Here is a 115,343-nt window from a genome sequence, read left to right as displayed (position 1 = left end):
CGGGCGTGACGGCGCGGTGAAATACACCGACTACGCCATCGGCCAGTTCCTGGAGCAGGCGCGGCAGAAACCGTGGTTCGATAATACGATCTTCATCTTCGTCGCCGACCACACCGCCGGCAGCGCGGGCAAGGAAGACCTGCCGATCACCAACTATCAGATCCCGCTGTTCGTCTACGCGCCGAAGCTGATCGAGCCGCGTGAAAACGCACAACTGGCCAGCCAGATCGACCTGGCGCCAACCCTGCTGGGGCTGCTGAACCTGGATTACCAGTCGACGTTTTTCGGCCGCAATCTGCTCCAGGACAATCCGCTGCCGCCACGGGTCGTGGTCGGCAACTATCAGCACCTGGGACTGTTCGACGGCAAGGATCTGGCGATCCTCAGCCCCCGTCAGGGCCTGCGCCGGCATGACGACGCGCTGACTGAAAGCCGCGAATCCCGGGTCAACAGCGACGACCCGCTGATCCGCCGCGCCATCACCTATTACCAATCCGCCAGTTATGGCTTCAAGCAACAGCTGCTTGGCTGGAGACCGCCCAAGGAGGGCGTCGACCAAGTCAGCGACCGTTAATCGAACCGCCCCGGGCTGATGCCCCGGGGCGTTTTCATTTGCAGTGGAAACCTCATGTCATCAAGCGTTGTACGTCCTGCCCCTCGCCCGTTGAACTTCTGGTTGTGCCTGGGGATACCCGCCGTGGCGGCGTTGACTCTGGTCTTGCTCGAACTGACCGATCTGGATATGGACCTGGCCCGGTTGTTCTATGACCCGGCCGCCGGAGACTTCATCGGCCGTCACAGTTACTTCCTGGAAAACATCCTTCACGACCGCGCCAAACAGGTGGTGATCGGCTTTTCGGCCTTCGCGGTCATCGGTTTCATCGCGGCGTTTTTCATCCAGCGGGTGAAACCGTTCAAGCGTGAACTGGGCTGCCTGGTGCTGTCGCTGGGCCTGGCCACTTCATTCGTGACGCCGATGAAAGCCGTGACCGCCGTGCAATGTCCGTGGAGCCTGGAGCAATTCGGCGGCCATGAAACCTACAGCAAACTGCTGGATCATCGCCCGCCGACCGACAAGCCCGGCCGTTGCTGGCCCGGCGGCCATGCGGCAACCGGTTTCACCCTGTTCGCGCTGTTCTTCGTACTGCGCGACCGTCGCCCTCGGCTGGCACGACAGGCGTTTATCTTCGCCTTCGCTTTGGGTTCGATATTTTCGATCAGCCGGATGATGCAGGGCGCGCACTTCTTTTCGCACAACGTGTGGACGGCGATCTTCTGCTGGCTGATTTGCCTGGGGTCGTATTACTGGGTTCTGTATCGACCGGCGACCAGGGCTGAAGCGGCGGTCAATGCACAACCGGTCAATGCCTGAACACTGGAAACCTTTGGAGCAGGCTTGCTCCCAAAGGGGTGGATACAAACCTGAAATGCGAGCAATAAAAAACCCCGCCTGCTAACGCAGGCGGGGTTTTTCGTACAGGGGTAAGGCTGGCTTACATCATGCCGCCCATGCCACCCATGCCGCCCATGTCTGGCATGCCGCCGCCAGCTGCACCTTCTTTCTTCGGTGCATCAGCAACAGCAGCTTCGGTGGTCAGGATCAGACCGCCGATCGACGATGCAGCTTGCAGAGCCGAACGGGTGACCTTGGTTGGGTCCAGGATGCCCATTTCGATCATGTCGCCGTATTCGCCGGTAGCGGCGTTGTAGCCGAAGCTGCCCTGGCCGTTCTTGACCTTGTCGACAACCACGCTTGGCTCGTCGCCGGAGTTGGCAACGATCTGGCGCAGCGGCGCTTCGATAGCGCGACGCAGTACAGCGATACCGACGTTCTGATCGGCGTTGTCGCCTTTCAGATCCGACAGGGTTTGCAGAGCACGGATCAGTGCAACGCCACCGCCAGGCACCACGCCTTCTTCAACGGCTGCACGGGTAGCGTGCAGGGCGTCTTCAACGCGGGCTTTCTTCTCTTTCATTTCAACTTCGGAACCAGCGCCAACCTTGATCACTGCAACGCCGCCGGACAGCTTGGCCAGACGCTCTTGCAGTTTTTCACGGTCGTAGTCCGAGGAAGTCTCGGCAACCTGGGCACGGATCTGAGCGATACGCGCTTCGATGTCAGCCTGAACGCCAGCGCCGTCAACGATGATGGTGTTTTCCTTGGACAGGGTGACGCGCTTGGCGTTGCCCAGGTGCTCCAGGGTGGTGCTTTCCAGGCTCAGGCCGATCTCTTCGGAGATTACGGTACCGCCGGTCAGGACGGCGATGTCCTGCAGCATGGCCTTGCGACGGTCGCCGAAGCCCGGAGCCTTGACGGCTGCGACTTTGACGATGCCACGCATGTTGTTCACAACCAGAGTCGCCAGGGCTTCGCCTTCAACGTCTTCGGCCACGATCAGCAGTGGGCGGCCAGCTTTGGCAACGGCTTCCAGCACTGGCAGCATTTCGCGGATGTTTGAGATCTTCTTGTCGACCAGCAGGATCAGCGGGCCGTCGAGCTCGGCAACCATGGTGTCCGGCTTGTTGACGAAGTACGGGGACAGGTAGCCACGGTCGAACTGCATGCCTTCTACAACCGACAGTTCGTTTTCCAGGCCCGAGCCTTCTTCAACGGTGATCACGCCTTCTTTACCGACTTTTTCCATGGCTTCGGCAATGATGTCGCCGATGGAGTTGTCGGAGTTGGCGGAGATGGTGCCTACCTGAGCGATAGCCTTGGTGTCAGCGCATGGCTTGGACAGCGCTTTCAGCTCTTTGACGACAGCGATGGTCGCCTTGTCGATGCCGCGCTTGAGGTCCATCGGGTTCATGCCGGCAGCGACGGCTTTCAGGCCTTCGTTGACGATGGCCTGAGCCAGAACGGTCGCGGTGGTGGTGCCGTCACCGGCGTCGTCGTTGGCACGGGAGGCAACGTCTTTGACCAGCTGCGCGCCCATGTTTTCGAAACGGTCTTCCAGTTCGATTTCTTTGGCGACGGAAACGCCGTCCTTGGTGATGGTCGGAGCGCCGAAGCTCTTCTCGAGGATCACGTTACGGCCTTTCGGGCCGAGGGTCGCTTTTACCGCGTCAGCCAGGACGTTGACACCAACGAGCATTTTCTTGCGGGCGGAATCGCCGAATTTAACTTCTTTAGCAGCCATGATCGATATTCCTTGAATACTTTGTAGTAGCGGGAAACTGAACGGGGTATCAGCCTTCGATAACAGCGAGGATTTCGTTCTCGCCCATTACCAGCAGGTCTTCGCCGTCGACTTTCACAGTGTTGCTGCCGGAGTAAGGACCGAACACAACCTTGTCGCCGACCTTCACGGACAGTGCACGCACTTCACCGTTTTCCAGGGTCTTGCCCGGGCCTACAGCGAGAATTTCACCGTGGTTGGCTTTTTCGGCAGCCGAACCTGGCAGGACGATACCGCCAGCGGTTTTCTTTTCTTCTTCGCTGCGACGGATGACGACGCGGTCATGCAGAGGACGAAGCTTCATTGTCGATCTCTCCTAATTGTGGTTTTCATCGGCCGGTGTAGTCCCGGCGGGTTTATCGAATCCGGCCTTCGCCGGTTGCGCCTCGTCGAGCGAGACGCGGAAGTCTGTCCGGTCTGAATACCGGAAACCTTTCGGTGACCGATACATAAGGGCGTATAAGCTTATTACAAGGGCGGGGCAGAAAAAATTTCATCGCGACGTTTCACAAGCATCAGCCGGAAACGATCACGGCACCCGAAGGTGCCGTGTCGATGCCAGTGTCATTTGTTTTCGCGGTGCTCGAACTCGCCTTCGATCACCGTCGGTTCGCGGCCCAGCGGCTCGCGCGGTGCAGGTCCGCCACGGGGTTGCAGGTCGTCGGCGAATGCGCGCTGACGCATGGCTTGTTCCTCGGCACGCTGACGCATTTTGTTCGCCAGCAAACGACGGCTGAACGGCAGCAGCATCACCAGGCCGACCACGTCGCTGATGAAACCCGGCAGGATCAACAGACCGCCGGCCAACGCCAGCATCAGGCCTTCGAGCATGGTCTGCGCGGGCAGTTCGCCACGGCTCAGGCTTTCACGGGCACGCAGCGCGGTTGCCAGTCCGGCGACGCGGAGTACAAAGACACCGAACATCGAGCCGAGAATGATCAGCAGCAGGGCCGGGAAAAACCCGATGGAACCTGCGACTTTGACGAATACGAACAGCTCCAGCACTGGAAACAGCAGAAAGAGCAACAAAAAAGGGCGCATCAAAATTTCCTCAACGCAAGAAATGCCTTGCAGTAAGCCTTAGATGACGTCGCCCTTTCGTGAATTCAAGCGCCGGCCACCTCATTTTTTGGCCAATGTTCGGCGTGAGCCAGAGAAACCAAGGCCTCCCGGACTTGTGTCGGCGTATTACAAGGCGCTTGAAACGGCAACCAGTACAACCCCTGGCCGATGCGCAGATGCATGCCTTCGGTGTCGATTCCGGCCAGTTGTGCCGGCACGGTCTTCGGCAACCCGGCGAGGTCGACGTAATGGGCGATGGCCTTGGCGTGATCGCTGTTCATGTGTTCGACCATGCTGATCTCGGCCTTGCCGGCGAACGGGTTGGCCAGGGTCAGGTGTTCGATCCAGTGGATCGCCCCGAAGCCGCCGATGTAGCGGTGGCGTACCGGGTTGAGCACCCAGAAATCGAAATCGTGGGCCTTGTGATAATTCTGCGAATCGGGGAAATAACGGTAGTAGCGCTCGGCGGCGGCTTCGATGGCGGCGGCATCTTCGAGCTTCTGCGCCTCGGCCAGATAGGTGAGGCGACCCACGGCCTGCACGTCTTCAGCCTCGCGCTCGCCGACCAGCAGCGAGCACTTGGGATCCTTTTGCAGGTTGTGGGTGTGCTGGGCGATGCGGCTGATCAGGATCAGCGGTCGGCCCAGGTCATCCAGGCAGTAAGGAACCACGGAGCCGAACGGAAAACCGGGCATCGATTTGGAGTGGGTAGAGAGCACTCCACGGTATTCCTTGAGGAGCAATTCTCGTGCATGCTTAGCCGCTTCAACGCTCAATTTATGACTCCTTGAATAGAATCCGTCGAAAAAACGGACAGGCGCCCGGGATACGTACCGATCACGCCATCGGGGCAATTCTCATGTGCAACCGGCCAGGCCAGGCGCAGATCGAGAGGCTCCGCGAAGGACACCACTCTGACCTGCTATCGGGGCATGCGAATGCAACTCAACGACAAAGTAATCATTATCACCGGCGGTTGCCAGGGTTTGGGCCGCTCCATGGCGGAGTATTTCGCCGGCAAGGGCGCGAAGCTGGCACTGGTCGATCTGAATCAGGAAAAGCTCGACGCCGCCGTGGCCGCCTGCAAGGCCAAGGGTGTCGAGGCGCGCAGCTATCTGTGCAACGTCGCCAATGAAGAGCAGGTGACCCACATGGTCGCCCAGGTCGCCGAAGATTTCGGCGCGATCCACGGCCTGATCAACAACGCCGGGATTCTGCGCGATGGCCTGCTGCTCAAGGTCAAGGACGGCGAAATGACCAAGATGAGCCTGGCCCAATGGCAGGCGGTGATCGACGTCAACCTGACCGGCGTGTTCCTCTGCACCCGTGAAGTGGCGGCAAAAATGGTCGAGCTGAAGAACAGCGGCGCGATCATCAATATCTCGTCGATTTCCCGTGCGGGCAACGTCGGCCAGACCAACTACTCCGCCGCCAAGGCCGGCGTCGCCGCAGCGACCGTGACCTGGGCCAAGGAACTGGCGCGCTACGGGATTCGCGTGGCCGGCATCGCGCCAGGCTTCATCGAAACCGAAATGACCCTGGGCATGAAACCGGAAGCGCTGGAGAAGATGACCTCCGGCATCCCGCTCAAGCGCATGGGCAAACCGGAAGAGATCGCCCATTCGGCGGCGTACATCTTCGAGAATGACTACTACACCGGCCGGATTCTGGAGATGGATGGCGGGTTGCGGATCTGACTTCTGTCGCGCAATGAAAAACGCCCCGGTGCACAGGCACCGGGGCGTTTTTGTTTAAACCACAGGCATCAATCGTCGCTGATGGTGATGTTCGGCATCGCCGGGCTCGCCGCTTCCTGCAACACGATGCGCGCGCCGACGTGGCGGGCCAGTTCCTGGTAGACCATCGCAATCTGGCTATCCGGCTCGGAAATCACCGTCGGCTTGCCACCATCGGCCTGCTCGCGGATCAGCATCGACAGCGGCAGCGAGGCCAGCAGTTCGACGCCGTACTGGGTCGCCAGTTTCTCACCGCCACCCTCACCGAACAGATGCTCGGCATGCCCGCAGTTCGAGCAGATGTGGACGGCCATGTTCTCCACCACGCCCAGCACCGGAATGTTGACCTTGCGGAACATTTCCACGCCTTTGCGGGCGTCGAGCAGCGCCAGGTCCTGCGGCGTGGTGACGATCACCGCACCGGCCACCGGGACTTTCTGCGCCAGGGTCAACTGGATGTCGCCAGTGCCTGGCGGCATGTCGATCACCAGATAGTCCAGGTCGCCCCAGGCCGTCTGCGTGACCAGTTGCAACAGTGCGCCGGAGACCATCGGCCCGCGCCAGACCATCGGCGTGTTGTCGTCGGTCAGGAACGCCATCGACATGACTTCCACGCCGTGAGCCTTGATCGGCACGAACCACTTCTGGTCCTTGACCTCGGGACGGGTACGCTCGGGAATGCCGAACATGATGCCCTGGCTCGGGCCATAGATGTCGGCGTCGAGAATCCCCACCCTGGCGCCCTCGCGAGCCAGTGCCAGCGCGAGGTTGGCGGCGGTGGTCGACTTGCCCACGCCGCCCTTGCCGGACGCCACGGCCACGACGTTCTTGACGTTTGCCAGGCCCGGAATCTGCGCCTGGGCCTTGTGCGCGGCGATCACGCTGTTGACTTCGACTTTGGCGCTGACCACGCCCTCGAGGTTTTCGATCGCCAGTTGCAGCAGTTGCGCCCAACCGCTCTTGAACAGACCGGCGGCATAGCCGATTTCCAGTTGCACGCTGACGCGGTCGCCCTGGATCTCGATCTGGCGCACGCAACCGGCGCTGACCGGATCCTGGTTCAGGTAAGGGTCGGTGTATTGGCTGAGGACGGCTTCCACCGCTGCGCGAGTGACGGCGCTCATGGGCAACTCCGATAACAAGACTGGGAAAAGATGGCGGCTATCCTACCCCTTCTGCCCGGCGGACGGCATGTCCGGCAACGATTTGCAGGGGTGAAATATCTTTCCCGGCGCTTTATAGTGGCCGACCTCCGTTTCATCAAGTAGCGAAGCCCCATGTCCGAGCCACGCAAGATCCTCGTCACCAGCGCCCTGCCCTACGCCAACGGTTCGATCCACCTTGGCCATATGCTGGAATACATCCAGACCGATATGTGGGTGCGCTTCCAGAAGCATCGCGGCAATCAATGCATCTACGTCTGCGCCGACGACGCCCATGGTTCGGCGATCATGCTGCGCGCGGAAAAGGAAGGCATCACCCCGGAACAGCTGATCGCCAACGTCCAGGCCGAACACAGCGGCGACTTCGCCGACTTCCTGGTGGACTTCGACAACTTCCACTCCACTCACGCCGAAGAAAACCGTGAGCTGTCGAGCCAGATCTACCTCAAGCTGCGTGACGCCGGGCACATCGCCACGCGCTCGATCACCCAGTATTTCGACCCGGAAAAGAAAATGTTCCTGGCCGACCGCTTCATCAAGGGCACCTGCCCGAAATGTGGCACCGAAGACCAGTACGGCGACAACTGCGAAAAGTGCGGCGCGACCTACGCTCCGACCGACCTGAAGGATCCGAAGTCGGCAATCTCCGGCGCCACCCCGGTACTCAAGGATTCCCAGCACTTCTTCTTCAAGCTCCCGGACTTTCAGCAGATGCTGCAGACCTGGACCCGCAGCGGCACCTTGCAGGACGCCGTCGCCAACAAGATCGCCGAGTGGCTGGACGCCGGCCTGCAACAGTGGGACATCTCCCGCGATGCGCCGTACTTCGGCTTCGAGATCCCCGACGAGCCGGGCAAGTACTTCTACGTGTGGCTGGATGCGCCGATCGGCTACATGGCCAGCTTCAAGAACCTGTGCAACCGCACGCCGGAACTGGACTTCGACGCGTTCTGGGGCAAGGACTCCACCGCCGAGCTGTACCACTTCATCGGCAAGGACATCGTCAACTTCCACGCCCTGTTCTGGCCTGCCATGCTCGAAGGCGCCGGCTACCGCAAGCCGACCGGGATCAACGTACACGGCTATCTGACCGTCAACGGCCAGAAGATGTCCAAGTCCCGTGGCACCTTCATCAAGGCGCGCACCTACCTGGATCACCTGTCGCCGGAATACCTGCGCTATTACTACGCGTCCAAGCTGGGCCGTGGCGTCGATGACCTCGACCTGAACCTCGAAGACTTCGTGCAGAAGGTCAACTCCGACCTGGTCGGTAAAGTGGTCAACATCGCCAGCCGTTGCGCCGGGTTCATCCACAAGGGCAACGCCGGCCTGCTGGTCGACAACAACGCCGCGCCCGAGCTGACCGAAGCGTTCCTGGCCGCCGCGCCGAGCATCGCCGACGCCTATGAAGCCCGTGACTTTGCCCGCGCGATGCGCGAAACCATGGCCCTGGCCGACCGCGCCAACGCCTGGATCGCCGACAAGGCGCCATGGTCGCTGAACAAGCAGGAAGGCAAGCAGGATGAAGTCCAGGCGATCTGCGCCACCGGCATCAACCTGTTCCGCCAACTGGTGATCTTCCTCAAACCGGTGCTGCCGCTGCTGGCCGCCGATGCCGAGGCGTTCCTCAACGTCGCCCCGCTGACCTGGAACGACCACACCACCCTGCTGGCCAATCATCAGCTGAACCAGTTCAAGCCACTGATGACCCGCATCGACCCGGTAAAAGTGCAAGCCATGACCGACGCCTCGAAGGAAGACCTGACCGCCAGCCAGACCGACACCGGCGCCGCACCGGCGGGCAACGGCGAACTGGCCAAGGATCCGCTGTCGCCGGAAATCGACTTCGACACCTTCGCCGCCGTCGACCTGCGCGTGGCGCTGATCGTCAAGGCCGAAGCCGTGGAGGGCGCCGACAAGCTGCTGCGCCTGACCCTGGATATCGGTGACGAGCAACGCAACGTGTTCTCCGGGATCAAGAGCGCTTACCCGGACCCGTCCAAGCTCGATGGTCGCCTGACCATGATGATCGCCAACCTCAAGCCACGGAAAATGAAGTTCGGCATTTCCGAAGGCATGGTGATGGCGGCCGGCCCTGGCGGTGAAGAAATCTACCTGCTGAGCCCGGACAGCGGCGCCAAGCCGGGTCAGCGCATCAAGTAACGCCCGGTTGCCGATCGATCCCACAGGCGCGCCCCGTGCGCCTGTGGGATTTTTCATATCTGGCCGACCCTCCGCGCGTGCCGGATAATGCCTAACCTTAAGTGACACACGCCCGTTCCTGCCGGCAGAACCATGACCGAATTCGTGCTAACGCTGTTCAGTGCTGCACTGATCAACAACTTCGTGTTGCACTGGCCGCTGGGCGTCGATCCGCTGCTGGCGGGCGAGCGAAGCAAAGTGCATGCGCTGGGCCTGGCGACTGCCTGCCTGATGTTGGTCGTCGGCGTGATCGGCTACGCGCTCTGGCACTGGCTGCTGGTGCCGCTGCAACTGGAGGCGTTGCGTCTGTTCGTGTTCCTGCCGCTCAGCGTGCTGCTGATCGCGCCGTTGCTGAAACAGCTGGCACGCTGGCTGCCGAACCTGTCCTTCGACGGTTTGTGGCCGCTGTTGCTGGGCAATGCCGGCGTGCTCGGGCTGACGCTGATGAATGCGCAAGCCGACAAGGGCCTGCCGCACGCACTGGCGCTGAGCCTTGGCGCCGGCCTGGGTTTCTGGCTGGTGCTGAGCCTGTTCAGCGACTTGCGCGAACGCACCGCCGACAACGATATTCCCCTGCCCTTTCGCGGCCTGCCGATCCAATTGATCGGCGCCGGATTGCTGGCCGTGGCTTTTCTCGGATTCAGTGGACTGATCAAAACATGAGTCTGATTCAACACATCGACGCCCTGCTGCCGCAGACCCAATGCGGCAAATGCGGCCATCCCGGGTGCAAGCCGTACGCCGAAGGGATTGCTGCCGGGGAACCGATCAACAAATGCCCGCCGGGTGGTGACGAAACCATCGAGGCCCTGGCCGAGCTGCTGAAAATTCCGGTGCTGGAACTGGACATCAGTCGCGGTTCGGCACCGCCCCAGGTCGCCTACATCCGCGAGGCCGAATGCATCGGCTGCACCAAGTGCATCCAGGCCTGCCCGATCGACGCCATCGTGGGCGCGGCCAAACTGATGCACACCGTACTCATCGACGAATGCACCGGTTGCGATCTGTGCGTGGCGCCCTGCCCGGTCGATTGCATCGAGATGCGTCCGCTGCCGCCGGGCACATTGCCGGTGATCGGCGGCCTGCTCGGCAGCCTCGAAGATCAACAGGCCCGCACCGCCAAACGCAATCACGCCCGGCAACGCTTCGAACGGCGCAATACCCGGCTGCAACGGGAAGAACAGCAGAAACAGGCCGAGCGCGAGGCTCGGGCCAGGAAAACCGTTCAGGTCGAAACCACCACACTCGACCCGGTACAGGCCGCGCTGGAGCGAGTGCGCGCACAGAAAGCCGCGACCGCCGACGCGGCATTGAAAAAAGCCAAAATCGATGTCGCGATGAGCCGCGCGCAACTGCACAAATCGCTGAAAGCCTTCGGTCATCCGCCGACGTTCGACCAGCAAGCGCAATTGATTGTGCTGCAACAGCAATTCGACGCCGCCGAGCAGGCCCTGGAAAAACTGGAAAGCCAGGCTGTTCCCGGCCCCACTGCGGCGACTCCGGCGCCGATAAAAGACGCCGAGCTGAAACGGGCAAAAATCCAGTTGGCGATGCGCCGTGCCGAATTGAAAAAGGCGCAGACGGCACAAGCTCCAGCGGAGCAACTCGCCGGCCTCGAACAGGCCTTGCGCGACGCTGAGCAAGCCCTGCACGACGCGGAGGCGGCCAGCGATCAACCGCAACCCGACCTGGTACGTGTCGAAAAACGCCCGATCGACACCCGTCTTCGTCAGTTGAAAACCGAATTGGCCTACGCCCGCGCCGACCTCAACAAACTCGAGCGACACGCCGACTCGGCCACCGAAGCACTGGAAAAAGCCCGTGCACGCCTGCAAGAGGCCGAACGCCAGGTACAAGCTCATGTCACCCCTTGAAAGCCGTGACGAGCGTCTGCAACAGGCAATGAAGCTGGTTTTGCTGGCGACGCTGCCGGGGTTGCTGGCCCTTTTCTGGCTTTACGGCTGGGGAGTGTTGATCAACTTGTTGCTATCGGTCGCTACCGCGCTGGCGGTCGAGGCCACTGTGATTCATCTGCGTCGCCAGCCGCTGCGCCCGACGCTGACCGATGGCAGTGCCGTGGTCAGCGCCACGCTTCTGGCGGTGGCCCTGCCACCGTATTGCCCGTGGTGGCTGACGGTCACCGCGATCGCTTCGGGCTTGCTGCTCGGCAAGCATCTGTATGGCGGCGTCGGCAAAAACCCGTTCAATCCGGCGATGCTCGGCTTCGCCCTGGCGATGGTGTTGTTCCCACAGCCGATGACTCAATGGCCGGCCCACAGCATGGATTTGACCAGCGCCGTGCAGCAGGTTTTCAACCTGGGCCAGGCACCGGATGCCTGGGTTCAGGCCACGGCGCTGGACAGCCTGCGGATCAACAAGAGCCTGACCATCGACGAGTTGTTTGCCGGCAACCCGGCGTTCGGCCGCTTCGGCGGTCACGGGGTTGAATGGGTGAACCTCGCCTTTCTTGCCGGCGGGCTGCTGCTTCTGCAGCGTCGGGTGTTCGGCTGGCAGGCGCCGGTCGGCATGCTCGCCAGCCTGTTCGTCGTCAGTCTGCTGTGCTGGAACGGCTCGGGGTCCGACTCCCACGGCTCGCCCCTGTTTCACCTGCTGAGCGGCGCCACCATGCTCGGTGCATTTTTCATCGTCACCGAACCGGTGTCCGGCGCCAAAAGCCCGCTCGCGCGCCTGTTGTTCGGCGTCGGCGTGGGTTGCCTGACGTACCTGATTCGCACCTGGGGCGGCTACCCTGACGGTGTGGCGTTCGCGGTGCTGTTGATGAACCTCTGCGTCCCCGCCCTCGAGCGCTTCGCCAGCCGTCGCCAGCAGCAGGTGAGACCATGAACCGAACGGCGAGCGCACTGGCCATTTTGCTGTTGGCGGCGGCAGGCGCTGGTCTGACCTGGTTCGTGCAACACAGCAGCGCACCGCAGATAGCCGCCGAACAACGCCTGATCGACAGCCGCAAGCTGCTCGACGTCCTGGCCTCCGACAGCTACGACAATCAGCCACTGGAACAACCGCTGCCACTGGCCGCTGTCGATCTCGACCACAGCCGGTTGCTGGGCGGCTATCGGGCAACCCGCAACGGGCAGAGCGTCGCAGTCTTGTTGCGCAGCCAGACGCAAGGTTACTCCGGCACCATCGAACTGCTGATTGCCATCGACCCCAACGGCCGGTTGCTTGGGGTGAAAACCCTCGCGCAATCCGAGACGCCAGCACTGGGCGGTCATCTCGGTGACTGGCCGAATGCCTGGCTGCAACGGTTTACCGGCAAGTCGCGCACAGATCCCGCCGATGCGGGCTGGGCGCTGAAAAAGGATCAAGGACAATTCGATCAGATGGCTGGCGCGACCATCACTTCGCGAGCAGCCATCCATGCCATCCACGACGCGCTGCGCTATTTCGACGAACACCGGTCGATATTGCTGGGGAGCGGCACATGAAAAACCCGGCGACGCTGGTCAACTCACTGATGCTGGTCTTGCTGCTCGGTGCCACGGGATCGCTGCGGGATGCATTGGCAACGCTGTTGATGTTTACCGCCGTGATCGGCGCCTACGGCGTGAGCATGCGGCCGTTGCGCTTGCGACTGACGCCTCAGAGCCTGTTGCTGGCCAGCGTGATTTTGGCCGCCACTCTGAGCAGTTGCTTCGCTATCCTCTTGCAGCGCTGGTCCTTGCCATGGCAGCAGAGCGTCGAGCTCTATATCGGCCTGATCGCCTTGCAATGCGTCGTGCTGGAACATAACGAATTCTTCCGCCAAGCGCTGAGCGCACGACTGAAGCGCTGCGTACAATTTGCCGGCTTGCTGGTGCTACTGGCCTTGTTGCGCGAATCGATCGGTCACGGCAGCATCGGTCGTCATCTCTCCGAACACTGGCAGGGCCTGGTGTTGTTCAGCGCAGGCTTGCCGCTGGCGACGATAACCGCCGGTGGTTTCATTCTGCTGGGATTGCTGCTCGCCGCTTGTCAGGCCTGGACTCGCCCTACCGCTCCCTCCAAGGAATCGCCTCACCCATGAATGCCGCAAAACGTCTGGAAATTTTCCGCAGGCTCCATGAAGACAACCCGGAACCGAAGACCGAGCTGGCGTATTCCTCGCCTTTCGAACTGTTGATTGCGGTGATTCTCTCGGCGCAATCGACCGACGTCGGGGTCAACAAGGCGACGGCCAAACTGTTTCCGGTGGCCAACACGCCGTCGGCGATTCACGCATTGGGTGTCGAGGGTTTGTCGGAGTACATCAAGACCATCGGCCTCTATAACAGCAAAGCCAAGAATGTCATCGAGACTTGCCGCTTGCTGGTCGAGCGTCATGACAGCGAAGTCCCGCAGACCCGCGAAGAACTCGAAGCGCTGCCGGGCGTCGGCCGAAAAACCGCCAACGTGGTGCTCAACACCGCTTTCCGGCAACTGACCATGGCGGTCGACACGCATATTTTTCGGGTCAGCAATCGCACCGGCATCGCGCCGGGGAAAAACGTGGTCGAGGTGGAAAACAAGCTGATGAAGTTTGTGCCCAAGGAATACCTGCTCGATTCCCATCACTGGCTGATTCTTCACGGCCGTTACGTGTGCCTGGCGCGCAAGCCACGCTGCGGTAGCTGTCGGATCGAGGACTTGTGCGAGTACAAACACAAAACCTCGGACGATTGATCGGTTATTACCTTTATTGATTGTTCGATTGAAAAAATCTTTTTTACCACTCGCTGGAATATCGATATAAGAAGCGCCAAAGGCAGTCTCAGCCTGGAGTTGACTTTATGAGTACCAGCAAAGAGCAATTGGAAGCAGATGATGACTTCACCACCACGGATGCCGATGACGCCGAACCCGTGGTCGAAGTCGCCAAGACCAACCTGAGCAAGCGCCGCACCATCGACAACCTGCTGGAGGAGCGCCGACTGCAAAAGCAATTGGCCGATTACGATTTTGATCTTTGATATTTGAAAGCCTCCCGAAATGGAGGCTTTTTACTTTTCAGCGTGAACTGAATCCGATCAGCCCATGTGCCTGTCACTTCCCTCTCAGACCAACCCGTTGCGTTGCGCCAGTTCGATCAGATCCACCAGCGACCGTGCATTGAGCTTCAACAGCAGTCGGGTCTTGTAGGTGCTGACGGTCTTGTTGCTGAGAAACATGCCATCGGCGATTTCCTTGTTGGTCTTGCCCCGGGCCAGTTGCTGCAACACCATCATTTCGCGCCCGGAAAGCCGATCGACCATATCCGCTTCACTGGCATTCCCCAAACTGGTGCGCACCGTATGCAACGCCTGGTTCGGGAAATAGCTGTAACCCGACAATACGGCCTTGATCGCACTGAGCAACTCGGTCAGGTCCTGTTGCTTGCACACATAGCCTGCCGCCCCCGACTGCATGCAGCGCATGGAAAAATGCCCCGGCGCCTGGGAAGTCAACACCAGCACTTTCAATGGCATCGCCGTCGTGGTCAGGCGCGCAATAACTTCCAGACCGTCAAGTTTCGGAATTCCGATATCCAGAATGACGATATCCGGCATTTGTTCCCGGGCAAGTTGCAGTGCATCCACTCCGTTATCGGTTTCGGCAATGACTTCGTAGCCATGACGTTCCATCAGCATACGTACCGCAAGACGAATGACGGGGTGATCATCCACGATCAGCACTTTATTCATGGGCAAGTCCAGTTTCGCTGTTCGAATTTTTAGAGCCAGCACAATAACGTAGTCATTTCGCCCATGGCATGCCGCTGCTTCGATCGACTTGCAGCAAGAGACATTCCCTACAGCCAACAAAGACTATTCCTACAAAAAAACGCACCTGTGCATAACACCGACAAAAAAGTCTGCGGTCTGGACGAGAATTTCCGGTCTTTTTTCCGCCATACGCATCCGACATACCCATACTTCGGGTAACTGTCAGCGACGAAATAACGCCTTGCCTGCGATGAGACTTCCAGCCCGGCAACTAAAAGCCTTGTCTGTAAATCCCGCGCTCCTTCCACAACGATATGAAACAACGCACCGCTATTCAGAACACAGTATTTGCGATAAACACTGAACCCAACTGCATAGACGCTTCCCCGACCATCAGCCGACAACTAACGAGATAACCCTATCGATGAGCCATGCCCATGCTGAAGATCAAAAAGAAAATTTCCAACCCGATGACTGTCATCGCCATATTCGCCGTCATCTCCGAAACCTCGGCCGCCGTTTCCCTGCCGTTCCTGGAGAATAAGGAGAGGGAAATATACGTCTGGTTCCTGATCAGCTTTCCGTTCTATTTGTTGTTCCTTTTCTTTATCACCCTGAATTTCAACTATCGATCCCTGTATTCACCTTCCGACTTTGAAAAGGACAAGAACTTTCTAAAGGCCAGAGAACGCCAGGAACGCGACAACAAACGAAGTGGACCGTCGAACGCTCGTATGGGGCATGAAACTTACACTGCAACGGATCCACCGGACAGACTTGCAGCAGCAATCAACCTGATCGTCCAGCACCATATTCACTTGCCTGAATCAATGCACAACCTGCAAATAATAGATATTCGTCAACTGGACTTTAAATTCGACCTTGCAAGCATTCTGGAAAAAATCCGACACCCGACAAGGAGAAACTCCCGACTGGTGGTCATTATTTCCAATGACATGTCAGATAATTTACTCAAGGAAAACCTGATACGACACGCCAAAGACGCAAAGAAAAGCAACAATACAACTCACTGTATTATTTACAACACACGCTCATACGGAGTAACGATTGTCGGGCAGATATAACGAGCGGCCAAACCGGCGGCAGACAGACATTCATAAAAAAACGGCCATGTCCGAAGACATGGCCGTTTTTTCACTACCCGTTCCGAGGAATCAGAACAGCTTGCGGCCCTTGTTGGCAGCAATACGCATGCGCAGCGCGTTGAGCTTGATGAAGCCCGCCGCGTCGGCCTGGTTGTAGGCGCCGCCGTCTTCTTCGAAGGTCGCGATGTTGGCGTCGAACAGCGAATCGTCGGACTTGCGGCCGGTCACGATCACGTTGCCCTTGTACAGCTTCAGGCGCACGACACCGTTCACGTTGACCTGGGAAGCGTCGATCATCTGTTGCAGCATCAGACGCTCAGGGCTCCACCAGTAGCCGGTGTAGATCAGGCTGGCGTACTTGGCCATCAACTCGTCTTTGAGGTGAGCGACTTCGCGGTCCAGAGTGATCGATTCGATGGCGCGGTGAGCGCGCAGCATGATGGTGCCGCCCGGGGTTTCGTAGCAGCCACGGGACTTCATGCCGACGTAACGGTTTTCAACGATGTCCAGACGGCCGATACCGTGGGCGCCGCCGATCTTGTTCAGGGTCGCCAGTACGGTGGCCGGCGTCATATCGACGCCGTCCAGCGCAACGATGTCGCCGTTGCGGTAGGTCAGTTCCAGGTACTGCGGGGCGTCGGGAGCGTTCTCCGGGGAGACGGTCCAGCGCCACATGTCTTCTTCGTGCTCGGTCCAGGTGTCTTCCAGCACGCCGCCTTCATAGGAGATGTGCAGCAGGTTGGCATCCATCGAGTACGGGGACTTTTTCTTGCCGTGACGTTCGATCGGGATCGCGTGCTTCTCGGCGTAGTCCATCAGCTTCTCGCGGGACAGCAGGTCCCACTCGCGCCATGGAGCAATCACTTTCACGCCTGGCTTGAGCGCGTAGGCACCCAGCTCGAAACGCACCTGGTCGTTGCCCTTGCCGGTGGCGCCGTGGGAAATGGCGTCGGCGCCGGTTTCGTTGGCGATTTCGATCAGACGCTTGGCGATCAGCGGACGCGCGATGGAAGTGCCCAGCAGGTACTCGCCTTCGTAAACGGTGTTGGCGCGAAACATCGGGAACACGAAGTCACGCACGAATTCTTCGCGCAGGTCGTCGATGTAGATTTCTTTGACGCCCATGGCCTGAGCCTTGGCGCGAGCCGGCTCGACCTCTTCGCCCTGACCCAGGTCAGCGGTGAAGGTCACCACTTCACAGTTATAAGTATCCTGCAGCCACTTGAGGATCACCGAAGTGTCCAGGCCGCCGGAATACGCCAGAACGACCTTGTTTACGTCCGCCATGCCATCACTCCACGGGGTTCTACGGAAAGCCGAGGAGTCTACCGCTCCGACGCGATAATTTACAGAGGGGCGACAGCTTAAGACGACAAAGCGACAGAATCTGTCGAGGGCGCGACGATGACCGTCGGGTCAGGAAGTCGTCGCCGCCGTGGCCGGCGTACTGGCCTGAGGCGCCGGAGCCGCGGCCGGCGCCACCCGCGTCAGATGCACGTTGACCCGGCGGTTCTTCGCCCGGTTCGCGGCATTGGTGTTCGGCACCAGCGGATAGCGCTCACCGTGGAAACGCACGGTGATCTGCGATTCCTGAATGCCGTTGGCCTTGAAGAAGTCGACCACCGCCAGCGCGCGACGGCGCGACAGCTCACGGTTGGTCAGGCGATTGCCGCTGTTGTCCGAGTGACCGTCGAGTTCGATGTGATTGACCGTCGGGTCGGCCTTCATGTATTCGAGCATCACCTGCAACTTGGCTCGTGCGGCGGCATCCAGCTCGATGCCCTCGCCGGGGAAACCGATCTGCGACTGTTTGACCTGATCGAAATTCTGCGGCAACAGTTTCGCCACGCAGGTCTGATAGTCGTTGAACGCCTTGCTGAACTTGACCGGCAACAGGCGCACTTCCGACACCCGGCCATCGCCCGCCGCGTGACGCACCACCGGGCTGCGACCGTCCATCAGACCGCTGATAAGCTGGCCGGCCTGGGCTTGCGAGCTGTTGAACAGCACATTGCCGCTACCCAGCCGAACCGTGCCCAGATTGAGGTCGCCGCGTCCCGGCTGCCACGGCGCGGCCGCCGCCAGCAAGGTCGCCGAACCGCCGCCGAGCATCGCGTTGTAAGCGTTCAGGCGGAATGTCGCCTGTTCACCGGCCTTGCGCACGAACTGGCCCGAGCCGAAATCAGTGATCGGCTGCGTCAGGCGGCATTCGAACTTGTCGCCTTCGACCGTCCACTCAATGTTCTCCAGACGAGTCTGGTAGGTCAGTGCCATCGCGGGAAGGCTGGCAAACACACTGAGCAAGGCTAAATAACGCTGGCGCACGGGAGGCTCCATTGGCTTCTACAACAAAAAGACCGATACATACATTTACGGCATACCTATGGGATATCGGACGCTCGTCGCAAAACTTGATAGCGAGTGCCTGCAAGAGTCTTTTCCGGTAGGATTCGCCTCAGTTTGACCCGCCTGGAATCCCCTCATGTCCGACCGCCTGACCCTGCTGCGTCCCGACGACTGGCACATTCATCTTCGCGATGGTGCCGTGTTGACCAATACCGTTGCGGATGTCGCGCGCACCTTTGGTCGCGCAATCATCATGCCCAACCTGGTTCCGCCAGTGCGCAACGCCGCTGAAGCCGACGGCTATCGCCAGCGGATTCTCGCTGCCCGCCCGGCCGGCAGTCGTTTCGAACCGCTGATGGTGCTGTACCTCACCGACCGTACCCAGCCCGAAGAAATTCGTGAAGCCAAGGCCAGCGGTTTCGTCCACGCGGCCAAGCTGTATCCGGCCGGCGCCACCACCAACTCCGATTCCGGGGTCACCAGCATCGACAAGATTTTCCCGGCGCTGGAAGCCATGGCCGAAGTCGGCATGCCGCTGTTGATCCACGGTGAAGTCACCCGTGGCGACGTAGACGTGTTCGACCGCGAGAAAATCTTCATCGACGAACACATGCGCCGTGTCGTCGAGCGCTTCCCGACGCTCAAGGTGGTGTTCGAACACATCACCACCGGTGACGCCGTGCAGTTCGTCAACGAGGCTTCGGCCAACGTCGGCGCCACCATCACCGCGCATCACCTGCTCTATAACCGCAACCACATGCTGGTTGGCGGGATCCGCCCGCACTTCTATTGCCTGCCGATCCTCAAGCGCAACACCCATCAGGAAGCCCTGCTCGATGCCGCCACCAGTGGCAGCGCGAAGTTCTTCCTGGGCACCGATTCGGCACCGCACGCCCAGCACGCCAAGGAAGCCGCCTGCGGCTGTGCCGGCTGCTACACCGCGTACGCTGCCATCGAGCTGTATGCCGAAGCGTTCGAACAGCGCAATGCGCTGGACAAACTCGAAGCGTTCGCCAGCCTCAACGGCCCGCGTTTCTACGGCCTGCCGGCCAACACCGACCGCATCACCCTGGTTCGTGACGAATGGACCGCCCCGAGCAGCCTGCCCTTCGGCGAGCTGACCGTCATCCCGCTGCGCGCCGGTGAAAAACTGCGCTGGCGCCTGCTGGAGGAACACGCGTGAGTGAAGACCATTTCGACGATGAACTGGACGGTCAAGGGGGTGGCGGCGGTTCCCGTCACCCGATGGCAGCGCGCTTTCGCGGTTACCTGCCGGTCGTCGTCGACGTAGAAACCGGTGGCTTCAATTCGGCCACCGACGCGTTGCTGGAGATTGCCGCGACCACCATCGCCATGGATGAAAAGGGTTTCGTCTACCCGGATCACACCTACTTCTTCCGCGTCGAGCCGTTCGAAGGCGCCAACATCGAAGCCGCCGCGCTGGAGTTCACCGGGATCAAACTCGATCACCCGCTGCGCATGGCGGTCAGTGAAGAAACGGCGCTGACCGACATCTTCCGTGGTCTGCGCAAGGCCCTGAAAGCCAATGGCTGCAAGCGGGCGATCCTGGTCGGGCACAACAGCAGTTTCGACCTGGGCTTCCTCAACGCCGCCGTCGCGCGGCTGGACATGAAGCGCAACCCGTTCCATCCGTTCTCCAGCTTCGACACCGCTACCCTCGCCGGCCTGGCGTACGGCCAGACGGTACTGGCGAAAGCCTGTCAGGCAGCGGGCATCGATTTCGACGGTCGTGAAGCGCACTCCGCGCGTTACGACACCGAAAAGACCGCCGAGCTGTTCTGCGGCATCGTCAACCGCTGGAAACAGATGGGCGGCTGGGAAGATTTCGACGACTGATTTCCCGCGCGCATAAAAAAACCGGCCACATGGGCCGGTTTTTTTATGCCTTGAAGCGCATGCCTTACAGGGCAGCGGCGTTCTCGGTCAGGTAAGCCGCAACGCCTTCTGGCGAAGCGTTCATGCCTTTGTCGCCTTTTTTCCAGTTGGCAGGGCAGACTTCGCCGTGCTCTTCGTGGAATTGCAGAGCGTCGACCAGACGGATCAGCTCTTCCATGTTACGGCCCAGCGGCAGGTCGTTGATGATCTGCGAGCGGACAACACCCTTGTCGTCGATCAGGAACGCGCCACGGAAAGCCACGCCGCCTTCGGACTCAACGTCGTAGGCCTTGGCGATTTCGTGCTTCATGTCGGCAGCCATGGTGTATTTCACCTGGCCGATGCCGCCGTTGTTGACCGGGGTGTTGCGCCAGGCGTTGTGGGTGAAGTGCGAGTCGATCGACACAGCGACCACTTCAACGTTGCGAGCCTTGAAGTCAGCCATGCGGTTGTCCAGAGCGATCAGCTCGGACGGGCAGACGAAGGTGAAGTCCAGCGGGTAGAAGAACACCAGGCCGTATTTGCCTTTGATGGCCGAGGACAGGGTGAAGCTGTCAACGATCTCGCCATTGCCGAGTACGGCCGGGACGGTGAAGTCAGGGGCTTGTTTGCCTACGAGTACGCTCATTGATATCTCCTGGTGTAAAAACTTGAAGTTCAAGGTTCGGGCCAGCCTGCCACCCTCAGGCGACAGCCCTGTGACACGAACCCTCTTCGCAAGGGGCGACCATCATACACTGCGCGTTTGGCCTGTCCTCAAAGGTTTTTTACCCCAACAGGATCGTGACCCTGCATTTACGGGGCCGGGCAAATCGCCATTAATCACCGTTCGTCAGTCACCGGTCACTCATTCAAAAAGGGCCGGGAAAGCACTTTGACAATCATTCTCGTTAACATTAAGATCCATCGCAATTGAGCCACAACCAGCGACGGTTCTTCCTTATGTATGTTTGCCTCTGCACTGGCGTCACCGACGGACAAATCCGCGATGCGATCTATGAAGGTTGCTGCAGCTACAAAGAAGTCCGTCAGGCCACCGGCGTAGCCAGCCAATGCGGCAAATGTGCCTGCCTGGCGAAGGAAGTGGTTCGCGAAACCCTGACCAAGCTGCAAACCGCCCAGGCCGCGATCCCTTACCCGGCAGAATTTACTGCCGCGTAACTAGCCCCCATTTCAAAGAACCGGACTTATGTCCGGTTTTTTTATGCCTTTAAATCAATCGGTTAGCGTCTAGACGCAGAACACAAACATTCTTATTCCGATTAATTTTCATATATTATTCAATAACTTAGGTTTGACACTTATAAATACGAAGCTCAAACTCTGCCTTATATACGGCTACTTAGGGCAGGACTCCCATCATGAAAGGCGACGTTACAGTCATCCAGCATCTCAACAAGATCCTTGCCAATGAGCTGGTCGCGATCAATCAGTACTTCCTGCATGCGCGCATGTATGAAGACTGGGGCCTGAACAAGCTGGGCAAGCACGAGTACCACGAGTCCATCGACGAGATGAAACACGCGGACAAGCTGATCAAGCGCATCCTATTCCTCGAGGGCCTGCCGAACGTGCAGGATCTGGGCAAGCTGCACATCGGCGAGCACACCAAGGAAATGCTGGAGTGCGACCTGCGTATCGAGAAGACCGGCCACGCTGACCTGAAAGCCGCGATCGCGCATTGCGAATCCGTTGGCGACTTCGGTAGCCGTGAACTGCTCGAAGACATTCTCGAATCCGAAGAAGAACATATCGACTGGCTGGAAACCCAACTGGGCCTGATCGATAAAGTCGGTCTTGAGAACTATCTGCAATCGCAGATGGGCGAAGAGTAAGTTCGCGCTCCAGGACTCCAGACACTAAAAAGCCCCGCCCTCTTGTGAGAGGCGGGGCTTTTTATTGCCCGGATTTCAGCATTTCAGCGAAATCCAGTGCGGGAACGGGCTTGCCCGCTCCGCACTTTTGGCATCAGGCGTCGGTCTTGGCCGCAGCAGCCTTGGCGGATGCTTCCTTGACCAGGGTCTGCAGCTCACCGTTGGCAAACATTTCAGCCATGATGTCGCTGCCGCCGACCAGTTCACCGCCGACCCACAGTTGCGGGAAAGTCGGCCAGTTGGCGTACTTCGGCAGGTTGGCGCGGATTTCCGGGTTCTGCAGGATGTCGACGTAGGCGAACTTCTCGCCACAGCCCATCACGGCCTGCGCAGCTTTCGCGGAGAAGCCACACTGCGGGGCATTCGGCGAACCTTTCATGTAAAGCAGAATGGTGTTGTTGGCAATCTGCTCTTTAATCGTTTCGATGATATCCATGGAGCACCTCGGCTGAACTTTCCGACTCATGGGTCGGCACGGTGGCGCATTGTAACGGAATCCCGAGCGCCCTGCTCGGTCTCCCCGACGGACTTGTTCAAGCCGCCGCCACCGTGACCGGCACGCCATTCAACGCCGCGTTGCCCGACAGCTCATCGAGCTGACAATCGTCAGTCAGATCGTTGGCACTGGAGCCGGGCTGGCCACTGGCAATCGCCATCTGCACCCCGGGCCGCGCGTGGCCCCAACCGTGCGGCAGACTGACCACGCCTTTCATCATGTCCGCACTGCCCAGCACTTCCACTTCAATCTGCCCGACCCGCGAACTGACGCGCACCAACTGACCATCGCTGAGCCCGCGACTGGCAAGGTCATCCGGGTGCATCAGCAGCTGATGGCGCGGCTTGCCCTTCACCAGCCGATGATAGTTGTGCATCCACGAATTGTTGCTGCGCACATGCCGGCGACCAATCATCAGCAGCTCATCGGCGGCCGGCGCCTGCAACGCAGCAAAGCGCGCCAGGTCAGCAAGAATCGCGGCGGGAGCCGCCTGCACCCGTTGATTGTCGGTCTTCAGGCGTGGTGCGAGATTAGGCTTGAGCGCGCCCAGATCGATCCCGTGGGGATGATCGAACAGTGTCGCCAGCGACAACTTCTGCTCGGACGCATCGCCATAGCGGCCCATGCGCAGCCCCATGTCGATCATTTTGGCCGGCGGCAGGGTCGGTTTCAGCTCCTTGCCGGTTTTTTCGGCAAAGGCCTTGGCCAGGCCGACAAAAATCTCCCAGTCATGCAGCGCGCCTTGCGGCTTGGCAAGAATCGCGCGGTTGAAACGGGTGACATTACGCACCGCGAACAGATTGAACGTGGTGTCGTAGTGATCGTTTTCCAAAGCCGAGGTGGACGGCAGGATCAGGTCGGCATAACGGGTGGTTTCATTGATGTACAGATCGATGCTGACCATGAACTCCAGACCGTCCAGCGCCTGCTCCAACTGGCGGCCATTGGGTGTGGACAGCACCGGATTGCCGGCGACGGTGATCAGCGCGCGAATCTGCCCTTCGCCTTCGGTGAGCATCTCTTCAGCCAGCGCCGAAACCGGCAGTTCGCCGCCGTATTCAGGGCGCCCGGAGACACGGCTTTGCCATTTGTTGAAATGGCCGCCGGAAGTGGTCGCCACCAGATCCACCGCAGGCTCGGTACACAGCGCACCGCCGACGCGGTCGAGGTTGCCGGTCACCAGGTTGATCAATTGCACCACCCAATGACACAAGGTGCCGAAAGCCTGGGTCGAAACCCCCATACGTCCGTAACACACGGCGCTCGGCGCAGCGGCGAAGTCCCGGGCCAGCTGGCGGATCTGCTCGGCGGGCACCGCACACAACGGGCTCATGGCCTCGGCGGTGAAGTTCGCCACCGCTGCGCGCACCTCGTCCAGGCCATCCACCGGCAGGTGGCTGTCACGGGTCAGGCCTTCGCTGAACAACGTGTTGAGCACCCCGAACAACAACGCGGCGTCGCCACCGGGGCGCACGAACAGATGCTGGTCAGCCATCGCCGCCGTCTCGCTGCGTCGTGGATCGACCACCACCACTTTGCCGCCCCGGGCCTGAATCGCCTTCAGGCGCTTCTCGACATCCGGCACGGTCATGATGCTGCCGTTGGACGCCAGCGGATTGCCGCCGAGAATCAGCATGAAGTCGGTGTGGTCGATGTCCGGGATCGGCAGCAGCAAGCCGTGGCCGTACATCAAGTGACTGGTCAGGTGATGGGGCAACTGATCGACCGATGTCGCCGAGTAGCGATTGCGGGTTTTCAACAGGCCGAGAAAGTAGTTGCTGTGGGTCATCAGCCCGTAGTTATGCACGCTCGGGTTGCCCTGATACACGGCGACCGCGTTCTGCCCATGCCGCTCCTGAATCGCCGCCAGCCGCTCGGCCACCAGGGCAAACGCTTCGTCCCACTCGATGGGCAACCATTCGCCGCCGACCCGGCGCATCGGCTGGCGCAGGCGATCCGGATCGTTCTGGATGTCTTGCAGGGCCACGGCCTTGGGGCAAATGTGCCCGCGACTGAAACTGTCTTGGGCATCGCCCTTGATCGAGGTGATCGCAACAGCGCCGTCGGTGTCGGTGGTTTCGATGGTCAAGCCGCAGATGGCTTCACACAGGTGGCAGGCACGGTGGTGGAGAGTCTTGGTCATGGCCAGTCTCTGTCTTGTTCTGGGCAGGCAATGACGCCTGCGGGAACAAAACTATGGCCCGAGTCCGGGTAGCGCGCCAGCCACGTTCGTCTTGTGAATCGGCGTTCATCAGGCACGCCGATAACCCGCCGCGATCAGTTCGGCGGCAGCAGTGGCGGGGGTGCCTGCAACTGGATTTCCTGGATGGTTTCGACCTGCTCATGGGCGATATCGACACCGGTGAGCTCGCCGATCAGTCGCCAGTGCTCGTCGAGCCCGGCGCTGATGGTCGCCATGCGATCGATCATCTGGCGGCTCGCGGCCTTGACCACGTCGTCGTTGCTGCGCAACAGCTCGAACGACATCGAGGTGACCGAGGCGGTGAGATGGGTCAGTGAGCGTGCCGTGTGGCCCAGCAGTTCCATGAGTAGTTTTTCTTTCGATTCCATGCGGAGGCTTCCTGCGTCGCTCGTGCGTTAGTTATAACCCAGCACTTTGCATTAGCAAATGTTTCAGCCGGGACATCCGACCAAGCGGGTTCACGTCCGGGTGGTCGCAAACCGACGCGCCCTGCTCCATCCCCGTCGCCACGGATTGCCAAGCCCCGCGACAGCGGTGTACAAATGGTTCGCGACTGCCGCAAAACCGGCTTCAAAGGCGGGTTTGCAATCTTCAGTCACCCCTCCGGATACCGCAAGAACCGTAGCCTATTGGAAAAACGCGACATTTAGTGTCAATATCGCGCCTCCCCCTATTTCGTCGCCCCGTGCGGCTTACGCCGCAGGTCTCGCCCGTTGTTCCGAAAAACAAGGCTTTGAGCATCTGCGGTTTGTAGCAAAAAGGTAGTCAATGATGAGCGCAAGGCACTTTCTCTCCCTGATGGATTGCACGCCCGAAGAGCTGGTCAGCGTGATCCGTCGAGGCGTTGAGCTCAAGGACCTGCGTAACCGCGGCGTACTGTTCGAGCCTCTGAAAAACCGCGTCCTGGGGATGATCTTCGAGAAATCCTCGACCCGTACCCGGATTTCTTTCGAGGCGGGCATGATCCAGCTCGGTGGCCAGGCGATCTTCCTTTCGCCGCGCGACACCCAACTGGGCCGTGGCGAACCGATCGGCGACTGCGCTATCGTCATGTCGAGCATGCTCGATGCAGTGATGATCCGTACCTTTGCCCACAGCACCCTCACCGAATTTGCCGCCAACTCCCGCGTGCCGGTCATCAACGGCCTGTCCGACGATCTGCACCCGTGCCAGTTGCTGGCCGACATGCAGACATTCCTTGAGCATCGCGGCTCGATCCAGGGCAAGACCGTGGCCTGGATCGGCGACGGCAACAACATGTGCAACAGCTATATAGAAGCGGCGATCCAGTTCGACTTCCAGTTGCGCGTCGCCTGTCCGGAAGGCTACGAGCCAAACCCTGAGTTCGTCGCCAAGGCCGGCGATCGCGTGACCATCGTCCGCGATCCGCAGGACGCCGTGCGCGGCGCGCATCTGGTGAGCACCGATGTCTGGACCTCCATGGGCCAGGAAGAGGAAACCGCCAAGCGTCTCAAGCTGTTCGCCCCGTTCCAGGTCAACCGCGCCCTGCTCGACCTGGCCGCCGAGGACGTGCTGTTCATGCACTGCCTGCCCGCCCACCGTGGCGAAGAAATCAGCCTCGACCTGCTCGATGACCCGCGCTCCGTCGCCTGGGATCAGGCAGAAAACCGTCTCCACGCACAAAAGGCCCTGCTCGAATTTCTCGTCGAGCCGGCGTATCACCACGCATGAGTCACGAATTACTGCTTAACCTGCGCAACCTCGCTTGCGGCTATCAGGATCAACGTGTGGTGCAGAACCTCAATCTGCACCTCAACGCCGGAGACATTGGCTGCCTGCTCGGTTCCTCCGGTTGCGGCAAGACCACCACCCTGCGCGCCATCGCCGGTTTCGAACCGGTGCATGAAGGGGAAATCCAGCTCGGCGGTGAAACCATCTCCAGCGCCGGCTTCACCCTGGCGCCGGAAAAACGCCGGATCGGCATGGTGTTCCAGGACTACGCACTGTTCCCGCACCTGAGCGTCGCGGACAACATCGCCTTCGGCATTCGCAAGCATCCGGACAAGGATCGCGTCACCGAAGAGCTGCTGGAACTGGTCAACCTGAAAAACCTCGGCAAGCGCTTCCCCCACGAGTTGTCCGGTGGCCAGCAGCAACGTGTCGCCCTCGCCCGCGCCCTGGCGCCGGAGCCGCAATTGCTGTTGCTCGACGAACCTTTCTCCAACCTCGATGGCGAACTGCGGCGCAAGCTCAGCCATGAAGTGCGCGACATCCTCAAGGCCCGTGGCACCAGTGCGATTCTGGTGACCCACGACCAGGAAGAAGCCTTCGCCGTCAGCGATCACGTTGGCGTGTTCAAGGAGGGTCGGCTGGAGCAGTGGGATACGCCGTACAACCTCTATCACGAACCGGCGACGCCTTTTGTCGCCAGTTTCATTGGTCAGGGTTATTTCATTCGCGGCCAGCTCGGCAGCCCGGAATCGGTGCAGACCGAGCTCGGCGAACTGCGTGGCAACCGTGCCTACACCTGGCCCATCGGTGGCGCGGTGGATGTGCTGCTGCGTCCGGACGACATCGTCTACGCGCCGGACAGCGCACTCAAGGCGCGGATCGTCGGCAAGACGTTCCTCGGCGCATCGACCCTGTATCGCCTGCAACTGCCGACCGGTGCACAGCTGGAATCGATCTTCCCGAGCCATGCCGATCATCAGGTCGGGGCAGATGTAGGCATTCGTGTTGCGGCGGAACATCTGGTGCTGTTCCAGGCATCCGGCAGCACGGCGGCGCAGATCCCGGCGGTGGAGAATGGCGTGCGCCGCTACAGCGCAGCCCTTTGACACAGATACAACCTGTAGGAGCGGGCCCGCTCCCACAGGTTTGTTTGCCTCAAGCCAGATTCAGCGTGCCGCTCGCCACGAGCGTCGCGTTACCGCCGATCTTCACCCGATCACCCTCCAGCCGACAGAACAACTCTCCGCCCCGCGCCGAACGCTGGCAGGCGGTCAGAGTGGTTTTATCCAGGCGCTTCGACCAGTAAGGGATCAGGCTGCAATGGGTCGAGCCGGTGACCGGGTCTTCATTGATGCCAATTGCCGGAGCGAAATAGCGTGAGACGAAATCATGCTGATTTCCGCGCGCGGTGACGATGGCGCCCAGCCACGGCAATTTTGCCAGCGCAACCATGTCCGGCTGGCAATCGAGCACGGCCTGCTCCGACTCCAGCACCACGAACAGTTCGTTGGAGCTGAGAACGTCCACCGCCTGAACGTTCAACGCCCGCTCGATTTCCACGGTGACGCCTTTTTCCACCGCTTCGATGGCCGGGAAGTCCAGCCACAACAGATTGCCCTCACGAGTGACGCTCAACGGCCCGGACTTGCAGGTGAAGTCCAGACGCTCAGCGGTTTCCTTGTAGACCTCGAACAACACATAGGCGCTGGCCAGCGTCGCGTGACCGCACAACGGCACTTCGGTGGTCGGGGTGAACCAGCGGATATGCCAGACCTGCCCTTCGCGCACCAGAAACGCGGTTTCCGCCAGATTGTGCTCGGCGGCGATTTTCTGCATCAGCTCATCCGCCAGCCAGGCGTCGAGCCGATAAACCATTGCCGGATTACCACTGAACGGCCGATCGCTGAAAGCATCGACCTGATGAAATTCGAGCTGCATAAACATCTCCCTGTGTCAGTCGACAGAGCATGCAGCGCCGACCGGCTCAGCGCCAGTGACAGTGCCGGGCAATTTTCTTCATACAGATCAGGTGGATCTCAGACCCGGCCGATGTCGGCGAACTTCGCCTGGGTATGTTCGGCCAGCACCCCGGGCGCCAGCTCTACCTCCAGCCCCCGGCGACCGGCGCTGACATAAATGGTCGCAAAGGGTTGCGCGGAATTGTCGATGAAGGTGCGCAGACGCTTCTTCTGCCCCAACGGGCTGATGCCGCCCAGCAGATAACCGGTAGAACGCTGAGCGGCGGCCGGGTCGGCCATTTCCACTTTTTTCACCCCGGCGGCGTGGGCCAGCCCCTTGAGGTCGAGCGTTCCGACGACCGGCACCACCGCCACCAGCAACTCGCCTTTTTCACTGGCCGCCAGCAGGGTCTTGAACACCTGCGACGGATCCAGTCCGAGCTTCTCCGCCGCCTCCAGCCCATACGACGCGGCCTTCGGGTCATGTTCGTAACTGTGCACGCGATGTTCGGCACGAACTTTTTTCAACAAGTCCAACGCAGGGGTCATGGCAGCTCCAGGCTCGGCAATGGCGGAAAAATCCTGCGCCGGATTCTAGGTCATCGCCGAGCAAAAGGCTCTACTGCGCGCCACGTTTCCCGTGGCCTGCAGGCAAAAAGCGCGGCACGGGCACCGATGGCCGGCACGATCATTCACATGACTGATAGTTTAATTGTGACCAATGGTTCACTTTCGACCTTTGACAGCTTTGTTTCTTGTCTATATTTTTTCGAATCTGAATAATGCAAGAATCATCGTCACCGCAACACCCAGCAGCAGACCGGGAGCAGGATGGGGATCCTGCCCCGGGGGAAATCGCGCCTTGCCCTCTCGGCAAATGCGCCAGACAAGAAAAAAAACCGAGGTTTTCAATGACAACTGCGTTACAGCAACCATCGCTCTCGAGCCAGTGCCTGGCCGAGTTTCTGGGTACTGCACTCCTGATCTTTTTCGGTACTGGCTGCGTCGCCGCGCTCAAGGTCGCGGGGGCCAGTTTCGGTCTGTGGGAAATCAGCATCATCTGGGGTGTCGGCGTGAGCATGGCGATCTACCTCACCGCCGGGGTTTCCGGCGCGCACCTGAACCCTGCCGTCAGCATCGCCCTGAGCATTTTCGCCGACTTCGAAAAGCGCAAACTGCCGTTCTACATCCTCGCCCAGGTGGCCGGCGCCTTCTGCGGCGCGCTGCTGGTCTACACGCTGTACAGCAATCTGTTCTTCGATTTCGAACAGACTCACCACATGATTCGCGGCACCCAAGCCAGCCTCGAACTGGCGTCGGTGTTCTCCACCTTCCCGAACCCTGCGCTGTCGACCGAGCAAGCGTTTCTGGTTGAGGTGATCATCACCGCGATCCTGATGGGCGTGATCATGTCCCTGACCGATGACAACAACGGCCTGCCGAAAGGCCCGCTGGCACCGCTGCTGATCGGCCTGCTGATCGCGGTGATCGGCAGCTCGATGGGTCCGCTGACCGGTTTCGCGATGAACCCGGCCCGGGACTTCGGCCCGAAACTGATGACTTTCTTCGCCGGCTGGGGTGAAATTTCCCTCACTGGCGCACGGGACATTCCCTACTTCCTGATTCCGATTTTTGCACCGATTGTCGGTGCCTGCCTCGGCGCTGCCGGGTATCGCGGGCTGATTGCCCGTCACCTGACCGGCGCCACACCTGCTACAAAGGATGCAGAACCGGCCATTGACGGCAAACCAAGAACCTCTTGAAACAGTCGGCGCAGGCTCCTGCCCTTATCGAGCCTGCGCCACGGCCCACTCTCCCTTTTTTCGTCCAAGGCAATCGACATGACCGACACTCAGAACAAGAACTACATCATTGCCCTCGATCAGGGTACGACCAGTTCCCGCGCGATCATTTTCGACCGCGACGCGAACGTGGTCTGCACCGCACAACGCGAATTCGCCCAGCATTACCCACAGGCCGGTTGGGTCGAACATGACCCGATGGAAATCTTCGCCACCCAGAGCGCGGTGATGGTCGAAGCCCTGGCCCAGGCTGGCCTGCATCACGATCAGGTCGCCGCCATCGGCATCACCAACCAGCGTGAAACCACCGTGGTCTGGGACAAGACCACCGGCCGCCCGGTGTACAACGCCATCGTCTGGCAGTGCCGCCGCAGCACCGAGATCTGCCAGCAACTCAAGCGTGATGGCCACGAGCAATACATCAGCGACACCACCGGCCTGGTCACCGACCCGTACTTCTCCGGCACCAAACTGAAGTGGATCCTGGACAACGTCGAAGGCAGCCGCGAGCGTGCGCGCAACGGCGAATTGCTGTTCGGCACCGTGGATAGCTGGCTGATCTGGAAATTCACCGGCGGCAAGGTTCACGTTACCGACTACACCAACGCCTCGCGCACCATGCTCTTCAACATCCACACGCTGGAGTGGGACGCGAAGATGCTGGAGCTGCTGGACATCCCGCGCGAGATGCTCCCGGAAGTCAAAGCCTCCTCGGAAATCTACGGCCGTACCAAGAGCGGCATCGCCATCGGCGGTATCGCCGGCGACCAGCAGGCAGCGCTGTTCGGCCAGATGTGCGTCGAGCCGGGTCAGGCAAAAAACACCTACGGCACCGGTTGCTTCCTGCTGATGAACACCGGCGACAAAGCGGTGAAATCCCGACACGGCATGCTCACCACCATCGCGTGCGGCCCGCGCGGCGAAGTGGCCTACGCCCTGGAAGGCGCAGTGTTCAACGGCGGCTCCACCGTGCAGTGGCTGCGTGATGAACTGAAGATCATCAACGACGCCCACGACACCGAATACTTCGCCAACAAGGTCAAGGACAGCAACGGCGTGTACCTGGTGCCGGCCTTCACCGGCCTGGGCGCTCCGTACTGGGACCCGTACGCCCGTGGCGCGCTGTTCGGCCTGACGCGTGGCGTGCGCGTGGATCACATCATTCGCGCCGCGCTGGAGTCGATCGCCTACCAGACCCGCGACGTGCTCGACGCCATGCAGCAGGATTCCGGCGAACGCCTCAAGGCGCTGCGCGTGGACGGCGGCGCGGTGGCGAACAACTTCCTCATGCAGTTCCAGGCCGACATCCTCGGCACTCAGGTGGAGCGTCCGAAAATGCGCGAAACCACCGCCCTCGGCGCCGCCTACCTGGCCGGCCTGGCGTGCGGTTTCTGGGGCAGCCTGGAAGAACTGCGCGACAAGGCCGTGATCGAGCGCGAGTTCGAACCAGGCCTGGAAGAAGTCGAGAAGGAGAAGCTCTACAAAGGCTGGAAAAAAGCCGTCAGCCGTACCCGTGACTGGGCGCGTGAAGACGCTGAATAAGCCAGACTGAAGACAGACTAAGGTCGGAAACTGGTCGGGAGGTGATTCCTGCGGCATCATGGGCAAATTTTGCACGGCAGCCCAAAGGAAGCCCCATGAATCTGCCTCCCCGTCAGCAGCAAATCCTCGAGCTGGTCCGCGAACGCGGCTACGTCAGCATCGAGGAAATGGCCACGCTGTTCGTTGTCACCCCGCAGACCATCCGCCGCGATATCAATCAGCTTGCGGAAGCCAATCTGCTACGCCGCTACCATGGCGGCGCGGCTTACGATTCCAGCGTCGAAAACACTGCCTATGCGATGCGCGCCGATCAGATGCGCGATGAAAAGCAACGCATCGGCGAAGCCATCGCCGCACAGATTCCCGATCACGCCTCGCTGTTCATCAACATCGGCACCACCACCGAATCCATCGCCCGCGCCCTGCTCAATCACAGCCATCTGAAAATCATCACCAACAACCTGCACGTCGCCTCGATGCTCAGCGCCAAGGATGATTTCGATGTGCTGCTGACCGGCGGCAACGTGCGCCGCGACGGTGGCGTGGTGGGTCAGGCCAGCGTGGATTTCATCAATCAGTTCAAGGTCGACTTTGCCCTGGTCGGCATCAGCGGCATTGACGAGGACGGTAGCCTGCTCGACTTCGATTATCAGGAAGTGCGGGTGTCCCAGGCGATCATCGCCAACGCGCGTCAGGTAATCCTGGCGGCGGACTCCAGCAAGTTCGGCCGTAACGCAATGATTCGCCTGGGGCCGATCAGCCTGATCGATTGCCTGGTGACCGATCAGCAACCGGTGCCGGCACTGGCGCAATTGCTGAGCCAGCACAAGATTCGCCTCGAAGTCGTCTGACCTCCCTGCGGCGTCTGCGATGACGCCTTCGCGGGCAAGCCCGCTCCCACAGTCATTGAGCTTTGTAAGCGCCATCAGACCCTGTGGGAGCAGACCTACCCGCGAAAGCGTCCGCACAATCTCCCCACCTCTCGCGCTCTTACGCGCATTTCATGTTCGATAATTTTCCTTTAACCGTCTTTCGATGAGTTTTTTCAATCGAAGCCGACTGGCTGCGCGCGTCTTTATCGGCTACCATTTTCGCAAATGAACATTCATGTTCGATTTCCAAACAGAAAATCAAAAGAGCCCGAGGCCAGCCGATGCCCACTTCTACCTTGCCTACGCCCCCTCTCTCCGAGGTCTACGATATCGCCGTGATCGGCGGCGGGATCAATGGCGTGGGGATCGCAGCGGATGCCGCCGGTCGCGGTCTTTCGGTGTTCCTTTGCGAAAAGGATGACCTCGCCAGCCACACCTCGTCGGCCAGCAGCAAGCTGATCCACGGTGGCCTGCGTTATCTCGAACATTACGAATTCCGTCTGGTGCGCGAAGCCCTGGCCGAACGCGAAGTGCTGCTGGCCAAGGCGCCGCACATCGTCAAGCCCATGCGCTTCGTGCTGCCGCACCGCCCGCACCTGCGTCCGGCCTGGATGATTCGTGCCGGCCTGTTCCTGTATGACCACCTCGGCAAGCGCGAAAAACTCGCAGGCTCACGCAGCCTGAAGTTCGGCGCCGACAGCGCACTGAAAAGCGAAATCAGCAAAGGCTTCGAATACTCCGACTGCTGGGTCGATGACGCCCGCCTCGTGGTACTCAACGCCATGGCCGCCCGCGAAAAAGGCGCGCACATCCACACCCAGACCCGTTGCGTCAGCGCCCGTCGCACCAAGGGCCTGTGGCACCTGCATCTGGAACGCGCCGACGGCAGCCTGTTTTCGATCCGCGCCAAGGCGCTGGTGAATGCCGCCGGCCCGTGGGTCGCCAAGTTCATCCGTGACGACCTGAAGATGGAGTCGCCGTACGGCATCCGCCTGATCCAGGGCAGCCACATCATCGTGCCGAAGCTGTATGAAGGCGATCACGCGCACATCCTGCAAAACGAAGATCAGCGCATCGTTTTCACCATTCCGTACCTGAACAACCTGACGCTGATCGGCACCACCGATCGCGAGTACACCGGCGATCCGGCGAAAGTCGCAATCACCGACGGCGAAACCGATTACCTGCTCAAAGTGGTCAACGCCCACTTCAAGAAGCAGATCAGCCGCGACGACATCCTGCACACCTACTCGGGCGTACGTCCGCTGTGCAACGACGAGTCCGACAACCCGTCCGCCGTGACCCGCGACTACACCCTGGCGCTGTCCGGCAGCACCGAAGAGGCGCCGCTGCTGTCGGTGTTCGGCGGCAAGCTGACCACCTACCGCAAACTCGCCGAATCGGCGATGGCGCAACTGATGCCGTTCTTCACCCAGATGCGCCCGAGCTGGACCGCCACCGCCACCCTGCCCGGCGGCGAAGACATGACCACGCCGCAGGCCCTGTGCGCGCAGATCCGCGACAAGTTCGACTGGGTGCCGACCGAAATCGCCCGCCGCTGGGCCACCACCTACGGCAGCCGCACCTGGCGCATGCTCGAAGGCGTGGACAGCCTCGCCGACATGGGCGAACACATCGGCGGCGGCCTCTACGCCCGTGAAGTCGATTACCTGTGCGCCGAAGAGTGGGCCACCACGGCACACGACATTCTGTGGCGCCGCAGCAAACTGGGGCTGTTCACCACCCCGGCCGAGCAGGAAAAACTGGCGGCGTACCTGAGCAAGGTCGAGCAGAAGCGCAGCAAGATCGAAGCGGCCTGATCTTCAGGCTGCGTTAACGAAAGCCCCTGAATCTCACTATTCAGGGGCTTTTTACGTTACTGCGCCAGATGCAGCAGGAGAAAATCAATGAACGCCCGCGACTTGTGCGGCAGATGCGCGGTATTGGGGAACACCACGTTGATCGACTGAGAAGGCAACGAGTACGCCGGCAACAGGCGAACCAAGCGGCCGCTGGCAATATCGTCCTCGACCACCCAGCCCGGCAGCACCGACACACCGAGCGACGACAACGTCATCGAGCGAATCGCGGTGGAAGAGTTGGATTCGAAATGACTGGTGCCACTGACCTCCACCGACTGTCCCTGATCGTCGCGCAATACCCACTGCGTCGGCGCCTGCAGATTGCTGTTGGCGATCCACGCTACGCCATTCAGGTCCTGCGGTTGCGCCAAAGGGTAGCGTTCGATAAACGCGGGGCTCGCCACCAGCACAATTTGATAATCCGCCAACTTGCGGCTCTTGAAAGCCGAGTCCGCCAGATTGCCCAGACGCACCACCAGATCCAGTTTTTCCGCCACCAGATCATTCAATGAAGAATTGAAGTTATAGCACAAGCGTATTTCCGGATAACGTTCGCTGAACAAAGGTATCAGCGGAAGAATAAACTTCTCGCCGTATTCAATGGTTGAACTAATCCGTAACTTTCCAGAAACCCGATTATTACCCTTCAGCACATTATCAAAGGCATTATCGATATCCGCGACAATCCCCTTGAACTCTTCATAAAACTCCTGACCTATTTCAGTCAGCGATATATTTCGGGTATTGCGGATCAGCAGCGTCGCCGAAAGAACTTCCTCCAGCGCCTTGACATGCAGGCTGGCCATGGCTTTGCTGATACTCAGGTAGTTTGCAGCTTTGGTATAGGAGCCAAAATCGACCACGGCGAGGAAAGTCTGAACCCGGTTTAGATGAGAATGCATGGCGGTAGAGTTCACTGTTCAATCCTTTCAAACATTGTTTTAAGCATAGTCGTATCGACACTCCAAGTCCATCGCCCCTATGCTTTGCAACAAAGAGGAAAGAACAATGAATTATCGCTACAAGATCGCGCTGATCTTTCTGATCGGCTTTTTTATTGATTGCATAAACATATTCATGTCTGCCGTGGCATTACCGAGCATATCGGCAACGTTACAAGTAAGCAGTTCATCGGTGGCCTGGGTGGCCAATGCCTACATCCTCGGTCTGACGCTGATTATTCCGGTCAGCACCTGGCTGGCCGGACGTTTCGGCAGTCGCGAGATTCTCACCGTTTCGATGCTGGTATTTACCGCTGCCGTCTGGATGTGCGGGCTGGCCGACAGTTTTCATGAACTGGTGATCTGGCGTTTCGTGCAGGGCATCGGCGGCGGCTTGCTGATTCCAGTGGGACAGGCATTGACCTTCAATCTGTTCCAGGGCGAACAGCGGGCCAAAATCTCCACGCTGGTGATGGCCGTGGCCCTGATCGCCCCGGCGATTTCGCCAACCGTCGGCGGCATCATCGTCGACAGCAGCTCGTGGCGCTGGGTGTTTTACAGCAACATTCCGTTTTCGCTGATCGCCGCCGGTTTATCGTGGTTCTGGATCCGCGAAACCCGACCGACCAGCCTGCAACGTCCGGACATCCTCGGACTGCTGCTGGTCAGCGCTGCACTGGGCAGCCTGCTGATGGGCATGTCTTTGTACGGAGGTGACTACCCCGTCGTCGAAGCGATCGCCTGTGTCACGGCGGGCCTGATGTTTGTAGCGCTGTACCTGCTGCACTACCGCCGCGCCAGCGACGCGATCATCGACCTGAGCCTGCTCAAAAGCAAAAAGCTCAGCACCTCGATCTTCATTTATTACGCGATTCCCGGCGTGTTCACCGGGGTCAACCTGATGAGCATTTTCTTCCTGCAGAACACCCTGCACTTCAGCGCCCGCCTGACCGGCATGTTCATGATCCTCTACGCCACTGGCGCCTTCATCGCGATGCTCACCTGCGGTCGGGTCTACAACAAGGTCGGAGCCCGACGCCTGTTCACCCTCGGCATGCTGCTGCACAGCGCCGGGATCGCCACGCTGATGCTGGTGAATGCACCGACCGATATCTGGGTGATCGTGATCGCCTACAGCCTGATGGGCATTGGCGGCGGGATCGGGGCCAATACCGCTCAAACCACCTCGCTGATGGACTTCAAAGGCAGCGAAACCCATAAGGCCAGCGTGATCTGGAACATCAATCGGCAGATGTCGTTCAGCGTCGGCGCGGCCCTGTTCCTGATGATCTACAACCTCCTGCTCAAACAGTTCGACTCGACCCCGGCCTATCACGCCACCTTCGCGATTGCCGCGCTGGTCGGGTTGTTTCCGCTGTTTCACATGAGCCAACTGAACCCTCCAAAGGAATGCCATGAACAACAACCCGGTTGAACAAGCACGCCACAGCATTCACCACGTGCATGAACTGATCCATCGTGTTTTCACCAATGCCGACGGTGCCGGCGAAGCCGCCATTGCCCCCCTGATGGATGTCTTCGCCGAAGACTTCAGCATGGTCACCACCGCCGCGGTCGTGGTCGACCGAGCGCAGGTCGAGCAATTGTTCAAAGGGGCGGTCGGTGTCCGTCCGGGTCTCACGATCGCCATCAGCGACCTGCATACGATCTGGCATGAAGGCCCGACCGTGGCCCTGCGTTACAAGGAAACCCATCGACAGGACGGGCGCGAGACTTCGCGCGTTTCCATCGCGCTCCTGCGCGTGCATCACCACAGCACCCGCTGGCTGTACCTGCATGAAACACCGCTTGCCCAGGAAAATCCGGCATGAACTACACCGTTACCCGTTGCCGGATGCTCTCGGCATCGATCAAGGAAATCACCCTCAGCGGCGCGCCCGTTTCAACCGGATCGGCCCATGCCGGTGCGCACTTCAAATGGTTGATACCGTCCTGCGGCGACTGGCGTCACTACTCCACCGTGGAACTGGGCAACAGTGCCGAAGGCCATTTCACCTTCGCCATCCGCCTCTGCGACGAATCCCCCAGCAGCCCGTACATACGGTCGCTGGAGGTCGGCGATCAGGTGCAGCTCGAAGGCCCGTTCAATACCTTCAACTACCCGCTCGACGCACGGACCGGACGCGACATCGCAATCGCCGGCGGCATCGGCATCACGCCGCTGACAGGCATCCTCCGGCACCTGGCGGCGCTGGATCGTTCAGCGCAGTTGCACTACTTCGCCCGTAGCGCCGAAGACGCCGCTTACGCCGAAGACCTGAGCACACTGCTGCAAGAACGCATGCACTTGCACCTGTCCGGCCAGCGCCCGGCGATCAGCCAGATACTCGCTGATCTCAGCCCCGAAGACCGCCTCTACGTCTGCGGCCCGGCGGCGATGCTTAACGACATCCTGAGCCACGCCGAGTCCGCCGGGCTGGCTCGCGAACAGGTACATCTGGAGGTGTTCAACGTTGCCAGAGAGGAAGGTGCCCAGGGGTTCACGGTTGAGGCGGTGGATTCCGGCGTGACCCTCGAGGTCGGACCCGGCCAGACCCTGCTCGAAGCCCTGGAAGACGCCGGTCTCGATCCGGTCTATGACTGCCGTCGCGGCGAGTGCGGCGTCTGCGCGCTGGATGTGCTGGAAGGCGATGTCGAGCACCGGGACTTCATCATGAGCGAACAGGAAGCTGCCTGCAGCGCACGAATCTATCCCTGCGTTTCCCGGGCGAAAAGCCCACGCCTGAAACTGGCGATCTGAAGAGGACTCCCCCGTTGGACAACTATTTCAATGGCAGAGAAGTGCATAAGTCTCTGTTCCTTGATCAGCAACTTTTCGAACAGGAACAGCAGCGGGTCTTTGCCGCGAGCTGGTGCTACCTGGGTCACGACAGCCTGATTCCCGAAACCGGCGACTATTTCACGGCCACCCTCGCCGCCCAACCCCTGGCAATGGTGCGCCAGAAGAACGGCGACATCGTCGTGCTGCACAACCGCTGCCCGCACAAGGGCGTGAAAGTGCTGGCCGAAGCTCGCGGCAACGTCGGCCGCTTCATGCGCTGCCCCTACCACGCCTGGACATTCAAGACCGACGGCGAGCTGCTGAGCATCCCGGTAAAAAAGGAATACGACAACTGCGATCTGAGCAGTTGCTCGGCCCACAAAGGCATGCAGGCCGTTGCGGCGATGCGCAACTATCGCGGTTTCGTGTTTGTACGGCTGAGCGAAACCGGTATCGGTTTCGACGAGTTTTTTGGCGAGTCGCTGTCGACGCTGGACAACATGGTCATGCGCTCCCCGCAGGGTCAGTTGCGCGTGATCGGCCAGCCGTTGCTGCACAAGCATCGCTGCAACTGGAAGATGGTGGTCGACAACCAGACCGACACCTGCCACCCGATGATCGCCCACGAATCCTCGGCCGGCGAAGCCATTCGCCTGTGGAAAGAAACCGGCGACCAGAGCCAGCCGGCGCCGATGGCCGTGGAGCTGTTTTCGCCGTTCATGGCCTCGTACGAATTCTTCGCCGGCATGGGCATTCGCGTGTGGCCCAACGGCCACGGACACACCGGCGTCAGCAATTCGATCCACAAGGCCTACACCGGCATTCCCGGCTACTGGGAACTGATGGTGGAAAGTTATGGCGAAGAACAGGCCCGGACAATCCTCGATGATACCCGTCACAACACCGTGTATTTCCCCAACCTGATGGTCAAGGGTCCGATCCAGACCTTGCGGGTGATCCGCCCGGTCAGCGCGAAGGAAACCATCGTCGAGTCGTGGATCTTCGAATTGCAGGGTGCCCCCGTGCAGTTGCTGGAAAGGACCGTGCAGTACAACAACCTGATCAACTCGCCGTGCTCGATGGTCGCCCATGACGATGTGGAGATGTACGAACGTGCGATGGAAGGTCTGCACAGCGACGCCAACGAATGGGTCAACGTCTCGCGCCTGTTCGAGCCGGGCGAGTCCTACAACCGGACCCGCGTGGTGTCCGGCACCAGTGAACTGGCGATGCGCAACTTCTACGACAACTGGCAAAACCTGATGCGGGACGACCATGCACCACGATCAAACTGAACGGGCCGTCGAGCGCTTGCTCGAGACCGAGATGCACCTGCTCGACCAACAGGACTTTGACACCTGGCAGCGGCTGCTGAGCGACGACTACACCTACTGGATTCCCATGAGCCGCGAACAACGCAGCCCCCTGCACGAATCCTCGCTGGTGTACGAGGATCGCTTCCTGACCACCCTGCGCATCAACCGTCTGGCCAATGCCCGCAATTTTTCCCAGCAACCGAAAAGCCGCTGCCTGCACATTGCCCAGCGCCCACGGATCACGGTCGAAGAACCGTCGCACAGCGCCGTCGCCAGCAGCAATCTGCTGTATTGCGAAGCCCGTGGCGACCACGAATGGCATTACCCGGCGACCGTCGAACATCGTCTGATCCACATCGATGGCGAGTGGAAAATCCAGGGCAAGAAGATCCTGTTGCTCAACCCTGATCGCGCCCTCGAAAGCCTGCAGCTCATCATCTGACCCGACCGAGAACTCCCCCCGTGAACTCCAAGAACAATCCTGCCCGCCAGGATACCGCGTGCCTGTCTTTCCCTTACGTCGACCTGCTCTACGACTACGGTCAGTTCCTGCGCAATGCCGACCAGGCCATCGGATACCTGCCCGCGCAAACGGCGGAAAAACACATTGGCATCGTCGGTGCCGGTCTCACCGGGCTGGTGGCAGCCTATGAATTGCTGCGGGCGGGTGCCCGTCGCGTGACGCTGTTCGAGGCGGAAAAAACCCACATCGGCGGGCGTCTGCTGACCCAATGCTTCGATGAAGAGCAACCGCAGTTCATTGCGGAAATGGGCGCCATGCGCTTTCCGCCAAGCGAAGTCGGGCTTTTCCATTACCTCGACAAGTTCGGCATCCAGACCACCGAAGCCTTTCCCGATCCGGGGGTGGTCGATACCGAGCTGCACTATCGGGGCGAGGCTTATCATTGGGCCGCGATGCAGCCGCCGCCGGCATTGTTCACGACCGTGCATCAGGGCTGGAATGCCTTTCTCAGAGAAGGCGCGGTGCTGGAAGACGGCACCCGACTCGCCCCGCCGCTGTTGCTGACCGAACTGCTCAAGCAGCATGACTACAGTGAAGTGCAGCCGGAGTGGCAACGCTATCTGGATTGCTTCGGTGACAGCTCGTTCTATTCGGCCATGGTGCGCATCTTCACCAGCAAGAACCCGCCGGGTGGCAAAGTCTGGCGCAAGCCGGAAGACTTCCACCTGTTCGGCTCGCTGGGCATCGGCTCCGGCGGGTTCCAGTCGGTTTATCGCGCCTCGTTCACCGAAATCCTGCGTTTGGTGGTCAACGCGCTCGAGGTCAATCAGCGGCTGGTGCCGAACGGCATTTCTTCGCTGGCGGAGCTGATCGCCGACACCTCGTTCAACGGCATGCAACTGCGCGACATGATCTGCCGAACCCGCATTGAATCGATCAATAAGGGCGCCGACGGACAAATCCTGCTGGCCGGCAGCAACGGCGAAACCTATGCCTGCGACCGGGTGATCACCACGACCACGACCCGCGCCTTGCAGGTCAATCTCAAGCTCACCCAGAACCAGGCGTTCGTGAACCGTGACGTGGCCCGGGCGATCAACGAAACCCATATGGTCGGCTCGTCCAAGCTGTTCATCCTGACCAGGGACAAGTTCTGGCTCAAGCACGGCCTGGCGCAGAACATCCAGACCGACACCCTGGTCAAGGGCGTGTACTGCCTGGACTACGCGCCACAGGACCCGGACGCCTGGGGAGTCGTGCTGATCAGTTACACCTGGGAAGACGACTCGCACAAGATGGTCTCGATGACCGACAAGGTGCAGCGCTGCCTGCGCCTGGTGGATGAACTGGCGATGAGTGCGCCGGAATTTGCCCGCCATCTGATTCCGCTCAACGGCGACTACCAGCGCTACGTACTCGAATACGACTGGCTGACCGACAAGCATGCGCTCGGTGCCTTCAAGCTGAACTTTCCCGGTGACGACATCTATTCCGAGCGCCTGTTCTATCAGTTCCGCACCGCTCTCGATCCGCAACAGGATACCGGTCTTTACCTGGCCGGTTGCGGCGCCTCATTCACTGGCGGCTGGGCCGAAGGCTCGATCCAGACGGCCCTGAACACGGCGTGCGCGGTCATCAGCAGCCTGGGGGGCGATCTGATCGCCGGCAACCCGCTCGACGGTCTGGTTCCGCAGTACCGCTACTGCTGAGTGCGTCCTTCCCTTTTCGACGAGACTTTCCATGTACAGTCAGTTTTCAATCGAACAGCTCGTTAACGGATTTCGCCGGGGCGAGCTCTGCCTCGACACCTGGCAGCAGGCCCTGCGCGAGCGCCATGGCAACGCGCAGCATCTGAACAGCTTCATCACTTTCGACCCGGCGATGCTGGCCTATGTCGCAGACGCGGATCGGCAAGCGCCGCTGTATGGCTTGCCGGTGTCCTTCAAGGACAACATCAACGTGCTGGGCATGCCGACCACCGCCGGTACACCCGGCCTTGCCGATTACCTGCCACAGGCCGACGCCGGCATCGTTGCACGATTCAAGCAACTGGGTGCGCGCGTGGTAGGCAAGAACAACATGCACGAACTGTCGTTCGGCGTGACCTCGGCCAATCACACCCACGGCGCGGTCATCAACCCGACGAACGAGCGCTACAGTGCCGGGGGCAGCAGCGGCGGTTGCGCCGCCGCTGTCGCCGCCGGGCTGGTGCCGTGCGCGGTGGGCACCGACACCGGCGGTTCGGTGCGCATTCCGGCGGCGTTCTGCGGGATCGTCGGCTTGCGCCCGACCACTGGCGGGTATCCGGCCGACGGCATCGTCCCCGTCTCGCAGACCAAAGACACGCCGGGCCTGCTGACGCGCACGGTGGAGGACTGCCGGTTTGTCCATGGGCACCTGACTGCCCACCACCTGCCAGCACTGCCCACGAATCACCCGTTGCGCATCGGCATTCCCGAACGCTTCCTCTGGTCCGACCTGGATGACAACGTCAGCCGCGACTGCCGTGCCGCCATCGACACGCTCGCCGCCAGTGACGTGCAGATCGTCCCGGTCGACGACAGCGTGATCGGCGAACTCAACGAGTGCATCCAGTTTCCGTTGCCGATCTACGAATTCTTCATCGACTTTCCTCGATTCCTGATGAAGGAAGGACGCGGCGCAGAATTCCTCGACATCCTGGCGCGGATCGAAGATCCCGGGATCAAGAAGATCCTCACCGCCCAACTGGAGAGCCCGGCGATTTCCTACACCGACTATGTACAGGCGTTGATGGGCAAGGTACGGCTGGAACAGGAATACCGGGGACTGTTCACCCGGCATCGGCTGGATCTGATGGCGTACCCGACCGTCAGTTGCAGCGCACCGCTGCTGGAGGATTGCGCAATGGAAAGCCATTTCGAGCGATTCGTGCGCAATACCGATCCGGCGAGCAATCTGGCGGCACCGAGCATCACCATACCGGTAGCGGCGGCGGATGCCTTGCCCGTGGGGCTGTCGTTCGATGCATTGCCGGGGCAGGACGGGTTTCTGTTGCAGGCGGTGAGCCGGTTGGCGCAACGGCTGAACATCAGGTAAGCGTCGAACCTGCAGGACTGAGCCGGCCCGCGGCGGCGGGCGTCAGCAGGCATCGATGCTGGCTGACACCGCGTTTTCGCGGGCGGCTCACGCCTGCCGGAGGTTCACTGGATCGAACCCTTCATAACAATATCAATGCAGGCCCCGCCATGCGTTCCACCTCACTTGCTTCATCCGCTGCACCCAGCGCTGTCGAACGCTCGCCCTCGGTACTGGGCGGCGCCATGATCATCGGCGGCACCATCGTCGGCGCGGGGATGTTTTCCTTGCCGGTGGCCATGTCCGGACTATGGTTCTACGGTTCCGTCGCGGTATTGGTGTTTGCCTGGTTCTGCACCTTGCATTCCGGCCTGATGATTCTTGAGGCCAACCTGAACTACCACGAAGGCGCGAGTTTCTCGACCATCACCCGTGACCTGCTTGGTCGCACCTGGAACCGGGTCAACGGTCTGAGCATCGTCTTTGTGCTTTACACCCTGACCTACGCCTATATTTCAGCCAGCGGATCGGTGATTCACCACACCGCGCATGCCATGGGCCTTGAGCTGTCACCGCGCATCGGCGGGCTGGGCTTCACCCTGTTGGTGGCGTTCATTGTCTGGCTCAGCACTTCGGCGGTGAGCCGAATGACCACCCTGGTGTTCGGCGCGAAGATCCTTGCGTTCTTCCTGACCTTCGGCGGCCTGCTCAGTCATGTCCAGCCGGCCACGCTGCTCAACCAGAGCAGCGGCGACAGCGCTTACTGGCCCTATCTGTTGGTGACGCTGCCCTTCTGCCTGACTTCGTTCGGTTTCCACGGCAATGTGCCGAGCCTGATGAAGCACTACGGCAAGGAGCCGCGACGAATCCGCGCCTGCCTGCTGGGCGGCACGCTGATCGCACTGGGTCTGTACCTGGTATGGATGCTGTGCAGCATGGGCAATATTCCGCGCGAGGCGTTCAAGGATATTGCCCAGCGCGGCGGCAATATCGACGTGCTGATCAGTGCGCTTGGCTCGCGCCTGGACAGTGCCAATGTCGATCTGCTGCTGACCTTCTTCTCCAACTTCGCCGTAGCCTGCTCGTTTCTCGGTGTGACGCTGGGTCTGTTCGATTACCTGGCTGACGTGCTCGGCTTCGACGATCACCCCATGGGGCGCCTGCGAACCGCTGCCGTGACCTTCCTGCCACCGATGCTGGGCGGCTTTCTCTGGCCGGAAGGGTTCATTCACGCCATCGGTTTTGCCGGACTGGCCGCCACGCTCTGGGCGGTCGTCACGCCGGCGCTGCTGGCCCGGGCCTCGCGCAAACGCTATGGCAGTCCGCGCTACCGGGTCTGGGGCGGTATGCCGATGATCGTTCTGGTGCTGTTTTTCGGGGGGCTTTGCGCGGTATCGCACCTGCTGTTCATGCTGGACGCGTTGCCGGTCTGGCGCTGAACCGTCCGCATTCGGTTTTCCGAACGCGACCTTGCGGTCGGTTCGGATAACCGGATCAGAAACGTGGAAAAACACCTTCAAAAAATATAAATACCGATATAAATCAATATCTTAACCAGTATAAACTGGTCTGGCACGACTCATGCTCTACACTCTCCCGACGAATGTCTGTTGCGCCAACACAACAGGAGCCGTCAGGCATTCGAAGCACAAAAGGGCCCGCTCAACCGGCTCCATAAAAAAAACAATGTCGAGGAAAATTTGATGCGCATCGTTCCCCATATCCTGGGCGCAGCCATTGCTGCCGCTCTGATCAGCACACCAGTTTTCGCTGCCGAACTCACCGGCACCCTTAAGAAGATCAACGATTCGGGCACCATCACGCTCGCTCACCGCGACAGCTCCATTCCGTTTTCCTACATCGCGGATGGTTCAGGCAAACCTGTGGGCTACTCCCACGACATTCAGGTCGCTATCGTTGAAGCCCTGAAAAAAGACCTGAACAAACCCGACCTGCAGACCAAGTACAACCTGGTGACCTCGCAAACCCGTATCCCGCTGATCCAGAACGGCACCGCGGACATCGAGTGCGGCTCCACCACCAACAACGCCGAGCGCGCCCAGCAAGTCGACTTCACCGTCAACATTTTCGAAATCGGCACCCGTCTGCTGGTCAAGAAAAACAAGGAAGGCAAGCCGTCCTACGCTGACTTCGCCGACCTGAAAGGCAAAAACGTCGTGACCACCGCCGGCACCACGTCCGAGCGCATCATCAAAGCGATGAACGCCGACAAGCAGATGGGCATGAACATCATCTCCGCCAAAGACCACGGTGAATCCTTCAACATGCTGGAAAGCGGCCGCGCCGTTGCCTTCATGATGGACGACGCCCTGCTGGCCGGCGAAGAAGCCAAGGCCAAGAAGCCGGACGACTGGGTCATCACCGGTACTCCACAGTCCTTTGAAGCCTATGCCTGCATGGTTCGCAAAGACGACCCGGCCTTCAAGAAAGCCGTGGATGACGCGATTATCGCCCTGTACAAGTCCGGCGAAATCAACAAGATCTACAGCAAGTGGTTCGAAAGCCCGATCCCGCCAAAAGGCCTGAACCTGAACTTCCCGATGAGCGACAAGGTTAAAGACCTGATCGCCAACCCGAGCGACAAGCCGGCGCCAGACGTGAAGATCTGACATTGATCTAACCTTATCGCCTGAGGGAGCCAATCTTCCCTCAGGCGACAGCCAATACCTGCTGGTTTCAACTGGAACACTCGACCTGGTGGTTTTCGAGCCGATCGCGTGTGCCTGGCGTTCAACGTCAGACGGGAAAGGATCTTCCCCAGGCGGGCACTTGTACATCGATCGAATCGAGGGGAGACCCTAATGAATTACAACTGGGACTGGGGCGTGTTCTTCAAGTCCACCGGCGTGGGCAGCGAGACCTATCTCGACTGGTTCATCTCCGGTCTGGGCTGGACCATCGCCATCGCCATCGTCGCGTGGATCATCGCACTGGTACTCGGCTCGCTGCTGGGCATCATGCGCACCGTGCCGAACCGCATCGTGTCGGGCATCGCCACCTGCTACGTCGAGCTGTTCCGTAACGTGCCGCTGCTGGTTCAGCTGTTCATCTGGTACTTCCTGGTGCCCGACCTGCTGCCGGAAAACCTGCAGGAGTGGTACAAGCAGGACCTGAACCCGACCACCTCGGCCTACCTGAGCGTCGTCGTGTGCCTGGGCCTGTTCACCGCCGCGCGGGTCTGCGAACAAGTGCGTACCGGTATCCAGGCGCTGCCGCGCGGCCAGGAATCCGCCGCCCGCGCCATGGGCTTCAAGCTGCCGCAGATCTACTGGAACGTGCTGCTGCCACAGGCTTACCGGATCATCATTCCGCCGCTCACTTCGGAATTCCTGAACGTGTTCAAGAACTCCTCCGTGGCGTCGCTGATCGGCCTGATGGAGCTGCTGGCGCAGACCAAACAGACCGCCGAGTTCTCGGCCAACCTGTTCGAAGCGTTCACCCTCGCGACCCTGATCTATTTCACCCTCAACATGAGCCTGATGCTGCTGATGCGCCTGGTCGAGAAGAAAGTCGCCGTGCCCGGCCTGATCTCCGTGGGGGGTAAATAATGGAACTCGATTTCAGTGGCATCATCCCGGCCATTCCCGGTTTGTGGAACGGCATGGTGATGACCCTCAAGCTGATGGCCCTGGGCGTGATCGGCGGGATCATCATCGGGACGATCCTGGCGCTGATGCGCCTGTCCCATAACAAGCTGCTGGCGAATATCGCCGGTGCCTACGTCAACTACTTCCGCTCGATCCCGCTGCTGCTGGTCATCACCTGGTTCTACCTGGCGGTGCCGTTCGTGCTGCGCTGGATCACCGGCGAAGACACCCCGATCGGTGCGTTCACCTCCTGCATCGTGGCGTTCATGATGTTCGAAGCGGCGTACTTCTGCGAAATCGTCCGTGCCGGCGTGCAGTCGATTCCCAAGGGCCAGATGGGCGCCGCCCAGGCACTGGGCATGACCTACGGCCAGATGATGCGCCTGATCATCCTGCCCCAGGCGTTCCGCAAGATGACCCCGCTGCTGTTGCAGCAGAGCATCATCCTGTTCCAGGACACCTCGCTGGTCTACACCGTGGGCCTGGTGGACTTCCTCAACGCCTCCCGCGCCAGCGGCGACATCATCGGTCGCTCCAATGAGTTCCTGATCTTCGCTGGTCTCGTGTACTTCATCATCAGCTTCGCCGCCTCGCGGTTGGTCAAGCGCCTGCAAAAAAGGTTCGCCGTATGATCTCTATCAAAAACATCAACAAGTGGTATGGGGACTTCCAGGTGCTGACTGACTGCAGCACCGAGGTCAAGAAAGGCGAAGTGATCGTGGTCTGCGGCCCGTCGGGTTCGGGCAAGTCGACCCTGATCAAGTGCGTCAACGCACTGGAGCCGTTCCAGAAGGGCGACATCGTGGTCGACGGCACCTCGATCGCCGATCCGAAGACCAACCTGCCGAAACTGCGTTCGCGCGTCGGCATGGTGTTCCAGCACTTCGAACTGTTCCCGCACCTGACCATCACCGAAAACCTGACCATCGCGCAGATCAAGGTGCTGGGCCGCAGCAAGGAAGAAGCGACCAAGAAAGGCCTGCAGCTGCTCGACCGCGTCGGCCTGTCGGCCCATGCCCACAAGCACCCGGGCCAATTGTCCGGCGGCCAGCAGCAGCGTGTGGCCATTGCCCGTGCGCTGGCGATGGACCCGATCGTCATGCTGTTCGACGAACCGACCTCGGCCCTCGACCCGGAAATGGTCAACGAAGTGCTCGACGTGATGGTGCAACTGGCCCACGAAGGCATGACCATGATGTGCGTGACCCACGAAATGGGCTTCGCCCGCAAAGTGGCTGATCGTGTGATTTTCATGGACCAGGGCAAAATCATCGAGGACTGCCCGAAAGAAGAGTTCTTCGGCGACGTGAGCAAACGCTCCGAACGCGCGCAGCACTTCCTCGAAAAAATCCTGCAGCACTAAAGAGCACCGCTGAACCTGTGGGAGCGGGCTTGCCCGCTCCCACACCGGATAGATGAAGCCAGTAGATTTGTGTTGTGGTTGACCCAAGGCATCTGTGATGAAATGCGACCCCACTCTTTATCGCGCAACCACGCCATCACTTGCCGTGAAACCCCGTCTGATCCGCCATTTGTTCCTGCCGCCGCTGATCATCGCCCTGATGATCGGACTGGGTTACGTCGGCTTCTGGACCAGTGAACACTTCGGCATCCGCAGCCTCGGCGAAAACGGCCAGCGTCAGCTGGAACTGCACGCCCGCGCCGTCGAAAGCGAAATCAGCAAATACACCTACCTGCCCAGCCTGCTGGAGCTCGAATCGAGCGTTTCGCAGCTGCTGGACGATCCGAGCGCCGAACACCGGCAAACGGTCAACGAATACCTGGATGGCCTGAACCGGCGCAGCCGCAGCCGGGCCATTTACGTCATGGACACCACCGGCCGCGTCGTGGCCACCAGCAACTGGCGCGATGTCGACAGCTACCTCGGTGAAGACCTGTCGTTCCGCGCCTATTTCCAGAACGCCGTACGCGGTCAGCCCGGACGCTTCTACGGCATTGGCAGCACCAGCGGCGAACCCGGCTACTACCTGGCCCACGGCCTGGAAGAACACGGCAAGATCATCGGCGTCGCAGTGGTCAAGGTGCGGCTGGAGGCCATGGAAGAACGCTGGCAGCGGGCGCGTCTTGAAGCGTTCGTCAGCGATGAGAACGGCATCATCATTCTTTCCAGCGATCCGGCCCGGCGCCTGAAATCAGTGGTGCCGCTGAGCGATGCAATCAAGGAAAAACTCGCCCGCAGCCTCCAGTACTACTGGTTCCCGCTCAACGAACTGCAACCGCTGGCCCGGGAAACCCTGGCCGAAGGCGTGGAAAAGCTCACCTTCCCGGCCAATAGCGAAGTAAAGGCCGATGAAGAAGACATCAGTTACCTGGCGCAAACCCGACCGCTGAGCGACACGCAGTGGAACTTCACCCTGCTGACACCGTTGCAGGACTTGCGCCGCGAAGCGATCAACCAGGGCATTCTGGTGGCCGTGGCCTTCGCTCTGGTGGCGTTCCTGCTGATCGCCTGGAACGAGCGCCGTAAAGTGATTGCCACCCGCCTCGCCGCCCGCGAAGCGTTGCAGGAAGCCAACAATCAACTGGAGCGTCGGATTACCGAACGCACCGCCGACCTGCGCGCCAGCAACGATCGGCTCAAGAGCCAGATCCGCGAACGGCGCCAGGCCGAGGAAACCCTGCGCCGCGCCCAGGACGAGTTGGTCCAGGCCGGCAAACTCGCCGCCATCGGGCAGATGTCCACCAGCATTGCCCACGAACTGAATCAGCCGCTGGCGGCGATGCGCACCCTGTCCGGCAACACCATTCGCTTCCTCGAACGCGGCCAGCTCGATGTCGCCAGCACCAACCTGAAAACCATCAACGACCTGATCGACCGCATGGGCCGGATCACCGCCAGCCTGCGCGCCTTCGCCCGGCGTGGCGATGACAAGGGCCGTGCCAGCCTCGGCAAAGCGGTGGATGCGGCGCTGCAAGTGCTCGGCGCGCGCCTGGAAAATACAGCGCTGCAATTGCATCGGCAGTTCGACGACGTGCAGGTGCAGATCGACCAGACCCGCCTCGAACAGATTCTGCTCAACCTGATCGGCAACGCCCTCGACGCCATGCAGGCGCAACCGCTGCCGGAACTGTGGCTGGAAGGCGAGGAATTCGACGGCAAATATCGCCTGCGGGTGCGCGACAACGGCCACGGCATCGACGCCGAGGCGCGCAAGCATCTGTTCGAACCGTTCTTCACCACCAAACCCGGCGAGCAGGGCCTGGGCCTCGGCCTGACCCTGTCCGCCAGCCTCGCTGCCGCCACTGGCGGCCATCTGGGTGTCGAACACCCGGCCAGCGGCGGCACCACCTTCGTCCTCAGTTTGCCGTTGGTAAGCCCTACTCCTGCCGAGCCGATATGAACAACGACCTTAGTGTGCTGATCGTCGAAGACGATCCTCATGTCCTGCTCGGTTGCCAGCAGGCGCTGACCCTGGAAGACATTCCCTGCATCGGCGTCGGCAGTGCCGAAGAAGCGCTGGAGCGGGTCGGCGAGGACTTCGCCGGCATTGTCATCAGCGACATCCGTCTGCCCGGCATCGATGGCCTGGAGCTGCTGAGCCGGCTCAAGGCGCGGGATCGCAGCCTGCCAGTGGTGCTGATTACCGGCCACGGCGACATCTCGATGGCGGTCGGCGCGATGCAGAAAGGCGCCTACGACTTCATGGAGAAACCGTTCTCCCCGGAGCGTCTGGTGGACGTCGCCCGCCGTGCCCTGGAGCAACGCGGCCTGGCGCGGGAAGTCTCGTCGCTGCGCCGACAACTGGCCGAGCGCGACTCGCTTGAGGGACGGATCATCGGCCGCTCGCCGGCCATGCAAAACCTGCGCGAACTGATCGCCAACGTCGCCGACACCTCGGCCAACGTGTTGATCGAAGGTGAAACCGGCACCGGCAAGGAACTGGTCGCGCGCTGCCTGCACGACTTCAGCCGCCGGCACGGCAAACAGTTTGTTGCGCTGAACTGCGGCGGCCTGCCGGAAAACCTCTTCGAAAGCGAAATCTTCGGCCACGAGGCCAACGCCTTCACCGGCGCTGGCAAGCGGCGGATCGGCAAGATCGAACACGCCGACGGCGGCACGCTGTTTCTCGACGAAGTGGAAAGCATGCCCCTGCCCCTGCAGATCAAACTGCTGCGGGTGTTGCAGGAACGCACCCTCGAACGCCTCGGCTCGAACCAGAGCGTGGCGGTGGATTGCCGGGTGATCGCCGCGACCAAATCCGACCTCGACGAATCGAGCAAGGCCGGGGAGTTTCGCAGCGACCTGTATTACCGCCTCAACGTGGTGACGCTGGAACTGCCGCCGCTGCGCGAGCGCCGCGAAGACATCCTGCAACTGTTCGAACACTTCACCCAGCAATCGGCCCTGCGTTTTGACCGCACGGCTCCCGAACTGGACAACCAGACCCTGTCGAACCTGATGAGCCACGACTGGCCGGGCAACGTGCGTGAACTGCGCAACGTCGCCGAACGCTTCGCCCTCGGCCTGCCGGCGTTCAAGAAGTCCGGCGCGAGCGGTGGTGGTCAGGGCCTGGCATTCGCCGAAGCGGTGGAAGCCTTCGAGCGCAATCTGCTCGGCGATGCCTTGCAGCGCAGCGGCGGCAACCTGACCCAGGCCAGCCAGGAACTGGGCATGGCCAAGACCACGCTGTTCGACAAAGTGAAAAAGTACGGCCTGAGCCATTAAGCGAGAACGACGTGGATCTGATTCTGAAAGCGGCACTGGGCGCGGCGGTGGTGGTGATCCTCGCGGCGCTGTCGAAAACCAAGAACTATTACATCGCCGGGCTGGTGCCGTTGTTTCCGACGTTCGCCCTGATTGCCCACTACATCGTCGGCAAGGGCCGCTCGCTGGATGACCTGAAAGCCACCATCGTGTTCGGCATGTGGTCGATCATTCCGTACTTCATCTACCTGGCGACCCTCTACGTGATGCTCGATCGCCTGCGCCTGGAGGCATCACTGGCCGTGGCGGTGGTGGCGTGGCTGATCGCCGCGACCGTGCTGGTCACGCTCTGGGTTCGCCTGCACGCCTGAAACAGCGCTGGCCCGTCCCTTGCATTTACCCGGCAAAGCCCGCCCGGCCGGCCCTCATGATGGATGAGGCCGGTGTCTGGATGGGTCTGCCAAGGGTGAATAGCGACCTTGAACATTCTCGATCTCGATCACAGCCTGACTGCCCAGGCGCCGATTGCGCGCCTGCTCGACAGCGGCCGCGCCAGACGCCTCGACCTGCTCGACCTCGGCCCGAAACTGCGCCTCTGGTCCAGCGAACGCACCTGGCGGCGGTTCGCCGAACGCTTGCAGCAACGGCCCCGGCACACGGGACCTGCGCCGGAAATCTTCTTCGTCGGCTCCGGTGACTATCACCACCTGACCCCGGCCTTTCTCACTGACCTGCCCGAGCCGGTCAGCCTCATTCATTTCGACAATCATCCGGACTGGGTGCGCTTCGCTCCCCGGCGGCATTGCGGCTCCTGGGTCAATCAGGCGCTGAAGCTGCCGAACATCCGCCGCATCGTGACCCTCGGCCCGTGCAGCGACGACCTGCAAAATCCGCAACTGAAGGGCGGCAACCTGAGCGCACTCAAGCGTGGGGTCCTGCAGTTGTTCCCGTGGCAGCACCCACCCTCCAAGGTCTGGGGACGGATCGGCGATGGCGCCGGGCATGAGCAGCAGGAAAACATGCTGCACTGGCACAACCTGTCCACGCTGGACTGGGCGCTGTTCCTGGACAACATGATTGCCGGCCTGCCGACCGATGCGGTGTGGATCACCATCGACAAGGACGTGCTGGCCAGCGAAGACGCCGCCACCAATTGGGATCAGGGCGGCATGCGCCTGAGCCACATGCTCCAGGCCTTGCGCGCGCTGGCGGCGAACAAGCGTGTGCTGGGGATCGACATCTGCGGCGAATACGCCCGCCCGGCCTTCAGCAACCTGTTCAAACGCTGGGAGGCCAGGACCGATCAGCCGCCCGCCGAGCGCTGGAGTGACGCCGATCTCCTGCGCAATGCCGCGACCAATCAGGCCTTGATCGAGCTGTTCGAGGAGCTGTTTCCATGACCTTCACCGTGATCGTGCTGGTGGCCCTGTCCATTGTTCTGGACGTCATCGGCCAGCTCTGTTTCAAGCTCGGCCTGGATCGCCTGCCGCAACTGGACGGCGACTTCCGCCTCCAGGTGTTCTGGGGCCAGGTGTTCAATGCGCCGTTGTTGTGGTGCGGGATCGGCGCCTATGTGATCGAGTTTTTCGTCTGGCTCGGCGCCCTCTCGCGGGCGCCGTTGAGCCTGCTGTTTCCCGCCGCCGCGCTGGCCTATTGCGGCGTGGTGCTGGCGGGCAAAGTGGTGCTGGGCGAAACCGTCAGCCGCCGGCGCTGGCTGGGAACCTTGGTGATTACGGCGGGCGTGATGCTCGTGTGTGTCGGCCATGTCTGAATCGCCCATGACGCTGCAAGGAAAAGACTCGATGCAATGGCTCCACGGACGTCTGGGCACCGTCGTGCTCTGGGCGCTGCTGATTATTCTGGAAAGTGGCGGACAGATCGCCAGCAAGGTCGGGGGCGATCACCTGGGGCAGATGGATTTCAGCCTGCAATGGCTGCAAGACATCGTCCTGACGCCGGGTGTCTGGGTGGCGATCGCCTGCTACGTCGGTGCGTTCTTCGTCTGGATGCTGATCCTGCGGCGCAGCAGTCTGTCGCTGGCCTTTCCCCTGAGTTCGCTGGTTTTTGTCGGCGTGCTGCTGGGATCGTGGCTGGGGCTGGGCGAGCAGATCAGTCTGCTGCACTGGGTCGGCGTGGCCGTCATCATGGCCGGCATTGCCCTGCTGGCCGAGGGCGAAGAGAACTGACACCGCTCAGGTGAGCTGCCGCCGGTGGCGGCAGCTCACGCCAACGCCCTCAGTTGTCTCGTTTGCGGTGAGTCAGCAGAAAGCCCAGCCCGTGGGCCAGCGGAATCTCCTTGACCCCCGCCTCGCGCTGTTCCTGGGCGATCTGCCGATGAAACGCCTTGACCCGGGTCCAGTGCATTTTCGGCCGGTAATGGTGTTCGGCGTGGTAGCCGTTGTTCATCCACAGCAGGTTGTACAGCGGGCTGTAGGCGCTGACGCCCCAGGCGATGGGCAGGTCCGGGTTGCCGCCGAAGTGTTCGTAATAACCGTTGAGCGACGACAGCGCCTGGCCCAGATACCAGAACGGCAACAACACCAGCACTGCTTGCCAGTCGTAAACCGCCAGCAGCAGATAAAACGCCACCGTCACATAGATTTCCACCTGCACCCAGCGTGCGTCCTTCGGGCGTTTGCGGCGCATCTCGGTGTAAATGGGCTTGGGATCGTCACGGAAAAAACTCAGAAAGGTGTAGGCCCAGGGATTCTCCGGTTGTCCGTCCTTGCCCCGCTGATAAATCGACAGCGGATCAACGGTTTTGCCATCCGCATCCGGCAGATCCGAGTTGCCCCGGTGATGGCGGTTGTGGATATCGCGATACAGGGTTTGCGAAAAACCGATGGTCACCGACAACAGCAGATCAAACCCACGGTTCAGCCACGCCGGAGTGAAATAGGCGTTGTGGATCTGATTGTGGGAAATGCTGTTGATGCTCCACGACAGGCTGATCGCATAGCCCAGCGCCAACGGCACGAAGGCCCACCAGGACAGCCCGTGGAAGGCACAAACCAGCCACAGCACAAAGGCAAAATGGGCCAGGCCCAGGGCAATGGGAATCAGGTCCCACAAGGAATGGGCCAGCAGACGGTAAACGGGACGAGCCATGAAGAACATCCTGAGGGAATGGGTTCGACACGGCTGTTTGCAAACCTCAGACCAGATTCCCCTGGCCCGACAATCCGGGCGCAGGAAGGCAGGCCGGGATCAGTCGAACTTGTAGGCGATGGCGGCCTGTACCTCGCCCTGATTGGTGTCGCCCACTGCTTTGACAATGCTGCTGTCCGCCGCCGAACGGGTCAGGTGAATCCAGCTCGCGCTGGTGACCAGCGACCAGTGTGGCGCCAGGGGAATCTCGAAGCTCTGAGTCAGGGTCATGTTCTGCAAACCGCCTCCGGCGTTGTAGGCGCGGATACCGGAATCCTGCGCCTCGCGATCACTGACGCCGAAGAAGGTCTGAGTGCCTTGGGCATCCGCAAAATGCGCGGTCAGGTTGCTGCTGCCGATCACCCCGCCGCCCAGTGGATAACCGATCTCGCCGCCGACCCGGCCGAATACCCCGCCCTGGCCACTGCCACCGCCCACGGCCTGGCCGACCGAGGCGAACACCCGCCAGAAATCGGCCGGGGCGTATTGCACGAAGCCGCCGGCCTCGGCCATGTCCGGCACGTCACGCAGGCCGCGCAACTCACCGTTGGCCGTGCGTCCGGGCAGGTAATTGAGATACGGCCCGGCGCTGAAACCATTGCTTTTCAGGGCGCTCCAGGTCAGGCCGTCATCGGTACTGAGGCTGACGTCCCCCCAGTCCAGATCGAGATACGGAAGCGGCCGCGTTTCGTAGCGGCTGCCGGTCGGATCGTGAGGCTGATAACCCAGCCCCACGCCGGCCTCACCGGTGATGCCGTCGGCACGGGCGGCCCCGGACAGGCAGGTCAATGCGATCAATACAGCCAGCGTGTTGCGCGTCATGAGGTCATTCCTTTTGCAAACCTGCGCGCATCAATCCCCGGATAAGACCCTTCGCGCAAGCACTCATGTTGTTTGTAGCAAGCTACAAAAATTGTAGCTCCGTTTCGCGAAAACCCCGCTCGCCCCCGCCATTACCGGGCCTCGCCGACTTGGCATAGTCCCTGCTCCCTCCCCTGCCAGGCGCTGACCGCGCATCCCGACAACTGCACCGACGCAACAGGTAACGCAGATGATTGACTGGCATATCGTGTGTGACTTCGACGGGACCATCACCCGTACCGACGTAATCGACAGCATCCTGGAACGCTTCGCCGACCCGAGCTGGGAGGCGATCGAAAACGAATGGCTGCAAGGCACCATCGGCTCGCGTGAATGCCTCAGCCGCCAGCTCGCGCTGATCCAGGCCACGCCTTCGCAACTGCTGGCGTTCTTCGACAGCGTCGAGATCGATCCGGACTTCCCCGACTTCGTCGACCACGTGATCGGCCTCGGCGCCACCGTTGAAGTGGTCAGCGACGGCATCGAGCAAGGCATCGCGCGAATCCTGGCACGCAACTACGTGACCCTGCTGCCGATCCTCGCCAACCGCCTGCGTCAGGTCGATCACGACAAATGGCGCATCGATTTCCCCTACGCCAGCGACGCCTGCCGCGCGGCCTCCGGCAACTGCAAATGCAAGTCCACGCCGTCGAGCAAACGCGTGCTGGTGATTGGCGACGGCCAGTCCGACATGTGCGTGGCCGCCACCGCCGACTTCGTTTTCGCCAAGGGCCGTCTGGCCGAACACTGCGAACGCAACGCCATCCCTTACGCCCGTTTCGACAGCTTCGCCGAACTGCCGGCGCTGCTGGCCCGGTTGCCGCTGGCCCGCGCGGCCAACGCCGTGCGTTTCATCACCGAATCCACTTCTGAAACACAGGAAACCCTGCACCATGTCTGATATCCGCATCGCGACAGCCGAAGACCAGATCCTTCTGGAAAAAGAAGCCAAGTACTGCTCCTACGGCGACACCGTCCACTACATCGAGCCGCCGCGCATCTTCAGCCGCTGCGAAGGCTCCTACGTCTGGGACACCGAAGACCAGGCCTACCTGGACCTGCAAATGTGGTACTCGGCAGTCAACTTCGGCTACGCCAACCCACGCCTGAACAATGCCCTGAAGCAACAGATCGACACCCTGCCGCAGATCGCCAGCCAATACCTGCACAAGGGCAAGATCGAGCTGTCGGAAATGATCGCGGTCGACGCCAAGAACAAGTTCGGCCTCGACGGCCGGGTGCATTTCAACGTCGGCGGCTCGCAGTCCATCGAGGACTCGCTGAAAGTGGTGCGCAACGCCAGCAACGGCAAAAGCCTGATGTTCGCCTTCGAGGGCGGTTATCACGGCCGTACCCTCGGCGCCTCGTCGATCACCTCCAGCTACCGCTATCGCCGCCGCTACGGCCACTTCGGCGAGCGCGCGCAGTTCATCCCGTTCCCGTACCACTTCCGTGGCCCGAAAGGCATGACCAAGGAAGAATACGGCAGTTACTGCGTGCAGCAGTTCGCCCGCCTGTTCGAGACCGAATACAACGGTGTGTGGGACCCGAAGGTCGGCGCCAGTGAATACGCCGCGTTCTACGTCGAGCCGATCCAGGGCACCGGCGGCTACGTGATTCCGCCGATGAACTTCTACAGCGAACTCAAGCATGTGCTGGACCAGCACGGCATTTTGCTGGTCGTCGACGAAATCCAGATGGGTTTCTATCGCACCGGCAAGCTGTGGTCGATCGAACACTTCGACGTCAAACCGGACGTGATCGTCTTCGGTAAAGCCCTGACCAACGGCCTCAACCCACTGGGCGGCATCTGGGCCAAGGAAGAGCTGATCAACCCGAAAGTCTTCCCGCCAGGCTCGACCCACTCCACCTTCGCCTCCAACCCGCTGGGCACCGCCGTGGGCCTGGAAATGTTCAAGATGACCAGCGAAGTCGACTACGGCGCGATGGTCATGGCCAAGGGCAAATACTTCCTCGAAGGCCTGCAAGACCTGAAAAAACGCTACCCGATCATCGGCGACGTCGACGGTCTGGGCCTGGCGCTGCGTTGCGAAATCTGCGCGCCGGATGGCTTCACCCCGGACAAGGCCACTCTGGACTTCATGGTCGAGGAAGGCATGAAGGGCGACATCGAGATCGACGGCAAGCGCCTGGGCCTGATCCTCGACGTCGGCGGCTACTACAAGAACGTCATCACCCTCGCGCCATCGCTGGAAATCAGCTATCCGGAAATTGACCTCGGCCTGGCCCTGCTCGACCGTCTGCTGCACCGGGCGATGAAGCGATGAACGAGCACGGGATCGATCTGGGCGAAGGCGACGCCGGTTTCGTTCTCGGCTCAGGGGAGGTCGCGGTGTTGTTGATCCACGGCCTCACCGGCACCCCGACGGAGTTGCGTCGGGTGGCCGTGGGCCTGGCCAAGGCCGGGTGTACGGTCTATGTGCCGACCCTGGCCGGGCACTGCGGGAACAACGCCGATCTGCAAGCCACCGGTTGGCGCGACTGGTACGAGGGGGTGCGCAAGACCTTCGTCGACATCCGCCGTCATCACTCGAAAGTGTTCGTCGGTGGCCTGTCCATGGGGGCGGTGATGTCGATGTACGTGGCGTCCGAACATCCGGGGCAAGTGGCCGGGTTGCTGATGTATTCCACGACCCTCAAGTACGACGGCTGGAGCATCCACAAACTGGCGTTCCTTACGCCGCTGTTGATGAGGATTCCGTTCGGCGTACACATCTGTCGCTTCGAGGAAAAACCACCCTACGGCATCAAGAACGAACGTTTGCGCGCCATCGTCGAACGGCAGATGAAAGAAGGCCAGAGCAGTCAGGCCGGTCTGCTGACCATGGAGGGCGTGACCGTGCGCGAACTGCACCGCATGAACGCCGTGGTGAAGAAACGCATGCCGTCCATCACCACCCCGGCGCTGGTCCTGCACTCCATCGAGGACGACATCACCAGCCGCTGGAACGCCGACTACGTGGAACGCAAGCTCGGCGGCGACGTGGTGAAGATTCTGCTCGACGACTGCTATCACATGATCACGGTCGACCTGCAATACCGGCGTGTCGTGGAGTTGAGCGTGGACTTCATCGAAAACCATCGGGCGGCGGTGCCCTCCGTCAGCCATTCCCTGCCGGCTCAGGAATACCGACAACTGGCGTAAACCGATTGCACGACGAGAACCCTTTAAGGAAGCGATGTGATCACGGCCCGAACCCTTGCAACCATCGAAGCGATTGACCGCGCTGCATGGAACGCCTGCTTTCCCGATGAACTGGAAGACTGGGCCTACTATCGCGCCGTCGAACGTGCCGGTATCGCCGGATTTGCCTGGCGCTACCTGACGCTCTACGAGGACGACCAGTTGATCGCGGCGGCGGTGGCATTCACCACCGCCTATTCCCTCGATACCACCCTGCAAGGCCCGGCCAAGCGCATCAGCGAACGGTTGCGCCGCTGGTGGCCGGGGATGTTCGACATTCATCTGTACGCACTCGGATCGCCAGTCGCCGAGCAATGCCATGTCGGCACGGCACCGCACCTCGATCCGGCCCGCTTGCCGTCGTTGTTCGTTCGCCTGCTGGAACTGGCCCGCGAGGATGCCGACCGGGCCGGAATCGGCCTGCTGGCGGTCAAGGACGCCAGTCATCGCAACCCGCAATGGCTGGCGGCGTGCCGTCAGGCCGGACTGCAAAGCATGCCTGGCCTGCCCGGTGCCGAACTGCCGATCACCTTCGGTTCGGTGGACGCTTATCTGGGCAGCCTCGGCAAGTCCACCCGCAAGGACTTGCGTCGCACCTTGCGCAAACCCGGCCCGCGCATCGAGTGGCGACGCTCGGTACACGAGCTGTTGCCGCGCATGATGCAGCTCTACGAGGCGACCCTGGCACGCAGCGACCTGACCTTCGAACGCTTGCCCCACGGCTACTTTCATGAAGTGCTCGAACACCTCGATGAACGCGCTGCGTGCGCGCTGTATTGGGTCGAGGACGAACTGGTGGCGTTCAACCTGGTGTTGCTGGACGGACATCGGATGGTCGACAAATTCTTCGCCCATGACCTGGCCCGTACCCGCGATCACCATCTGTACATGCGCAGCTGGCTGGCCAATGTCGGCTACTGTATTGAACACGGCATTGCACTCTACGCGTGCGGTCAGGCGGGGTATGCCAGTAAGCTGCGCCTGGGTTGCTCGTTTGTCGGCAACACCGTGTTTTTCCGTCACCGCAACCCTGTATTCGATCGCCTGCTGCGGCTGGTGAAAGTGTTCATCCGCCCGGATCGAACCGATCCGGCCATGGCGGCTGCAATCAGCGAACAGCAATAAGCGAGCATGATGATCAACGACCGCCGCGCCACCGCCCGACCCTTCGCCCTCTCCGGCTGGAGCCTGCAACGCAAGCTGGTGTTGGCGTTCTGGCTGGTCAGCGTGATTCCCACCATGATTGCCGCCGAGCTGGCCGCCACGACCCTGTCGCAGATTTTCGACAGCAACGTGCGGATCTGGCTGCAGGAGTCGACCAAGATCGTCGAGGACGAGATCAGCGAAATCCTCCGGGACAACGCCCGGGTCGCGCAGTTGTTCCTGCGCTATACCCGTCCGCCCACGGATCGGGCGAGCACCCGGCATGACAAACTCACCGCCGACATCGCCGACTCCATGGGTATCGACGTGGTGGCGCTGGTACGCGACAGCGATCACAAAGTGGTGTTCAGTACCGCCGCCGACGACATCGTGCGGCAGATCAGCCTGGCGCCCAAAGCAGTGTTGCAGACGCTTCAGGTCGGCGGCGTCAGCACCGGCACCGTGGTCTCGACCTTTGCCACCGAGCAGGAAGGTGTCGACTACAAACTGGTGGTGGGCACCTATCTGGATGAAAGCTTTCTGACCAGCGTTGCCGATGTGCATTCGCTGGATCTGCGTTTGTATCTGGCCAAAGACGGCAACCTGTCGGAAATTTTTTCCACCCAGCGCTTCGAGGATCACCCGGCGGCCGTACCGAAAAACATCGAACAACTGCTGCGTACCACCCAGCAACCCATCGAGCAGTCAACCAGTCGCTACAGCGGCATCTATCGACCGATCCTCAATGAAAGCGGCGAGTTGCAAGGCGTGGTTTTCAGCGGCTTGCTGCGCCACTCCACGCTGGTCGGGCTGGTGAACCAGAGCAACCTGTTCATCCTGATTTTCCTGCTCAGTTCGGCGGCTTCGCTGGCCGTGGGCTGGCTGGTGTCGCAGCGCCTGACCAAACCGTTGCGCGGCCTGTCCAAAGGCGTGCAGGCGGTGATCGCCGGGGACTATCGCCAGCGTCTGCCGGTGACCGGCGGCGATGAACTGGCGGAACTGAGCAGCACGTTCAACCACATGAGCGAACGCCTGGGCGAATTGCAGCACCTGGAATCGCAACTGCGGCGCCGCGACCGCCTGCACGCGCTGGGCGAAGTCGCGATGGGCCTGGCCCATGAAATCCGCAACCCGCTGGGCATCATCAAGACCGCCACGCAACTGCTGCACCGGCGCGCCGACCTGCCGGAAAATGACAAGCGTCACCTCGAGTACGTGGTCAGCGAGGTCAGCCGCATCAACGACCTGATCACCGAGTTTCTCGACTTCGCCAAACCCAGCGCCCCGCTGCGTTCGACCCTACTGGCGCGACCGCTGGTGGAGGAACTGGCGGGTTTCTGCGCACCGGAGCTGAGCAGCCACAACATCGATGTGCAGATCGACGACCGCGCCCCCGCCGCGACTCTGTATGCCGACGCGCGGCAACTCAAGCAGGCGGGCCTCAACCTGATCGTCAACGCCATCGACGCCATGCCCGACGGCGGCCGCCTGACCCTGGGCATCAGCAGCGATCAGGACTACACGGTGATCAGCGTCAGCGACACTGGCCAGGGCATCGAGCCGGACATGCTCGAACGGATCTTCACGCCGTTCGTCACCACCAAGGCCTCCGGCACCGGGCTGGGCCTGGCCAAGGTGTACTCGATCATGGAAAACCATGACGGGCGCATCGAATGCATCAGTGAAAAAGATGCCGGGGCTACCTTCAGCCTGTACATTCCGGCCAACGGTGAAGAACTCGATGAGGGCAGCGATGACGCATAACGTACTGGTGGTCGATGACGAGCCCAAGCTCTGCGATCTGCTGGCTTCGGCCCTGAGTCAGAACGGCATTGCGGTGTTCACCGCCGGCAACGGCCTGCATGCGCTCAAAGTGCTGGAGTCCGAAGACATCGACCTGATCATCAGCGACTGGCGCATGCCCGGCATGGACGGCCCGCAACTGCTGGCGGAAGTCAAAAACCGCTACCCGCAGGTGCCGGTGATTGTCATGACCGCCTACAGCACGGTGAAAAACGCCGTGCAATCGATGCGCAACGGCGCCTTCGACTACATCGCCAAGCCGTTCGACATCGACGAACTGGACATCACCGTCAGCAAGGCCCTGCAATTTCGCGACATCCTCAAGGACAACCAGCGCCTGCGCGCCGAACTCGACGAGCAGGCGCAGATCGACAGCCTGATCGGCGACAGCCCGAGCTTTCGCAGTGTGCTCCAGGCCGTGGATTCGGTGCGGGAAAGCGCCGCCACCGTGCTGCTCAGCGGCGAAAGCGGCACCGGCAAGGAAATGGTCGCCCGGGCCATCCACAAACACGGCAACCGCGCCGACAAACCCTTCGTCGCGGTCAACTGCGCGGCGATCCCCGAAGGCTTGCTCGAAAGTGAAATGTTCGGGCATCGCAAAGGCGCGTTCACCGGCGCCGTGGCGGATCGCATCGGGCGCTTTCAGCAAGCCGACAAGGGCACCCTGTTTCTCGACGAAATCGGAGAGATGCCGCTGGCCTTGCAGGCGAAGATCCTGCGTGCCTTGCAGGAGCGGGTGATCGAACCGGTGGGCGATACCCGCGAGCGCAAGGTCGATGTGCGAGTCATCGCCGCGACCAACAAGAACCTGCTGGAAGCGGTGGCCAACAAGGAGTTTCGCGAAGACCTGTATTACCGCCTGAATGTGTTCCCGATTCCGCTGCCGGCCTTGCGCGAACGGGTCGAGGACATCGCCCCGCTGGCCCGGCATTTCGCCCACACCCTGGGCGCTGCCGCCGGCAAGCGCATCACCGGTTTCAGCCCGCAGGCGTTGCAGGCCATGACCCGTTATTCATGGCCGGGCAATATCCGCGAACTGCAGAACTGCGTGGAACGCGCGACCATCGTCGCCTCCGCCGGGGTCATCGAGGAACAGGATCTGCCGGCCTACCTGTTCGCCGCGCAAACCGCTGACAGCAGCGCGCCGCTAAGCGAAATCAACGGCGTGCCGGCGGATCTGGAAGCCGCGCTCGCCGAGGTCGAAAAGGCGTACATCCTCGCCGCCCTGCACCAGAGCAACGGGGTTCAGGCCGCGGCCGCGCAACTGATCGGCATCTCCGAGCGCAGCTTCTGGTATCGCCTGAAAAAACTGGGGATTCACGTCGACAAGATCGTGCGCTGAACCCTTCGCGGGCAAGCCCGCTCCCACAAAAGCAACACAACCGATGTGGGAGCAACTGTCTTGGTCATCCCTCTCCTACAAAGGCAACTCCTGCCAATGTGGGAGCGGGCTTGCCCGCGAAGAGGCACGAACAGCCACCGCAAAAACCACCCGCTACAACAGGTTGCCACCCGCCACCGGCTCGATCTGCGCCCAGTGCGACGTGTCTTCACGATGCTGCTGCAGGTACGGCAACACCGCCGCCAGCAACGGTTCCTTGAACGCCTCCTGGAAACGGTGGGCCAGCCCCGGAATCAGCCGCAGCTGACTGCCACGAATATGCGCCGCCAGATGCACGCCGTGCATCACCGGCAGCAACGGATCGGCCGTGCCATGCACCACCAGCGTCGGCACCCGCAACTGGTTGAGCAACGCCACCCGGCTCGGTTCGGCGAGGATCGCCATGATCTGCCGCTTCACACCCTCGGGATTGAACGCCCGGTCATAGGACAGCGCCGCCTGATGCAGCAGGGCCTGCCGGTCATCGCTGACCGCCGGGCTGCCCAGCGCCGCCAGCAGATCGGCCTGTTGCTCCAGCGCCACTTCACGATTCGGCGCGCCACGGCGCGCCAGCAATTGCACCAGCGCCGCGCTCGGTGCCGGCAGACCTTCGGCGCCGGAACTGGTCATGATCAGGGTCAGGCTCTCGACCCGCTGCGGGGCCATCGCCGCCAGATGCTGGGCGATCATGCCGCCCATGCTCGCGCCGAGTACGTGGAACTGCTCGATGTGCAACGCATCCATCAACCCGAGGGCGTCATCGGCCATGTCGGTCAGGCTGTACGGCGCCGCGACCGGCAGGCCGAGTTTGTAGCGCAGCACTTCGAACGTCAGGTTGGCTTCGGCCGGTGCCTGGCGCCAGGTCGACAGACCGACATCGCGGTTGTCATAGCGAATTACCCGAAAGCCCTGCTGACACAGCGCGACCACCACTTCGTCCGGCCAGTGAATCAACTGCCCGCCCAGGCCCATCACCAGCAACAGCGCCGGATCAGAGGCACGACCGATGCTCTGGTAGGCCAGGCTTACCTGCTCCAGATCGACCCGTTCGGTCGGTACATTGACGTCGCAACGCGTCGCCGCAAACGTCGGCGAACCACAAAAAACCGCGACCAGAAAAGCCGCGATTGCAGAAAATCCCTTGAACATGAAAAACACCGAAACGCAGAACCCCAGTAGAGCGCGAGTCTGATGAAGTTTGTTCAAGCGCGCTGCCACAGTTACGTGACAGTTTGATGAAGAGTGCCGAGCGGTCATTGCGCCGGCACCGGTGATAACTATGTAACACCCGCCGGCCCCCCGGTTTTCTTCCAATGTCTCGTTCCGCACGCGGATTTCCCGCGCGCCCCACGAACGTATTGATCATGCCCAACCGTTTTTTTCTCGATGCCCGCACGCCCCCCTCACGGGCCTGGCCGCCCGCCACCCACCTGTCCGAAAACACCGACGCCGGCCTGCTGCACACCGCTCTCGAACGTTGGCGCCACGCCAGCAGCGGCCTGCGCGAACTGTTTGCCGGCGTGCCGTCCACCCAACGGGCGCTGAGCGCTGCGCTGGAGCGCCAACTCGACCTCGGCGAGCCGGAAATCGGCCTGCGTTTCAGTGCATCGGAGCTGCATCCCGAACAGGTCGTTGGCCTCGCCCAGGCCTGGGCCTTTGTCCATAAGCACCCCAATCTGGCGGCCGCTCTCGATCGCCCCTGCGTCGTGACCGGCCTGGGCAAACAGCATCCACTGAGCACTCTCACACCGCTGCAATTGCTCACCCGTCTGCACAACCTCGACCCGCAGCAGGCGCTGGAGCAGGGCTGGAATGCGCATTGGGATCGCCGCGCGCCGGGCACACCGCTCTCGCGCCGCGAGCGCGCCAGTCAGTTGTATCGCATTCATCTGGAAGCCACGGCTCACGTAGCACTGGCGCAGCGCACCCTGAGCGCCGAGCAGTTGCGCCCGCTGTGGCTGCTGATGGACGACACGTCCGCCAGCCCGCAACTGGACGGGCAACCGGTACGCGCCGAGCGGGTGGACCTGCTGCTGAGCAACGACACCCGTGTCACGCTGCCCGACGCCTGGGTGATCAGCGTCGGCGATTCGCAGAACGGCGCGCAATTGCTCTACCTGCCCAAGCAGGCCGTGGCGTTGCAGGCCTTCGCCAAACGCGCCGACTTGCAGGCCTGGCTGGGCCGTCAGGGTCTGGTGCCCAAGGGCTTGCCCGCCAGCGACTTGCGTTTTGAGTACAGCCCCCGGGCGTTGCCGCTGACCCAGGGCATGACCGACCTGCTCAGCCATTGGCAACAGGCACGCCTGGCAGCCTTGCGCGGTGCCACGCCGAACCGGCCGGGGCTGGCCGAACATGGCGCGCAGGTGCTGGATCAGGCCGGGCAGCTGGATCGCCAGCTCAGCGTCGGCGGCGTATTTGCCGTGCCACCGACGTCCTTCAATTCGCCTTCTGAGGCAACTGATGATGAGCCGCTGTGGTTCGGCGCCTTGCACGCCGACATCCCCTGGCCGGTGCGCAAGGCCGCCGTGGCACGCCAGCAGGCTGCGCTGGAACACTGGTCGCAGCACGCCAGCGCCGCACAGCGGCAGACACTGGATCAACGGTTCCAGACCCTGGAATGCGCCGAGGCCGACGCCGACGCTGCTGCGTACAAATTGCTGTACCGCGAGCGCGCGCTGGACCTGGTGACCCTCAATCGCGAATTCACCGCCCTGCATGGCGCGCACAAAAAAGCCCTGTTGGCCGAAGCCGACCTGCAACACACTCTCAAGCAACTGAGCGACGATGAACACCAAACGCTCAAGCACATTTTCCAGCTCCCCGGTGAGAGCGAGCCTGCTCGCGAGGGCGCCAGCGCAACCACCGAAGAAATCACCGAGAAAACCACTGGCAACCCCTGCGCCGCCAGCCTCTCGCTCTCACTCATCGAACAGGCTAACAGCACCCGCACCGCCCTCAACGGCCCCTGGATCATCACCGAAACCACCGCCCTGAACGATCCCGAGTCGCCCCACAGCCTGCTGCTGATCTGGCCCGGTGCCGGCGGTGGCGTGCAACGTTTCGCCAATCGCCGCGCCCTCGAACGCGAGGTGTTCAAGCGCCATGCACAGGACGCCGAACTCGTCGTGCAACTGACGCCCATCAGCGGCGACCCGCTGCATCACGCCCTGCACGAAATGACCTTCGAATTCGACGAGCAACTCGCCAGCCTGCGCCAGCGCTACAGCGAACCGGCGCAGGCGACGCAACTGGCCGAGCAACTGGAAACGCTGCGCCAGCGGTTTCGCGCGGCCCTGCAAGTGCCGGTCAGCGGCGCCCGACAACTGGCCCTCGCCCATCTGCAAGAGCAGCGCCGCAGCGCCACCCTCGCCGACAACCTGCCGGACTGGCTGCGCAACCTGTCCCTGGGCACGCGCAACACCCTCAAGCAACTGATCGAGCACTACATCGGCGCCATGCAGCGCAGCCACGCCCTGCTGGAAATCGCCCTGCCGCCGCGCGAGCCGTTCACCCGTCAGCACCTGCACGAGCGTCTGCGCAAGGATTTCTCGCTCAAGGGCGAGTTCGACATTCAGCTGGATCTGCCGGACTCGGTGGCCACGGAAAAACACACCGTTCCCGCCCCCGGCGCGCCGGGTACGCCGGTGAAACTGGTGCTGGTGCCGAGCAAGACCCGCAGCAAGATCGCGCTGCTGGAACTGGCGCAGCAGAACCTCGACAACACGCCGTCGATGAGCCTGGAACCGATGCAGTTGCGCCTGGGTTTCCTGCGCGTCGAAGCCACGGCGTCGAGCGAGGCCGAGCGCCAGACGCTGGTGCGCGGCATCACCAAGGCGTACCTGAACCGGGTGCTGCCGGAGCTGGATCTGGCCAAGGCCTATGAAACCCTGATCCGTCAGGTATTCATGGGCTCCAGTGACGATCCGCCGTTCGTCAACCAGCACCGCCGCGAATGCCTGCTCGAACCCTGGGGCCTGATGCTGCGCCTGCAAGGCGAATACGCGCGCTTGCAGCAGCACATCAGCGCCGACGAGCAGCGGATCTTCGATGCGGCCATCGATGGCCAGAGTGCAGAGGCTTCGTCCGTCATCCTGCTGCCGGCAACGCTCAACAGCAGCGGCAAGGACACGCCGGACGACGGCCCGGTGACCCTGGCCGGCGTGACCTTCATCCAGCAAGCGTCCAGCGGCATCACCCTGCTTTACCTGCCCGACAGCCCCGACGGCCGCTTCCTGCGTCACTATTCCAGCCTGGAAGAAGCCCGCCTCGGCCTGTTCAACCAGTGCGCGCAGGACACCTGGGCCGGTTACCTTGCCGGCCGCGCGCTGCTGGGCAACGTCCGCGCCCACGAAGTGCGGATCGGCCAGGCCAGCGAAAAACGCTTCAACGCTTTGATCGGCGTCGGCACGCGCTGGCCGGCCAGCACCACTCTGGCCGCGCACCTGCTCAACGTGCACATGGGGCGGCTGATCGAGGCCCATCGCGGCACCTCGCGTTCCAACGATGCGCTGTACCTGGAGCGCTACGCGCTCAACGGCCCGCGCGCCTTCAACTACCTGAAAATGGCCCTGGGCATGGTGCCCTTCGTCGGCACTACAATCGCCCTGTACGACGCCTGGACCAGCGCCAACCAGGCCGCCGCCGCCTTCCTGCGCGGCCGGGTTGGCGATGGCGTGGCGGAGCTGGAGTCGGTGCTGTTGTGCCTGATCGATGCGGCCATGGATATCTTGCCAGGGGCAAGTGCGGGCGGGGCGCGACCGTCGGGGCGCAGGCCGCAGGGAGGACAGGATGCGGGCAGTACAACCGGCATTTTTCCTCCGGCTCCCGGAGGTGATACACCGCCGCAGGGTCACTTTTCACCTGACTTGAATCCGATCGATTCGGGCAGTGGCACCGCAGCACGGACAGACAGCCCGCGACCGCCAAGCTCAAGCTCGAGCAGTAGGAGCGGCAGTCCGCAGGACAACCTGCTCGCCGTGATGGACAACGCCCTCCACGCGATGCTTCAGACTCACAGACGTCAGCAGGACAGCCCGCTGCCTTTCACTTTCCCCGTCGGCCAGGAATCCCGTTTTCCGATACGCCCGCCTTCACGCCCGCAAGTGTGGATACCGACTCCTGAACTGCCGACACCCGAACTGCATCTTCCACCTCTGCCAACCATTCCTCCGGTCAGAAGAGTCTTACACCCGGCAGACTCCGGCAACGTCATGCAGCCCTTTAAATACAGATCGGAATACCAGACCCAGATCCATTACAGAACGCGGCTGCGTGAAGCCGTGTTCGAAGGCTACGAGTATCCCAAAAGCCTCAACCTGGCCGGTATGCAACCTGGAACGGCCGGAGCGTACCGTCAGGTTTACCGCCTCGCCGAGGGCAATTTCATCTGCCGGCAGGACAGGATCTATGAGGTAGAGCTCAGCCAGGACTCCCGCGGCTGGCGCCTGAGCGGCACCGCGCAGAGGACCTACAAGCAACCGATCGCTCTGGACGACTACGGCGAGTGGGACACCCATTTCGCGGTTCACGGTACGACGTTCGACGGTGGCGGACTGGGTGGCGGCAATATGCTCGGGCATGTGGCCAATGCACTGGACCCGCTCTGGCCGCTGGCGATTCGCGAGCGGCTGCCGCGCTGGTGGGCTGACCGCAATCTGCGCCGTCAGCAGCAACTGACTCGGGAGATCAATTCGCTGGCCGTGCAGATGGATGCGCAGCTCCCGCACAGTCGTAAAGTCCTGGAGCAGTACAACGAAGCCACCATCACCCGGCAAATCAGCTTGTTTCCGACAGTTGAAAAGACTTGCCGGGGGGATATCGAAATTGCCATGCGCCGCTATGCGCTGGCGGGAGAGTTGATGCCTCTGAGCCGGGGCAACAAACGGCGCCTGTTGATCCAGTGCATGAGCCAGGATGCCTGGAAAATCGCCGATCGCCTGCAGGTTCTGGTGTACTGCGCCAATCACCAGACTCATCCACTGCTCGACCAGATCGACTCGCTTCTCCAACGTCTGGACCTGCTGCCCCAAGACAGTCTGGCCGAACGGCTGAGCCATCTGGCGGCAATCCGCAAGCTGCGCGTGGAGAATCTGAGACAGCTCGATACCATCGAAACCCTCATGGGCGATTTCCGTCTCTGGTATCAGCGCATCAGCCAGCCGGCCGACAAGGCCAACCTCAGAGCGGAATTCGACTACCTGAGCGCACGGATGAGCGAGAGCAATCTGCTCTACATCAAGACCGGCAACCTGCTGGATATGGTCAAGAGCTATGACCACATCAAAGAAGCGTCCTGGCTTTACTTTTTCCGCCAGGAAAGCACGCTGCGCGACCAGGTCGATCGTACCCTCTACATGCAATACAGCCTGCCGCAAACGCACACGACCACCGCTCAACGCAATCAGATCCTGCAAGAGTGCCTGGACACTTACGCGCAGTTCCTGCGTGACATGCGTGTGTGGACCACCACCTATCCGCAACATTTCCACATGGACAACGTGCCCGCCCTGCGCGCGGGTATCGAAAGCATGGCCGAGCGCGCACGCAACCTGCTCAAGCAGCCGGCGATCCAGCAAACCAGCGGGCCGATCCACAAGAAGGTGTTCACCACCGAGGACGGGCAAACCCTGATCGGCGTCGAACATTGGGAACCCGCGACCCAGTCCCGACAATTTCATATGCCCGACAAAAGCAGCTCGAAGGAAGTCTGGGAACAGGGCAGCAACGGCGGTTTTCGCCTGCAGAATCCAGCGAAGCCAACCGTGGCGTTCACGAACAACGACCTGCCCGTTCTGGTCACCGAAGCCCGCAAACGCCTGGAGTCGCTGCCAGCCTATGAGGCCAGGGTCGATAGCTACGCGCGCCAGGACATGTTGCCGGTCGATCTGGAGCATATGCTGGTCAGCGAGGCCGACGAACTGGTTCGCCGTGCCCAGCAGCTGCAACAGATCGATGCCAGCCAGGAACTGATCCCTTCTCTGCGTGACAAGGCGCGTGAGTTGCGCCGCCGGGGCCGGCAACTGCGCACCGAACAATCGCTGCAGAGCAAAAACCCTACCGACGGCATGCTCACCGACCTGATGGGACAGAACGCGGTGCAGATCCGCAAGGTCGGGCCGTTGAAGAATCTGGGCAAACGTCGCGACGGGCGCAGCGATTATCTTCAGGAATATGAGATCCACGATCTGACGAAAACGCCCTCCGAGCTGCTGTGGTACGCGCACTTTCATTACGCCAAGGCTTCACCGGGCCTGCGCGATTTCGAAAAGGCCCACCTGAAATTGCCCGAACACCGTTCACTGACCCACGCCGATGACCCGTCCCTGCCCTACGCCGACATCGGCAAGCAATCGGTCGTCCTCGCACATTTCGAAAATCTATAGAAACCAAAAGGGGAGCGATCACATCGCTCCCCTTTTCCTGTCGGTTGTGGCCTCGACAGCCCAGGCAACATGAGACAAACTCAACATCCCTTTGCTCACCACAAATTTTCTTCATGGAGCCTGCGGTGCTTGAGATCCGTCACCTGAAAACCCTGCATGCCCTGCGTGAAGCCGACAGCCTGGTCGATGCCGCCGACCGCCTGCACCTGACCCAATCGGCGCTGTCCCACCAGTTCAAGGAGCTGGAAGAACGCATGGGCATGCCGCTGTTCGTGCGCAAGACCAAACCGGTGCGCTTCACCAGCGCCGGCCTGCGCCTGCTGCAACTGGCCGACGCCACCCTGCCGCTGCTGCGCGCCGCCGAACGCGACATCAGCCGACTGGCCGGCGGTACGGCCGGGCGTCTGCACATGGCGATCGAATGCCATAGCTGCTTTCAGTGGCTGATGCCGACCATCGACCAGTTCCGCGATGCCTGGCCGGAAGTCGAACTCGACCTCGCCTCGGGTTTCTCCTTCGCCCCGCTGCCGGCCCTGGCCCGGGGCGACCTGGATCTGGTGGTGACCTCCGATCCGCTGGAAATCGCCGGCCTCACCTACGTGCCGCTGTTCACCTACGAAGCGATGCTCGCGGTGGCCAACCAGCATGCGCTGGCGAGCAAGCCGTACATCGTCCCGGAAGACCTGCTGACGGAAACCCTGATCACCTACCCTGTGGAACGCGACCGCCTGGACATCTTCACCCGCTTCCTGGAACCGGCCGACATCGAACCGGCGCAGGTCCGCACTTCGGAACTGACGGTGATGATGATGCAACTGGTCGCCAGCGGCCGTGGCGTGTGCGGCATGCCGCACTGGGCGCTGCATGAATACAGCTCGCGCGGTTACGTGAAAGCCAAGCGCCTGGGCGAGAAAGGCCTGTTTGCAACCCTCTACGCCGCCATCCGCGCCGACATGCTCGACGCACCCTACATGCGCGACTTCCTGCTGACGGCCAAGGACACCTCGTTCTCGACGCTGGACGGGGTCAGCGCGGTGCGCTGATCAACGGTCAGCACAAGATTGTGCGAGTCGGTCGGTGATCGTCAGAGTTCACGCCACATGTGGATCTTGTCGAAATAGTCTTCGCCCACTCGCACCGCCAGGGGTTCCAGGCCGAACTGGATGAAGCCGCAACGCTGGTAGAGATTGAACGCGGGGTCGTTGCCGGCGGTGACGGTCAGTTGAATGACTTTCAGGGTCGGGTGGGTTTGCGCTTCGGCAAGAGCGGCCTGTACCAGTTGCCGGCCCAGGCCGTGCTGGCGAAACTCGGCTGACACGTACATGCCGAACAGGGTGGTTTTGTGGCGGGCCTTCTCCCGTGGTTCGAACGCCAGGCCGACGATGCCGGCCAGTCTACCCGCCTCGAATGCGCCGAAAACCACATCGAGCTTGCCGGTCAGGCGTGACTCCCACCAGCTCAACGGCATCGCCGCGCGCTCGCGCACGCTGGAGGTGAACGCCTGCGGGTGGCGGTCGTAGGCTTCTAGCATCAACTCGCGGTAGGCCAGCGCATGGCTGGCGTCCAGGCGTTCGATCCACATGTTCAGGCCATCCGGCGTTGCTCGAACATCAGGCGCACGGCCAGGCCACCCAGCACGAAGCCCATGAAATAACGCTGCGCCGCCAGCCAGGTCGGGTTGTTGACGAACCACGAGGCGATGCCCGCCGCGAACAGTGCAATCAACAGGTTGACGGAGAAACTGACGCTGATCTGGGTCAGGCCGAGCATGATGCTCTGACTGAACACCGAGCCGTGTTCCGGCGAAATGAACTGCGGGAACACCGAGAGATAGAACACCGCGATCTTCGGGTTCAGCGCACTGGTGAGAAAGCCCATGCTGATCAGTTTGCGCGTGGAGTCCGCCGGCAATTGCTGCGCCTCGAAGGGCGAGCGCGCGCCAGGCTTGACCGCTTGCCAGGCCAGCCACAGCAGGTACAGCGCGCCGGCCCACTTCAACACTTCATAGGCCATCGGCACCGCAAGAAACACCGCCGTCAGACCGGCAGCGGCGGCGAACATGTGGACGAAAAACCCGCCCACCACCCCCAGCAACGACGTCACTCCGGCCTTGCGCCCCTGACAGATCGAGCGCGAGATCAGGTAGATCATGTTCGGCCCCGGCGTCAGCACCATCAGCAGCGCAGCGGCGGCGAAAATCAGCAAGTCATGAAGCGGGATCATGGGCGGCGTCCTGTGCGTGGATGATCAAGCGATAGCGGTCAGCGAGGCTCGATAAAACGGCAGGATCAGGTCGCGTGTCAATGGGGCCAGAACCAACCCGCCATCGGTGGCCGGATCGATCCAGATCACTTCTTCGATTTCGGCGGCCGGACAGACATCGGCGTCGATGCGCAGTTGAAAAATGTCCGCCTGCACGACAAATCCCGGCTCGTTGGCGGCCGGGGCGCAAAACTGTCCAAGAAATGTGGCGTGTACAGGATCGATGACCAGGCCCAACTCTTCTTCCAGCTCCCGGGCCAGTGCGTGCACCGGCAGCTCATCGGTTTCGATCTTGCCGCCCGGTTGCATGAACGCCGTGGTGCCGCGCTTACGCACCAGCAGCGTGCGGCCGTCAGGGCCGATCAACAGGGCGGCAGCGATGCGGATGATGCGGGCGGTAACGGCGGATGCAGAAGTCATGGGTCAGCCACGGGCCTTGAGAAAAACCGCAAGGATCCCATGCCCGCCCCGCCGACGTCACCTGCACCGCCATCAGCCCTGAGCTTCCAGCAGCGCCTGGACCTCCTCCGGGACCTTCACGAACACCTTGTACTTGCCGCCTTCCATGGCTTCGAAGGCGATCAGTTTGTCCACCAGCGGCCCGCTGAGAATCTTGCCGGCATTGAGCAGCAGCATGCCGTTGTCGGCATTGAGGTTGCGCGCCAGGATCATCCCGGCCGCCAGCTCGCGGGTGGACAGCACCTTAACCGTCGGATCGGCCAGCGTGACATCGCTGAGGAACGTCGCGCAGACCTTGATGAAATCCTCGATCAGATCGGGGTCGTAGAGCTTGCCCGCGTACTGGCGCAGGTAGAGCAGCGCTTCGTCGCTGTTCATGTGCCGTTCGAGGATCAGGCCGCATTGCAGCTCGACGAAATCCACCGCCAGTTTCAACAGCCGCGCCCCCAGCGGAATCGCCTCGCCCTTGAGCCGGTCGGGGAAACCGCTGCCGTCCCAGCGTTCCTGATGGTGCAGGATCAAGCGCGCCGCATCCTTCATCGGGTCGAGGGTCATCAACAACGATTCGCTCTGCTTCGGATAATCGCGATAAAGATCACGGTCGGTGTGTCGCAGCAGATCCGCCGGGGTCACCATCATGTTGTCCGGCCAGCTCAACTTGCCGATGTTGTACAGCGCGGCGGCCATGGTCAGGTCGCGGCTGCTGGCTTCATCGAGGCTGTGTGCCTTGCAGTAGGCGCGGACCAGTTCGATGATTTGCCGGTTGGTCTGTTTGGCCGGCGGCAGGCGCAGGTTGGCCAGCAGCGAAAACACTTCGGTGCCGGTGACATAGCTGTGCTTGAGTTCCTCATAGGCCAGATCGAGCATGTCGGCGGTCTGCTGCAATTCGGCGGTGCGGGCGGCGACGTGTTTTTCCAGGGTGCTGTTGAGCAACTTGAGCTGATCGTTCTGTGCCCGGTTCAACCGTTCCAGACGCTCGCGCTCACGTTCCAGATGCTGATGCTCCAGCGCCTGGCGCAAGGTCAGCAGCAGTTCTTCGTCATTCCACGGTTTGCTGATGTAGCGATCTATCTGCCCGTCGTTGATGGCTTTGATGATCGCCGTGGGATCGGCATAACCGGTGAGCATGATCCGCGTCGTCTGCGGGTAACGCTGACGCACATGAGTCAGCAACGTGGCGCCGTCCATGTTGGGCATGCGCGCGTCACTCATCACCAGATCGACCGGGTGTTGCTCCAGCAGCTCCAGCGCCTGTGCACCGCTGGTGGCCAGCAGCACGTCGTAAGGCTGCCCCCGCAGCAGGCGACGCAGACTGTTGAGGATCGGTTCCTCGTCATCGACCAGCAACACCTTGGGTCGATGGGTCGAAGTCGGAGTGGATTGCTCTTCCATGGCGTGACCTCAGGCTGAACAGTAGACGTAACAACGCCGCCGGCCTACGTCCTGGCTTGCCTGCGCATATGCAGGAAAGGCTAGATGATTTTTCGCGCCACTCACGCAAATCATCCACGACACATCGGCAGGCGAAGTGTCGGCGGCGCATCTATGCTCAATACGCTGGATGCCAAAAGCAGCCTGCGAGCAGGCATTTGATGAGGGGAATAAGGATGCTCCCGATGACCCAAGTGGTTGGTTTTGCAGGTATTGCCTCATGAGCGCGCAACCGGTGCGAGTCAATCGCCGCGTGCTCATCGTCGACGACACCGCGTCGATCCATGACGACTTCAAGAAAATCCTCTGCCCGGCCACCACCGAAGACAATGGCCTGGACGCAACCGAAAGCCTGCTGTTCGGCACGCCTTCCGCCAACCGCGCGGTGCATTTCGAGCTGGATTCGGCCTTTCAGGGCCAGGAAGCCCTGGCAAAACTCGAAGCCGCCCTCGCCGCTGAAAATCCCTACGCAATGGCCTTCATCGACATGCGCATGCCGCCAGGCTGGGACGGTCTGGAAACCATCGAGCGCTTGTGGCAAGTCGATCCCAAACTGCAAGTGGCGCTGTGTACGGCGTACTCCGACTATTCCTGGGAAGACATCGACGGACGGCTGGAGCTGAACGACCGCCTGCTGATTCTGAAAAAGCCCTTCGACGCCATCGAGATCCGGCAGATGGCCAGTGCCCTCACGGTCAAATGGCAGATGACCGAAGACGCCGCACTGAAGATGAGCCAGCTCGAACAAGCCGTCGAGGCACGCACCCGGGAGCTGTCCGATGCCAACATCATCGTGCAGAACAGCCCGACCATCCTGTACCGCCTGAAGGGCGATCCGTCGTTTCCACTGCTGTACATCTCCCACAACATCACCCGCTTCGGTCACCTCGCCGCCGACCTGGTAGGGTCGGACAGTTGGGCGCGGACCCTGATTCACCCGGACGATCTGTCCAGCGTCGATACGGCCATGGGCCGGGTGCTGGATCGCGATGCCGGGGGCGCCTCCATCGAGTTTCGCCTGCACACGGGCGCAGGCGACTGGCGCTGGGTGGAAAACCGCTACATCCCGGTGCGTGACCAGGACGGCCGTTTGCTGGAAGTCGAAGGGATCATCATCGACATCACCGAGCGCCGCCAGGCCGAGGAAAAAATGGCCACGCTGGCGCGCACGGACGGACTCACCGGGCTGGCCAATCGCGCCACACTGATCGAACGCCTGCACCAGGCCTTTGCCGCCGCACGTCGGGGCGCGTCGGCATTCGCGGTGTTTTATCTGGATCTGGATCACTTCAAGCGGATCAACGACACCCTCGGCCATCCGGTCGGTGACCTGCTGTTGCAGGAAGTGGCGCGGCGGATCAAAACCAATGTGCGGGAAAACGACGTGGTGGCACGTCTGGGCGGCGACGAGTTCGCCATCCTGCAACTGGACGTCAGCGAGCCGACCCAGTCCGCCGCCATCGCCGGCAAGATCCGCGATGCGCTGCTGGTGCCTTATCTGCTGGCAGGCAATTCCCTGCATATTTCCGTCAGCATCGGCATCTGTCTGTACCGGGCCATCAGCCTCGACGCCGACAGCCTGCTGGCCCAGGCCGACATGGCGCTGTACCGCGCCAAGGAAACGGGGCGCAATCAGTATCAGTTCTACTCCGAGGAAATCACTCAGGAAGTGGCCGAACGCATGGCCCTCGCCGAAGAACTGCTCACAGCCCTGGAACAGGGCGGCCTGAAGCTCGACTACACGCCGGAAGTGGACATGCACAGCGGCAAGATTCTCGGCATGGCCGCGCAGGTCAGTTGGCAACATCCCCGCCACGGCCTGCTGCCGGCCTCGGCGTTTGTGCCGGCGGCGGAGAAGACCGGGGCAATCATCCCTCTCGGGCGCTGGGTGCTGGACCACGCCTGCTGGCAGATGCACCAGTGGCGCAACGAGGGTGTGGCGCCACCGGTGATGGCGATCAAGATTTCCCTGGCGCAGCTCAAGAGTGGTCCCGAACTGATCTACGACGTGCTGCGCACCACCGCGCGCTGGGAGCTTGCGCCCTGGGATCTGCGTTTCGATGTCACCGAAGCGACATTGGCCCAGACCAAATGGACCCACAACGATGTACTGCCGCGCCTGCGTGAACTGGGCGTGACCATCGCCATCGATGACTTCGGCACCGAGTATTCGTCCTTCGACTGGCTGAAAACCTACCGGGTCAACCACCTGAAACTCGCCCAGACCCTGATCGACAACGCGGCCCAGGATGAAGTCGGCGCCAACACGTTGCGGGCAATCGTCAATTTCGCCCGCGACCTGGCCATCGACATCAGCGCCGAAGGTGTCCAGCCAGCGGATAGCGGCGGCGCGCTCGCCGCCGCGCCGCTGAACAACGTGCAGGGCCTGTGTTTCAGCGAAGCCGTCAGCCCTGAACAAGCCGCCCGCCTGCTGAAGGACGGAAGCGCGGCCGCCCTGCTCCCCCGGGAGGATCAGGGATGAAAACGCCCTTCCCCCAGACCAACCGGCGCATTCTCATCGTTGACGATACGCCGGCGATCCATGATGACTTCCGCAAGATCCTGACGCCGGACGTCAGCGGCGCCGCCGATCTGGACAGCCTTGAACAGACCCTGTTCGGCACGCACCAATCGCCGCACCTGACCTTCCAGCTCGACTCGGCCTATCAGGGCCAGGAGGCCCTGAAACTGGTCAAGCGCGCCGTGGCCGATGGCCGCCCTTATGCACTGGCGTTCACCGACATGCGCATGCCGCCGGGCTGGGACGGACTGGAAACCATCGAACAACTGTGGAACGCCGACCCGAACCTGCAAATCGCCTTGTGCACCGCCTTCAGCGACTACAGCTGGGAGGCGATGGCCGAGCGGCTGGAGTTCGGCGACCAGTTGCTGATTCTGAAAAAGCCGTTCGACACCCTGGAAATCCGGCAGATGGCCAATGCCCTGACCTGGAAATGGCAACTGGCCCAGGACGCGGCGCTGAAAATGCTCAGCCTGGAGCGCACCATCGAGGCGCGGGTCAATGAACTGCTGAAAGTGTCCCACCTGCTGCAATACGACGCGCTCACCGGGCTACCCAACAGCACCCTGCTCGGCGATCGTCTGACCCAGTCCCTGGCCGTATGCCGTCGACATGACAAGCAACTGGTGGTGATGTTTCTCGGCCTTGATCGCTTCAAGCGCATCAACAATGCGCTCGGACATCCGGCCGGGGACGAAATGCTCAAACGGGTCGGCCAGCAGTTGCAGGCGAGCGTGCGCGAGTCGGACTCGGTGTTCCGCTATGGCTCGGATGAATTCGTGGTGATCCTCAGCGACATCAATCATCCGCAACAGACGCGCGGCATCGCGGAAAAACTCCTCGCGGCCGTGCGTACCGCGCAGACGATTGCCGGGCATGACCTCAGCGTCACCGCCAGCCTGGGTATCAGCCTTTACCCGGACGACGGGCTGGAAGCGATCGACCTGATCAAAAAGGCCGAGACCGCCATGCACAACGTCAAGGAAAGCGGGCCGGACAACATCGGTTTTTTTATCGAGGCGATGAACCAGCGCGCCCGGGAACAGCAAAGCATCGAGTCCGGGATTCGCCAGGCCCTGCAACGCAACGAATTCGTCCTGCACTACCAACCGAAAATCGCCCTGGACAGCGGCCAGGTGATCGGCGCCGAAGCGCTGGTGCGCTGGCAGAAACCGGGACATGGCTGGGTCTACCCGTCGGATTTCATCCCGGTGGCCGAAGACAGCGGCCTGATCGTACCGCTGAGCAAATGGGTGCTGGCCGAAGCCTGTCGCCAGACCCGCGCCTGGCAAGCCGCCGGGTTGCCGCCGATCCTGATGTCGGTCAACACCTCGCCCATCGACTTTCGCCAGCGCCATTTCGTCGAGGATATCGAAAAAATCCTCGAACAGACCGGCCTCGATCCGCGCCTGCTGGAGCTGGAAATCACCGAAGGCGTGCTGATGCAAAACGTCGAAACCACCATGACCGCGCTGAACCGCCTGAGAGCGCTGGGCATCCGGCTGGCGATCGACGACTTCGGCACCGGTTATTCCAGCCTGAGTTACCTGCGCCGTTTCCCCATCGACGTGTTGAAAATCGACCAGTCGTTCATTCGCGGCCTGAGCACCGACAGCAACGACGCCGCCCTGGTCGTCGCGATTATCAGCCTGGGCCGCAGCCTGAACCTGAAAGTCATCGCCGAAGGGATCGAAACCGCTCAGCAACTGGCGTTTCTCAAGGCCCGGCACTGTGAGGAAGGCCAGGGCTACTACTTCAGCAAAGCCCTGCCGCCTGACGCCTTCGCCCAGTTGCTGAGCGCGGGACCGCCGGGCCCGTGGACGCTCTGAAGAACCCGCAAAAACAATAACCCGGCCTGGAGCCAGGGAGGCGATTGCCGATGAAAGCTGCCCGTTACGCCCTGACATTGCTGCTCTGCGGATTGGCGGCAGACGCCGCTGCCGCGCCGCTGGACGAACCTCTCAAACCCTTGCCCGACGTGCCGAAGCAGGATTCGGCGCGGGTGAAACTGGGGCGCCAGTTGTTCAATGATCCACGGTTATCGACCAACAACACGCTGTCCTGCGCCAGTTGCCATCAACTGGACAAGGGCGGCGCCGACACTCGCGCCTTCTCCCAGGGTTTCGATGGGCAACCGCTGCCGGTCAACACCCCGAGCGTGTTCAACGCCCGCCTCAATTTTCGTCAGTTCTGGGACGGCCGCGTCGAAACCCTTGAAGAGCAAAGTGACAAAGTCATCACCAGCCCCCACGAAATGGGCAGTAGCTGGGACACCGTGGTGCAACGGCTGAGCGACGATCCGGGGTATCGCCAGGGCTTCGGCGCCGCCTATCCGGACGCCGTGACCAAAGCCAATATCCAGAACGCCCTGGCCAGCTACGAACGCACACTGGCGACGCCCGATTCGCGATTCGATCAGTACCTCAAAGGCAACACGGAGATCCTGACCCTCGATGAAAAGTACGGTTACCAGCGCTTCAAGGACTACGGCTGCATCGCCTGTCATCAAGGGGTCAACATCGGCGGCAACATGTTTCAGAAATTCGGGGTCTTCGGCGACTACATCGCTGATCGCGGCAACCCGACCGAGGCCGACCAGGGCCGCTTCAACGTCACCGGCGACGAAGCCGATCGTGCCGTGTTCAAGGTGCCGAGTCTGCGCAACGTGGCCCTGACCGCGCCGTACTTCCACGACGGTTCGGCGCCGACGCTGGAGCGCGCCGTGGACGTGATGTTCAAGTATCAATTGGGGCGCATGCCCAGCGACGAAGACAAAGCCCTGATCATCCAGTTTCTCAAGACCCTGAGCGGTCACTGGGAGGACACGCCATGATGAATGTTTCGCGCCGCGCCAGCCTGTTGCTGGTGGGCCTGATTGCCGTGGTGCTGGCCTCGATTCTGGTCTTTCTGTACCTCAAGTCGAACTCCGAACAGACCACGACCTATACCGAATCCCGGGACCTGATTCGCCAGATCAAGCAGCAGGACTCCTTGTGGGAAAACGAAATCCTCAAGGCGCGGGTGGCGATTTCCCACAACTACGATCCACTCGTCTCGCCGATGAACGAGATGAACCGATTGTGGCAGCGCTTCGACAGCATGGAGGCAGACCACGGGCGCAACGATCCCGGCAAATGGGAGGACGCCCACGGAGGCTTCCTTAAGGCGATGGAGGAAAAGACCCGGCTGGTGGAGCGCTTCAAATCGCACAACGCGTTGCTGCGCAACTCCCTGGCCTTCCTGCCGACCGCCGAAGACGACATTCAGGTGCAACTGGCGAGTCTGTCCGACCTCGACAAACTGCAGATGCAGAACATCGCCACCGACACCTATGACCTGTTGCTCAGTGCCCTGGAGTTCGCTCAGGTCACCTCGGCCGACAAGGCCGCCGACATCGAAGTCGGGCTGAGCAAACTGGCGGTCAACGCGCAGCGTCTGCCGGCTGACTTTCAAACCCCGATCAAGATCGTCAGCAATCACATCGGCCTGATCCTGCGCGAGCAGCCGATCGTCAACGAATTGCTCGAACAGATCGAAGCGATCCCCTCGGCCGAACGATTGGACAACATCACCAACCTGCTCGACCTGGATCAGCAGCAAGCCGAGAAGGTCAATCGCCAGTACCACTTTTACCTGCTGGTGTTTTCCGTCCTGCTGATGCTGTCGCTGCTCTGGCTGGCCATCAGCCTGATCCGCAGTTTCGCCGAGATCAACCGGATCAACAGCGCGTTGCAAACCGCCAATGAGGTGCTGGAACAGCGGGTCGAGGAACGTACCCAGGAACTCAAGAATGCCCAGAGCGAACTGCTCGACTCCGCCCGTCAGGCCGGGATGGCCGAGATCGCGACCAACGTGCTGCACAACGTCGGCAACGTACTCAACAGCGTGAACATTTCCTCCGACCTGATCGCGCGCAAATTGCGCGCCAGCAAAACCCAAGGCCTGGGCAAGGCCATGCAGATGATCAACGAGCACCCGGATGACCTCGGCCATTTCCTGACCCAGGACGACAAGGGCAAGCTGCTGCCCGGCTACCTCAATCAACTGGTCGGCGCCATCGCCGCAGAACAGCAGGAAATGGTCGACGAACTGAACCAGATGAACAAAAGCGTCGATCACATCAAGGACATCGTCGCCACCCAGCAATCCTACGCCGGAGCCAACAGCCTGGCCGAACCGTTGTACATCAGCCAGATGCTCGAAGACGCCCTGCGCATGAACGCCGGCGCGCTGACCCGGCACCACGTCACGGTGGTCAAGGAATACGGCGACGTGCCCCAGGTGATGGGCGACAAGCACCGCTTGCTGCTGATCCTGATCAACCTGATCAGCAACGCCAAATACGCGATGTCCGATCTCAACAATCGCCCGCGCACCATCACCCTCGGCGCCAGGGTTGTCGATGACAACTTCCTGGAAATCAGCGTGAAGGACGATGGCGAGGGGATTGCCCCGGAAAACATGACGCGGATCTTTGCCCACGGCTTCACCACCCGCAAGGAAGGCCACGGTTTTGGCCTGCACAGCTGTGCCCTGGCGGCCATCGAGATGAACGGCCACCTCACCGCCCACAGTGACGGGCCGGGCCTTGGCGCGTTGTTTACCCTGCAAATTCCGCTGATCAAGGTAACGGAGGACGCATGAGCGAAGCATCCAACCGCCGGGTTCTGGTGATCGACGACATGCCGTCGATTCACGATGACTTTCGCAAGATTCTCGTCCCGGCCCAGGCCCAATCGGTCGAGCTGGATGCAATGGAAGCCGCGCTGTTCGGCGAAACCGCCAAACCCGTGCAACAGAAGCTCGAGATGGAATCGGCCTATGGCGGCGAGGAAGGATTGGCCAGGCTGATCGCGGCCATGGACGCACAACGGCCGTTCGCCCTGGCGTTCGTCGACATGCGCATGCCCGACGGTTGGGACGGGGCCAAAACCATCGAGCACTTGTGGCAGAAAGATCCCAAATTGCAGGTGGTGGTCTGCACCGCGTATTCCGACTATTCCTGGGATGAACTGCTGGAGCGCCTGCACGCCCACGACCGCTTGCTGATCCTGAAAAAGCCTTTCGACAACATCGAAGTCCAGCAGATGGCCAATACCCTGCTGACCAAATGGGACATGACCGAACGCGCCTCGATGCAAATGCATGAGCTGGAACATCAGGTGGATCAGCGCACCACGCAGTTCAAGCAGGCCAGCGAAGCATTGCAGCGGGAAATCGACGAGCGCAAACAGCTCGAGGGCCAGTTGGTGCAATCGGAAAAGCTCGCGTCGCTGGGGCAACTGGCGGCCGGCGTCGCCCATGAAATCAACAATCCGATCGGCTTCGTCGCCTCCAACCTCGGGGCGCTGGACAGCTACTTCCAGCAGTTGCTGGAGATACTCGATGCCTATCAGGTGGCGAGTCAGACGCTGGGGGCTGAGTCCGCCGCGCAGTTACAGCAATTACGCGAGAAAAACGAACTGGATTTTCTGCTCGATGACATTCCGTCGCTGATCAGGGAATCCAAGGACGGCATCGGCCGGGTCGGACAGATCGTCAAGGACCTGAAGGATTTCTCCCGGGTCGACAGCCAGCTGGAATGGCAGTGGGCCGACTTGCAGCAGGGCATCGATTCGACTCTGAACATCGTCGCCAGCGAACTCAAATACAAGGCCGATGTGATCAAGGATTATCAGGCGCTGCCGGAAGTCGAATGCCTGCCGTCGCAAATCAACCAGGTGGTCATGAACCTGGTGGTCAATGCGGCGCAGGCCATGGGTTCCGAGCGCGGCACCATCACCCTGCGCACCGGGCAACAGGGTGAAACCGCGTGGATCGAAGTCGCCGACAATGGCTCGGGCATTGCGCCGCAAACCCTGCAGAAAATCTTCGACCCGTTCTTCACCACCAAACCGGTCGGCCAGGGGACAGGGCTGGGCCTGTCCCTGTCCTATGGCATCGTGAAAAAACACGGCGGGGAAATCACCGTCAACAGCGAACTCGGGGTCGGCACAACGTTCCGGGTGGAACTGCCGCTGCGCCAGACCCGACCGGCCGCCTGAGGCTCGCTTACGCCGCCTCCTGGAAATCCATCTCCGGCGGCTGGCGACGGAAGCCGCCGGTCAACACTGCAAGGTAGACCACGCCAACCGCCAGCCAGCTCAGGCCCAGGTACACCGCCAGGTGATCGAGGCTGACCATCAGCCACAGATCCGCCACCAGACCGATGAACGGGAAGATCAGGAACAGCATCAGTTCGCGCGGGCCTCTTTTGTCGCCACCGATCCAGTAGTGGAAGATCACCGACAGGTTGACCAGGCTGAATGCCAGGAACGCACCGAAGTTGATGAACGAGGTCGAGGTGGTCACGTCGAGTTTCAGCGCCAGCAACGCGACGACCGCGCACAGCAGGATGCTGTTGATCGGCGTGCCGAAACGCGCGTGCAGGGTGCCGAAGAACGATTTCGGCAACACGCCGTCACGGCCCATGGCGAACAGCAGCCGCGAACCGCTGGCCTGGGCGGACAGACCCGAGGCGAACTGGCCGACGATCAGACCGATAAGGAAGATCGAGACGAACAGGTCGCCGCCGATGTTGCGGGCGATTTCATAGGCCGCCGAGTCGACGCTGTCGAACTGGAACGACGGGTGAGCAGTCTGCACGAAGTACGCCACGACGACGAAAATCAGCCCGCCGATCAGGGTGATCAGCATGATCGCCCGAGGGATGGTGCGACGCGGGTCACGGGTTTCTTCGGTAAGGGTGCTGACCGCATCGAATCCGAGGAACGAGTAACAGGCGATCGCCGCGCCGCTCATGATCAGCGGCATCTGCATGTCGCCGTTGAAGAACGGCTTGATCGACCACAGCGGCTGACTGGCGTCACCCCCGACGTAGTGGACGCACAGCGCCACGAAGGCAACCAGCACGAGGAATTGCACCAGCATCAGCAAGGCGTTGATGCCGTTCGCCAGTTTCAGGCCGACAATATTGATCGCGCTGGTGATGCCGATGAACGCCAGCACCCAGATCCATTGCGGCACGGCAGGGAATGCCGACGCCAGATACGCCGCGCCGATCAGCCAGATCGCCATCGGCAGGAACAGATAATCGAGCAACACCGCCCAACCGGCGATGAAGCCGAGTTTCGGGCTGATGGCCTTGCGCACGTAGCTGTAGGCCGACCCGGCCACGGGGAACGCGGCGGCCATGTGCCCGTAGCTCAGGGCGGTGAAAAACATCGCGACCAGCGCCGCCAGATACGCGGCGGGCACCATGCCGGCAGTGGATTGGGCGAGGATACCAAAGGTGCCGAGGACGATGATCGGCGTCATATAGGCGATGCCGAACAGCACCACCGACCCTAGCGAGAGAGTGCGTTGCAAACCAGCCATGAGCGTCTACTCCGAATTTTATTGGATTTATGGCAGAGCCGAGTTCGGCAATATTTCGGGTGTTGCGTTGTTGTTCTGGTGTTGCCGGACTCAAGTGTCCGACATGAAATCCATTCCCCCTCACCCCAGCCCTCTCCCCCATGAGGGAGAGGGGGAAAGGGAGCCGATCCTTGTACATTTCAAGCCCTGAGTTCGACCTGGTGTTTCAGTCGATGCAGCTTGCAAGAACAACTCGGTCAGTTCCCTCTCCCTCCGGGAGAGGGTCAGGGTGAGGTCGGCGTTCAGCGGTGGGGAATCAACAGCTCCCGAACACCGCCGTCCCGCTCCACAATCTCCCCAGGCAACTTCAACCGCTGATCGTCCAGATAACGGTAATCCTTGCGCGCGATCTCCAGCTGGCCGAAATCCAGCTCGACACTGAACCGCCCCTCTTCCCGCCCGGCCTCGAACAACAGCGTGCCCAGCGGATCCACCAGCGCACTGCCACCCGCAAACATCAGGCCGTCATCGCCGGCTTCCACACGATTGACCATCAGCGCATACGCCTGGTTTTCCTGGGCGCGGGCCATGATCGCGGTGCGGTGGGTCGGGCCGTAGGGGTCCATGTTGCCGTTGGTCACGATCAACAGTTCGGCGCCCAATTGCGCGAGGGCGCGGGCGGTTTCCGGGAATTCGATGTCGTAGCAGATCAGCAGGCCGACCCGCACACCGTTCCACAGGCATGTGGCATAACGGTCGCCCGCCTCGAACACACCGCGATCCGAAGCCCAGAGGTGGGTCTTGCGGTATTTCAGGGCGATGCCTTCGGGAGTGATCAGCAGCGTAGTGTTGTAGAAGCGGCCGTTGTCGTTTTCGGCCATGCCGATCACCACGGCGATGTTGCGTTCGCGGGCGGCGGCCTGCACTGCGCTGACAGTCGGGCCGTCCAGCGGCTCGGCAACCTCAGCCACGGTCTCGGCCGTTGGGAAGCCCATCAGGTGAGTTTCGGGGAACACGACCAATTGCGTGTCAGCGCTGCAGGCAGCAATCGCCGCCAGGGCGCGTTCCAGGTTATAGACCGTGCCATTGTCACGGCCCGCCAGTTGGGCGAGTTCGACTTTCATGGGTATTCCTTGTTATGAGCGCCGGACGCTGAAAGATTGCCCGGTGGCTGTCTGTGAGCCAGTATGCGCAGCAGCGACCGGCCAGGGAATCACGCGGCCGGGGTAACCCGATAGGGGTAGATCCATGACACTTTCGTTTGACGACATCACCTGGCACCGGGCCGTCGGGCAGTTGATCGATGCCCTCGACAAGCCCAATTTCTGGGCGCAACTGGTGCGTCTGCTCGACCAATACGTAACGTTCGATAGCTGGGTGGCCCTGCTGTTCAGCGCCGACCGGCACCCGCAAGTGTTCGCCGAATGCCCCGGCGAGGACGGCAGCCCCGACCAGTTGTTCCAGGACTACCTGCGCGGCCTGTACCTGCTCGACCCCTTCTACATCGCCTGCCGCGAGCAATCGCGCACCGGGTTGTATCGACTGTCGGAAGTGGCGCCGGAGCACTTCGAGCTGACCGAGTATTACCAGCGATACTTTCGTCTGAATGTGGTGGCCGACGAAATCCAGTTCAATTGCCAGCTCGAAGGCGACCGTACGTTGTGCCTGTCGCTGGGCAGCAAACAGCGTTTCAGTGCCGAACAGATTGCCCTGCTGTCGCTGATCCAGCCGTGGGTGCTGGGTTTGCTGCGCCAGCGCCTGCCCTACGAAATCAACGAAGTCGTCGCCCTCGCCCCGCCACCGGTACACAACGACTGGCGGGCGCAACTGGAAGAATCGGTGCAACAGCTCAAGGGCGCGCAATTGACCGCCCGGGAACTGGATGTCGGGCGTTTGATGCTCAGCGGTTGCTCCAGTAAAGAAATCGCCCGTAAGCTGGAAATCTCCGTAGAAACCGTGAAAGTCCATAAGAAACACATGTACAGCAAGCTGGGGATCAAATCCCAGTCAGAGCTGTTTTCGATCTTTCTCCAGGCACAGAACGCCTGAGCAACGCTGGACCGCTTTCCCGTGGGAGCGGGCTTGCCCGCGAAGGGGCCGTCACATCCGACATGCTGTTGGCCGGACTGGCGCTTTCGCGAGCAAACCCACACCCACACAGGGATCTGCGGCGCAGAAAATCCGAGTCCGAACCAGGGAAACCGTATGAGCCTGTCACTCCTGAGCCGCTACGCCTTCTTTGCCGTCTGCGTGATATTCACCCTCGCCAGCCTGCCCTTCCTCGAACATGACTGGCTGTGGCCGATCACCGCCGTGACCGGGGTATTGAGCCTGATCGGTCTGTTCGACCTGATGCAGAGCCCGCACGCGGTACGCCGCAACTATCCGATCCTGGGCAACATCCGTTATCTGGTCGAAGGCATCCGCCCGGAAATCCGCCAGTACCTGCTGGAGTCCGACAGCGACGCCCTGCCCTTCTCCCGCGCCCAGCGTTCGCTGGTGTACTCGCGGGCCAAGAACGAAACCGCCGACAAACCGTTCGGCACCCTGATCGACGTGTATCAGTCCGGTTTCGAGTTCATCGGCCATTCGATGCGCCCCGCGCCATTGAGCGACCCGAGCAGTTTCCGCGTCACCGTCGGCGGCCCGCAATGCACCCAGCCGTACTCGGCTTCGGTGTTCAACATCTCGGCCATGAGCTTCGGCTCGCTCAGCGCCAACGCGATCCGCGCGCTGAACCAGGGCGCCAAACTCGGCAACTTCGCCCATGACACCGGCGAAGGCAGCATCAGCCCCTACCACCGCGAAAACGGCGGCGACCTGACCTGGGAGCTGGGCAGCGGCTACTTCGGTTGCCGCACCAGCGACGGCCGCTTCGACCCGGAGCGCTTCGCCACCCAGGCGCAGAACCCGCAGGTGCGGATGATCGAAATCAAGATGAGCCAGGGCGCCAAACCCGGCCACGGCGGGATTCTGCCCAAGCACAAGGTCACCCAGGAAATCGCCGACACGCGCGGCATCATGATGGGCGAAGACTGCATCTCGCCGTCACGCCACAGCGCGTTTTCCACGCCGCTGGAAATGATGCATTTCATCCAGCAACTGCGTGAACTGTCCGGCGGCAAACCGGTGGGCTTCAAGTTCTGTCTCGGCCATCCGTGGGAGTTCATGGGCATCGCCAAAGCCATGCTGGAAACCGGCATTCTCCCGGACTTCATCGTCGTCGACGGCAAGGAAGGCGGCACCGGCGCCGCACCGGTGGAGTTCACCGACCACATCGGCGTGCCGATGCGCGAAGGCCTGCTGTTCGTCCACAACACCCTGGTCGGCCTGAACCTGAGGGACAAGATCAAACTCGGCGCCAGCGGCAAGATCGTCAGTGCCTTCGACATCGCCAGCGTCCTGGCCATCGGTGCCGACTGGGCCAACTCGGCACGCGGCTTCATGTTCGCCATCGGCTGCATCCAGTCGCAGAGCTGCCACACCAACAAATGCCCGACCGGTGTCGCCACCCAGGATGCCCTGCGCCAACGTGCCCTCGTGGTCCCGGACAAGGCGCAGCGGGTCTACAACTTCCACCGCAACACCCTCAAGGCCCTGGCCGAAATGCTCGCCGCCGCCGGCCTCGATCACCCGTCGCAACTGTCGGCCAAGCATCTGGTGCGACGCATGTCGGCGACCGAGATCAAGCTGTTCTCGCAGTTGCACGTATTCCTCAAGCCGGGGGAATTGCTCACCGGGGAAGTGAACGGCGAGTTCTATTCGCGGATGTGGCAGATGGCGCGGGCGGACAGTTTCGAACCGCAGGACGCCGCAGCGGCATGAGGTTCCAAACTGGATTGCTCACCACTGCAGCGTTTTGATCGGTGCAGGCTCCTTGAGGACGATGAAACCGTAGTCGCCGATCAGATAGATCCGGTAGAAGCGGCTCTCCAGTAACACTGGAAAGCCCTGGTAGCCGACGCGGGTGGCATTGCGCCGTTCGCGTTCGGCGACCACGTTGGTGACGCCCACGCCCGGCAGGTTTTCCGCGAGTACCGCGTAGTCGACATTCAGCAGATAACGCAGCACCGGCAGCTGTTTGAATGAACCGGCCGCGCCCACCAGCCAGTGATCGGAATAGCTGACCGACAGGTAAATCCTTTTCGCTTCGCGCAGTTGCCGATGGGCGTTGATGTCCTGGCCGAGGCTGTACAGGACCGACGTGGCGAAGGTTTTCTGCATCGTCAGCACCCGCCCGTAAGCGAACGACAGCGACAGCGTCGCCAGCAACGGAATCATCAGCAGCAAGGGCAAACGCCGGTGCAGCGGCGCCAGCCCCAGATTCGCCAGGTAGAACAGCAGGACCAGCAGCACGCCAAAGCCGATCAGGGTGCGTGCGCCTTCGTTGAAGTCGCGAAACAGCAGGGTCATGCCGGGCACCAGCAGAACCAGTGAAACCAGCACTGACAGACAGGCCAGCAACCCGCTCCAGCGCGGTGTCTGGCGTCCAAGCCGCACCACGCCCATCGCGGCACACAACAGCAACAGACCGTACAACCACGGGTAGCCACCGTGAAACAGCAGGGCGACTTTCTCCAGCACCCGCCCACCATTGATGCCGATCTGCAGCAACGGATGGGCGTTCCAGTTCAGCAGGTCGCTGCGGCCCTCGGGCAACATGAACGGGTACGCCGTGACGCTGTAGATCAACACCCCCAGGCCCAGTTGCGCGCCTTTGCAGCCAAGCATTCGCCAGATCTGCGCCCATGGGACGCGACGATGAATCGCGCGGATCAACGCCACCCCGCACAAGCCGAGAAACACATTGAGGCTGATCTGATACAGCCCGATCGCCAGCGCCAGCAGTGCCGCCGGAATCAACCATCGCTGCACCCGCGAAACGCTGTCGAAGCTGATGGCGAAAATCACCGCCGCCAGGCTCAGCGCCATGCATGGGCCGTCGTACTGATAGGACAGGTTTTGCAGCAGGAACGGGTTGTACCAGAGCGGCAACACCACCAGGCAACCGGCCAGGGTTGGCTCGGGGAAATAGTGAAACGTCAGTCGGCTCAGGGCCAGGGCCATCACCACAACTGCCAGCAGCAGCGGCAAGGGGAAAATGTTCGGCGCGGCGCCGCTGAAGGTCAGCACTTCATACAGCCAGTCGGCGAACAACCGGCCTTGCCCGGCCCAGGCATTACCGGCGGCCAGCGTCCGCCAGTTGTCGTCGATGTAGGGGAAGTCCGCGAGGATCAGCGGCAGGACGTACAGCGCTGTCGCGAGCAAAAAAAACCACGCGACCTGACGGCGGCCGAGTTCACGAACGAAAAAATCGCTCATCCTCATAACGGTGACTCCATTCACTGTCGAGTGGCATCGATAGTGATAAAGATTGGAGTCTGACAATGGGTTTTCTGTCAGTCTTTCAGACCGACGGTGGGCGCCGGCAGTCCAACGAAAAAGGCCCCGGTCTTGCGAGCGGGGCCTTGGCATTGCAGACGTCTTCGATCAGGAAGCGGAACGCACCGCGCCTTGCGAGCCTTCGTTCGGTTGCAGCTTGAACACGCAGAACAAAACGGTCAGCAGCACCAGGAACGCAGGCCCGACATAGAGCGCCACGCGGGTATCCGGGAAGTACGCCATCAGGCCCACCACCAGCACCAGGAACGCCAGCGCGAAGTACGAGCTGACCGGGTACAGCCACATCTTGTATTTCAGTCCGGCACGTTCGCTGGCGCTCAGGCCTTTGCGGAATTTCAGCTGGGCCAGCAGGATCATCACCCAGGTCCAGATCGCGCCGAAGGTGGCAATCGAGGTAACCCAGACGAAGACTTTTTCCGGCACCAGATAGTTGAGCAGCACACCCAGCAGCAACGCGCCGATCGACAGCAGCAGGGCGCGACGCGGCACGCCGTTGCTCGAGGTCCTGGCGAACCCGGCCGGGGCCTGGCCGTTCTGCGCCAGGCTGTAAAGCATGCGCCCGGTGCTGAAGATGCCGCCGTTGCACGAGGACAAAGCGGCGGTGATCACCACGAAGTTGATGATGCCGGCAGCGGTCTTGATCCCCAGGCGTTCGAAGGTCATCACGAACGGACTGCCCTGGGTGCCGATTTCATTCCACGGATAGATCGATAGGATCACGAACAACGCGCCGACGTAGAACAGCAGAATCCGCCAGAACACCGAGCCGATCGCATCGGGAATGGTCTTCTGCGGGTTCTTCGCTTCACCGGCGGTCAGGCCGATCATCTCCACGCCCAGGTAGGCGAACATGACCATTTGCAGCGACATCAGCACGCCCTGCACGCCGTTGGGCATGAACCCGCCGTGGGTCCAGAGGTTGGAAATCCCCAGCGCCACGCCATCGTTGCCGAAACCGAACGCGATGATGCCGATGCCGCCCAGCACCATGGCGATGATGGTGACGATCTTGATCAGGGCGAACCAGAATTCGAACTCACCGAAGGCCTTCACCGCGATCAGGTTGACCGAGCCCATGCTGACCAGCGCCGCGAGCGCCCAGATCCAGCGCGGTACGTCGGGGAACCAGATGCCCATGTACACCGCCACCGCCGTGATTTCCGCGATGCAGGTCACCAGCCACAGGAACCAGTAGTTCCAGCCGGTGAGAAACCCCGCCAACGGGCCGAGATAATCCTGGGCGTAACGGCTGAAGGAGCCGGCCACCGGGTTGTGTACGGCCATTTCGCCAAGGGCGCGCATGATCACCAGGATCGCCAGACCGCCGATGATGTAGGACAGCATGATTGCCGGACCGGCCATTTCGATGGCCTTGGCCGACCCCAGGAACAGACCGACGCCGATACAGGCGCCGAGCGCCATCAAGCGAATGTGCCGTTCGCCGAGTTCGCGTTTGAGCGGACCGCCCTGAGCGGTTTCGCCAGCCTGCAGGTGATTACCTGATGACATGGAAGGACAACCTCATCTTGTTATTGGATATGACCCAACGAGTCTCGAAGCGTCGGCCGATAAGCCTTCACCTCCTGAAACCACATCTGTTTCGTGGACAGACGCGTCTTGCAGGGCGAACCTGCAGGATCGGCGGGGCGTGCAGTGTAAGAAACATCGGACAGGGTAATTCACTCTATAAACCGCGACATTCAGAGATAAATCTCGATGATTTGCTATCCCACGGAGAAATACTGTCTATGAAAACCAGAGAAAACCACCGCCGAACGGGTTGGCGAGTATTGCACGGTAATGGTGCAGGGTCATGTTCAACCGTCAATGCGATTAATCGCGCAAGCGCTCTATTGCGCCATTTCCAGAGCAACACGCACGCCTGGAGAGGGTGAACGGCCCCCCCGGCAGATTTGTTCAGATCCCTGTCGCCCACCGTCCTTCACAATTTTTTCACCAGCGCCAACCACCGACTAAGCTTCAGACAAGTCCGATCAATCTGCGTGAATGGATCAATCGACTATGGGCGCTTTGTGGCAAACCGATTCGAGTAAAACCGTGGTTCCGACTGAACGTGTGGATGAAGCGCCTATACCTGAAAAACCCCGTCGTAACCGGCATGGGTGGAAGGCTTTCTGGCTGTTGTTGTTGATCATTGCGATTGTGGTGGGACTGGCAGCGGCCAAGGAGATGCGCACCTCGCGCTTTCAGTCGCGGCAGGTCAGCCAGTACGCGGCGTCGTTGAAATACGAGTTGCAACCGGGGCCGAGCGAAGCGATCCGCTATCCGGGCAACGGGCCGTTCGACCTGCGCCTGGGCTACAGCTCGCTGGATGAGTTCCTGCCGCGACTGCTCAAACGCAATTACGTGATCACCGAGCAGACCCGCTTCTCCGCCGCCCTGCTCGGCTACACCGACAAGGGCCTGTTCGTGCCCTATTCCGAGAAAATCCAGGCCGGGCTGTCGATCACCGACTGCCGTGCCGCGCCGCTGTATCAGTACCAATATCCGCAACAGCTGTATTCGAGTTTCGCGGCGATTCCGCCGGTGGTGGTAAACAGCCTGTTGTTCATCGAGAACCGTTTCCTGCTCGACCCGAAACAACCGCTCGCCAACCCGGCGGTGGACTGGCCGCGCTTTGGCATGGCCGCGTGGTCGCAGGTCGCCAAGCTGCTGCATCTGCCGGGGCAATCGGCGGGCGGCAGTACGCTGGCGACGCAACTGGAAAAATACCGCCACTCGCCGGATGGTCTGACGGTGTCCGGAGCCGAGAAGATCCGCCAGATGATTTCCGCCAGCGTGCGCGCCTATCAGGCCGGGCCGCAAACCCTGGTGGCGCGGCAGAACATCATTCGCGACTACCTCAACAGCGTGCCGTTGTCGGCCGTGCCCGGCCATGGCGAAGTGCATGGCATGGCCGAAGGCTTGCGGGTCTGGTACGGCGCCGACTTCAACCAGGCCAACGAAAAACTCGCAAGCAGCGCCACCGATCCGCAGACCATGGCCGCCAAGGGCCTGGCCCTGCGCGAAATGCTCTCGCTGATGATCGCCCAGCGCCGCCCTTCACATTACCTGACCAAGGGCCACGACGAACTGGCCGACCTTACCGACAGCCACCTGCGCCTGCTCAAGCAGAACGGGGTGATCGACAGCGCCCTGGCCGATGCCGCGCTTGCCAGCAAAGTCAGTTACCGCGACTGGCAGACCCAACCGACCATCCAGCCGATCGAAACCAACAAGGGCATCAGCGTCGCCCGCAGTCGCCTGGCCTCGATGCTCAACCGGCCGCTGTACGACCTCGACCGCCTCGACCTCTCGGCCACCAGCACCCTGCAAGGGCAATTGCAGACCGAGGCCACCGCTTACCTGAAGAAACTCGCCGACCCGGCCTACGCCGCCGAAATCGGCCTGCTCGGCGAACGCCTGCTGACGCCGACCAGCACCACCCAGGTGCGCTACAGCTTCACCCTGTTCGAGCTGACCCCGGACGGCTCGCGAGTGCGGGTGCAGACCGACAGCACCGACCAGCCGTTCGACATCAACGAGGGCAGCAAGCTCGAACTCGGCTCCACGGCCAAGATGCGCGTGCTGACCACTTACTTGCAGATCATCTCCGAACTGCACGACAAGTACGCCGGCATGTCCGTGCCGGAACTGAAAAAAGTCGATGTGCCGGATCAGGACCGCCTGAGCCAGTGGGTCATCGACTATCTGGTGCAGAACAAGGATCGCGACCTGTCGAAGATGCTCGGCGCCGCCCTTGACCGCAAATACTCGGCCAGCCCCGGCGAGGCGTTTTTCACCGGTGGCGGTCTGCATGTGTTCCACAACTTTCGCAAGGAAGACAACGGCCGCATGCCGACCCTGCGCGATGCCCTGCGCGAATCGATCAACCTGCCGTTCATTCGCCTGATGCGCGACCTGGTGCGCTACACCACCTACTCCGGCCCCAACAACAGCGCCGAACTGCTCAAGGACGACCGCGACCCACGGCGCCAGGAATACCTGGCGAATTTCGCCGACCGCGAAGGCACCTCGTTCCTGCTCAAGTTCTGGAAGAAGTACAAGAACAAGGACACCCAGGCGCGCCTGGAAACCTTCCTCGACAGCATGCGCCCGACGCCGATCCGCATGGCCGCCGTGCATCGCTACCTGCTGCCAAACGCCAGTCAGGAAGACTTCAACAGCTTCGTGCGCTCGCACCTCAAGGGCACCAAGCTCACCGAAAAGCTCACCGACGAACGCCTGGAACGGCTCTACCTGGCCTACGGTCCCGGCACCTACGATTTGCCGGACCAGGGCTTCATCGCCAAGGTTCACCCGCTGGACCTGTGGATGATCGGCTACCTGCTCAACCACCCCGACGCGACCTTCAGCCAGATCGTCAAGGCCAGCGAATTCGAGCGCCAGGAAGTCTACAGCTGGCTGTTCAAGAGCAAGCACAAGGGCGCACGGGACAGCCGGATCCGCACCATGCTGGAGATCGAGGCATTCCTTGAGATCCATCAGCGCTGGCAGAAAGTCGGCTACCCGTTCGATCATCTGGTGCCATCGCTGGCGACCGCCATCGGCAGTTCCGGCGACCGTCCGGCAGCCCTGGCCGAGCTGATCGGCACCATCCTCAACGACGGCGTGCGCATGCCGACCCTGCGCATCGACAGCCTGCATTTTGCAGCGGATACGCCGTATGAAACGCGGCTGGTCAACGACCCGCACGTCGGCAAACGGGTGATGCCGTCGGAAGTCGCCACGGCGATGCGCGAAGCGTTGTCGCAAGTGGTGGACGCCGGTACGGCCAAACGTGTTGCCGGCAGTTTCAAACTGGCCGACGGCACGCCACTGGCGATGGGTGGCAAGACCGGCACCGGCGACAACCGCATCGAGGCCATCGGCTCCGGCGGGCGGATTCTCAGTTCCAAGTCGATCAACCGGACCGCGACCTTCGTGTTCTACATCGGCGACAGCCACTTCGGCACGCTCACCGCCTACGTCCCCGGTCGCTCGGCGGAAAACTTCAAATTCACCTCGGCCCTGCCGGTGCAGGTACTCAAGGGCATGGCGCCGATTCTCAACAACTACCTGCAACCGGGCAGCCATTCACAATGCACCCCGCCACAGGCACCGACCGTGGCTTCGGCAAGTCACTCGACACTTGAATGAATCAACAACAGGGGCGGTATCTATTTATTTTATGCATTTCAATATTCAATCATTGATTCAGAAGGAGCGCTGTTCGGCAGCAGACTTTTAAACTAATCATTCAAGACCTTGAACGTTAGTCTGGCGATTCCAGACTTACTCAAGGTTTTAACAATGACCGCAACATCCGAAAACAAAGGGCAACATTACGATTTAATTAAATCGCATATCCATCCGGTATTCGCTGATATGCAACTGCACCGCAGCGAAGCGCTGCGCAACGCCTCGCACAAGCGTGAACGCTGGATGATCAAGGCCCCCAAGAAAGCACTGAACCGGATATCCGATGCCAACCTGAAAGCCTGGGACACACAGAACAAAACCGACCGATTGCTCGACCGTGTAAAAAATGCTTATGCCTTTGCCGAACCGTTGTTAAAGGCAAAACTGCGCGAACTGGTGGATATCGAAGTTGATGTAAAGAACACTTACTTGAGACTGTATGTACCGCAAGGTACGCCTTGGTGGGTCATACACGTTGCGAAAGGTTATTCGATTCGAAAAGTCTCATTACTGGATGCCGCCCTGCACAACTTTTCCGAAGATGAAACATTCACCGATGAATCCGCCTTCCTGTTGAAAACCGATCCTTATCGCGACCTCTACGACCTCTCGCCCCTGGATAAAAAAATCACCATCCGCCAGTTTCAGAAACTCTGCCGGGAACTGGACCTGGGGGCGCAGTTCAAGGCTCACCTTGAAAGCTACCTGCTCAACCCGGAGCCGGTCGCCCAGTCCTACCTGCGAGTGCGCGTGCAGCAGAGCCAGCAGGCCGCACTCAAGGCCGCGGCGCACATGGCGCTGGTTCGACATGACATCACTCGCGAAGCCCACCGGCTGATCGGCGAACTGCTGCGGGGCCGGCTCGACCTGAAATTCCACGGTCAGACCATGCTGCTCTGTGACCTGGGCATGATGGACCTGAACCTCACCGGCATTCTGATCATCCAGCCGGCGCCATACCGTGAAGAGGTTTCGCGAAAGATGCTGGCATGGGTGCCGCACGATCCGGATCACCCGCTCAAGGAGTATGACTCCACGATCGACTTCATGAACGAGCTGACCCGCCAGTTACGGGAAAACAAGACTTCGCCGGCCACGGGCGTCAGTTATCGGCAGTTCTTCAGCCAGTTCGTCGATCACGGGCAGCGCGGACACTTTTTTGCCGACCTCGAACAGCGCCTGACCTTTATCAAGTGGTATCCAAAGGAGCCGGGCGATTCACGTCCGTCGTGGCGCGAAACCCCGGTGGACAATCCGCGCCTGCAATTCAGTGCGACACCGATCCGGGAGCCGCTGTGGCGCTATCGCTACCATCAGCAACTCAACAAGATTCTCAATGACGGCCGAATGATCGCGGTCTCCACCGCCGATGCCGACAGCAATGCGCGCTGGGCCTGGTGGGAGAACTTCAAGAAAATCGCCTCGGACATTTTCAACGTGGCGTTGCTGGTGGTCTCTCCGTTCGTTCCAGTGCTGGGTCAACTGATGATGGCCTACACCGCCTATCAACTGGCCAGTGACGTGATCGAAGGCATCGTGGATTTGGCCGAGGGCCTGTGGTCCGAGGCGACGGATCATTTGCTCGGGGTGGTCAACGACGTCATTCAGTTCGCCCTTATCGGCGTCGGCGGTCAACTGGCCAGTGAGTTTGCCCTGAAGCTTTCACCCTTGGTCGAGAACATGAAAGCGGTGCCCTCGGCTGATGGCAAAACCCGCTTGTGGCATCCCGACCTCGCCCCTTACAACCAGCCAGAACTGGCCGTGCCCAGCGAATCGAAGCCCGATGCCAAGGGCCTGCATCAGCATGCCGGCAAGACGGTTCTGCCGCTGGACGACAACCATTACGCGGTCAAGGTCAATCCGCGCAGCGGCGAGCACCGCATCGAACACCCCACGCGCAAGGACGCCTACTCACCGCGACTGCGCCACAACGGCCAGGGCGCCTGGAGCCACGAAGCGGAAACCCCGGAAAACTGGCAAGGCCCGACCCTCATGCGCCGCCTGGGCCACGCGGTCGACGGCTACAGCGACAGCGAGCTGGAAAAAATTCGCAGCATCAGTGGCACGTCCGAGGATGCGCTGCGCCGCATGCATGTGCAGAACGACCCGCCACCACCGCTGTTGGCCGACACCCTGACCCGCTTCAAAACCCTGGACGAAGCGAAAGATGTCGGCCGCCGGATTCGCACCGGGCAGCCGCTCCCCCCGGAGGCTCACTGGTTCGACCGAACGGTGCCGGACATGCCGGGCTGGCCCGCCGACAAGGCGCTGAAAATCTGCGAACACAATGACCTCACTGGCGCCTCTCGGGTGTACGGCAACCCCCATGCCAGCGACAGTCAGACGCTGTCTATCGGCATTGGTGACGTGATGGACAACAAACTCCCGGAACGCCTCGTGGCGTTTCTCGATGACGCCGACATGCAGTCGCTGCTCGGCAGCGAGTACCCGAAGGAACAGCGGGCGCAGGCCTTGCGCGACCGGCTCGCGCACATCGCGAACAGCCGCACCGCTGACATCTTCGACTATCAGTACCGGTTCAAGAACCGCTCCCATGATGCCGAGGCCACCCTGCTCCAGCAGCAGTACCCGCCACTGCCGGCACCGCTTGCCGAAACCCTGGTCGAGCAGGCCAGCGCCGACGAACACAAGGTCATGGACGAAGAGCAACGCATTCCCCTGCGCCTGAAAAACCAGGCGCGGGAGATCGCTTTCGAGGTAATGACCACCCGCGCCAACGAAGGCTTGTATGAGCCGGAACTGCTGACCGCCGACACCGAACGCCTGGCCCTCAATGCCCTGAAGTTTCACACCGACACCTACGAAAACCTGCGCATCGAGTTACGCAACGGCCACCCTGCCGGTGAGCTGCGCAGCAGCGCCGGAGGTACGGACGCCGCGACCGTACGGGTGCTGGTTCGCGATCGACAGGGGCGTTATGCCGTGTTCGACGGCGAAAGCAAACAACTGCACGGGGCCACTGATTTTTATGAAGCCTTGCTCTGGGCCATGCCCGAGGAAAAACGCGCCGCACTGGGCTATCGCAGCGGGCAAGGGCAAATGTTCAGGCAATGGATCAGGGTCAAGACCGATCTGCCGGCCGAACGCCGGACGCTGTTGGCGGAAAAGCCGATCCGCCCGGTTGTGCCCAGACAGATCGAGCTGCTGGTGCGTGGCGCCAACCAGTCCCGCGAGCCGCAAACGGTGGAGGATAAAGTCAGAAACCTGTATCCGCATTTCACCGACGCCGAGGTCGAGCGGTTCTGCCGTTCGCTGGACGCCACCGGCGATGCGCATGGAAAAATCGACCAGCTGAAGACCGAATACGACCGTTTGCAGGACATCCTCGAGAACTGGCGCCAGGAAAACCTGGCGGGCTGGGACCCGGCGGGTCCCGAAGCAGTGCCCAACTCTTACATCACCTATGAACGCAAGGGCGGACGTTTTCTCGCCAGGCAACTGCTGGAATGTTTCAGTCGCGCATCCGACGTGTTCGGCGAACGCAACAGAAGCCTTGAGAGCGGCTACGCACTGAATCTGTCCACGGATGGCGTGCCCCATAATCTCCAGCATTGGTGGAACCAGATGCCGGAAGCCCTCAAGCCTTACCTCGAACAGATCACCTCATTGAATCTCGATGGCCAGATTTTTTCGCCCAAGCCCGAAGGGCTGTTGAAAGACTTCCATCACCTGCGCCAGTTCAGCGCCAGAAACTGCGGCCTCAAGGCCTTGCCGGAGAGCGTTGGCAAGATGTATCGACTGGAAGACTTGCGGCTGAACAACAACCCGATGCCGTTGACGCCTGCCACAGCGCGACAAGTGAGCAATCTCACGCATCTGCAAACCCTGCGCCTGGATAACACGCCGCTGGACACCGTGCCTTACATCGGACGGATGCCGAGGCTGCGGATTCTGAGCCTGAGAAACACCGGCATCGACAGTTGGCCGCCGGGGCTGTTCGACAAACCCCGGCCCCGTGAGTTTTATCTGAGCCTGGGCGGCAATCAGATCAAATACATACCCGAGGTGCGACCCGGCTCCGACGATGCACGCCTGATTGCCCGTACCCTTCTCTATCCAGACTGGATGACGGCGTCGACCCGCTCGGCCTACGAACGATACCGACAGTCAGTCGGCATGCACCCCTACCCGGTCTATTCGACGGCAGCCGCCGACCTGCTCGAACGCTGGCCGGTCCACACCGATACCACGACCCTTGATGAAACCCCCGGGGTGGGTGCTTACCGACCCGAAGCCTGGCACGACCTGGCCAGCGAATCCGAGTCCGAGGGTTTCTTCAAGGTCTTGCAGAACCTGACTCAATCCGCCGACTACCTGCAGGGCGGCGATGCCAACGATCAACTGACCGAACGCGTCTGGCGAATGGTCGAGGCGGCGGATATCGACGACGCGTTGCGTGAAAAGCTGTTCATCATGTCCACCGAACCCGAGGGCTGCGAAGACGCCGGGGCGCAGTTGTTCAACAACATGGGCATCCACGTGCTGGAGTCCGAAGCCCGTATGTTTTCCCGAACGCCTGCGGAACTGGAAAGCAAAATGGTCACCCTAGCCAAAGGCAAGGCACGCCTGAGCAAAGTCGGCGAAATCGCCCAGGCCGATATCGCCAAACGCGGTGGCAATCCCGATGAAGTCGAAGTGCATCTGGCCTACGAGACCGGACTGGCCAAACGCCTGGAATTGCCGTGGCAATCCGAAGCGATGAAGTTTCAGCAAGTCAGCGGCGTCAACGAAGAGACCATCGAAAAGGCCTACGCCAAGATCCTTGCCGAAGAACGAGGCAATGGCCTGGTCGACCAGATGCTCGAACAGAAATTCTGGAGGGACTATCTGGAGGAAACCCACCCTGGGGAAATGCGCGCCAACACCGATGCCTGCCTGGAGAAGATCGATCTGCTGGTGGAGTTGCAGACCGCCCAGGCGCAGTGGGTCGAGGCGGCCGACCTGCCCTACGCCGAACGCGCGTTGCGCCGACAGAAAGTCGCCGAGATCGCGCACAAGTTATCCATCCCGGATGACGTGGTGTTCACCCCGCAGAAAATGTCCGAGGAAACCATCGCCCGGTTGAATGCAGACATCGGCGAACAGGAAAAGCAACTCGCCCGCCGACTGACCCGCGAGGCCATGGAGCGCGCCGGGATCTGAAGCCCTGGAACATATCGCTTTTGTGGGAGTGGGCTTGCCCACGAAAAGGCCCGCACAGTCCCTGTGCAGGCCCACCACTATCGCGGTCTAGCCCTCCCACCGGGCTAGACCTCCGAATCCCAGATCACCGTGACCTTGCCGGCAAAGCGCTTCGCCTTGTCGGGTTCGATCATGTTTTCCATGTAATGGCTCGGCACTTCGAAGTGCAGCACGCCCGGCGCGCGGTCGACGTACAGCGCCGGTTGAAACACCGCGTCGGTCGAGGTTTCCGTCAAGCGTCGTTTCTGCACCGGTTGGCCTTTGTCGTCAGTGATGCTCAGGGGCAGGCTGACGCTCATGTTGACCTGGGGAAAAATGCTGCCGGATTGCGCATCCCGCAAACTGCATCCGCCGATGCCCGCATGCTCACATTCGATGGACATGCGAAACCGCGAAGAGGTGGAGATGTTGAACGTCTGGTCACGGAACAACCGCTCGGGCCGGCGACCGCTCTGCAGCCAGGCCTGCCAGCCGCCCTGGGGTATCAGCTCGACTTTGTTGCCACCCGGCGGCAGGTCGACCTTGAGCACATGCTGGACATCCAGCACGAAACGGAAGGTCACCTCGGCGCTGTCCGGCAGCATGTTGTCGCCGGTGTCGATGTCCATGCCCGGCCCGATGCTGTAGCGCAACTCGCCGACGTACAGCCCGGACGACATCTGCAACGGGTCCGGCGTACGCAGCTCGTAACCGACATCCAGATACCCGTACGACATCCACGGAATAGTGAATGCCGCCTGCCTGGCACAGGTGCCGACGTCCTGGGCTCGCCAGAAAAACCGGTAGAACTCCGGCCCGTAGGAGAACATTGCCGCCCCTTTGCAGGGCGGTGTCACGAACCACCAGGACCGGCCCCCCCACAGCGCTTCATGAGCGCGCTCGTCATTGGACTCACCCGTCAGATTGACCGCCGTGTCACTCAACACGTACTGCGAACCGAACCCGCCTATGCGCATCTCGACCGTGGCCGCCTCACCGGTGAACACATGGGAAACCACCAGGCTGCGCCACTGCGCGGGCATGCTGAACATCGCCCCGTTGCGCTCCGGGGAGCCGGGCACGATCGCCTGCACCGAGGCGAAACGCAGGGGCAACCGCACCCCCGACAACGGCTTGCAGTCATTGGGGAACGTCGCGCAATAACCACTCGGCGGCGTCTGATTGATGAACGTATTGATCTGCGGATTAGCCGGATCAGGCACATACACCGCGCGGATTTCCTGAGTCACGCCATGGGCCATGGCTGATAACAACCAGACACACGCACCGACCCACACTCTTGCTCTCTTGCATCCTGAAACCATTACCCGCTCCTTGCTTGAACAGCGCTGCAGGCAATCAGCCCGTCGGGGCCGCGACATTGAAAATGATGTTGACGCTGCCGTAGTAATCCCCCGGCTTATAACCTTCGACATGCGGCCTCGGTTCGATTTGCAGCAACACGCGCTTGCCCGCCACCGCTTCCTCGCGCGAAACCACCTGGCGCGGAGTCGGGTTGTGGCTCAGCTCCACCCCGTTGAAGGTGACCCGCAGACTGATGTCGTCCCGCGAGTCCTGGCCGCTGGACAGAATGGCGAAGCTTTCCAGGCGCGCTTCGATGGCGCTGCTGTCGGTGCGCACATCGAAGTTCTTGCGCAGGCTGCCCAGGGTCGAGGTCGCGAGATTCCAGGGCAACGCCTGCTGGAGGTGAATCCAGTCCGACTCGCTCGGTATCACATAGAATTCCAGGGTCGGAATGTCTACCGAGACTTCAAAGACGTGTTTCTCCTGCGCCGCTAACGCCGATTCCGCCAGGGGCGGCGACACGCCCACGGAGACGGCAATGACCGCTTGCTTGATCATGTCACTTCCTTTTTGCATCGATAAAAAAACCGCCTCCCTGGCGGTTTTGTGGATGGGCGGCGACCGCGATCGCTCCTTCCTCGATCAATGGCCGACGCCGTTCATTCCCCCGGTGCCCGGGCGTTGAACAGCATCAGCACGTTGCCGCTGTATTCGCCGGGGCGATAGCCACCGACCGGTGTGATCGGGTCGATTTCCAGTGCCACGCGCTTGCCCGCAGCCGCTTCTTCCTTGCTCAGCACCTGGCGAAACGCCGGTTGGTCGCTGAGTTCGATGCCGTTGAAGCGCACTCGCAGCCCGATGATTTCTCCCGGCCTGCCGGTGGCCAGATGCGGCGGCGTTTCCAGGCGTGCTTCGATGGCGCTGGTGTCGTGGCGCACATCGAAATTCCTGCTGAAACTGCCCAGGGTCGAATCCGGGTAGTTCCACAGCAAATGCTGCGGGCGATGGATCCAGTCAGGCTCGGACGGAATGATGTAGAACGGCCGGCTGGGGACGGTCACCGAAACCTCGAAGTTCAGCGTTTCCCGCGCTGCCCACGTGGTGCCGACCATCAGCCCCGTCATTGCCGCCATCACGGCGGCGACCCATTGTTTGTTCATGTTCGTTCCCTGTTGCATGAAGGGTCAGCGGCTCACGACCTTGAGATCCTGCCTGCGCTCGCCTTCGACCAGTTTGAAGCGGTACTCGCGGCCCTGCTCCTTGTCGAAGCCGAACGTGCGCCCGGCCAGTACGTGGTGTTTGACGGTGGCGCCACAGTCGGTTTCATCGGTCAGCGAACAGCTCTTGAATTCGTCGACCACCAGCACGGTGTTGCCGTTGTTTTTCACTTCATAACGGCTCGCGCTGTCGTTGATCTGCGTGTCGTAGCGCGCGTTGAGCGGACGGACGAAGAACACCGTGCCGAACCCGGTCATCACGTTGACCCCGGCCGACAAGGTCTTCTTGTAGTTCTCGCGCTCCTCGCTGGAGACCACGAAGTCGTCTTCCTTTTCCGGCACCACCGGCACGAACCGCACGCGGAAATAGCGCTCGCGCTCACGCTCGCCCATGTACAACAGGCGCGTGCCCTGCATGCCTTCGGCCGGGATGATCAGCCGCGCCGGGCTGGCCATCAGGCCGTTGCGCGAGGTGCCGTCGGCCGAGGCCTCGACCGGAATTTCCTTCGGCGTGCCATCGGCCTCGTAGACGATTTCCAGCACATTGACCTTGACGAACGCGGTGCTGTCGCCGCTGTTGAAGACCCGTTTCAGGTAGGTGCTCTTGCTGCCGTCGAGGTAGTCGTACACCGTGCCGACATTGATCTGCGGCCCGGCGTGGGCAGTCGTGCAGACCCCGGCGAACAGCCACAGCAAACTCAGACGCTTCATCGTCTTTGATCCTCTGAAAAATGAAATTGAGCAGGCACGGAGCGTCAAACCTCCGAGTCCCAGATGATGGTGGCGTTGCCGCGCATCGTGCCGTTCAGGCCGGGCCTGAGCATGAAGTCGATGTCCCAGCTTTCCATGTAGAAGCGCAGGATGCCGGGCTTGCGATCGACATAGCGCATCGGCTCGAAAGGTCCGGTCCACAGGTTGTTGTAGAGCGGAAAAGCGTAGCTGCTGGGGTAGTTGTTGCCTGGCATGACAATGCCGTCGGGCAGAATCATCCTGATCGCAAACCGCGAGTGCCCGGCACTGCCGCCCATGTCGCAAAGCGTAGCTCCCGTACCTGCTGCGCTGCATTGCAACATCACCTTGAAACGCGTCGACGAGGAGATGAAGAACTGTTGGTCGCGGTAGATATACGTCGGTTTTTTCCCGTCATTGATCCAGCGTTGCCACCCACCCTCGGGCTCCATCTGCACCTTGTCCCCCCCCGGCGGCAGCTCGACCTTGAGGGTGTGTTGCACGTCGAGCACGAAGTCCAGGGTGATGTTGCTGTCATTGGGGATCATCATCGAACCCATCTGAAAATCACCCGAGGGGCCGACGGTGTAAGTCAGCGAACCGGTGTACAAGCCCGAGGACATGCCCAGCGGATTGGGTGTGCGCAACTCGTAGGCGAAATCCAGGGAATCGAAGGCCATTGTCGGTATCCGGTAGGCGGCGACCTTCGTACATGAATCCTCCACGGGCGCCTTCCAGAAGAATCGGTAGGTCTCCGGTGAGTAAAACCCGACACCGCTGTAGCTGCACGGCGCAGGCGCGTAGACCCAACTGCTGTTGGTCCACAGTTTCTGATGACCTTCCAGTATGTTCGTCACGCCCACCAGGCTGGCAGCCGACTGACTGAGGACATATCGCGAGCCGACGCCGATGATCCGCACCTCGACCGTTTCGGATTCCCCGGTTACCTGATTGGTGACCGTCAATTGCCGCCAGTTGGCCGGAACCTTCAAGGCAATCGAATCACCGGGTCTGCCCGGATCGATAGGCCCGGCTGACTCGAAGCGAATCGGCAACTGGATACTGAACATGTTGTTGTCGGTGCACTGACTGGGATCGATCGTGCAATAACCACTGTTCGGCGTCTTGTTGACGAACACGTTCTTGTTCGGCTGCGACGAATCGGGCTGGAACAACGCCCGGATTTCCTGGTTTGCCGCCTCGGCCGAGGTCATGCCCAGCGCAGCCAGCAGGCCCAGGCCACTGATCAAATTGTTCATGGCTCAACCCGCCTTCTGTTCAGTGAGTGTCGCGTCGGCGAGGGTGTCCGGCGTGCAGCGCAAGTCGCCGATCATCAACACGTTGTTTTCGCTGGGATGACGATCCGCATCGAGGCGGAACTGACACAGCAGACGGTTTTCCCGGCGCACTTCCAGCGTCGGCGAACCGGCGTTCATTTCCATCGAGAAGAACCCGTCGACTTCGGTGACCCCGCGACTGGCGTGGTTGATCACGTGATGGCCCTTGAGCGGCCGGCCCTGTTCATCCACCAGACGACCGAGCACGGTGAGGGTCTTCATCACGCGGATCTTGCGGTAATCCACACCGCCCTTGTTCAGGTGGTAGCGGGCGCGCGCCGGGGCGATGGTCGCAGCCGGCACATGGTTGCCTTCGAAGTCGAAACTCACCGAGCTGTTCTGGTACGCCGTCAGCGGGATGAAATTGCGCCCCGGCTTCAACGCCGCACCGCCGCCACTGAGGTCGTCGGCACGCAGAACCACGTCGTCAATGTCCGATTCCACGTCGACGATCATGCCGGCGCCGCGCATTTCGTATTCGCTGGTCATCAGCATTTTCTGTGCGCCGATCACCAGCGTGCTGTCGAGGTTCAGGCCGCCGGTGAAGTTGTTGTTATAGGACGAACGCTGGATGAAACCGTCGCCATTGACCCTGTCGGTGCGGAAATTGGCCAGGCTCGACAGACCGACGCCGTAGGTATCGCTGAGGGCGGTCACCGAGACGTTTTGCAGAACGTGATCCTTGAAATCCTGGCGCCAGCCGAGGGAGGCGTTGTTGTCGCGGCCACCGTCACGGTCGGTGCGCGAACCGAGGCTGCCGGTCAGTTGCTGACCCGGCGCGCCGATCGCCAGGTTCAGGCTCAGATCGACGCCGCGATTGCGATCATCGCCACTGCTGAAACTGCCCGGCCGGTCGAACAGCGACAGGCGCCAGTTCGCGTCATTGCCGAACAGCACCGCGCGCCGGCTCCAGCCCAGATCGACGCCGACCCCTTCGACGTTGCCTTCGCTGTGGGAGACCCGCGCGTTCAGGGCATTGCGCTGGTCGACCCGATGATTGAGCGACAGTGAGGAATTGCTGGTCTGGCCGATGAATACGTTGCGCTGCCGCACGCGGGTGCCGTCCGGCAGGGTTTCGTACAGGTCGGTGGTGTCCAGCCAGCTGCGGGTGTGGCTGAGGATCAGGCTGCCGGAACCGTAGTTGTACAGGCTCTGCAAATCCAGGCCGGTGCCGTAATCCCGGGTCTGGTACACGTTGGCGTACAGGCTCAATCGGTCGGCGACGGTCCAGTCGATGGACGTGCCATATTGCAGCGCTTCACGCACCTGGCGTGCCGAGAGCCCGAGGATCACCCGTGGATGCGCCAGGTAGTTGATCGACGCACCGGCCGTGGTGCTGCCACTGGCCTGGCGATCCCAGTTGCTCAGCAGTTTGCTTTCCTCGCCGGCAAACAGGTTGTAGCGCCAGCGTTCGTCGAGGTTGCGCCAGTTGTTCGGCTTGTAGACCAGCTCCTGGGTGCTGGACGTGATCTGGCCGTCCTCGAGCAGCCGCACTTCCACTTCATAAATGCCGCCGGGCAGCGGCCGGGTATCGAGGGTCTGCAAACCGGCCGGCACCGACTGGGTGTTGATCAGCAGGCCATCGCGGTAGATCTCCACCGAACCCTGACGGTTGGCGGTGACATAGATCGGATAGACGCTGGGCATCGCGTTGTTGATGGCCAGGCTGTCGGAGCTGCCGTACATCACACCGACCGCCGTGTCCGGGCTGGTGCCGAACGTGCGCGGCTGCCGGGTCAGGCCTTCGGAATTGGGGGTGAAATAGCCCAGGCGAAAGAAACTGCCTTGCAGTTCGCGCTGGGTGTAAAGCTCGTGCACGGCGTGGTACAGCTGGTCGTCCGGACCGCCCATGCGCGCGACCTGCATGTTGAACGTCTGGCTCCAGTTGCCCAGGCTGCCGCTGGCTTCCAGGCCAAACCGCCCGCCCAGATCCTGGCCTTCGCCACCGTTGAGGTTGAGCTGGTTGCGCACCATCAGGCCACTGCTGCCGGCTTCTGGCTGCTCGTAATAACGCCGGGCCTCGAGATCGCGCTCGGCGTCGCGGGTGAGGATCGAAACCAGCGAACTTTCCAGGTTGTAATGCACCGCCAGCACGTTGTCCGGGCAAGACCCGGTGCAATCGCCAAGCGCTACGCCGGGCTTGAGGTAACTGGCCCATCTCTCCCGCTCGGCCGGGCCGTAGCGGTTCTCGCTGGTGTCGGTGAATTCGAGCAGGGTGATGCGGTCATCGCGCGACAGCACGACCAGGGCTTCGCCCAGAGGTTGCTGGTCGAGCTCGATGCGCACCGCCAGGGGAACATCGAAGAAATGCTCCTCGAAATCTGCCGGCAGGCCCTTGGCCTGCGCCAGCAGGCTGCGAGGCGTCGTACCCAAGGAAGCAGGTGCCGCCGCCGCGCTGGCACAAAACAGCAACGCAAGCGCAACCGCGATGGGTGTCATCGGGAACATGAACTCTTACTCTGATTTTGAACAAGTTGAAGTCCGGCGGAACAGACCAGCTGAGGTGTTCCGCCGGGAAACGCTACTTGGCAGTCAGCGCAGATCGACCGATCAAGGCTGAACCACAGGTGGCACAGCGTCGAAGGTCATGGCGACCACACCGGTGTAATCACCCGGCAGGTAGTTGCTGCCGTTGGCGCTGATCTTGATCGGTGCGCGGAAGTTCACGTCGGACTCCGACTCACCTACAACCAGTTGCGGAGTCTGGTTCAGTTCCTTGTTGTTGAACTCCACTTTCAGGGCAATGGTCTGGTTGCCGTAAATCAGTTGCGGAACACTTTCCAGGCTGGCGTGGACCGAACCGCTGTTGTTGCGCACATCGAAGAAGCCGTTGACTTCGCGCATCTTGCCGGTGCTTGGCTGGTAGCTCATGTCCTGGTCTTTGTTGACCAGATCCGAATCGGTCGGAACGACATAGAAACCGTTGGTCGGCACGTGGGCGACCAGGCTGATCGAATGACGGGCTTCACCGGCGGCGAAGGCCACGGAAGAACTCAGAGCCAGGACAGCCAGGGGCGCAGCGAAAGCAATTTTCTTGAACATCGGTCAGTACCTTGTTTTCTTTTAAGGGGGTCAGATGCGAGGAAGTTCAAAACAACTCAGGTCGAAAGGGCGAGTGGTGTTGAACTTCCAACGCCGAGGCATGATCGACTGTTCTCTCCGGAATGTAAGCAGGCAACTTCCCACAGTCTCGTAGTTCATCAACCTTATGACCAGCAAGAAAAAATACCAAACATTCAATATTCAAAACTTCAACTGTAAGTTATTCCCTACATACAGTTTCAGGTAAAAAACCATACAGCCACTCAAACTATCAAGGCCGGGGATATTGGCACTTTATAGAACATATACTCAACTTTATAGAGTCACAGCTTTAACTTTCAGGTCACTGTTTTTGACCACGAATTTATTTAGTGCAAGTGCGTCGGACATTCGACAAACAGGCTTTTCTCTGGGGAAAACCACTCGTCGGCACCTCCGGAATCGGAGGAAAAAGGGCTTGCCTGCCTTTCAAGATATATCTTAAGTTGTATCTAAACGCGACGAGAGAAGACAGAAATGAGAGACCATCATTCCCCCCATCACCCCCACGGCGACGGCCGTGACGGCTTCGAAAGACGTCCCGGACGCGAACGCGGCGGCCGTGGCCCCAGGGTTTTCGCCCCCGGTGATTTGAAATTGCTTCTGCTGGCGCTGATCGCCGAGCAGCCGTGCCACGGCTACGACCTGATCCGCCAGATCGAAGGCCTGTTCGACGGCGCCTACAGCCCGAGTCCCGGCGTGATCTACCCGACCCTGACGTTTCTGGAAGAAAGCGAATTGATCAGCGGCGACGCCGAAGGTGGCAAGAAACGCTACGCGGTGACCGAGGCCGGACGTGTGTTCCTGAGCGAACAGGCCGTCGCCCTCGATGGCGTGCGCATGCGCATCGAAGTCAGCAAGCGCTCGTTGCGCGGCCACGATCGACCGCCGGAAATCCACGAAGCGGTGCACAACCTGCGCCACGCCCTGCAAATGCACCACGGGCGCTGGAGCCCGGACGAAATCAAACGGGTGGCGGCCCTGCTCAACGACACCGCCAAAGCCATCGTCGACGGCCCCGCCGTTGGAACAACCGTATCGGAGAACGCCGAATGAGCGCAGTCGATAACCTCACCATTCACCGCGTGATGCATGAAATCAAACGTCGCCGCCTGCAAGTGCTGCGCGTGGTCGACCTGACCCCGCGCATGCGCCGCATCACCCTCGGCGGCCCGGAACTGGCCGGTTTCATCAGCCTGGGCACCGACGATCACGTCAAACTGCTGTTTCCGCAGAATGCCGAACAAGCCGCCGCGCTGGAAAACCTGGTACTGGGTGCCGGCAAGAACGACGGGCCGATGCCCGAAATGCGCGACTACACCCCACGCCGCTATGACCTCGACAAGCTTGAGCTAGAGATCGACTTCGTCCTGCACGGCGACGGCCCTGCCTCGACCTGGGCCGAACAGGCGCAACCGGGGCAGTTCCTGCACATCGGCGGGCCGCGCGGTTCGATGATCGTGCCGGACATTTTCGACAGCTACCTGCTGATCGGCGACGAAACCGCGCTCCCCGCCATCGCCCGCCGCCTCGAAGGCCTGGCGGCCAATCGCAAGGCGCTGGTGGTGATCGAAGTGGAAAACGGTCGCGAGCAGCAGGCGCTGGAAAGCGCGGCGCAGGTCAATGTGATCTGGGTACTGCGCGAAGGCGGCAAGGACAACCTGCTGACCACCGTGAAGCAGCTGCAGGTGCCCAAGGGCAATCTGTATGCGTGGGTGGCAACGGAAACCAAAGTCTCACGGCAGATCCGCCGGGTGCTGCTCGACGAGCATGGGCTGGATGAGCAGTTCGTGAAGGCCGTGGGTTACTGGCGCGCCGAGGGTTCCGAAGAGGAGTGACGGGCGCCTTCCCTTGTGGGAGCCGGGCTTGCCCGCTCCCACAAAGCCCACAGACAGCTTCAGTTGCGCCTTCCCCGCCAGCGGTCAATGCCGATCACCCCCAAACCGATCCCCACGAACCCCGCCAAAATCCCCGCCGCATTGATGAACACCTGTGGATAACCCAGCAGCGCCACATCAATGAACGGATAGGCGTAGGCCCCCAGCAGATGCCCGCGCAACAGCGCATAGGCGAAGTACACCAGCGGATAGATCAGCCACAGCGGCAGATGCGTCAGACGCAACGTCCCCTTCGGCACGCACAACCACCAGTAACCGAGGAACAGCAGCGGCATGATGTCGTGAAGCAATTCGTCGGCAATGAACTGCCAGCCCTGGGGATGCCAGAGATGGCGCAGCAAAATGTTGTAGGCCAGGCCGACCAGGGCGATGCTCACCGCGATCGCACTGCTCACCGACGGCTGCAGAAACCAGCGGCGCGCGGCGGATTCGCGCTCGGTGACCGCGCAGGTCAGCACCACCGCCACCAGGGTGTTGGTCAGGACCGTGAAGTAGCTGAAGAAACTCACCAGGCCGCCCAGCAGACTGGCGCCGACACTCAGGCGGGCGAAAAAAATCAGATACAACTGAATGCTCAGGCCGGCCCAGCCGAGCACGGCCGTCAGCGCGATCAAGCGGCGCCGCAGCACGGCGTCCATCTCAGAGCGGACGCTTGGTGCGCATCAGCTTGACGTACAGCCGCTCGACCTTCTCCCGTGCCCATGGCGTCTTGCGCAAAAAGGTCAGGCTCGACTTGATGGTCGGATCGCTCTTGAAGCAACGAATGTCGATACGTTCGGCCAGCCCCGACCATTCGTAGTGGGTCACCAGCGCATTGAGGATTTGCTCGAGGGTCACGCCGTGCAGTGGATCGGGGTTGTGTTCGTTCATGCCGGGCCTTTGGGCGAATTGAAAATGCGAAAGCCGCGCACCTTAGCCGAGGGGGTGTTCGGGTGGAAGGCCTTCCTTCAAATGTAGGCCAACCGCGAAAGATCGCAGCCGGTGACGCCCCCGGCAATGTGCCGTTTTGCCGCACTGTTACCGAATCCGAAAGAATTCATGTCAGCAAAAGACCTTTGTCTTTTTGTAACAGACCATTATCCTGCGGCCCTCCTGCTGAATCGCTTCACTGTCTGCGTCAAATCGTAGCGCTCAGCGCATTCCCCAAAAAAAGATCAAGAAAGACCTCTTCATGCCCGATTTTCCGTTTCTCCGAGACAGCGCTGTCTCAACCCTGCGCCTGATCGGCGGCTGCACCGCCCTCGGCCTCGCCACCTGCACCCAGGCCGCTGCGGCCTTCGACAGCGATTCACCGTACATGCTCGGTGACTGGAATGGCGCCCGCAGCGAACTCTCGGAAAAAGGCATCGACTTCAAGCTCGATTACGTCGGCGAAATGGGCAGCAACCTGCACGGCGGCTACGACCATGACCGCACGGCGCGCTACAGCGATCAGTTCGGCCTCGGCACGCATCTGGATCTGCAAAAACTGCTGGGCTGGGACGACGCCGAATTCCAGCTGACCGTGACCAAGCGCAGCGGCAACAACATCAGCAACGACCGCATCAACGACCCGCGCGTCGGTGGCTTCACCTCGGCCCAGGAAGTCTGGGGTCGCGGCCAGACCACCCGTCTGACGCAGATGTGGTATCAGCAGAAATTCTTCGACCAGAAACTCGACATCAAGGTCGGCCGCTTCGGCGAAGGCGAGGACTTCAACAGCTTCCCCTGCGACTTCCAGAACCTGGCGTTCTGCGGCTCGCAGGTCGGCAACTGGGTCGGCGGCATCTGGTACAACTGGCCGGTCAGCCAGTGGGCGCTGCGGGTCAAATATCACCTGACGCCGGAGTTGTACGCGCAGGTCGGCGCCTATGAGCAGAACCCGTCGAACCTCGATCGCGGCAACGGCTTCAAGCTCAGCGGCAGCGGCACCCAGGGCGCGATCCTCCCGGTGGAACTGGTGTGGACACCGAAGCTCAACGGCCTGCCGGGCGAGTACCGCGCCGGTTACTACTACAGCAACGCCAAAGCCACCGACGCCTACAAGGATCGCAACGGCCAGCCGGCCGCCCTCACTGGCGAGGCCTACCGCAGCGCGTCGAGCAAACATGGCGTGTGGCTGGGCCTCCAGCAGCAAGTCACCAGCGTTGCCAGCGACAACAGTCGCGGCTTGAGCCTGTTCGCCAACGGCACGATGCACGACAAGAAGACCAACGCGATCGACAACTACGTGCAGGCCGGCCTCGTCTACAAAGGCCTGTTCGACGCCCGCGCCAGGGACGACATCGGTTTTGCCCTGGCCCGCGTCCACGTCAACCCGGCCTACCGCAAGAACGCCGAAGCGACCAACCAGGCCCGCGCCGTCTACGACTACGACGATCCATCGTTCCTGCCGCCGCAGGACACCGAATACAGCGCCGAGCTCTATTACGGCGTACACGTCACCAACTGGCTGACCGTGCGCCCGAACCTGCAGTACATCCGCCACCCCGGTGGCGTGGACAAGGTCGATGACGCGCTGATCGGCGGGCTCAAGATCCAGTCCTCGTTCTAAAGCACAACTGAAAACCCATGTGGGAGCGAGCTCCCACAAATGAAATTCGATAGCTACACAAGTTTTTATCTGAACCATGCCCGCGCCCGATCGTCATCTAAAGTGACTACAGCGCGGGACTACTTGAAACGTCACGGAGAACCACACTATGAGCACCGAAAGTGCTTCGAGTCGAGGCCGTCTGCTACCGAGCCTGCTCGGCATTCTGCTTCTACTGATGGGCCTGGCCATGCTGGCCGGGGGAATCAAGCTGAGCACGCTCGGCGGCTCGCTGTACTACCTGCTGGCCGGTATCGGCATCGCGCTGACCGGCATCCTGTTGCTGATGCGTCGCCGCGCAGCACTGGGCCTGTACGCCATCGTGCTGTTTGCCAGCACCGTATGGGCACTGTGGGAAGTCGGTCTGGACTGGTGGCAACTGGTGCCACGTCTGGCACTTTGGTTTGTCCTCGGCTTCGTGATGCTGCTGCCGTGGTTCCGTCGCCCGCTGCTGCTCAACGGTCCTGCACCGCTGGGCTCCGGCGGCCTGACCGTGGCCGTGATTCTGGCCGGCGTCACCGCCCTGGCCAGCCTGTTCACCCACCCGGGCGAAATCTTCGGTGAACTGGGTCGCGACACCGCCGACACCACCAGCACCGCCCCGCAAATGCCGGACGGCGACTGGCAGGCCTACGGCCGCACCGAGTTCGGTGACCGCTACTCGCCGCTCAAGCAGATCACCCCGGCCAACGTCGGCACACTGCAAGAGGCCTGGCGCATCCAGACCGGCGACCTGCCGACCGCTGATGATCCGGTGGAGCTGACCAACGAAAACACCCCGCTGAAAGCCAACGGCATGCTTTACGCCTGCACCGCTCACAGCAAGGTGCTGGCGCTGGACCCGGACACCGGCAAGGAACTGTGGCGCTTCGACCCGCAGATCAAGAGCCCGGTCGGCTTCAAGGGCTTCGCCCACATGACCTGCCGTGGCGTGTCGTACTACGACGAAGCGGCCTACGCCAAGTCTGAAAACGCCGCCTCGGCGGTCATCTCCGAAGCTGGCAAAGCGGTGGCCCAGGCCTGCCCGCGTCGCCTCTACCTGCCGACCGCCGACGCCCGCCTGATCGCGCTGAACGCCGACACCGGCAAGATCTGCGAAGGCTTCGGCAACAACGGTGTGGTCGACCTGACCCAAGGCATCGGCCCGTTCACCGCCGGTGGCTACTACTCCACGTCGCCAGCGGCGATCACCCGTGATCTGGTGATCATGGGCGGCCACGTCACCGACAACGAGTCGACCAACGAGCCATCGGGCGTGATTCGTGCCTACGATGTACGCGACGGTCACCTGGTGTGGAACTGGGACAGCAACAACCCGGACGCCACCGAACCTCTGGCTCCCGGCAAGATCTACAGCCGCAACTCGGCGAACATGTGGTCGCTGGCCAGCGTCGACGAAAAACTCGGCATGGTGTACCTGCCACTGGGCAACCAGACCCCTGACCAGTGGGGCGCCGACCGCACCCCGGGCGCCGAGAAATTCAGCGCCGGCGTCGTTGCCCTCGACTTGGGCACCGGCAAGGTCCGCTGGAACTACCAGTTCACCCACCACGACCTGTGGGACATGGACGTCGGCAGCCAGCCAACCCTGCTCGACATGAAAACCGCCGACGGTGTGAAACCGGCCCTGATCGCCCCGACCAAGCAGGGCAGCCTGTACGTCCTCGACCGTCGCGACGGCACACCGATCATTCCGATCAAGGAAATCCCGGTTCCGCAAGGCGCCGTGAAAGGTGATCACACCGCCCCGACCCAGGCCCGTTCGGACCTCAACCTGCTGGCTCCGGAACTGACCGAAAAAGCCATGTGGGGCGCCAGCCCGTTCGACCAGATGCTGTGCCGTATCCAGTTCAAGGAACTGCGCTACGAAGGCCAGTACACCCCGCCATCGGAACAGGGCAGCCTGATCTATCCGGGTAACGTCGGTGTCTTCAACTGGGGCGGCGTATCGGTCGACCCGGTTCGCCAGATGCTGTTCACCAGCCCGAACTACATGGCTTTCGTCTCGAAAATGGTGCCACGCGCCCAAGTCGCCGCCGACAGCAAGCGCGAGAGCGAAACCGCCGGCGTGCAACCGAACACCGGCGCGCCTTACGCGGTGATCATGCACCCGTTCATGTCGCCCTTCGGCGTACCGTGCCAGGCCCCGGCCTGGGGCTACGTCGCCGGCATCGACCTGACCACCGGCAAAGTCGTGTGGAAACGCAAGAACGGCACCAGCCGCGACAGCTCGCCAATCCCGATCGGCATGAACCTGGGCGTACCAAGCATGGGCGGCTCGATCGTCACCGCCGGCGGCGTCGGCTTCCTCAGCGGCACCCTGGACCAGTACCTGCGCGCCTATGACGTCAACAGCGGCAAGGAACTGTGGAAAGCGCGCCTGCCTGCGGGCGGTCAAGCGACCCCAATGACCTACACCGGCAAGGACGGCAAGCAATACGTCCTGCTGGTGGTCGGCGGCCACGGCTCGCTGGGCACCAAAATGGGCGACTACGTGATTGCCTACAAACTGTCCGAATAAGCATTAGCGACCGTTGAAGAAGGCGACGCCCTGTGAGGGGTGTCGCCTTTTTTGTGGGTTACGTTCAAGGTTTATGCGCGGGATGATTGGGCTTTGCTGGACTTGAGGACCCTGCCCTCTCCCTCTCCCAGGAGGAGAGGGGACTGACCACAGCGGCAGTAAAGAATATGTACCCCCACCAAAACCCGGCCGGCCCGAAGGCCGCCTCCACGGGCAAGCCCACTCCCACAAAAGCAAAAGCAAAAGCCAAAGCCAAAGCCAAAGCCGTCCACACCCGCTTCCCACCACTCAACACAATGAGCGTTAGCTCGAGTACCGCTCTTGATCTTGCCGTGCCGGCCCCTTCGGCAGGCTGAGTGGAGGGATTCATCCGGGGGTAGGCGCGCAGCGCCGTTCGACGAAGTCGAACACATCGAGAGGAGGTGCAGCGCAGCAAACCGTAGG

General features: G+C 61.3%; 95 protein-coding genes and 1 pseudogene (1 of these 96 running past the window's edge). 61 read left to right on the top strand and 35 right to left on the bottom strand.

Features of this window, described 5'->3' with window-relative positions; genetic code table 11:
* A protein-coding gene (locus KVQ74_RS23630; RefSeq protein WP_217833788.1) for an LTA synthase family protein crosses the window boundary here: on the top strand, positions 1 to 574 show its final stretch. It extends 1,376 nt beyond the left edge of the window; the window shows 574 of its 1,950 coding nt (coding positions 1,377-1,950); its start codon lies off the left edge, out of view; it ends in the stop codon at positions 572 to 574.
* Between the two features lie 54 nt (positions 575 to 628).
* Positions 629 to 1,372: a phosphatase PAP2 family protein gene (locus KVQ74_RS23625; RefSeq protein ID WP_217833787.1), complete on the top strand. Its 744-nt coding sequence runs from the start codon at positions 629 to 631 to the stop codon at positions 1,370 to 1,372.
* A 121-nt stretch (positions 1,373 to 1,493) separates the two neighbouring features.
* Here KVQ74_RS23625 and groL read toward each other — a convergent pair whose 3' ends face one another.
* From groL to KVQ74_RS23605, 4 genes are all read right to left on the bottom strand, one after another.
* A complete protein-coding gene (groL, locus tag KVQ74_RS23620) occupies positions 1,494 to 3,140 on the bottom strand; it encodes a chaperonin GroEL (protein WP_217833786.1) in 1,647 nt (548 codons plus the stop codon).
* A gap of 49 nt (positions 3,141 to 3,189) precedes the next feature.
* Positions 3,190 to 3,483 carry a co-chaperone GroES gene (locus tag KVQ74_RS23615; RefSeq protein WP_217833785.1) on the bottom strand — a complete coding sequence of 98 codons (294 nt, stop codon included), beginning with the start codon at positions 3,481 to 3,483 and terminating at the stop codon, positions 3,190 to 3,192.
* Between the two features lie 260 nt (positions 3,484 to 3,743).
* Positions 3,744 to 4,220, bottom strand: a complete 477-nt coding sequence (locus KVQ74_RS23610; RefSeq protein WP_217833784.1) for an FxsA family protein — start codon at positions 4,218 to 4,220, stop codon at positions 3,744 to 3,746.
* A gap of 65 nt (positions 4,221 to 4,285) precedes the next feature.
* Positions 4,286 to 5,017 (bottom strand): HugZ family pyridoxamine 5'-phosphate oxidase, encoded by a 732-nt coding sequence (locus KVQ74_RS23605; protein ID WP_217833783.1) that lies wholly within the window; start codon positions 5,015 to 5,017, stop codon positions 4,286 to 4,288.
* 162 nt (positions 5,018 to 5,179) lie between these two features.
* Between KVQ74_RS23605 and KVQ74_RS23600 the strand changes: the two genes are divergently transcribed.
* Positions 5,180 to 5,938 carry an SDR family oxidoreductase gene (locus KVQ74_RS23600; RefSeq protein WP_217833782.1) on the top strand — a complete coding sequence of 253 codons (759 nt, stop codon included), beginning with the start codon at positions 5,180 to 5,182 and terminating at the stop codon, positions 5,936 to 5,938.
* A gap of 68 nt (positions 5,939 to 6,006) precedes the next feature.
* Here the strand turns inward: KVQ74_RS23600 and apbC are convergent, their stop codons facing one another.
* Positions 6,007 to 7,101, bottom strand: coding sequence for an iron-sulfur cluster carrier protein ApbC (gene apbC, locus KVQ74_RS23595; RefSeq protein WP_217833781.1), 1,095 nt, complete (start codon positions 7,099 to 7,101; stop codon positions 6,007 to 6,009).
* Between the two features lie 153 nt (positions 7,102 to 7,254).
* Between apbC and metG the strand changes: the two genes are divergently transcribed.
* From metG to KVQ74_RS23555, 8 genes and pseudogenes are all read left to right on the top strand, one after another.
* Positions 7,255 to 9,303, top strand: a complete 2,049-nt coding sequence (gene metG, locus KVQ74_RS23590; RefSeq protein ID WP_217833780.1) for a methionine--tRNA ligase — start codon at positions 7,255 to 7,257, stop codon at positions 9,301 to 9,303.
* Positions 9,304 to 9,435: 132 nt separating this feature from the next.
* Entirely contained in the window at positions 9,436 to 10,005 is a 570-nt protein-coding gene (locus KVQ74_RS23585) for an electron transport complex protein RnfA (RefSeq protein ID WP_217833779.1), read from the top strand.
* Between the two features lie 17 nt (positions 10,006 to 10,022).
* Positions 10,023 to 10,397: pseudogene (gene rsxB, locus KVQ74_RS29665) on the top strand (electron transport complex subunit RsxB); the annotation flags it as partial.
* An 805-nt stretch (positions 10,398 to 11,202) separates the two neighbouring features.
* Positions 11,203 to 12,186 carry an RnfABCDGE type electron transport complex subunit D gene (locus tag KVQ74_RS23575; protein WP_217833777.1) on the top strand — a complete coding sequence of 328 codons (984 nt, stop codon included), beginning with the start codon at positions 11,203 to 11,205 and terminating at the stop codon, positions 12,184 to 12,186.
* Positions 12,183 to 12,788, top strand: a complete 606-nt coding sequence (locus KVQ74_RS23570) for an RnfABCDGE type electron transport complex subunit G (protein WP_217833776.1) — start codon at positions 12,183 to 12,185, stop codon at positions 12,786 to 12,788. The genes KVQ74_RS23575 and KVQ74_RS23570 overlap by 4 nt, the downstream gene beginning before the upstream one ends.
* On the top strand, positions 12,785 to 13,366 hold the full coding sequence (locus tag KVQ74_RS23565) for an Rnf-Nqr domain containing protein (protein WP_217833775.1): 582 nt from the start codon (positions 12,785 to 12,787) through the stop codon (positions 13,364 to 13,366). Before KVQ74_RS23570 ends, KVQ74_RS23565 begins: the two co-directional genes overlap by 4 nt.
* Positions 13,363 to 14,001, top strand: a complete 639-nt coding sequence (nth, locus tag KVQ74_RS23560) for an endonuclease III (protein WP_217833774.1) — start codon at positions 13,363 to 13,365, stop codon at positions 13,999 to 14,001. Before KVQ74_RS23565 ends, nth begins: the two co-directional genes overlap by 4 nt.
* Positions 14,002 to 14,108: 107 nt before the next feature.
* Positions 14,109 to 14,288: a PA3496 family putative envelope integrity protein gene (locus tag KVQ74_RS23555; protein ID WP_217833773.1), complete on the top strand. Its 180-nt coding sequence runs from the start codon at positions 14,109 to 14,111 to the stop codon at positions 14,286 to 14,288.
* Positions 14,289 to 14,372: 84 nt separating this feature from the next.
* On the opposite strand, the gene KVQ74_RS23550 is transcribed toward KVQ74_RS23555, so the two are convergent.
* Positions 14,373 to 14,999, bottom strand: coding sequence for a response regulator transcription factor (locus KVQ74_RS23550; protein WP_217833772.1), 627 nt, complete (start codon positions 14,997 to 14,999; stop codon positions 14,373 to 14,375).
* Positions 15,000 to 15,457: 458 nt separating this feature from the next.
* Here KVQ74_RS23550 and KVQ74_RS23545 point away from each other — a divergent pair, with 458 nt between their 5' ends.
* A complete protein-coding gene (locus KVQ74_RS23545) occupies positions 15,458 to 16,105 on the top strand; it encodes a hypothetical protein (RefSeq protein ID WP_217833771.1) in 648 nt (215 codons plus the stop codon).
* 90 nt (positions 16,106 to 16,195) lie between these two features.
* Here the strand turns inward: KVQ74_RS23545 and KVQ74_RS23540 are convergent, their stop codons facing one another.
* Together KVQ74_RS23540 and KVQ74_RS23535 are read right to left on the bottom strand one after the other, a co-directional pair.
* On the bottom strand, positions 16,196 to 17,413 hold the full coding sequence (locus KVQ74_RS23540; RefSeq protein ID WP_217833770.1) for an argininosuccinate synthase: 1,218 nt from the start codon (positions 17,411 to 17,413) through the stop codon (positions 16,196 to 16,198).
* Positions 17,414 to 17,542: 129 nt separating this feature from the next.
* Positions 17,543 to 18,451, bottom strand: coding sequence for a flagellar protein MotY (locus KVQ74_RS23535; protein ID WP_217833769.1), 909 nt, complete (start codon positions 18,449 to 18,451; stop codon positions 17,543 to 17,545).
* Positions 18,452 to 18,608: 157 nt separating this feature from the next.
* Between KVQ74_RS23535 and pyrC the strand changes: the two genes are divergently transcribed.
* Positions 18,609 to 19,655 carry a dihydroorotase gene (pyrC, locus tag KVQ74_RS23530; RefSeq protein WP_217833768.1) on the top strand — a complete coding sequence of 349 codons (1,047 nt, stop codon included), beginning with the start codon at positions 18,609 to 18,611 and terminating at the stop codon, positions 19,653 to 19,655.
* Positions 19,652 to 20,329, top strand: a complete 678-nt coding sequence (gene rnt / locus KVQ74_RS23525) for a ribonuclease T (protein WP_217833767.1) — start codon at positions 19,652 to 19,654, stop codon at positions 20,327 to 20,329. Before pyrC ends, rnt begins: the two co-directional genes overlap by 4 nt.
* A 64-nt stretch (positions 20,330 to 20,393) precedes the next feature.
* Here the strand turns inward: rnt and KVQ74_RS23520 are convergent, their stop codons facing one another.
* Positions 20,394 to 20,996, bottom strand: a complete 603-nt coding sequence (locus KVQ74_RS23520) for a peroxiredoxin (RefSeq protein ID WP_007963972.1) — start codon at positions 20,994 to 20,996, stop codon at positions 20,394 to 20,396.
* A 314-nt stretch (positions 20,997 to 21,310) separates the two neighbouring features.
* Here KVQ74_RS23520 and KVQ74_RS23515 point away from each other — a divergent pair, with 314 nt between their 5' ends.
* Complete coding sequence (locus tag KVQ74_RS23515) at positions 21,311 to 21,529, top strand: bacterioferritin-associated ferredoxin (protein WP_093226494.1); 219 nt, start codon at positions 21,311 to 21,313, stop codon at positions 21,527 to 21,529.
* A gap of 200 nt (positions 21,530 to 21,729) precedes the next feature.
* A complete protein-coding gene (gene bfr, locus KVQ74_RS23510) occupies positions 21,730 to 22,203 on the top strand; it encodes a bacterioferritin (protein WP_217833766.1) in 474 nt (157 codons plus the stop codon).
* A 133-nt stretch (positions 22,204 to 22,336) separates the two neighbouring features.
* Here bfr and grxD read toward each other — a convergent pair whose 3' ends face one another.
* The 3 genes from grxD to KVQ74_RS23495 all read right to left on the bottom strand — a co-directional run bounded on the left by grxD (position 22,337) and on the right by KVQ74_RS23495 (position 25,309).
* Positions 22,337 to 22,678: a Grx4 family monothiol glutaredoxin gene (gene grxD, locus KVQ74_RS23505; RefSeq protein ID WP_217833765.1), complete on the bottom strand. Its 342-nt coding sequence runs from the start codon at positions 22,676 to 22,678 to the stop codon at positions 22,337 to 22,339.
* A gap of 97 nt (positions 22,679 to 22,775) precedes the next feature.
* Entirely contained in the window at positions 22,776 to 24,881 is a 2,106-nt protein-coding gene (locus KVQ74_RS23500; protein WP_217833764.1) for a molybdopterin oxidoreductase family protein, read from the bottom strand.
* A gap of 134 nt (positions 24,882 to 25,015) precedes the next feature.
* A complete protein-coding gene (locus tag KVQ74_RS23495) occupies positions 25,016 to 25,309 on the bottom strand; it encodes a hypothetical protein (protein WP_217833763.1) in 294 nt (97 codons plus the stop codon).
* A gap of 403 nt (positions 25,310 to 25,712) precedes the next feature.
* On the opposite strand from KVQ74_RS23495, the gene argF reads away from it, so the two are divergent.
* The gene (gene argF / locus KVQ74_RS23490; RefSeq protein ID WP_045123046.1) at positions 25,713 to 26,633 is read left to right on the top strand and encodes an ornithine carbamoyltransferase; all 921 of its coding nucleotides are present in this window, start codon (positions 25,713 to 25,715) and stop codon (positions 26,631 to 26,633) included.
* A complete protein-coding gene (locus KVQ74_RS23485) occupies positions 26,630 to 27,739 on the top strand; it encodes an ABC transporter ATP-binding protein (protein WP_217833762.1) in 1,110 nt (369 codons plus the stop codon). Before argF ends, KVQ74_RS23485 begins: the two co-directional genes overlap by 4 nt.
* Before the next feature lie 49 nt (positions 27,740 to 27,788).
* Here the strand turns inward: KVQ74_RS23485 and KVQ74_RS23480 are convergent, their stop codons facing one another.
* Both KVQ74_RS23480 and ybaK read right to left on the bottom strand, forming a co-directional pair.
* Complete coding sequence (locus KVQ74_RS23480; protein ID WP_217833761.1) at positions 27,789 to 28,571, bottom strand: PhzF family phenazine biosynthesis protein; 783 nt, start codon at positions 28,569 to 28,571, stop codon at positions 27,789 to 27,791.
* A gap of 98 nt (positions 28,572 to 28,669) precedes the next feature.
* Positions 28,670 to 29,140 carry a Cys-tRNA(Pro) deacylase gene (gene ybaK / locus KVQ74_RS23475; protein ID WP_217833760.1) on the bottom strand — a complete coding sequence of 157 codons (471 nt, stop codon included), beginning with the start codon at positions 29,138 to 29,140 and terminating at the stop codon, positions 28,670 to 28,672.
* A gap of 362 nt (positions 29,141 to 29,502) precedes the next feature.
* Between ybaK and KVQ74_RS23470 the strand changes: the two genes are divergently transcribed.
* The 4 genes from KVQ74_RS23470 to glpD all read left to right on the top strand — a co-directional run bounded on the left by KVQ74_RS23470 (position 29,503) and on the right by glpD (position 34,627).
* Positions 29,503 to 30,354, top strand: a complete 852-nt coding sequence (locus KVQ74_RS23470; RefSeq protein WP_217833759.1) for an MIP/aquaporin family protein — start codon at positions 29,503 to 29,505, stop codon at positions 30,352 to 30,354.
* Positions 30,355 to 30,432: 78 nt separating this feature from the next.
* Positions 30,433 to 31,935: a glycerol kinase GlpK gene (glpK, locus tag KVQ74_RS23465; RefSeq protein WP_217833758.1), complete on the top strand. Its 1,503-nt coding sequence runs from the start codon at positions 30,433 to 30,435 to the stop codon at positions 31,933 to 31,935.
* Positions 31,936 to 32,030: 95 nt separating this feature from the next.
* On the top strand, positions 32,031 to 32,786 hold the full coding sequence (locus KVQ74_RS23460) for a DeoR/GlpR family transcriptional regulator (protein WP_007953179.1): 756 nt from the start codon (positions 32,031 to 32,033) through the stop codon (positions 32,784 to 32,786).
* Between the two features lie 302 nt (positions 32,787 to 33,088).
* Positions 33,089 to 34,627 (top strand): glycerol-3-phosphate dehydrogenase, encoded by a 1,539-nt coding sequence (glpD, locus tag KVQ74_RS23455; RefSeq protein WP_217833757.1) that lies wholly within the window; start codon positions 33,089 to 33,091, stop codon positions 34,625 to 34,627.
* A 56-nt stretch (positions 34,628 to 34,683) separates the two neighbouring features.
* Here the strand turns inward: glpD and KVQ74_RS23450 are convergent, their stop codons facing one another.
* A complete protein-coding gene (locus KVQ74_RS23450; RefSeq protein ID WP_217833802.1) occupies positions 34,684 to 35,571 on the bottom strand; it encodes a LysR family transcriptional regulator in 888 nt (295 codons plus the stop codon).
* 106 nt (positions 35,572 to 35,677) lie between these two features.
* On the opposite strand from KVQ74_RS23450, the gene KVQ74_RS23445 reads away from it, so the two are divergent.
* The 18 genes from KVQ74_RS23445 (at position 35,678) to KVQ74_RS23360 (ending at position 53,688) form a co-directional block, all read left to right on the top strand.
* Positions 35,678 to 37,045: an MFS transporter gene (locus KVQ74_RS23445; protein WP_217833756.1), complete on the top strand. Its 1,368-nt coding sequence runs from the start codon at positions 35,678 to 35,680 to the stop codon at positions 37,043 to 37,045.
* Positions 37,026 to 37,442 carry a DUF4440 domain-containing protein gene (locus tag KVQ74_RS23440; RefSeq protein ID WP_217833755.1) on the top strand — a complete coding sequence of 139 codons (417 nt, stop codon included), beginning with the start codon at positions 37,026 to 37,028 and terminating at the stop codon, positions 37,440 to 37,442. The genes KVQ74_RS23445 and KVQ74_RS23440 overlap by 20 nt, the downstream gene beginning before the upstream one ends.
* Positions 37,439 to 38,371 (top strand): PDR/VanB family oxidoreductase, encoded by a 933-nt coding sequence (locus KVQ74_RS23435; protein ID WP_217833754.1) that lies wholly within the window; start codon positions 37,439 to 37,441, stop codon positions 38,369 to 38,371. Before KVQ74_RS23440 ends, KVQ74_RS23435 begins: the two co-directional genes overlap by 4 nt.
* A 41-nt stretch (positions 38,372 to 38,412) precedes the next feature.
* The gene (locus tag KVQ74_RS23430) at positions 38,413 to 39,687 is read left to right on the top strand and encodes a Rieske 2Fe-2S domain-containing protein (protein ID WP_318837872.1); all 1,275 of its coding nucleotides are present in this window, start codon (positions 38,413 to 38,415) and stop codon (positions 39,685 to 39,687) included.
* Complete coding sequence (locus KVQ74_RS23425; protein WP_217833752.1) at positions 39,668 to 40,150, top strand: aromatic-ring-hydroxylating dioxygenase subunit beta; 483 nt, start codon at positions 39,668 to 39,670, stop codon at positions 40,148 to 40,150. The genes KVQ74_RS23430 and KVQ74_RS23425 overlap by 20 nt, the downstream gene beginning before the upstream one ends.
* Positions 40,151 to 40,170: 20 nt before the next feature.
* Positions 40,171 to 41,880 (top strand): NAD(P)/FAD-dependent oxidoreductase, encoded by a 1,710-nt coding sequence (locus KVQ74_RS23420; RefSeq protein ID WP_217833751.1) that lies wholly within the window; start codon positions 40,171 to 40,173, stop codon positions 41,878 to 41,880.
* A gap of 31 nt (positions 41,881 to 41,911) precedes the next feature.
* Positions 41,912 to 43,249 (top strand): amidase family protein, encoded by a 1,338-nt coding sequence (locus tag KVQ74_RS23415; protein ID WP_217833750.1) that lies wholly within the window; start codon positions 41,912 to 41,914, stop codon positions 43,247 to 43,249.
* Between the two features lie 149 nt (positions 43,250 to 43,398).
* Positions 43,399 to 44,667 carry a tryptophan permease gene (gene mtr, locus KVQ74_RS23410; protein WP_217833749.1) on the top strand — a complete coding sequence of 423 codons (1,269 nt, stop codon included), beginning with the start codon at positions 43,399 to 43,401 and terminating at the stop codon, positions 44,665 to 44,667.
* A gap of 264 nt (positions 44,668 to 44,931) precedes the next feature.
* Complete coding sequence (locus KVQ74_RS23405; protein ID WP_217833748.1) at positions 44,932 to 45,858, top strand: glutamate/aspartate ABC transporter substrate-binding protein; 927 nt, start codon at positions 44,932 to 44,934, stop codon at positions 45,856 to 45,858.
* A gap of 192 nt (positions 45,859 to 46,050) precedes the next feature.
* Positions 46,051 to 46,797: an amino acid ABC transporter permease gene (locus KVQ74_RS23400; protein ID WP_217833747.1), complete on the top strand. Its 747-nt coding sequence runs from the start codon at positions 46,051 to 46,053 to the stop codon at positions 46,795 to 46,797.
* On the top strand, positions 46,797 to 47,468 hold the full coding sequence (locus KVQ74_RS23395; RefSeq protein WP_217833746.1) for an amino acid ABC transporter permease: 672 nt from the start codon (positions 46,797 to 46,799) through the stop codon (positions 47,466 to 47,468). The genes KVQ74_RS23400 and KVQ74_RS23395 overlap by 1 nt, the downstream gene beginning before the upstream one ends.
* Positions 47,465 to 48,199, top strand: coding sequence for an amino acid ABC transporter ATP-binding protein (locus tag KVQ74_RS23390; RefSeq protein WP_217833745.1), 735 nt, complete (start codon positions 47,465 to 47,467; stop codon positions 48,197 to 48,199). The genes KVQ74_RS23395 and KVQ74_RS23390 overlap by 4 nt, the downstream gene beginning before the upstream one ends.
* 97 nt (positions 48,200 to 48,296) lie before the next feature.
* Positions 48,297 to 50,198, top strand: a complete 1,902-nt coding sequence (locus KVQ74_RS23385; protein WP_217833744.1) for a two-component sensor histidine kinase AauS — start codon at positions 48,297 to 48,299, stop codon at positions 50,196 to 50,198.
* A complete protein-coding gene (locus tag KVQ74_RS23380; RefSeq protein WP_217833743.1) occupies positions 50,195 to 51,523 on the top strand; it encodes a two-component response regulator AauR in 1,329 nt (442 codons plus the stop codon). Before KVQ74_RS23385 ends, KVQ74_RS23380 begins: the two co-directional genes overlap by 4 nt.
* A gap of 20 nt (positions 51,524 to 51,543) precedes the next feature.
* Positions 51,544 to 51,873, top strand: a complete 330-nt coding sequence (locus KVQ74_RS23375; RefSeq protein WP_217833801.1) for a GlpM family protein — start codon at positions 51,544 to 51,546, stop codon at positions 51,871 to 51,873.
* Positions 51,874 to 51,981: 108 nt separating this feature from the next.
* Entirely contained in the window at positions 51,982 to 52,902 is a 921-nt protein-coding gene (locus tag KVQ74_RS23370; RefSeq protein WP_217833742.1) for an arginase family protein, read from the top strand.
* Entirely contained in the window at positions 52,899 to 53,273 is a 375-nt protein-coding gene (locus KVQ74_RS23365) for a DMT family transporter (protein ID WP_217833741.1), read from the top strand. Before KVQ74_RS23370 ends, KVQ74_RS23365 begins: the two co-directional genes overlap by 4 nt.
* A 31-nt stretch (positions 53,274 to 53,304) precedes the next feature.
* Positions 53,305 to 53,688, top strand: coding sequence for an EamA family transporter (locus KVQ74_RS23360; RefSeq protein ID WP_404822728.1), 384 nt, complete (start codon positions 53,305 to 53,307; stop codon positions 53,686 to 53,688).
* Between the two features lie 49 nt (positions 53,689 to 53,737).
* Here KVQ74_RS23360 and KVQ74_RS23355 read toward each other — a convergent pair whose 3' ends face one another.
* Together KVQ74_RS23355 and KVQ74_RS23350 are read right to left on the bottom strand one after the other, a co-directional pair.
* Positions 53,738 to 54,610 (bottom strand): fatty acid desaturase family protein, encoded by an 873-nt coding sequence (locus KVQ74_RS23355; protein ID WP_217833739.1) that lies wholly within the window; start codon positions 54,608 to 54,610, stop codon positions 53,738 to 53,740.
* 99 nt (positions 54,611 to 54,709) lie between these two features.
* Positions 54,710 to 55,471: a MipA/OmpV family protein gene (locus tag KVQ74_RS23350; RefSeq protein ID WP_217833738.1), complete on the bottom strand. Its 762-nt coding sequence runs from the start codon at positions 55,469 to 55,471 to the stop codon at positions 54,710 to 54,712.
* Between the two features lie 229 nt (positions 55,472 to 55,700).
* Between KVQ74_RS23350 and KVQ74_RS23345 the strand changes: the two genes are divergently transcribed.
* The 6 genes from KVQ74_RS23345 to KVQ74_RS23320 are packed head-to-tail and all read left to right on the top strand — an operon-like array spanning position 55,701 to position 63,003.
* A complete protein-coding gene (locus tag KVQ74_RS23345) occupies positions 55,701 to 56,411 on the top strand; it encodes an HAD-IB family phosphatase (RefSeq protein ID WP_217833737.1) in 711 nt (236 codons plus the stop codon).
* Positions 56,404 to 57,798, top strand: a complete 1,395-nt coding sequence (locus KVQ74_RS23340; protein ID WP_217833736.1) for an aspartate aminotransferase family protein — start codon at positions 56,404 to 56,406, stop codon at positions 57,796 to 57,798. The genes KVQ74_RS23345 and KVQ74_RS23340 overlap by 8 nt, the downstream gene beginning before the upstream one ends.
* Positions 57,795 to 58,676 carry an alpha/beta hydrolase gene (locus KVQ74_RS23335; RefSeq protein ID WP_217833735.1) on the top strand — a complete coding sequence of 294 codons (882 nt, stop codon included), beginning with the start codon at positions 57,795 to 57,797 and terminating at the stop codon, positions 58,674 to 58,676. Before KVQ74_RS23340 ends, KVQ74_RS23335 begins: the two co-directional genes overlap by 4 nt.
* A gap of 36 nt (positions 58,677 to 58,712) precedes the next feature.
* Positions 58,713 to 59,840 (top strand): GNAT family N-acetyltransferase, encoded by a 1,128-nt coding sequence (locus KVQ74_RS23330; RefSeq protein WP_217833734.1) that lies wholly within the window; start codon positions 58,713 to 58,715, stop codon positions 59,838 to 59,840.
* A 9-nt stretch (positions 59,841 to 59,849) separates the two neighbouring features.
* Positions 59,850 to 61,622, top strand: a complete 1,773-nt coding sequence (locus tag KVQ74_RS23325; protein WP_217833800.1) for a sensor histidine kinase — start codon at positions 59,850 to 59,852, stop codon at positions 61,620 to 61,622.
* On the top strand, positions 61,612 to 63,003 hold the full coding sequence (locus KVQ74_RS23320; RefSeq protein WP_217833733.1) for a sigma-54-dependent transcriptional regulator: 1,392 nt from the start codon (positions 61,612 to 61,614) through the stop codon (positions 63,001 to 63,003). Before KVQ74_RS23325 ends, KVQ74_RS23320 begins: the two co-directional genes overlap by 11 nt.
* 153 nt (positions 63,004 to 63,156) lie before the next feature.
* Here KVQ74_RS23320 and KVQ74_RS23315 read toward each other — a convergent pair whose 3' ends face one another.
* Complete coding sequence (locus KVQ74_RS23315; RefSeq protein ID WP_217833732.1) at positions 63,157 to 64,191, bottom strand: alpha/beta fold hydrolase; 1,035 nt, start codon at positions 64,189 to 64,191, stop codon at positions 63,157 to 63,159.
* A 215-nt stretch (positions 64,192 to 64,406) separates the two neighbouring features.
* Between KVQ74_RS23315 and KVQ74_RS23310 the strand changes: the two genes are divergently transcribed.
* Together KVQ74_RS23310 and metR are read left to right on the top strand one after the other, a co-directional pair.
* Positions 64,407 to 70,424: a dermonecrotic toxin domain-containing protein gene (locus tag KVQ74_RS23310; RefSeq protein WP_217833731.1), complete on the top strand. Its 6,018-nt coding sequence runs from the start codon at positions 64,407 to 64,409 to the stop codon at positions 70,422 to 70,424.
* 125 nt (positions 70,425 to 70,549) lie between these two features.
* A complete protein-coding gene (gene metR / locus KVQ74_RS23305) occupies positions 70,550 to 71,467 on the top strand; it encodes a transcriptional regulator MetR (protein ID WP_217833730.1) in 918 nt (305 codons plus the stop codon).
* A gap of 41 nt (positions 71,468 to 71,508) precedes the next feature.
* Here the strand turns inward: metR and KVQ74_RS23300 are convergent, their stop codons facing one another.
* The 4 genes from KVQ74_RS23300 to KVQ74_RS23285 form a co-directional block, all read right to left on the bottom strand.
* Positions 71,509 to 72,006 (bottom strand): GNAT family N-acetyltransferase, encoded by a 498-nt coding sequence (locus tag KVQ74_RS23300; RefSeq protein WP_217833729.1) that lies wholly within the window; start codon positions 72,004 to 72,006, stop codon positions 71,509 to 71,511.
* 2 nt (positions 72,007 to 72,008) lie between these two features.
* A complete protein-coding gene (locus KVQ74_RS23295) occupies positions 72,009 to 72,647 on the bottom strand; it encodes a LysE family translocator (RefSeq protein WP_217833728.1) in 639 nt (212 codons plus the stop codon).
* A gap of 24 nt (positions 72,648 to 72,671) precedes the next feature.
* The gene (locus KVQ74_RS23290; RefSeq protein ID WP_217833727.1) at positions 72,672 to 73,106 is read right to left on the bottom strand and encodes an NUDIX hydrolase; all 435 of its coding nucleotides are present in this window, start codon (positions 73,104 to 73,106) and stop codon (positions 72,672 to 72,674) included.
* A 72-nt stretch (positions 73,107 to 73,178) separates the two neighbouring features.
* Positions 73,179 to 74,537, bottom strand: coding sequence for an HD domain-containing phosphohydrolase (locus KVQ74_RS23285; protein WP_217833726.1), 1,359 nt, complete (start codon positions 74,535 to 74,537; stop codon positions 73,179 to 73,181).
* Positions 74,538 to 74,796: 259 nt separating this feature from the next.
* On the opposite strand from KVQ74_RS23285, the gene KVQ74_RS23280 reads away from it, so the two are divergent.
* From KVQ74_RS23280 to KVQ74_RS23260, 5 genes are read left to right on the top strand one after another with little or no spacing between them, the layout of a single operon-like run.
* Positions 74,797 to 77,058: a GGDEF/EAL domain-containing response regulator gene (locus KVQ74_RS23280; RefSeq protein ID WP_217833725.1), complete on the top strand. Its 2,262-nt coding sequence runs from the start codon at positions 74,797 to 74,799 to the stop codon at positions 77,056 to 77,058.
* Positions 77,055 to 78,926 carry a putative bifunctional diguanylate cyclase/phosphodiesterase gene (locus KVQ74_RS23275; protein WP_217833724.1) on the top strand — a complete coding sequence of 624 codons (1,872 nt, stop codon included), beginning with the start codon at positions 77,055 to 77,057 and terminating at the stop codon, positions 78,924 to 78,926. Before KVQ74_RS23280 ends, KVQ74_RS23275 begins: the two co-directional genes overlap by 4 nt.
* A 50-nt stretch (positions 78,927 to 78,976) precedes the next feature.
* Positions 78,977 to 79,930 (top strand): cytochrome-c peroxidase, encoded by a 954-nt coding sequence (locus KVQ74_RS23270; protein ID WP_217833723.1) that lies wholly within the window; start codon positions 78,977 to 78,979, stop codon positions 79,928 to 79,930.
* On the top strand, positions 79,927 to 81,741 hold the full coding sequence (locus KVQ74_RS23265; RefSeq protein ID WP_217833722.1) for a DAHL domain-containing protein: 1,815 nt from the start codon (positions 79,927 to 79,929) through the stop codon (positions 81,739 to 81,741). The genes KVQ74_RS23270 and KVQ74_RS23265 overlap by 4 nt, the downstream gene beginning before the upstream one ends.
* On the top strand, positions 81,738 to 83,141 hold the full coding sequence (locus KVQ74_RS23260) for an ATP-binding protein (RefSeq protein ID WP_217833721.1): 1,404 nt from the start codon (positions 81,738 to 81,740) through the stop codon (positions 83,139 to 83,141). Before KVQ74_RS23265 ends, KVQ74_RS23260 begins: the two co-directional genes overlap by 4 nt.
* 7 nt (positions 83,142 to 83,148) lie before the next feature.
* Here KVQ74_RS23260 and KVQ74_RS23255 read toward each other — a convergent pair whose 3' ends face one another.
* Entirely contained in the window at positions 83,149 to 84,474 is a 1,326-nt protein-coding gene (locus tag KVQ74_RS23255; protein ID WP_217833720.1) for an APC family permease, read from the bottom strand.
* 281 nt (positions 84,475 to 84,755) lie between these two features.
* Positions 84,756 to 85,577: a carbon-nitrogen hydrolase family protein gene (locus KVQ74_RS23250; protein ID WP_217833719.1), complete on the bottom strand. Its 822-nt coding sequence runs from the start codon at positions 85,575 to 85,577 to the stop codon at positions 84,756 to 84,758.
* Positions 85,578 to 85,701: 124 nt separating this feature from the next.
* Between KVQ74_RS23250 and KVQ74_RS23245 the strand changes: the two genes are divergently transcribed.
* Positions 85,702 to 86,502, top strand: coding sequence for a helix-turn-helix transcriptional regulator (locus KVQ74_RS23245; RefSeq protein WP_217833718.1), 801 nt, complete (start codon positions 85,702 to 85,704; stop codon positions 86,500 to 86,502).
* Positions 86,503 to 86,658: 156 nt separating this feature from the next.
* The gene (locus KVQ74_RS23240; RefSeq protein WP_217833717.1) at positions 86,659 to 88,278 is read left to right on the top strand and encodes an FMN-binding glutamate synthase family protein; all 1,620 of its coding nucleotides are present in this window, start codon (positions 86,659 to 86,661) and stop codon (positions 88,276 to 88,278) included.
* 18 nt (positions 88,279 to 88,296) lie between these two features.
* Here KVQ74_RS23240 and KVQ74_RS23235 read toward each other — a convergent pair whose 3' ends face one another.
* Together KVQ74_RS23235 and KVQ74_RS23230 are read right to left on the bottom strand one after the other, a co-directional pair.
* A complete protein-coding gene (locus tag KVQ74_RS23235) occupies positions 88,297 to 89,781 on the bottom strand; it encodes a glucosyltransferase domain-containing protein (protein WP_217833716.1) in 1,485 nt (494 codons plus the stop codon).
* Positions 89,782 to 89,943: 162 nt separating this feature from the next.
* The gene (locus KVQ74_RS23230) at positions 89,944 to 91,365 is read right to left on the bottom strand and encodes an amino acid permease (protein ID WP_217833715.1); all 1,422 of its coding nucleotides are present in this window, start codon (positions 91,363 to 91,365) and stop codon (positions 89,944 to 89,946) included.
* Between the two features lie 513 nt (positions 91,366 to 91,878).
* Between KVQ74_RS23230 and KVQ74_RS23225 the strand changes: the two genes are divergently transcribed.
* Positions 91,879 to 95,016, top strand: coding sequence for a transglycosylase domain-containing protein (locus tag KVQ74_RS23225; RefSeq protein ID WP_217833714.1), 3,138 nt, complete (start codon positions 91,879 to 91,881; stop codon positions 95,014 to 95,016).
* Between the two features lie 228 nt (positions 95,017 to 95,244).
* A complete protein-coding gene (locus tag KVQ74_RS23220; protein WP_225930142.1) occupies positions 95,245 to 100,221 on the top strand; it encodes an NEL-type E3 ubiquitin ligase domain-containing protein in 4,977 nt (1,658 codons plus the stop codon).
* 104 nt (positions 100,222 to 100,325) lie between these two features.
* Here KVQ74_RS23220 and KVQ74_RS23215 read toward each other — a convergent pair whose 3' ends face one another.
* The 7 genes from KVQ74_RS23215 to KVQ74_RS23185 form a co-directional block, all read right to left on the bottom strand.
* Positions 100,326 to 101,537 (bottom strand): hypothetical protein, encoded by a 1,212-nt coding sequence (locus KVQ74_RS23215; protein WP_318837871.1) that lies wholly within the window; start codon positions 101,535 to 101,537, stop codon positions 100,326 to 100,328.
* 61 nt (positions 101,538 to 101,598) lie between these two features.
* On the bottom strand, positions 101,599 to 102,102 hold the full coding sequence (locus KVQ74_RS23210; RefSeq protein WP_217833711.1) for a CS1 type fimbrial major subunit: 504 nt from the start codon (positions 102,100 to 102,102) through the stop codon (positions 101,599 to 101,601).
* Positions 102,103 to 102,203: 101 nt separating this feature from the next.
* Complete coding sequence (locus KVQ74_RS23205) at positions 102,204 to 102,704, bottom strand: CS1 type fimbrial major subunit (protein ID WP_217833710.1); 501 nt, start codon at positions 102,702 to 102,704, stop codon at positions 102,204 to 102,206.
* Positions 102,705 to 102,728: 24 nt separating this feature from the next.
* Positions 102,729 to 103,472, bottom strand: a complete 744-nt coding sequence (locus KVQ74_RS23200) for a molecular chaperone (RefSeq protein ID WP_217833709.1) — start codon at positions 103,470 to 103,472, stop codon at positions 102,729 to 102,731.
* Positions 103,473 to 103,516: 44 nt separating this feature from the next.
* Positions 103,517 to 104,749 (bottom strand): hypothetical protein, encoded by a 1,233-nt coding sequence (locus KVQ74_RS23195; protein ID WP_217833708.1) that lies wholly within the window; start codon positions 104,747 to 104,749, stop codon positions 103,517 to 103,519.
* Positions 104,750 to 104,752: 3 nt separating this feature from the next.
* On the bottom strand, positions 104,753 to 107,275 hold the full coding sequence (locus KVQ74_RS23190; protein ID WP_217833707.1) for a CS1-pili formation C-terminal domain-containing protein: 2,523 nt from the start codon (positions 107,273 to 107,275) through the stop codon (positions 104,753 to 104,755).
* Positions 107,276 to 107,377: 102 nt separating this feature from the next.
* Positions 107,378 to 107,869, bottom strand: a complete 492-nt coding sequence (locus KVQ74_RS23185; RefSeq protein WP_217833706.1) for a CS1 type fimbrial major subunit — start codon at positions 107,867 to 107,869, stop codon at positions 107,378 to 107,380.
* A gap of 516 nt (positions 107,870 to 108,385) precedes the next feature.
* On the opposite strand from KVQ74_RS23185, the gene KVQ74_RS23180 reads away from it, so the two are divergent.
* A complete protein-coding gene (locus KVQ74_RS23180; RefSeq protein ID WP_217833705.1) occupies positions 108,386 to 108,964 on the top strand; it encodes a PadR family transcriptional regulator in 579 nt (192 codons plus the stop codon).
* Entirely contained in the window at positions 108,961 to 109,746 is a 786-nt protein-coding gene (locus KVQ74_RS23175; protein ID WP_217833704.1) for a siderophore-interacting protein, read from the top strand. Before KVQ74_RS23180 ends, KVQ74_RS23175 begins: the two co-directional genes overlap by 4 nt.
* A 59-nt stretch (positions 109,747 to 109,805) precedes the next feature.
* Here KVQ74_RS23175 and KVQ74_RS23170 read toward each other — a convergent pair whose 3' ends face one another.
* Both KVQ74_RS23170 and KVQ74_RS23165 read right to left on the bottom strand, forming a co-directional pair.
* A complete protein-coding gene (locus tag KVQ74_RS23170; RefSeq protein ID WP_217833703.1) occupies positions 109,806 to 110,444 on the bottom strand; it encodes a Pr6Pr family membrane protein in 639 nt (212 codons plus the stop codon).
* A gap of 1 nt (position 110,445) precedes the next feature.
* On the bottom strand, positions 110,446 to 110,676 hold the full coding sequence (locus tag KVQ74_RS23165) for a VF530 family protein (protein ID WP_065258699.1): 231 nt from the start codon (positions 110,674 to 110,676) through the stop codon (positions 110,446 to 110,448).
* 301 nt (positions 110,677 to 110,977) lie between these two features.
* On the opposite strand from KVQ74_RS23165, the gene KVQ74_RS23160 reads away from it, so the two are divergent.
* Positions 110,978 to 112,339 (top strand): carbohydrate porin, encoded by a 1,362-nt coding sequence (locus KVQ74_RS23160; protein WP_217833702.1) that lies wholly within the window; start codon positions 110,978 to 110,980, stop codon positions 112,337 to 112,339.
* 148 nt (positions 112,340 to 112,487) lie between these two features.
* The gene (locus tag KVQ74_RS23155; RefSeq protein WP_217833701.1) at positions 112,488 to 114,899 is read left to right on the top strand and encodes a glucose/quinate/shikimate family membrane-bound PQQ-dependent dehydrogenase; all 2,412 of its coding nucleotides are present in this window, start codon (positions 112,488 to 112,490) and stop codon (positions 114,897 to 114,899) included.
* Positions 114,900 to 115,343: the final 444 nt, after the last annotated feature.

It is taken from the genome of Pseudomonas botevensis (assembly GCF_019145475.1).
Taxonomy (GTDB): domain Bacteria; phylum Pseudomonadota; class Gammaproteobacteria; order Pseudomonadales; family Pseudomonadaceae; genus Aquipseudomonas; species Aquipseudomonas botevensis.
This window is presented reverse-complemented; position numbering and strand designations above follow the sequence as displayed.

Coding starts and splice junctions, on each gene's coding strand:
- KVQ74_RS23425 (WP_217833752.1), top strand. CDS start 39,668: ATGCACCACGATCAAACTGAACGGGCCGTCGAGCGCTTGCTCGAGACC.
- KVQ74_RS23295 (WP_217833728.1), bottom strand. CDS start 72,647: ATGATCCCGCTTCATGACTTGCTGATTTTCGCCGCCGCTGCGCTGCTG.
- KVQ74_RS23570 (WP_217833776.1), top strand. CDS start 12,183: ATGAACCGAACGGCGAGCGCACTGGCCATTTTGCTGTTGGCGGCGGCA.
- KVQ74_RS23315 (WP_217833732.1), bottom strand. CDS start 64,191: ATGTTCAAGGGATTTTCTGCAATCGCGGCTTTTCTGGTCGCGGTTTTT.
- KVQ74_RS23345 (WP_217833737.1), top strand. CDS start 55,701: ATGATTGACTGGCATATCGTGTGTGACTTCGACGGGACCATCACCCGT.
- KVQ74_RS23500 (WP_217833764.1), bottom strand. CDS start 24,881: ATGACCAAGACTCTCCACCACCGTGCCTGCCACCTGTGTGAAGCCATC.
- KVQ74_RS23230 (WP_217833715.1), bottom strand. CDS start 91,365: ATGTCATCAGGTAATCACCTGCAGGCTGGCGAAACCGCTCAGGGCGGT.
- KVQ74_RS23625 (WP_217833787.1), top strand. CDS start 629: ATGTCATCAAGCGTTGTACGTCCTGCCCCTCGCCCGTTGAACTTCTGG.
- KVQ74_RS23550 (WP_217833772.1), bottom strand. CDS start 14,999: ATGAATAAAGTGCTGATCGTGGATGATCACCCCGTCATTCGTCTTGCG.
- glpK (WP_217833758.1), top strand. CDS start 30,433: ATGACCGACACTCAGAACAAGAACTACATCATTGCCCTCGATCAGGGT.
- KVQ74_RS23300 (WP_217833729.1), bottom strand. CDS start 72,006: ATGTGGATCGAACGCCTGGACGCCAGCCATGCGCTGGCCTACCGCGAG.
- KVQ74_RS23485 (WP_217833762.1), top strand. CDS start 26,630: ATGAGTCACGAATTACTGCTTAACCTGCGCAACCTCGCTTGCGGCTAT.
- apbC (WP_217833781.1), bottom strand. CDS start 7,101: ATGAGCGCCGTCACTCGCGCAGCGGTGGAAGCCGTCCTCAGCCAATAC.
- KVQ74_RS23540 (WP_217833770.1), bottom strand. CDS start 17,413: ATGGCGGACGTAAACAAGGTCGTTCTGGCGTATTCCGGCGGCCTGGAC.
- grxD (WP_217833765.1), bottom strand. CDS start 22,678: ATGGATATCATCGAAACGATTAAAGAGCAGATTGCCAACAACACCATT.
- KVQ74_RS23165 (WP_065258699.1), bottom strand. CDS start 110,676: ATGAACGAACACAACCCCGATCCACTGCACGGCGTGACCCTCGAGCAA.
- KVQ74_RS23390 (WP_217833745.1), top strand. CDS start 47,465: ATGATCTCTATCAAAAACATCAACAAGTGGTATGGGGACTTCCAGGTG.
- ybaK (WP_217833760.1), bottom strand. CDS start 29,140: ATGACCCCTGCGTTGGACTTGTTGAAAAAAGTTCGTGCCGAACATCGC.
- KVQ74_RS23285 (WP_217833726.1), bottom strand. CDS start 74,537: ATGGAAGAGCAATCCACTCCGACTTCGACCCATCGACCCAAGGTGTTG.
- KVQ74_RS23545 (WP_217833771.1), top strand. CDS start 15,458: ATGCTGAAGATCAAAAAGAAAATTTCCAACCCGATGACTGTCATCGCC.
- KVQ74_RS23335 (WP_217833735.1), top strand. CDS start 57,795: ATGAACGAGCACGGGATCGATCTGGGCGAAGGCGACGCCGGTTTCGTT.
- KVQ74_RS23265 (WP_217833722.1), top strand. CDS start 79,927: ATGATGAATGTTTCGCGCCGCGCCAGCCTGTTGCTGGTGGGCCTGATT.
- KVQ74_RS23565 (WP_217833775.1), top strand. CDS start 12,785: ATGAAAAACCCGGCGACGCTGGTCAACTCACTGATGCTGGTCTTGCTG.
- KVQ74_RS23480 (WP_217833761.1), bottom strand. CDS start 28,571: ATGCAGCTCGAATTTCATCAGGTCGATGCTTTCAGCGATCGGCCGTTC.
- KVQ74_RS23275 (WP_217833724.1), top strand. CDS start 77,055: ATGAAAACGCCCTTCCCCCAGACCAACCGGCGCATTCTCATCGTTGAC.
- KVQ74_RS23355 (WP_217833739.1), bottom strand. CDS start 54,610: ATGGCTCGTCCCGTTTACCGTCTGCTGGCCCATTCCTTGTGGGACCTG.
- KVQ74_RS23585 (WP_217833779.1), top strand. CDS start 9,436: ATGACCGAATTCGTGCTAACGCTGTTCAGTGCTGCACTGATCAACAAC.
- KVQ74_RS23405 (WP_217833748.1), top strand. CDS start 44,932: ATGCGCATCGTTCCCCATATCCTGGGCGCAGCCATTGCTGCCGCTCTG.
- KVQ74_RS23255 (WP_217833720.1), bottom strand. CDS start 84,474: ATGGCTGGTTTGCAACGCACTCTCTCGCTAGGGTCGGTGGTGCTGTTC.
- argF (WP_045123046.1), top strand. CDS start 25,713: ATGAGCGCAAGGCACTTTCTCTCCCTGATGGATTGCACGCCCGAAGAG.
- KVQ74_RS23340 (WP_217833736.1), top strand. CDS start 56,404: ATGTCTGATATCCGCATCGCGACAGCCGAAGACCAGATCCTTCTGGAA.
- KVQ74_RS23205 (WP_217833710.1), bottom strand. CDS start 102,704: ATGAACAAACAATGGGTCGCCGCCGTGATGGCGGCAATGACGGGGCTG.
- KVQ74_RS23435 (WP_217833754.1), top strand. CDS start 37,439: ATGAACTACACCGTTACCCGTTGCCGGATGCTCTCGGCATCGATCAAG.
- nth (WP_217833774.1), top strand. CDS start 13,363: ATGAATGCCGCAAAACGTCTGGAAATTTTCCGCAGGCTCCATGAAGAC.
- KVQ74_RS23520 (WP_007963972.1), bottom strand. CDS start 20,996: ATGAGCGTACTCGTAGGCAAACAAGCCCCTGACTTCACCGTCCCGGCC.
- KVQ74_RS23195 (WP_217833708.1), bottom strand. CDS start 104,749: ATGAACAATTTGATCAGTGGCCTGGGCCTGCTGGCTGCGCTGGGCATG.
- KVQ74_RS23555 (WP_217833773.1), top strand. CDS start 14,109: ATGAGTACCAGCAAAGAGCAATTGGAAGCAGATGATGACTTCACCACC.
- groL (WP_217833786.1), bottom strand. CDS start 3,140: ATGGCTGCTAAAGAAGTTAAATTCGGCGATTCCGCCCGCAAGAAAATG.
- KVQ74_RS23495 (WP_217833763.1), bottom strand. CDS start 25,309: ATGGAATCGAAAGAAAAACTACTCATGGAACTGCTGGGCCACACGGCA.
- KVQ74_RS23160 (WP_217833702.1), top strand. CDS start 110,978: ATGCCCGATTTTCCGTTTCTCCGAGACAGCGCTGTCTCAACCCTGCGC.
- KVQ74_RS23615 (WP_217833785.1), bottom strand. CDS start 3,483: ATGAAGCTTCGTCCTCTGCATGACCGCGTCGTCATCCGTCGCAGCGAA.
- KVQ74_RS23290 (WP_217833727.1), bottom strand. CDS start 73,106: ATGACTTCTGCATCCGCCGTTACCGCCCGCATCATCCGCATCGCTGCC.
- KVQ74_RS23280 (WP_217833725.1), top strand. CDS start 74,797: ATGAGCGCGCAACCGGTGCGAGTCAATCGCCGCGTGCTCATCGTCGAC.
- KVQ74_RS23460 (WP_007953179.1), top strand. CDS start 32,031: ATGAATCTGCCTCCCCGTCAGCAGCAAATCCTCGAGCTGGTCCGCGAA.
- KVQ74_RS23270 (WP_217833723.1), top strand. CDS start 78,977: ATGAAAGCTGCCCGTTACGCCCTGACATTGCTGCTCTGCGGATTGGCG.
- KVQ74_RS23600 (WP_217833782.1), top strand. CDS start 5,180: ATGCAACTCAACGACAAAGTAATCATTATCACCGGCGGTTGCCAGGGT.
- KVQ74_RS23220 (WP_225930142.1), top strand. CDS start 95,245: ATGCAACTGCACCGCAGCGAAGCGCTGCGCAACGCCTCGCACAAGCGT.
- KVQ74_RS23395 (WP_217833746.1), top strand. CDS start 46,797: ATGGAACTCGATTTCAGTGGCATCATCCCGGCCATTCCCGGTTTGTGG.
- KVQ74_RS23155 (WP_217833701.1), top strand. CDS start 112,488: ATGAGCACCGAAAGTGCTTCGAGTCGAGGCCGTCTGCTACCGAGCCTG.
- KVQ74_RS23210 (WP_217833711.1), bottom strand. CDS start 102,102: ATGATCAAGCAAGCGGTCATTGCCGTCTCCGTGGGCGTGTCGCCGCCC.
- KVQ74_RS23170 (WP_217833703.1), bottom strand. CDS start 110,444: ATGGACGCCGTGCTGCGGCGCCGCTTGATCGCGCTGACGGCCGTGCTC.
- KVQ74_RS23310 (WP_217833731.1), top strand. CDS start 64,407: ATGCCCAACCGTTTTTTTCTCGATGCCCGCACGCCCCCCTCACGGGCC.
- KVQ74_RS23365 (WP_217833741.1), top strand. CDS start 52,899: ATGACCTTCACCGTGATCGTGCTGGTGGCCCTGTCCATTGTTCTGGAC.
- KVQ74_RS23260 (WP_217833721.1), top strand. CDS start 81,738: ATGAGCGAAGCATCCAACCGCCGGGTTCTGGTGATCGACGACATGCCG.
- KVQ74_RS23320 (WP_217833733.1), top strand. CDS start 61,612: ATGACGCATAACGTACTGGTGGTCGATGACGAGCCCAAGCTCTGCGAT.
- KVQ74_RS23185 (WP_217833706.1), bottom strand. CDS start 107,869: ATGTTCAAGAAAATTGCTTTCGCTGCGCCCCTGGCTGTCCTGGCTCTG.
- metG (WP_217833780.1), top strand. CDS start 7,255: ATGTCCGAGCCACGCAAGATCCTCGTCACCAGCGCCCTGCCCTACGCC.
- KVQ74_RS23440 (WP_217833755.1), top strand. CDS start 37,026: ATGAACAACAACCCGGTTGAACAAGCACGCCACAGCATTCACCACGTG.
- KVQ74_RS23400 (WP_217833747.1), top strand. CDS start 46,051: ATGAATTACAACTGGGACTGGGGCGTGTTCTTCAAGTCCACCGGCGTG.
- glpD (WP_217833757.1), top strand. CDS start 33,089: ATGCCCACTTCTACCTTGCCTACGCCCCCTCTCTCCGAGGTCTACGAT.
- KVQ74_RS23350 (WP_217833738.1), bottom strand. CDS start 55,471: ATGACGCGCAACACGCTGGCTGTATTGATCGCATTGACCTGCCTGTCC.
- KVQ74_RS23225 (WP_217833714.1), top strand. CDS start 91,879: ATGGGCGCTTTGTGGCAAACCGATTCGAGTAAAACCGTGGTTCCGACT.
- KVQ74_RS23190 (WP_217833707.1), bottom strand. CDS start 107,275: ATGTTCCCGATGACACCCATCGCGGTTGCGCTTGCGTTGCTGTTTTGT.
- KVQ74_RS23235 (WP_217833716.1), bottom strand. CDS start 89,781: ATGAGGATGAGCGATTTTTTCGTTCGTGAACTCGGCCGCCGTCAGGTC.
- KVQ74_RS23175 (WP_217833704.1), top strand. CDS start 108,961: ATGAGCGCAGTCGATAACCTCACCATTCACCGCGTGATGCATGAAATC.
- mtr (WP_217833749.1), top strand. CDS start 43,399: ATGCGTTCCACCTCACTTGCTTCATCCGCTGCACCCAGCGCTGTCGAA.
- KVQ74_RS23415 (WP_217833750.1), top strand. CDS start 41,912: ATGTACAGTCAGTTTTCAATCGAACAGCTCGTTAACGGATTTCGCCGG.
- KVQ74_RS23245 (WP_217833718.1), top strand. CDS start 85,702: ATGACACTTTCGTTTGACGACATCACCTGGCACCGGGCCGTCGGGCAG.
- KVQ74_RS23515 (WP_093226494.1), top strand. CDS start 21,311: ATGTATGTTTGCCTCTGCACTGGCGTCACCGACGGACAAATCCGCGAT.
- KVQ74_RS23180 (WP_217833705.1), top strand. CDS start 108,386: ATGAGAGACCATCATTCCCCCCATCACCCCCACGGCGACGGCCGTGAC.
- KVQ74_RS23200 (WP_217833709.1), bottom strand. CDS start 103,472: ATGAAGCGTCTGAGTTTGCTGTGGCTGTTCGCCGGGGTCTGCACGACT.
- KVQ74_RS23610 (WP_217833784.1), bottom strand. CDS start 4,220: ATGCGCCCTTTTTTGTTGCTCTTTCTGCTGTTTCCAGTGCTGGAGCTG.
- pyrC (WP_217833768.1), top strand. CDS start 18,609: ATGTCCGACCGCCTGACCCTGCTGCGTCCCGACGACTGGCACATTCAT.
- KVQ74_RS23470 (WP_217833759.1), top strand. CDS start 29,503: ATGACAACTGCGTTACAGCAACCATCGCTCTCGAGCCAGTGCCTGGCC.
- KVQ74_RS23575 (WP_217833777.1), top strand. CDS start 11,203: ATGTCACCCCTTGAAAGCCGTGACGAGCGTCTGCAACAGGCAATGAAG.
- KVQ74_RS23325 (WP_217833800.1), top strand. CDS start 59,850: ATGATCAACGACCGCCGCGCCACCGCCCGACCCTTCGCCCTCTCCGGC.
- KVQ74_RS23380 (WP_217833743.1), top strand. CDS start 50,195: ATGAACAACGACCTTAGTGTGCTGATCGTCGAAGACGATCCTCATGTC.
- KVQ74_RS23385 (WP_217833744.1), top strand. CDS start 48,297: ATGAAATGCGACCCCACTCTTTATCGCGCAACCACGCCATCACTTGCC.
- KVQ74_RS23240 (WP_217833717.1), top strand. CDS start 86,659: ATGAGCCTGTCACTCCTGAGCCGCTACGCCTTCTTTGCCGTCTGCGTG.
- bfr (WP_217833766.1), top strand. CDS start 21,730: ATGAAAGGCGACGTTACAGTCATCCAGCATCTCAACAAGATCCTTGCC.
- KVQ74_RS23445 (WP_217833756.1), top strand. CDS start 35,678: ATGAATTATCGCTACAAGATCGCGCTGATCTTTCTGATCGGCTTTTTT.
- KVQ74_RS23450 (WP_217833802.1), bottom strand. CDS start 35,571: ATGCATTCTCATCTAAACCGGGTTCAGACTTTCCTCGCCGTGGTCGAT.
- KVQ74_RS23250 (WP_217833719.1), bottom strand. CDS start 85,577: ATGAAAGTCGAACTCGCCCAACTGGCGGGCCGTGACAATGGCACGGTC.
- KVQ74_RS23360 (WP_404822728.1), top strand. CDS start 53,305: ATGCAATGGCTCCACGGACGTCTGGGCACCGTCGTGCTCTGGGCGCTG.